This window comes from Viridibacillus arenosi (assembly GCF_001955655.1).
Classification (GTDB): domain Bacteria; phylum Bacillota; class Bacilli; order Bacillales_A; family Planococcaceae; genus Viridibacillus; species Viridibacillus arenosi.
Genome location: NZ_MSPW01000011.1, coordinates 57,672 through 155,856, shown reverse-complemented (window position 1 = coordinate 155,856; position 98,185 = coordinate 57,672). Strand labels below are relative to the sequence as shown.

101 protein-coding genes, 3 pseudogenes and 3 riboswitches (1 of these 107 running past the window's edge) are annotated in these 98,185 nt (G+C 33.8%); of the genes and pseudogenes, 30 read left to right on the top strand and 74 right to left on the bottom strand.

The window, feature by feature from the left end:
• Nucleotides 1–254: 254 nt before the first annotated feature.
• Nucleotides 255–1,442: an MFS transporter gene (locus BK137_RS17750; protein WP_038182377.1), complete on the bottom strand. Its 1,188-nt coding sequence runs from the start codon at nucleotides 1,440–1,442 to the stop codon at nucleotides 255–257.
• 148 nt (nucleotides 1,443–1,590) lie between these two features.
• Between BK137_RS17750 and BK137_RS17745 the strand changes: the two genes are divergently transcribed.
• Nucleotides 1,591–2,454, top strand: coding sequence for a LysR family transcriptional regulator (locus BK137_RS17745; RefSeq protein ID WP_038182380.1), 864 nt, complete (start codon nucleotides 1,591–1,593; stop codon nucleotides 2,452–2,454).
• 74 nt (nucleotides 2,455–2,528) lie between these two features.
• Nucleotides 2,529–2,912: a hypothetical protein gene (locus BK137_RS17740; RefSeq protein WP_038182383.1), complete on the top strand. Its 384-nt coding sequence runs from the start codon at nucleotides 2,529–2,531 to the stop codon at nucleotides 2,910–2,912.
• 75 nt (nucleotides 2,913–2,987) lie between these two features.
• Here the strand turns inward: BK137_RS17740 and BK137_RS17735 are convergent.
• Nucleotides 2,988–3,804, bottom strand: a pseudogene (locus tag BK137_RS17735) (ABC transporter permease).
• A complete protein-coding gene (locus tag BK137_RS17730) occupies nucleotides 3,770–4,798 on the bottom strand; it encodes a daunorubicin resistance protein DrrA family ABC transporter ATP-binding protein (RefSeq protein ID WP_038182386.1) in 1,029 nt (342 codons plus the stop codon). Before BK137_RS17730 ends, BK137_RS17735 begins: the two are co-directional and overlap by 35 nt.
• A gap of 529 nt (nucleotides 4,799–5,327) precedes the next feature.
• Between BK137_RS17730 and BK137_RS17725 the strand changes: the two genes are divergently transcribed.
• The gene (locus tag BK137_RS17725; protein ID WP_038182389.1) at nucleotides 5,328–5,858 is read left to right on the top strand and encodes a GNAT family N-acetyltransferase; all 531 of its coding nucleotides are present in this window, start codon (nucleotides 5,328–5,330) and stop codon (nucleotides 5,856–5,858) included.
• Between the two features lie 272 nt (nucleotides 5,859–6,130).
• Here BK137_RS17725 and BK137_RS17720 read toward each other — a convergent pair whose 3' ends face one another.
• Nucleotides 6,131–6,760, bottom strand: coding sequence for a hypothetical protein (locus BK137_RS17720; RefSeq protein WP_038182392.1), 630 nt, complete (start codon nucleotides 6,758–6,760; stop codon nucleotides 6,131–6,133).
• 391 nt (nucleotides 6,761–7,151) lie between these two features.
• On the opposite strand from BK137_RS17720, the gene BK137_RS17715 reads away from it, so the two are divergent.
• Nucleotides 7,152–7,814 carry a hypothetical protein gene (locus tag BK137_RS17715; protein ID WP_038182395.1) on the top strand — a complete coding sequence of 221 codons (663 nt, stop codon included), beginning with the start codon at nucleotides 7,152–7,154 and terminating at the stop codon, nucleotides 7,812–7,814.
• A 272-nt stretch (nucleotides 7,815–8,086) separates the two neighbouring features.
• On the top strand, nucleotides 8,087–8,968 hold the full coding sequence (locus tag BK137_RS17710; protein ID WP_038182398.1) for a DMT family transporter: 882 nt from the start codon (nucleotides 8,087–8,089) through the stop codon (nucleotides 8,966–8,968).
• 67 nt (nucleotides 8,969–9,035) lie between these two features.
• Here BK137_RS17710 and BK137_RS17705 read toward each other — a convergent pair whose 3' ends face one another.
• Nucleotides 9,036–9,596 (bottom strand): GNAT family N-acetyltransferase, encoded by a 561-nt coding sequence (locus BK137_RS17705; protein ID WP_038182400.1) that lies wholly within the window; start codon nucleotides 9,594–9,596, stop codon nucleotides 9,036–9,038.
• Nucleotides 9,597–9,861: 265 nt separating this feature from the next.
• Here BK137_RS17705 and BK137_RS17700 point away from each other — a divergent pair, with 265 nt between their 5' ends.
• Complete coding sequence (locus tag BK137_RS17700) at nucleotides 9,862–10,251, top strand: hypothetical protein (protein WP_038182403.1); 390 nt, start codon at nucleotides 9,862–9,864, stop codon at nucleotides 10,249–10,251.
• Nucleotides 10,235–10,873, top strand: a complete 639-nt coding sequence (locus tag BK137_RS17695) for an O-methyltransferase (protein ID WP_038182406.1) — start codon at nucleotides 10,235–10,237, stop codon at nucleotides 10,871–10,873. The genes BK137_RS17700 and BK137_RS17695 overlap by 17 nt, the downstream gene beginning before the upstream one ends.
• Before the next feature lie 875 nt (nucleotides 10,874–11,748).
• Here BK137_RS17695 and BK137_RS17690 read toward each other — a convergent pair.
• Together BK137_RS17690 and BK137_RS17685 are read right to left on the bottom strand one after the other, a co-directional pair.
• A complete protein-coding gene (locus BK137_RS17690; RefSeq protein ID WP_038182409.1) occupies nucleotides 11,749–12,162 on the bottom strand; it encodes a hypothetical protein in 414 nt (137 codons plus the stop codon).
• A gap of 199 nt (nucleotides 12,163–12,361) precedes the next feature.
• Entirely contained in the window at nucleotides 12,362–12,862 is a 501-nt protein-coding gene (locus BK137_RS17685; RefSeq protein WP_038182411.1) for a hypothetical protein, read from the bottom strand.
• Nucleotides 12,863–13,154: 292 nt separating this feature from the next.
• On the opposite strand from BK137_RS17685, the gene BK137_RS17680 reads away from it, so the two are divergent.
• The 3 genes from BK137_RS17680 to BK137_RS17670 all read left to right on the top strand — a co-directional run bounded on the left by BK137_RS17680 (nucleotide 13,155) and on the right by BK137_RS17670 (nucleotide 14,497).
• Entirely contained in the window at nucleotides 13,155–13,730 is a 576-nt protein-coding gene (locus BK137_RS17680) for a TetR/AcrR family transcriptional regulator (RefSeq protein ID WP_038182414.1), read from the top strand.
• Nucleotides 13,731–13,829: 99 nt separating this feature from the next.
• Nucleotides 13,830–14,180: a DMT family transporter gene (locus BK137_RS17675; RefSeq protein ID WP_038182417.1), complete on the top strand. Its 351-nt coding sequence runs from the start codon at nucleotides 13,830–13,832 to the stop codon at nucleotides 14,178–14,180.
• 2 nt (nucleotides 14,181–14,182) lie between these two features.
• Nucleotides 14,183–14,497, top strand: coding sequence for a DMT family transporter (locus tag BK137_RS17670; RefSeq protein WP_038182420.1), 315 nt, complete (start codon nucleotides 14,183–14,185; stop codon nucleotides 14,495–14,497).
• Nucleotides 14,498–14,629: 132 nt separating this feature from the next.
• On the opposite strand, the gene BK137_RS17665 is transcribed toward BK137_RS17670, so the two are convergent.
• A complete protein-coding gene (locus BK137_RS17665; RefSeq protein ID WP_051448646.1) occupies nucleotides 14,630–15,100 on the bottom strand; it encodes an SRPBCC family protein in 471 nt (156 codons plus the stop codon).
• Nucleotides 15,101–15,272: 172 nt separating this feature from the next.
• Between BK137_RS17665 and BK137_RS17660 the strand changes: the two genes are divergently transcribed.
• Complete coding sequence (locus BK137_RS17660; protein WP_038182423.1) at nucleotides 15,273–15,845, top strand: tubby C-terminal domain-like protein; 573 nt, start codon at nucleotides 15,273–15,275, stop codon at nucleotides 15,843–15,845.
• 275 nt (nucleotides 15,846–16,120) lie between these two features.
• On the opposite strand, the pseudogene BK137_RS17655 reads toward BK137_RS17660, so the two are convergent.
• The 4 genes and pseudogenes from BK137_RS17655 to BK137_RS17635 all read right to left on the bottom strand — a co-directional run.
• Nucleotides 16,121–16,447, bottom strand: a pseudogene (locus tag BK137_RS17655) (DUF3885 domain-containing protein); the annotation flags it as partial.
• Nucleotides 16,448–16,613: 166 nt separating this feature from the next.
• Nucleotides 16,614–17,291, bottom strand: coding sequence for a response regulator transcription factor (locus tag BK137_RS17645; RefSeq protein ID WP_038182429.1), 678 nt, complete (start codon nucleotides 17,289–17,291; stop codon nucleotides 16,614–16,616).
• Nucleotides 17,292–17,301: 10 nt separating this feature from the next.
• Complete coding sequence (locus tag BK137_RS17640; protein WP_038182432.1) at nucleotides 17,302–19,356, bottom strand: ABC transporter permease; 2,055 nt, start codon at nucleotides 19,354–19,356, stop codon at nucleotides 17,302–17,304.
• On the bottom strand, nucleotides 19,346–20,128 hold the full coding sequence (locus BK137_RS17635; protein ID WP_038182436.1) for an ABC transporter ATP-binding protein: 783 nt from the start codon (nucleotides 20,126–20,128) through the stop codon (nucleotides 19,346–19,348). The genes BK137_RS17640 and BK137_RS17635 overlap by 11 nt, the downstream gene beginning before the upstream one ends.
• A 487-nt stretch (nucleotides 20,129–20,615) precedes the next feature.
• Here BK137_RS17635 and BK137_RS17630 point away from each other — a divergent pair, with 487 nt between their 5' ends.
• Complete coding sequence (locus tag BK137_RS17630; protein ID WP_038182439.1) at nucleotides 20,616–21,560, top strand: DNA/RNA non-specific endonuclease; 945 nt, start codon at nucleotides 20,616–20,618, stop codon at nucleotides 21,558–21,560.
• Between the two features lie 247 nt (nucleotides 21,561–21,807).
• Here the strand turns inward: BK137_RS17630 and BK137_RS17625 are convergent.
• The 6 genes and pseudogenes from BK137_RS17625 to BK137_RS17600 form a co-directional block, all read right to left on the bottom strand.
• Nucleotides 21,808–22,131 (bottom strand): annotated as a pseudogene (locus tag BK137_RS17625) (DUF6262 family protein); the annotation flags it as partial.
• A gap of 225 nt (nucleotides 22,132–22,356) precedes the next feature.
• Nucleotides 22,357–22,773, bottom strand: coding sequence for a VOC family protein (locus tag BK137_RS17620; RefSeq protein WP_038182440.1), 417 nt, complete (start codon nucleotides 22,771–22,773; stop codon nucleotides 22,357–22,359).
• 137 nt (nucleotides 22,774–22,910) lie between these two features.
• Entirely contained in the window at nucleotides 22,911–23,519 is a 609-nt protein-coding gene (locus BK137_RS17615; protein WP_038182443.1) for a zinc dependent phospholipase C family protein, read from the bottom strand.
• A gap of 110 nt (nucleotides 23,520–23,629) precedes the next feature.
• Nucleotides 23,630–24,100, bottom strand: a complete 471-nt coding sequence (locus tag BK137_RS17610; RefSeq protein WP_038182446.1) for a DUF4188 domain-containing protein — start codon at nucleotides 24,098–24,100, stop codon at nucleotides 23,630–23,632.
• Nucleotides 24,101–24,239: 139 nt separating this feature from the next.
• On the bottom strand, nucleotides 24,240–24,701 hold the full coding sequence (locus BK137_RS17605) for a GNAT family N-acetyltransferase (RefSeq protein WP_038182449.1): 462 nt from the start codon (nucleotides 24,699–24,701) through the stop codon (nucleotides 24,240–24,242).
• Nucleotides 24,702–24,883: 182 nt separating this feature from the next.
• Nucleotides 24,884–25,090, bottom strand: coding sequence for a hypothetical protein (locus BK137_RS17600; RefSeq protein WP_038182451.1), 207 nt, complete (start codon nucleotides 25,088–25,090; stop codon nucleotides 24,884–24,886).
• A 992-nt stretch (nucleotides 25,091–26,082) separates the two neighbouring features.
• Here BK137_RS17600 and BK137_RS17595 point away from each other — a divergent pair.
• On the top strand, nucleotides 26,083–26,901 hold the full coding sequence (locus BK137_RS17595) for a purine-nucleoside phosphorylase (RefSeq protein WP_038182453.1): 819 nt from the start codon (nucleotides 26,083–26,085) through the stop codon (nucleotides 26,899–26,901).
• Between the two features lie 186 nt (nucleotides 26,902–27,087).
• Complete coding sequence (locus BK137_RS22840; protein ID WP_268746461.1) at nucleotides 27,088–27,213, top strand: hypothetical protein; 126 nt, start codon at nucleotides 27,088–27,090, stop codon at nucleotides 27,211–27,213.
• 257 nt (nucleotides 27,214–27,470) lie between these two features.
• On the opposite strand, the gene BK137_RS17590 is transcribed toward BK137_RS22840, so the two are convergent.
• The 3 genes from BK137_RS17590 to BK137_RS17580 all read right to left on the bottom strand — a co-directional run bounded on the left by BK137_RS17590 (nucleotide 27,471) and on the right by BK137_RS17580 (nucleotide 28,783).
• Complete coding sequence (locus tag BK137_RS17590) at nucleotides 27,471–27,680, bottom strand: hypothetical protein (RefSeq protein ID WP_038182455.1); 210 nt, start codon at nucleotides 27,678–27,680, stop codon at nucleotides 27,471–27,473.
• Nucleotides 27,681–27,915: 235 nt separating this feature from the next.
• Nucleotides 27,916–28,119, bottom strand: a complete 204-nt coding sequence (locus BK137_RS17585; protein ID WP_038182458.1) for a hypothetical protein — start codon at nucleotides 28,117–28,119, stop codon at nucleotides 27,916–27,918.
• Between the two features lie 247 nt (nucleotides 28,120–28,366).
• A complete protein-coding gene (locus BK137_RS17580) occupies nucleotides 28,367–28,783 on the bottom strand; it encodes a hypothetical protein (protein WP_051448647.1) in 417 nt (138 codons plus the stop codon).
• A 351-nt stretch (nucleotides 28,784–29,134) separates the two neighbouring features.
• Between BK137_RS17580 and BK137_RS17575 the strand changes: the two genes are divergently transcribed.
• Together BK137_RS17575 and BK137_RS17570 are read left to right on the top strand one after the other, a co-directional pair.
• Complete coding sequence (locus tag BK137_RS17575; RefSeq protein WP_038182461.1) at nucleotides 29,135–29,356, top strand: hypothetical protein; 222 nt, start codon at nucleotides 29,135–29,137, stop codon at nucleotides 29,354–29,356.
• 576 nt (nucleotides 29,357–29,932) lie between these two features.
• The gene (locus BK137_RS17570) at nucleotides 29,933–32,959 is read left to right on the top strand and encodes an efflux RND transporter permease subunit (protein ID WP_038183184.1); all 3,027 of its coding nucleotides are present in this window, start codon (nucleotides 29,933–29,935) and stop codon (nucleotides 32,957–32,959) included.
• A 101-nt stretch (nucleotides 32,960–33,060) separates the two neighbouring features.
• Here the strand turns inward: BK137_RS17570 and BK137_RS17565 are convergent, their stop codons facing one another.
• From BK137_RS17565 to BK137_RS17520, 10 genes are all read right to left on the bottom strand, one after another.
• Nucleotides 33,061–33,927 carry a GNAT family N-acetyltransferase gene (locus tag BK137_RS17565; protein WP_051448648.1) on the bottom strand — a complete coding sequence of 289 codons (867 nt, stop codon included), beginning with the start codon at nucleotides 33,925–33,927 and terminating at the stop codon, nucleotides 33,061–33,063.
• A gap of 173 nt (nucleotides 33,928–34,100) precedes the next feature.
• Entirely contained in the window at nucleotides 34,101–35,960 is a 1,860-nt protein-coding gene (locus tag BK137_RS17560) for an ABC transporter ATP-binding protein (RefSeq protein WP_038182463.1), read from the bottom strand.
• Nucleotides 35,957–37,681 (bottom strand): ABC transporter ATP-binding protein, encoded by a 1,725-nt coding sequence (locus BK137_RS17555; RefSeq protein ID WP_038182467.1) that lies wholly within the window; start codon nucleotides 37,679–37,681, stop codon nucleotides 35,957–35,959. The genes BK137_RS17560 and BK137_RS17555 overlap by 4 nt, the downstream gene beginning before the upstream one ends.
• Before the next feature lie 5 nt (nucleotides 37,682–37,686).
• On the bottom strand, nucleotides 37,687–38,157 hold the full coding sequence (locus BK137_RS17550; RefSeq protein WP_038182470.1) for a MarR family winged helix-turn-helix transcriptional regulator: 471 nt from the start codon (nucleotides 38,155–38,157) through the stop codon (nucleotides 37,687–37,689).
• Between the two features lie 209 nt (nucleotides 38,158–38,366).
• Entirely contained in the window at nucleotides 38,367–39,539 is a 1,173-nt protein-coding gene (locus tag BK137_RS17545; RefSeq protein WP_038182473.1) for an MDR family MFS transporter, read from the bottom strand.
• A gap of 216 nt (nucleotides 39,540–39,755) precedes the next feature.
• Nucleotides 39,756–40,634, bottom strand: a complete 879-nt coding sequence (locus tag BK137_RS17540; protein ID WP_081730066.1) for a TRM11 family SAM-dependent methyltransferase — start codon at nucleotides 40,632–40,634, stop codon at nucleotides 39,756–39,758.
• A gap of 77 nt (nucleotides 40,635–40,711) precedes the next feature.
• Entirely contained in the window at nucleotides 40,712–41,293 is a 582-nt protein-coding gene (locus tag BK137_RS17535; RefSeq protein WP_038182478.1) for a hypothetical protein, read from the bottom strand.
• Between the two features lie 490 nt (nucleotides 41,294–41,783).
• The gene (locus BK137_RS17530; RefSeq protein ID WP_038182481.1) at nucleotides 41,784–42,782 is read right to left on the bottom strand and encodes a 2-keto-3-deoxygluconate permease; all 999 of its coding nucleotides are present in this window, start codon (nucleotides 42,780–42,782) and stop codon (nucleotides 41,784–41,786) included.
• A gap of 11 nt (nucleotides 42,783–42,793) precedes the next feature.
• The gene (locus BK137_RS17525; protein WP_038182484.1) at nucleotides 42,794–43,684 is read right to left on the bottom strand and encodes a fumarylacetoacetate hydrolase family protein; all 891 of its coding nucleotides are present in this window, start codon (nucleotides 43,682–43,684) and stop codon (nucleotides 42,794–42,796) included.
• Between the two features lie 18 nt (nucleotides 43,685–43,702).
• Nucleotides 43,703–44,476, bottom strand: coding sequence for an SDR family NAD(P)-dependent oxidoreductase (locus BK137_RS17520; RefSeq protein WP_038182486.1), 774 nt, complete (start codon nucleotides 44,474–44,476; stop codon nucleotides 43,703–43,705).
• Nucleotides 44,477–44,690: 214 nt separating this feature from the next.
• Here BK137_RS17520 and BK137_RS17515 point away from each other — a divergent pair, with 214 nt between their 5' ends.
• On the top strand, nucleotides 44,691–45,452 hold the full coding sequence (locus BK137_RS17515) for an IclR family transcriptional regulator (RefSeq protein WP_038182489.1): 762 nt from the start codon (nucleotides 44,691–44,693) through the stop codon (nucleotides 45,450–45,452).
• Nucleotides 45,453–45,709: 257 nt separating this feature from the next.
• Here the strand turns inward: BK137_RS17515 and BK137_RS17510 are convergent, their stop codons facing one another.
• Nucleotides 45,710–46,042: a DUF3139 domain-containing protein gene (locus BK137_RS17510; RefSeq protein ID WP_038182491.1), complete on the bottom strand. Its 333-nt coding sequence runs from the start codon at nucleotides 46,040–46,042 to the stop codon at nucleotides 45,710–45,712.
• A gap of 441 nt (nucleotides 46,043–46,483) precedes the next feature.
• On the opposite strand from BK137_RS17510, the gene BK137_RS17505 reads away from it, so the two are divergent.
• The gene (locus BK137_RS17505) at nucleotides 46,484–46,840 is read left to right on the top strand and encodes a hypothetical protein (protein WP_038182494.1); all 357 of its coding nucleotides are present in this window, start codon (nucleotides 46,484–46,486) and stop codon (nucleotides 46,838–46,840) included.
• A 384-nt stretch (nucleotides 46,841–47,224) separates the two neighbouring features.
• Here BK137_RS17505 and ribH read toward each other — a convergent pair whose 3' ends face one another.
• The 6 genes from ribH to BK137_RS17475 all read right to left on the bottom strand — a co-directional run bounded on the left by ribH (nucleotide 47,225) and on the right by BK137_RS17475 (nucleotide 52,429).
• Nucleotides 47,225–47,689, bottom strand: coding sequence for a 6,7-dimethyl-8-ribityllumazine synthase (gene ribH / locus BK137_RS17500; protein WP_038182497.1), 465 nt, complete (start codon nucleotides 47,687–47,689; stop codon nucleotides 47,225–47,227).
• A 13-nt stretch (nucleotides 47,690–47,702) separates the two neighbouring features.
• Nucleotides 47,703–48,893, bottom strand: a complete 1,191-nt coding sequence (locus tag BK137_RS17495) for a bifunctional 3,4-dihydroxy-2-butanone-4-phosphate synthase/GTP cyclohydrolase II (RefSeq protein ID WP_038182498.1) — start codon at nucleotides 48,891–48,893, stop codon at nucleotides 47,703–47,705.
• 18 nt (nucleotides 48,894–48,911) lie between these two features.
• The gene (ribE, locus tag BK137_RS17490) at nucleotides 48,912–49,550 is read right to left on the bottom strand and encodes a riboflavin synthase (RefSeq protein ID WP_038182501.1); all 639 of its coding nucleotides are present in this window, start codon (nucleotides 49,548–49,550) and stop codon (nucleotides 48,912–48,914) included.
• 3 nt (nucleotides 49,551–49,553) lie between these two features.
• On the bottom strand, nucleotides 49,554–50,639 hold the full coding sequence (gene ribD, locus BK137_RS17485; RefSeq protein WP_038182504.1) for a bifunctional diaminohydroxyphosphoribosylaminopyrimidine deaminase/5-amino-6-(5-phosphoribosylamino)uracil reductase RibD: 1,086 nt from the start codon (nucleotides 50,637–50,639) through the stop codon (nucleotides 49,554–49,556).
• 134 nt (nucleotides 50,640–50,773) lie between these two features.
• A riboswitch (FMN riboswitch) is annotated at nucleotides 50,774–50,907 on the bottom strand.
• Between the two features lie 126 nt (nucleotides 50,908–51,033).
• Nucleotides 51,034–51,167: riboswitch (FMN riboswitch) on the bottom strand.
• A gap of 147 nt (nucleotides 51,168–51,314) precedes the next feature.
• A riboswitch (FMN riboswitch) is annotated at nucleotides 51,315–51,448 on the bottom strand.
• Between the two features lie 181 nt (nucleotides 51,449–51,629).
• Complete coding sequence (locus tag BK137_RS22410) at nucleotides 51,630–51,953, bottom strand: hypothetical protein (RefSeq protein WP_038182506.1); 324 nt, start codon at nucleotides 51,951–51,953, stop codon at nucleotides 51,630–51,632.
• Between the two features lie 278 nt (nucleotides 51,954–52,231).
• Nucleotides 52,232–52,429 carry a hypothetical protein gene (locus BK137_RS17475; RefSeq protein ID WP_038182509.1) on the bottom strand — a complete coding sequence of 66 codons (198 nt, stop codon included), beginning with the start codon at nucleotides 52,427–52,429 and terminating at the stop codon, nucleotides 52,232–52,234.
• Nucleotides 52,430–52,662: 233 nt separating this feature from the next.
• Between BK137_RS17475 and BK137_RS17470 the strand changes: the two genes are divergently transcribed.
• Nucleotides 52,663–53,418 carry a class I SAM-dependent methyltransferase gene (locus tag BK137_RS17470; protein ID WP_038182511.1) on the top strand — a complete coding sequence of 252 codons (756 nt, stop codon included), beginning with the start codon at nucleotides 52,663–52,665 and terminating at the stop codon, nucleotides 53,416–53,418.
• Nucleotides 53,419–53,583: 165 nt separating this feature from the next.
• Here BK137_RS17470 and BK137_RS17465 read toward each other — a convergent pair whose 3' ends face one another.
• From BK137_RS17465 to BK137_RS17440, 6 genes are all read right to left on the bottom strand, one after another.
• Nucleotides 53,584–54,447 carry a LysR family transcriptional regulator gene (locus tag BK137_RS17465; protein ID WP_038182514.1) on the bottom strand — a complete coding sequence of 288 codons (864 nt, stop codon included), beginning with the start codon at nucleotides 54,445–54,447 and terminating at the stop codon, nucleotides 53,584–53,586.
• A 218-nt stretch (nucleotides 54,448–54,665) separates the two neighbouring features.
• The gene (locus BK137_RS17460) at nucleotides 54,666–55,772 is read right to left on the bottom strand and encodes an ABC transporter permease (protein ID WP_038182516.1); all 1,107 of its coding nucleotides are present in this window, start codon (nucleotides 55,770–55,772) and stop codon (nucleotides 54,666–54,668) included.
• Nucleotides 55,769–57,025: an ABC transporter permease gene (locus BK137_RS17455; protein ID WP_038182519.1), complete on the bottom strand. Its 1,257-nt coding sequence runs from the start codon at nucleotides 57,023–57,025 to the stop codon at nucleotides 55,769–55,771. The genes BK137_RS17460 and BK137_RS17455 overlap by 4 nt, the downstream gene beginning before the upstream one ends.
• Before the next feature lie 11 nt (nucleotides 57,026–57,036).
• Nucleotides 57,037–57,969, bottom strand: a complete 933-nt coding sequence (locus BK137_RS17450) for an ABC transporter ATP-binding protein (RefSeq protein ID WP_038182522.1) — start codon at nucleotides 57,967–57,969, stop codon at nucleotides 57,037–57,039.
• Between the two features lie 132 nt (nucleotides 57,970–58,101).
• On the bottom strand, nucleotides 58,102–58,734 hold the full coding sequence (locus tag BK137_RS17445) for a response regulator transcription factor (RefSeq protein ID WP_038182524.1): 633 nt from the start codon (nucleotides 58,732–58,734) through the stop codon (nucleotides 58,102–58,104).
• Between the two features lie 3 nt (nucleotides 58,735–58,737).
• Nucleotides 58,738–59,829 (bottom strand): sensor histidine kinase, encoded by a 1,092-nt coding sequence (locus tag BK137_RS17440; protein ID WP_038182527.1) that lies wholly within the window; start codon nucleotides 59,827–59,829, stop codon nucleotides 58,738–58,740.
• Between the two features lie 202 nt (nucleotides 59,830–60,031).
• On the opposite strand from BK137_RS17440, the gene BK137_RS17435 reads away from it, so the two are divergent.
• Nucleotides 60,032–60,883: a lipid II flippase Amj family protein gene (locus BK137_RS17435; RefSeq protein WP_081730067.1), complete on the top strand. Its 852-nt coding sequence runs from the start codon at nucleotides 60,032–60,034 to the stop codon at nucleotides 60,881–60,883.
• Between the two features lie 223 nt (nucleotides 60,884–61,106).
• Here BK137_RS17435 and BK137_RS17430 read toward each other — a convergent pair whose 3' ends face one another.
• The 4 genes from BK137_RS17430 to BK137_RS17415 form a co-directional block, all read right to left on the bottom strand.
• Nucleotides 61,107–61,550 (bottom strand): AraC family transcriptional regulator, encoded by a 444-nt coding sequence (locus BK137_RS17430; RefSeq protein ID WP_038182529.1) that lies wholly within the window; start codon nucleotides 61,548–61,550, stop codon nucleotides 61,107–61,109.
• Between the two features lie 347 nt (nucleotides 61,551–61,897).
• Nucleotides 61,898–62,722: an alpha/beta fold hydrolase gene (locus BK137_RS17425; RefSeq protein WP_038182533.1), complete on the bottom strand. Its 825-nt coding sequence runs from the start codon at nucleotides 62,720–62,722 to the stop codon at nucleotides 61,898–61,900.
• A 64-nt stretch (nucleotides 62,723–62,786) separates the two neighbouring features.
• Complete coding sequence (locus BK137_RS17420; RefSeq protein ID WP_038182536.1) at nucleotides 62,787–63,209, bottom strand: VOC family protein; 423 nt, start codon at nucleotides 63,207–63,209, stop codon at nucleotides 62,787–62,789.
• 143 nt (nucleotides 63,210–63,352) lie between these two features.
• Nucleotides 63,353–63,982: a nitroreductase family protein gene (locus BK137_RS17415; protein WP_038182539.1), complete on the bottom strand. Its 630-nt coding sequence runs from the start codon at nucleotides 63,980–63,982 to the stop codon at nucleotides 63,353–63,355.
• A gap of 131 nt (nucleotides 63,983–64,113) precedes the next feature.
• Here BK137_RS17415 and BK137_RS17410 point away from each other — a divergent pair, with 131 nt between their 5' ends.
• The gene (locus tag BK137_RS17410; RefSeq protein WP_038182542.1) at nucleotides 64,114–64,458 is read left to right on the top strand and encodes a winged helix-turn-helix transcriptional regulator; all 345 of its coding nucleotides are present in this window, start codon (nucleotides 64,114–64,116) and stop codon (nucleotides 64,456–64,458) included.
• 162 nt (nucleotides 64,459–64,620) lie between these two features.
• Here the strand turns inward: BK137_RS17410 and BK137_RS17405 are convergent, their stop codons facing one another.
• The 7 genes from BK137_RS17405 to BK137_RS17380 form a co-directional block, all read right to left on the bottom strand.
• Entirely contained in the window at nucleotides 64,621–65,787 is a 1,167-nt protein-coding gene (locus BK137_RS17405; RefSeq protein ID WP_038182545.1) for an MFS transporter, read from the bottom strand.
• Between the two features lie 357 nt (nucleotides 65,788–66,144).
• Entirely contained in the window at nucleotides 66,145–66,498 is a 354-nt protein-coding gene (locus BK137_RS17400) for a hypothetical protein (RefSeq protein WP_051448650.1), read from the bottom strand.
• A gap of 271 nt (nucleotides 66,499–66,769) precedes the next feature.
• Nucleotides 66,770–66,928, bottom strand: coding sequence for a hypothetical protein (locus tag BK137_RS22405; RefSeq protein ID WP_155981173.1), 159 nt, complete (start codon nucleotides 66,926–66,928; stop codon nucleotides 66,770–66,772).
• A gap of 211 nt (nucleotides 66,929–67,139) precedes the next feature.
• Complete coding sequence (locus BK137_RS17395; RefSeq protein ID WP_038182547.1) at nucleotides 67,140–67,925, bottom strand: ABC transporter ATP-binding protein; 786 nt, start codon at nucleotides 67,923–67,925, stop codon at nucleotides 67,140–67,142.
• 18 nt (nucleotides 67,926–67,943) lie between these two features.
• The gene (locus BK137_RS17390) at nucleotides 67,944–68,927 is read right to left on the bottom strand and encodes a FecCD family ABC transporter permease (RefSeq protein WP_038182550.1); all 984 of its coding nucleotides are present in this window, start codon (nucleotides 68,925–68,927) and stop codon (nucleotides 67,944–67,946) included.
• On the bottom strand, nucleotides 68,924–69,931 hold the full coding sequence (locus BK137_RS17385) for a FecCD family ABC transporter permease (protein ID WP_038182552.1): 1,008 nt from the start codon (nucleotides 69,929–69,931) through the stop codon (nucleotides 68,924–68,926). Before BK137_RS17385 ends, BK137_RS17390 begins: the two co-directional genes overlap by 4 nt.
• Before the next feature lie 97 nt (nucleotides 69,932–70,028).
• Nucleotides 70,029–70,973 (bottom strand): ABC transporter substrate-binding protein, encoded by a 945-nt coding sequence (locus tag BK137_RS17380; RefSeq protein ID WP_038182555.1) that lies wholly within the window; start codon nucleotides 70,971–70,973, stop codon nucleotides 70,029–70,031.
• 394 nt (nucleotides 70,974–71,367) lie between these two features.
• Here BK137_RS17380 and BK137_RS17375 point away from each other — a divergent pair, with 394 nt between their 5' ends.
• The gene (locus BK137_RS17375) at nucleotides 71,368–72,339 is read left to right on the top strand and encodes a tRNA dihydrouridine synthase (RefSeq protein ID WP_038182557.1); all 972 of its coding nucleotides are present in this window, start codon (nucleotides 71,368–71,370) and stop codon (nucleotides 72,337–72,339) included.
• Nucleotides 72,340–72,830: 491 nt separating this feature from the next.
• Here the strand turns inward: BK137_RS17375 and BK137_RS17370 are convergent, their stop codons facing one another.
• The 6 genes from BK137_RS17370 to BK137_RS17345 form a co-directional block, all read right to left on the bottom strand.
• Complete coding sequence (locus BK137_RS17370) at nucleotides 72,831–73,709, bottom strand: hypothetical protein (RefSeq protein WP_038182560.1); 879 nt, start codon at nucleotides 73,707–73,709, stop codon at nucleotides 72,831–72,833.
• A 310-nt stretch (nucleotides 73,710–74,019) separates the two neighbouring features.
• Nucleotides 74,020–74,454, bottom strand: coding sequence for a hypothetical protein (locus BK137_RS17365; protein WP_038182564.1), 435 nt, complete (start codon nucleotides 74,452–74,454; stop codon nucleotides 74,020–74,022).
• A gap of 699 nt (nucleotides 74,455–75,153) precedes the next feature.
• Nucleotides 75,154–76,248: a GerAB/ArcD/ProY family transporter gene (locus BK137_RS17360; RefSeq protein ID WP_038182567.1), complete on the bottom strand. Its 1,095-nt coding sequence runs from the start codon at nucleotides 76,246–76,248 to the stop codon at nucleotides 75,154–75,156.
• A 38-nt stretch (nucleotides 76,249–76,286) separates the two neighbouring features.
• The gene (locus BK137_RS17355) at nucleotides 76,287–76,523 is read right to left on the bottom strand and encodes a hypothetical protein (RefSeq protein WP_038182570.1); all 237 of its coding nucleotides are present in this window, start codon (nucleotides 76,521–76,523) and stop codon (nucleotides 76,287–76,289) included.
• 2 nt (nucleotides 76,524–76,525) lie between these two features.
• Nucleotides 76,526–77,713 (bottom strand): Ger(x)C family spore germination protein, encoded by a 1,188-nt coding sequence (locus tag BK137_RS17350; protein ID WP_038182571.1) that lies wholly within the window; start codon nucleotides 77,711–77,713, stop codon nucleotides 76,526–76,528.
• 3 nt (nucleotides 77,714–77,716) lie between these two features.
• Entirely contained in the window at nucleotides 77,717–79,336 is a 1,620-nt protein-coding gene (locus BK137_RS17345; RefSeq protein WP_038182574.1) for a spore germination protein, read from the bottom strand.
• A 566-nt stretch (nucleotides 79,337–79,902) separates the two neighbouring features.
• On the opposite strand from BK137_RS17345, the gene BK137_RS17340 reads away from it, so the two are divergent.
• From BK137_RS17340 to BK137_RS17330, 3 genes are read left to right on the top strand one after another with little or no spacing between them, the layout of a single operon-like run.
• Nucleotides 79,903–80,268, top strand: a complete 366-nt coding sequence (locus tag BK137_RS17340; RefSeq protein ID WP_038182577.1) for a DUF2089 domain-containing protein — start codon at nucleotides 79,903–79,905, stop codon at nucleotides 80,266–80,268.
• 13 nt (nucleotides 80,269–80,281) lie between these two features.
• Complete coding sequence (locus BK137_RS17335; protein ID WP_038182580.1) at nucleotides 80,282–80,671, top strand: SHOCT-like domain-containing protein; 390 nt, start codon at nucleotides 80,282–80,284, stop codon at nucleotides 80,669–80,671.
• Between the two features lie 10 nt (nucleotides 80,672–80,681).
• A complete protein-coding gene (locus tag BK137_RS17330; protein WP_038183195.1) occupies nucleotides 80,682–80,963 on the top strand; it encodes a hypothetical protein in 282 nt (93 codons plus the stop codon).
• A gap of 516 nt (nucleotides 80,964–81,479) precedes the next feature.
• Here BK137_RS17330 and BK137_RS17325 read toward each other — a convergent pair.
• The 5 genes from BK137_RS17325 to BK137_RS17305 form a co-directional block, all read right to left on the bottom strand.
• Complete coding sequence (locus BK137_RS17325; protein ID WP_235175699.1) at nucleotides 81,480–81,893, bottom strand: YrvL family regulatory protein; 414 nt, start codon at nucleotides 81,891–81,893, stop codon at nucleotides 81,480–81,482.
• A 368-nt stretch (nucleotides 81,894–82,261) separates the two neighbouring features.
• Nucleotides 82,262–82,954: an LrgB family protein gene (locus BK137_RS17320; RefSeq protein WP_038182586.1), complete on the bottom strand. Its 693-nt coding sequence runs from the start codon at nucleotides 82,952–82,954 to the stop codon at nucleotides 82,262–82,264.
• Nucleotides 82,930–83,334, bottom strand: a complete 405-nt coding sequence (locus BK137_RS17315) for a CidA/LrgA family protein (protein ID WP_425318991.1) — start codon at nucleotides 83,332–83,334, stop codon at nucleotides 82,930–82,932. The genes BK137_RS17320 and BK137_RS17315 overlap by 25 nt, the downstream gene beginning before the upstream one ends.
• Before the next feature lie 99 nt (nucleotides 83,335–83,433).
• On the bottom strand, nucleotides 83,434–84,312 hold the full coding sequence (locus BK137_RS17310) for a LysR family transcriptional regulator (RefSeq protein ID WP_038182596.1): 879 nt from the start codon (nucleotides 84,310–84,312) through the stop codon (nucleotides 83,434–83,436).
• Between the two features lie 817 nt (nucleotides 84,313–85,129).
• Nucleotides 85,130–85,798 (bottom strand): DUF4097 family beta strand repeat-containing protein, encoded by a 669-nt coding sequence (locus tag BK137_RS17305; protein WP_038182600.1) that lies wholly within the window; start codon nucleotides 85,796–85,798, stop codon nucleotides 85,130–85,132.
• Between the two features lie 183 nt (nucleotides 85,799–85,981).
• Between BK137_RS17305 and BK137_RS22400 the strand changes: the two genes are divergently transcribed.
• The 3 genes from BK137_RS22400 (at nucleotide 85,982) to BK137_RS17295 (ending at nucleotide 87,619) form a co-directional block, all read left to right on the top strand.
• Complete coding sequence (locus tag BK137_RS22400; protein WP_038182603.1) at nucleotides 85,982–86,125, top strand: hypothetical protein; 144 nt, start codon at nucleotides 85,982–85,984, stop codon at nucleotides 86,123–86,125.
• A gap of 65 nt (nucleotides 86,126–86,190) precedes the next feature.
• Nucleotides 86,191–86,949 carry a MerR family transcriptional regulator gene (locus BK137_RS17300; RefSeq protein ID WP_038182607.1) on the top strand — a complete coding sequence of 253 codons (759 nt, stop codon included), beginning with the start codon at nucleotides 86,191–86,193 and terminating at the stop codon, nucleotides 86,947–86,949.
• 10 nt (nucleotides 86,950–86,959) lie between these two features.
• Nucleotides 86,960–87,619, top strand: coding sequence for a GAP family protein (locus tag BK137_RS17295; RefSeq protein WP_038182611.1), 660 nt, complete (start codon nucleotides 86,960–86,962; stop codon nucleotides 87,617–87,619).
• 624 nt (nucleotides 87,620–88,243) lie between these two features.
• Here BK137_RS17295 and BK137_RS17290 read toward each other — a convergent pair.
• The 6 genes from BK137_RS17290 to BK137_RS17265 all read right to left on the bottom strand — a co-directional run bounded on the left by BK137_RS17290 (nucleotide 88,244) and on the right by BK137_RS17265 (nucleotide 92,974).
• Nucleotides 88,244–88,867, bottom strand: a complete 624-nt coding sequence (locus tag BK137_RS17290) for a DUF3267 domain-containing protein (RefSeq protein ID WP_038182616.1) — start codon at nucleotides 88,865–88,867, stop codon at nucleotides 88,244–88,246.
• 166 nt (nucleotides 88,868–89,033) lie between these two features.
• Nucleotides 89,034–90,254, bottom strand: coding sequence for a hypothetical protein (locus BK137_RS17285; RefSeq protein ID WP_038182620.1), 1,221 nt, complete (start codon nucleotides 90,252–90,254; stop codon nucleotides 89,034–89,036).
• Between the two features lie 165 nt (nucleotides 90,255–90,419).
• Nucleotides 90,420–90,641: a hypothetical protein gene (locus BK137_RS17280; RefSeq protein ID WP_038182623.1), complete on the bottom strand. Its 222-nt coding sequence runs from the start codon at nucleotides 90,639–90,641 to the stop codon at nucleotides 90,420–90,422.
• 165 nt (nucleotides 90,642–90,806) lie between these two features.
• Nucleotides 90,807–91,433: a GyrI-like domain-containing protein gene (locus tag BK137_RS17275; protein WP_038182625.1), complete on the bottom strand. Its 627-nt coding sequence runs from the start codon at nucleotides 91,431–91,433 to the stop codon at nucleotides 90,807–90,809.
• Between the two features lie 50 nt (nucleotides 91,434–91,483).
• A complete protein-coding gene (locus BK137_RS17270) occupies nucleotides 91,484–91,906 on the bottom strand; it encodes a GNAT family N-acetyltransferase (protein ID WP_038182627.1) in 423 nt (140 codons plus the stop codon).
• Nucleotides 91,907–91,933: 27 nt separating this feature from the next.
• The gene (locus tag BK137_RS17265; protein WP_038182630.1) at nucleotides 91,934–92,974 is read right to left on the bottom strand and encodes a serine hydrolase domain-containing protein; all 1,041 of its coding nucleotides are present in this window, start codon (nucleotides 92,972–92,974) and stop codon (nucleotides 91,934–91,936) included.
• A 464-nt stretch (nucleotides 92,975–93,438) separates the two neighbouring features.
• Here BK137_RS17265 and BK137_RS17260 point away from each other — a divergent pair, with 464 nt between their 5' ends.
• Entirely contained in the window at nucleotides 93,439–94,629 is a 1,191-nt protein-coding gene (locus BK137_RS17260; RefSeq protein ID WP_038182631.1) for an MFS transporter, read from the top strand.
• A gap of 493 nt (nucleotides 94,630–95,122) precedes the next feature.
• On the opposite strand, the gene BK137_RS17255 is transcribed toward BK137_RS17260, so the two are convergent.
• Together BK137_RS17255 and BK137_RS17250 are read right to left on the bottom strand one after the other, a co-directional pair.
• The gene (locus BK137_RS17255; protein ID WP_038182633.1) at nucleotides 95,123–95,752 is read right to left on the bottom strand and encodes a class I SAM-dependent methyltransferase; all 630 of its coding nucleotides are present in this window, start codon (nucleotides 95,750–95,752) and stop codon (nucleotides 95,123–95,125) included.
• Nucleotides 95,753–96,308: 556 nt separating this feature from the next.
• Nucleotides 96,309–96,977 carry a hypothetical protein gene (locus tag BK137_RS17250; RefSeq protein WP_038182636.1) on the bottom strand — a complete coding sequence of 223 codons (669 nt, stop codon included), beginning with the start codon at nucleotides 96,975–96,977 and terminating at the stop codon, nucleotides 96,309–96,311.
• A gap of 434 nt (nucleotides 96,978–97,411) precedes the next feature.
• Between BK137_RS17250 and BK137_RS17245 the strand changes: the two genes are divergently transcribed.
• Nucleotides 97,412–98,185 carry the 5' portion of an EamA family transporter gene (locus BK137_RS17245; protein WP_038182639.1) on the top strand. It continues 141 nt past the right edge of the window, so the window shows 774 of its 915 coding nt (coding positions 1–774); it begins with the start codon at nucleotides 97,412–97,414; its stop codon lies beyond the right edge, outside the window.

Below are 98,185 nucleotides of genomic sequence, written 5' to 3'. Positions count from 1 at the left end.
TAGATAAAATCGAAACCAACTTATTATTATATATAGAAAAAAATTCGTCTAAAAACACATGCTAAACCGTTCCTTGGTCAATAATGCTGTATTGCTTATATAGAACCTATTGGTACTTAATATTTTTTTAGTTCTACTTAAACAACACTAAAAAAGCATTCTCAAAAAGATTTCTTTTCGTGAATGCTCTACATTATTGTAATTCAAATCAGTTTGTATTAATAAACTTATATTGGACATGTCTCACTCTCAATTTACGCTACTCTCACCTTTGTTATATATAAATTAATCGCTCCTAGTGCCACAATAATTCCTGCTATATAAAGCGCTATTTGATAGCTGTTTAATATATTTACAATTAAACCGAATAAAGAAGGTGCAATGACGATAAATACTTGATTTAATGTTAAAGCTGAACTAACTGTTAAGCCAATATAACGGGGGTCTGATTGCTCTGTTATACAAGCAATGAATAACGAATACCAACCGATTGCTACAAAGCCTAAAAGAAAGCAAAATAGTAACATCACTAACTTTGCATTTATAACTAGTGGCAATATTACCGTAAGAACTACTGTAACAACCATTACAATGAACAATAGTTTTTCTCTATTTTGCTCAAAGAATTGATCACTCACCCATGCAATGGCTACTCGACCAACCATCCCCCCTATTAAAATTAGACTCAAATATTCACCTGCTTGAGTTAAAGAATAATTACCTTCTATATGTAAATAACTCATGAAGTGTGCAATGATAATCATCTGCAATGACATCATTACAATACCCACAATATATATTGGATACAGCGCCTTGTTGTTTTTGATTGTATTCATTTTTTCTTTAAACGACACTGATTTAGATGCTGTAGCTATATTTTCTTTTGGCTCATGATACGCTACTAAGAAAAGTAATCCTCCAGCAATTGCGAAGATCCCCTGTACAATATGTACTGCAGACAATTCATAATGATAATAAGTATACGTTAGTAAAACTGAGGCTAAAGCTCCGCCAATTGGTATACCAGTTTGTCTAATGCCTAGAGCTAATCCTCTATGTTTGTCTGGAAACCATTTTACTATAGCCGTGCTTCCACCAGTTTGAGCACTTCCGTACCAGATTCCAACTAATAATAATAACAGCAACAAAATAATATAATTATTAACGAAAATTAGTGTTAATGCTGATAGCCCTAATAAAATAGACCCCCATCCTATGATTTGTTTTTCTCCTTTCTTATCCATCAAATAACCAAAAATAATCATCGAAAAAATAGGTCCTATATTAACAGCTGAAACGATAAACCCTGTTTGTAGCGCTGATAAATTCCATTCAATCTGATAAAATGTTGCGATTGGTCCCATACCATATGTCACAAAAGTTGCTGCCGTTTGGGATAGTGTTGCAACTAGTACGATTAACCATTTAGTATAACTATTCATCAAGGTACCTCCAAAATCTTTTTATTACACCTATGTATTTGTTCGGTATAATGAGTTAACTAGAGTTTACGCTGTATACTACTACGCGTAAAATGGAGGAAAATGATAGGCGCTATCAAAATTTTTAATAGGGTGTGTGAAAAGTAATATGAACATCGAAGAAATTGCATTGAAAATTGAAATGTTAGAACGTCAAAATTTAAGTAAATCCGCCGAAATCACCAACTATACACAATCTGCACTTACTTCTAAAGTAAAAAAAATGGAGTCAGAAATCGGACAGCCTGTTTTTAAACGTACACCCCAAGGACTAAAAATCACCAACGTAGGTATTCAGTATAAAAACTACCTGCAACTAATTACACAAGAATACCAAGGGTTTTTAAACTCCGTTGGTGCTGATCAAGTGAAAACTAAAGTGAACTTTGGCGCATCACATACAACGATTAAGATTTATGGAGCTTCTATCGTTAATTCTTTAAATACAAATAACATTCCACTGGATGTAGATTTCACAGTAGAATCTAGTAATTCTATAAATGAAAAAATACACAACTCCGAAATGGACTGTGCACTTACAAGTAATCCAATTAAACATTACCCTGATTTAGCCTATGACATCATTACTACTGAAACATTCGAGGTCATTTCAAACGATTCTCATGTTGTTAATTTTAACGAGCGTACACCTGTTACACTGCTTGTATTAAGTAAAGGTTGTATGTATACGCGAGCTATGGTGGAATTTCTATCGAAAAATCAAATTCCATATACTATAAAAGAAATTAAATCAGTCAGCAGTATTCAAGATTTCCTACATATAGATCAAACAATCGCTGTGTTAAATACGAAGCTAATTGACTTATATAACTATACAAACATTCACCGCTACAATTTACAGTTGAACAATGAGATTAACACTGTTTATATCTATAAAAAGAATGAAAGTACGCAGAAGAATATTTTACATTTAAAAAATGTCATTAAATCGATTCTTGAAGAATCCTTATAATCGTCTATTTCGTCTAATTATTTGCAACCTATTCATTAACTTTTCGCGAAAAATTTTACAAAGGAGCAAATGCTATGAAATTAAATCGAGTATTACTTTTAATTGCTTTATCCCTTTTATGGTTAGTTGGTTGTTCGGATCAAGATATTGAAGAACATACTAGCGAAAAACCTGATGCAGCTGAAATACTAGAGTTAGATTCAAATGCTGATATTTTTCAACGGGGAGATTCTATTTATCAAACAGGAATTGATTGGGTAGACGAATTGAAATTAGTAGAGAAAGAGCATGTTGGGGAGATTGAGTTTAAAGCATCTAAACCGGAAGAATTCAAGAATGGTGCAGCAAATAAATTACCAATTGGTGCCGAAATTTATTCTGTAAAAGATCACGATAACATATTAATTGTAAAGTTTGAGAACGAAGTAAAGCGTTATTTAGCGTCTTCAGAAGGCTGATAAAACAACAAAATAAAAGTGTGTTTTGAAAAAATTACTCAAAACACACTTTTTTTATATTCTATATGAAACTTTTTACCGTAGATAATGAGTACGAGTTTTATCAGTTGTTCCTATTAGGGAAGCAATTAGGTCCCAACCTACTGTGCCAGCGTTTGTAAGGTCTCGAACAGCGGTAACGAGATGCGAGATCGGGTTAATTTTCACAAACCATTGTAGCCAGTTTGGTAAAGTATCAGCGGGCACAAAAGCATTTGAAAGAAACGTTAGAGGAAACAGCACGATCATAGAGATACCCTGTACACTTGAAGCAGTACGTGCAATAACACCAAAGAAGGCAAAGATCCAGCTAATTGCCCAGGCACATACAATGACTAAAAGCGCAGCTAAAACAACGTGACTTAGCCCTCCTTCTGGTCGATACCCCATTATATAACCCATAGTAAAAGTGAGTACCGTTCAATTGTATAGCGGATAGTGTCAGCCAACAATGCTCCCGCCAATGGTGCAATCCGCGCGATAGGCAGTGACTTGAATCTATCAAAAACGCCCTTATCCATATCTTCACGTAGTTGCACACCTGTGACGATTGAAGTCGTAATTACGGTCTGTACTAAAATACCGGGAATGATGACAGGCAAGTAGTTTACACGTTCCCCGAGATAGCTCCACCGAAAATGTAAGTGAACATCAGGGTGAAAATGATCGGTTGGAGCGTGACGTCAAACAACTGCTCTGGCGTCCGTCGAATCTTCAATACACCACGATAAGCCATTGTTAACGAATTACTTACCGATTGTTTAAAGCTAGTTTTTTTTCGTAGTTGCCGTCCAGCAACCTGCTTTAAGAAGAACCTCTCATACTCTACCCTCCTCCACTTTATCAGATTCATTGGATGACTTAGAAGCAGCCTCCTCAGCACCATGACCCGTAATGGTCAAAAAGACCTCGTCTAGTGTTGGTTTCTGTACACTCATCTCATCTATTCTGATTCCTTCTTGACGAAGAGCAATCAGTAGATCTGTGACTTTGTCAGCATCGGCCATTGGGGCCGTTATCTTCCCGACTTCCGAAGAAATTGATGTCTGAACTTTAAGCACTTGTTCAATGGTTTGACGAGCGTCCATTATATCCCGCGGATTTTGAATGCTTAAATGTAATGATGAGGTTCCAACTGAAGCTTTTAGTTCATTAACTGTTCCCTCTGCTACAACTCGGCCATGATCAATAACAGCAATACGATCTGCTAATTCATCTGCTTCTTGCAAATACTGCGTTGTTAACAGTACGGTTGAACCTGTTTTTACTAATCGACGAATAGTATCCCACATTTGATTTCGTGTTCGGGGATCTAACCCTGTAGTCGGTTCATCCAAGAAAATCAGTGGTGGTTGAGCAATTAGACTTGCCGCTAAATCCAGTCTACGACGCATACCGCCAGAGAAGTTTTTCAACGGACGCTTCGCAGCTTCAGTTAAACCAAATTCCTCTAACAATTCCGCCGCCTTATTACGAGACTCTGCACGACTCAGCCCTAGTAATCTTGAGAATATAATTAGATTCTCCGTAGCGCTGAGTGATTCATCTACTGAAGCATACTGACCAGTTACCCCTATCAATTGACGTACGATATGTGGATCTTTCGCTACATCGTACCCGAAAATGCGTGTCGAACCTTCGTCAGCTTTCAAAAGAGTCGCCAACACTCTGATAGTGGTAGTCTTCCCTGCCCCATTTGGTCCAAGTACACCGTAGATAGTACCGGCACGGACGTTCAGATTTACACCATCAACTGCACGATTGTCACCAAAATTTTTGACTAGTCCTCGTGCTTCAATAGCCCATTCACTATTGGCCGTTGCTTCCTTTCTATTTTGAATACTCATTGTAATTCCTCCTTCTTCGAATTACCATAATTTTCATTTTTCATTTTTCTGAAGAACTTAAGTAGTAGAATACCTTCCTAATTAGGGATGATTTTGCATGTTACTCCATCCCACAATAAGAAGTTCTCCTGCAGATTTCTTTCTCTAAATGTTCATAAACGGATAATACATTATGTTCATGAACTGAATATGAACTGAAGAAGAACCAATATTTTTATGTTTTAAGGGTTCGATCATTTGAATTATAGGAATATATACGGAGAAAGTATAAGTGAGGATAATTATTTTAATCTCTCATATCCATCGTCAAACTAGTATAAATTAATGAAAAGACACTCCTACGGTTCAACTTAATATTTCTAAATGATGAAACAAAAACCTAAAGTTGAACGATTTTAAAAGATTTGATAATCTGTTATTGACTAAGAAGAAAATTATCGGAATTTCCAATAAGTAGTCTTATTGAATTTAAATAATACAGAACCAATCTTTTGATTTCACTCTAAATAGAAAGAAGTTGATAGTTATCATGAAAGTTCGTTTAAAAAATGGCAATGAAGTAACGATAAAAGAAGCTACTAGAAATGATGCTCAGCAAATGATTAATTTCTACAATGTCGTAGGTGGAGAAACAGATTTTCTTTCATTCGGAAAAAATGAATTTAATAGGGATGTGGAGGAGTATAAAAAGTTTATAGATTCTACATCACTGGAACAAAACTCTATAATTTTAATAGCAACTTTAGAGGATGTAATTATAGGCATAGCATCTATTAATTCTAGCCAAAAAGATAGAACGAAACATGTTGGAACATTAGGCATTGTTGTGAGCGAACAGTTGGTTGGACAAGGATTAGGTAGAATATTGATGGAAGAACTGATTAATTGGGCAACTTCAAATGGGGTAACTAAAAAAATTAGTCTTGTTACGAGAGAAGATAATACTTTCGCCATTGAATTATACGAAAAGCTCGGTTTTGAAAAAGAAGGACTCCTAAAAAAAGACAATTTCATTAATGGCGTTTACTATAATACATTGGTAATGGGATTATTTATTTAGATTTTGCGCATTTATCTTCAAGGACGTCCACGTGTTCCATAAACTATAAAAGCAGAACTAAAGATTATCTTTTAGTTCTGCTTTTATTTTGCATATAGCGGGTTTTAATTCATTTATAAGTTTATTGGTTTAGAACATCGATATGAATAGCGCTAGAAAAAAGGCAATTCATTATGAATGCTTTTATTAATACACTTTTTCAAATACAACTATGCACATCCAGGCTCCCCACACTTTAATAGATTACCGTCTTAGATTATTCCAGTGTCTTATTAAAGATAATAAAGATATTCCAACACATATTTACCATTTTTCAGTTGAGTAAAACTAAATTTTATAGCGATAGTTCCAAAAGCATCAAATTCTTTTGGTCGATATTCATAAGTAAATGTAGCAAATCCCTTTCCTTTATATGTATCATAAACTTTTACCTTGGAAGTTGAGACTTTGTTTAGAGCCTTAGAATAAGTAGATAATATTTTCTTGGAATTGACTTTTCGCATGCCTTTTATTTTTCTACTATAATTGTCCTTAGTATATTTGTGACCAAGTAAATAGTCGTTTTTTCCGTGCTCAGCTACATGTTTGTTTACATAAGAATTGAAAGAGGTAGTTTTTCCTGTATTAAGGGAGTTACCATAGATTTTTATAAGTTTAGCCGCTTCTGGTTTTAATTCACTTGTTACCTTTTTCATACTGAATTTCTTAGGGTAAGTTAATACTCCTTTTTTCGAGACCGTCGCAGACACTTGTGTAACGGCTGCAGATTTAGTTATTTGCTGTGTTTTATTTGTTGCAGCTTGAGCTTCTACTCCTCCCAATGTACTTAATAATAGTGTACTTGCTACGACCATTGACATGACCATACCTTTTTTAAGTTTCTTTCCGCTTTTTTTCATCAAAGCCTACACTTCCTTCCTTTTTTTAAACAGATATTTCTTTTCAATAAATATCCACATTCACAAATTCTATCATAATATAACCATTTTTTAGTACTTTTTATAATAAAACAGGTTAAAATCCCCATTAATTTGATTATAATAGTTAAATTGATCCAACTAAATTTTATGTAAAATTAGCCATATTAAGTCCTATCACCTAAAGTTGTATTTTGATAACCGATAAAAAGACATATCCTGTAACTATGAATTTCTTTTCTTAACACTGTGAAATTTTGTTTTTATTTTGTTTTTATTATTTTTTCTGAATAGAACATACTATATTGGATTTTAAAATTTTTGGCACTGTCAGCGAATTATAGACATTTAAAATTTGTGGAGGGAGATATTCAATTTGAAAAAAAATATAGCCTCAGTTGGTTTTATCTTTTGTTTACTCTTTAGTGGGATTTGGTTACACGATGCATATCGAAATACTAAAATCGCATTTGCAATGGAACCTGGAACACATTCGGAAAAAGTATTAAATGATAATTTTCAAGTTTTAATGAAAAAAATACACCCCAAACTAATGGAACAAAATTTTAAAATAGTTACACTCGGTTTTGATTCTCAAGTAAAAGAAATTAATATACAAGTAAATAGTAACCAACAATATATTAACAAAATTGAAAATAGTATTAAAAAGATCATTCATGAATCATCACAACAAACACTTTTTAAAAATTATTCAATCGATGTTTATAAGCAAGTCATAGATTACCCAGATGCAGAGGAATTAGCATTAGAAAGAAATGATGAACTAACTACGAAATTTCAAGAAGACCTTAAAGCTAAAAAATTTACAGAAATTGAAAGTATACGTATAAGAGATAAAGATAAGAAGCTACTTGTAGAAATAAATACATCTATACAAAAAACCACTTTATTCAATATCAATCGAGGAAAAGAAATCCAATTAGAAATCAAGAAGTCATTAACAAATTCATTTTATAAGGATGAACTCAAAAGAATAGAGGTTTTTGTTTATAATAATAAACATGTAAAGATCAACTAAAATAAGGTGTCCCAGTGTATGAATATCATGGGTCACCTTTTTTTGCTTAATTATTCTTTAATTCAAAACTATCCTGAAGTTGTTTTATGTATAGTATTTGTGAGTAATTCTAGAATGCTCAACCATGGAATCACTGTGCTTTCCCTTCTTTTGAACTTATATTATAAAATACCAAAAAAAGTTGCTTTATAAGTATAATATTCTCTCTAATATGATGTACAATATACTAGGCTTTGTTCAAGATTTTAAACAACTAGACAGGAGTACACATCATGCGATCCTCACTTTTTTCATACCTAGCGCTCTTCTTTGCTGTATTTGCGTTATCAACTTCTGCTATTTTTGTAAAAATTGCAGATGCCCCACCAGCCATTACTGCATTTTATCGCTTATTTTTTGCGATGCTCATATTGTTACCTTTTTTAATCGGGAAAAAGAGATATCGACAAGAACTTGTTGGATTAACTATAAAACAATGGGGCTTAGGGATACTTTCCGGATTATTTTTAGCCTTTCATTATGTATTGTGGTTTGAATCTTTAGAATACACATCTGTTGCTAGTTCGACAGTAATCGTAACGTTACAACCTCTATTTTCTATGGTTGGGGGTTATTTTCTATTTAAAGAACGCTTTTCTAAAGGGGCAATTATTGGCTGCTTTGTGGCGATTTTAGGTAGCCTTATTATTGGTTGGCAGGACTTACAAATAAGCGGCGACGCACTATACGGAGATATTTTAGCCTTTATCGCAGCAGGTATTATTACTGGCTATTTCTTTATTGGACAATCTGTTCGGAAGGAGTTATCTCTTATTCCATATTCAGTTATAGGTTATGGGAGTAGCGCAATCTTTTTAGCCATCTATGCACTTTGCCTGAATGAATCATTTACTAACTACTCTTCAACTACATGGTGGGCTTTATTAGGTCTAGCATTTGTGGCAACTATTTTAGGGCAGACAATTTTCAATTGGCTAATTAAATGGATCAGCACTTCAGTTATCTCAATGAGTATTTTAGGAGAAACGATTGGCACTTGTATTCTTGCTTACTTCATTTTGGGAGAAGTCATTTCCCTAGAGCAAGCTGTAGGTATTGTCGTTATTTTAATTGGTTTAGCTATATTTCTAGTCCAGCAAAGAAAGACAAATTAAACGAAAAAACAACGGCTAATATATCTGCCGTTGTTTTTTTGTTCACTTTGTTAAGTGCATTGATTTTTCAATAACTACGATTTTTATAATAGATTAAAAAGTCCGTCCATTTGTCATCCTCATAAGAAAACTCTTTTCTCTCACATTCAAAGAGATACCCTGCTCTTTCAGCCAGTGTTTTTGAAGGATTGTTATCTATATTAATATGTAATTCAATTCTATGGAAATCTAAAGTAGAGAAAAACAATTCAGTTGCAGCCTTGACACTCTCTATTCCATACCCCTTGTTCCAAAACTGATTATGAATAGAATAACCCATCATCGCCCATTGATAATCCATCCTCAGTATCGTTATTAGCTCCACTTTCCCAACATTCACACCATCTTCTTTGCGGAAAATCCCGAGGATATACATTTCATCCTTCTTTGCTGATTGATCAAATCCATTTATCCAGTCGATAAACCATTCCTCAGTAGATGTAGACATATTTAAAGGTTTACCATCATCATATTTGTATTGCGAAGGCAATCGATTATCAAACTGTGTATACCAATTGAGATAATCCTCTTTTTTATAAGGACGTAAAATCAATCTTTGCGTCTCAAATTGTAAATTTGAAATATCCATATTCCTACCCCCTACTTTACTTCATCATTCGAATTTTATGTTAAAATCCTCAAGTATAACTTTAACATATTTTTCCTTATAAATAGATGGAATTGTATTTTTTGGAGCGATTCCCCTATAGCTTTTTAATTAAAACAAATAAAAAAACAGTATACCGATTGAAGTCTATTCATTTGAATCAAAAATTGACAATATGTATACAAATGTATACAATCATTAATATAACAATTTGTATACAATGGTATACAAATAAGGAGGAATTTTAATGAGAGATGGAAAATTTAAGGATTTTAAGAAAGAAGGACATCATCGAAGTGAGCGTCATAAAGGAAGAGGTGGTTCTGGAGAACGTGGACCAAAAACTTTTCGTAGAGGTAGAGCCATTGCTTTTTTAGAAAGAATGAATCTAAAGCGTTCCACTATTAAGCAGCAGTTAGATAAACCCGAGTTTCAATCTATTCATCCAATTTTAGTCGGTGAATTAAAAGCAATTGATATGGTAATCAATGAATTTATTCAATTATTTGAAATACAAGAGAATGAAGCCATGGATATTCCCAATGATACTGAAGAAATAGAAATTTCGGAATTGGATAGTAAAGATTCATCAGCTATTGATGAGGGAGGAATTGAAACTAATGAAACAAATAAATAATTATATCGATTCAGTGTTTCAAAATCATTATACTCATTTGGAGGAAGTCATTTCATCCATCAAAGAAAATGGAATGCCCTCCATATCGGTATCTCCTTCTTCAGGTAAACTTTTAACTATGCTTATATCCATTTCAGGTGCTAAAAATGTTCTTGAGATAGGTGCATTAGGAGGTTATAGTGGAATTTGCCTTGCAAGTGGATTCGGAAAAGAAGGAAAATTAACTTCTCTTGAATTAGAAGAGAAATACGCAGAGTTAGCAAACAACAATCTATCAAAAGCAGGCTTCGGAGATCAAGTGTCTTATCTAACTGGTCCAGCATTGCAGAGTCTTGAAAAACTAGTTGAGGATAATAAACGATTTGACTTTTTCTTTATCGATGCTGACAAAGAAAATTATGAAAATTACTTAGAATATTGTATTAAACTTGCTGATTCAGAAGCTATAATAGTAGCTGATAATGTACTTGCTCAAGGTAGTGTAGTAGACCAGGAAGTGAAGCCTAAACGCTATACTGAATTAATGAAGAAATTTAATGAAATTGTGGCTAATCATCCTCAATTAGAATCTATTCTTATTCCAATTGGTGACGGGATGACTATTTCAAAAGTGAAGAAATAATTGAATTTTTTATCAAACAGCATACTTAGTTAGAACAGTTTAACTCCCTTTTGATTATTTTTTCAAAATGGAGTTTTTAATTGGCTTTTACACTTTATGCTTATGCTACTTATAAAGGGATTTTTAAAAATCTATTAGAAATATTCCTATATCTTATATAAAATATGAGTACTCTTAAATTATTGGTATTGCATTGTTTTTGTTGGAGGATGGACGGTTTGATAACGAAAGCTGAAATTTAGAACAACCATATTCAGGACAATTCAAAGAGAGAATTTATGATATTTCAAATCAGTGGAATTCTCAAGATTGGACTTGGATCAAATTTGAAGATGAGAATTATTATGAATGGTGCGGTCAATTTAGAGGAGCGCAACGAGCTGTTGCATTATCTAGTAAACATAATCAGACTCTAGTTGCTACTTCTGATTATCTATTTCAAATTGATTGTGTAAGTGGCGAATTAACTGAATTTAAATCAATAGATGAAACTCAAACAATATATCAAGATTTAACAGTAACACCTTTTGGAGATTTCAATATTGCTGATTATTACAATATTGAATTAATAGGAGAAACAATTAAGGATAGACAACACTCTTAGACATTCCAATAGCAATGGATCTGATTAAATTTAATGGTTGGTCAGAAAATAAATTATCTATAAGTTGTGAGGAACTCGGAATCGAAGACAGTAAAATAGAATTAGAACTTGATGCAACGACATTTGAAATAAATATTCTCTCTAGGATTTACAATTAATAAAAGCCAGAGTTAATTCTACAAGTAATTATTTTGTAGATTATCTCTGGGTTTCCGTCGCTTTTAACCCTATTCTTCCGAGAAGAAACAATCTTTGAGAAAACAGCATTAATTTATTTATAAATACGTAAGTAAGTTTTTTCTGGAATTTCGAGATTATCAATATTTAATTCACCTAGTTTTAATGTGATTTCTCCTTCTCGTTCATCTCTCTCTTCGCCTACCCAACAGCTAAACAACTCGAAATAATCACCTTTTTTAAGGTAATGATTCATCATTTCACATAAAGCAATAAGTTTCTTTTTCGATTCTTCACAAGTTTCTTGATTCATATGTTTTGTAATCTCAATTCCCCAATGGCTTGATACTTCGTAAACATAAGGTGTCGTAAACTGATGCTTTTTCACATTTTCTTTTTCTTTTTCCCCTGAAAAACAATCATCTACAAAAAATAAAGCCTCAAGCTGCTCTTTCTCAGGTGTAATAGGTATTTCAACAAAACAACCGATATAACTAGCTAAACTCATCAATAACAACTTCCTTTGCTTTTATCTTCAATAAGAAAACCATATTTTCTTTTGATTATAACGCAACAATCAAAAGTTTAACTACTCTACTACTTCGGTTTAATAGCATTCATTATACTTTTCTCAACATATCAATTGTTGCTTAATAGGATTTCTGACACGTTGTAATAAGATATCGTACTTTTGAGAAGAAGTTCTATTAAAAAACTGACATGCTACTTTTCTGTTTATCTTTATATGCCATTATTCCACTAATAAACAAACAAAGAAGTATTAATAATGTAAAGGTGAAAAAATTAAAAAAGACTGCGTTGGAATAGATACTTAGTAAAGGAATTTTTGTTTCTTCATGGTATATCGGATTTACTTCGGCAAGAAGTGATTTTAATTGAATTGCCCTTATAAGAGTAATGCTTACAATCAAGATCATCCCCAATAAACTTCCAGCGACAATCATTCGAATAGTTCCCTTCTGCAACTTGCGATACATAAATTCATGCATATAACTGATAGTCATTGAGATGAGAACAATAATAAATGGAAATAAAAAAAAGAATGGAAATAAACCGAAATTACCATTTCCCCCTCCATAATTAGTAGGAGAAATTGTTGTTAAATTAGCAAAAATAAAAGCGCCAATTGTTAAGACTGTACTCAAAATATATATAAAACAAAAAAGGTGACTTTTTATTTTTTCCATCAATCCCAACTCCTTTATAATCTACATTATACATTATTTGGAAATCTAAAAAATAGTTTGTGTAAACATGTACAACTATAGATAGCTTTATATTTTATCCTCATGAATACACTCTTTCGATTTAATTTCAAAGCAGACATTTATAAGAATCACGTATCAACAATGTAATTAAACGGATTCAAACGATAAAAATACTTTTTCATTTCTTTTATCTTCTAAATCAATATTTTTGACAAATTAACACGTATTCTGTAAAATGAATGACAGTCAGTCATGGAATGAGGGTTATAAAATGTCAAAAGAAGAAAAGATTATTCTTGCTGCTATCGATGTTTTCCGTGAAAAAGGTGTTGAAAAAACAAAAGTATCTGATATTGTAAAATCTGCTGGAATAGCTCAAGGTACTTTTTATTTATATTTCCCATCTAAACTTTCCGTAATGCCAGCAATTGCGGCTGTTATGGTAGAGAAAATCATGTCAGAAGTGAACCATCGCTTCCAAAAAAATGAGTCGATTGAAGGACAACTAGAGCAAATTGTAGATGCTGTTTTCTATTTAACAAAAGAGTATCGTGACGTCTTTGCACTTGTTTATGCTGGAATCACTCAAACTGAGCATTTGAAAGAATGGGAGACCATTTATGCACCTTTTTATGAATGGATGAACAACTTCTTAAAACAAGCTCAAAATGCCGGAGATATACGCGACTCACTTAATACTGAACGATCCTCTAAGTTGATTATTGGTCTAATTGAATCTGCAGCTGAACAAATTTATTTATATGATGATTTAGATGAAGAAAATGCAACACTTCAAAAACAAGAATTACTCGATTTTTTACATCATGCATTAGGGCTTCGTATTTAAATTATGAAGCTTTTGCATCATAAAAATGACTGATAGTCAGTCATTATGTACTGACAAAGAAAAAGTTAGCTGATATTTATTACGAAAGGAATGTTAAATATGACTAAAGATTGGATGTATGTTGCTTTAACTTGTTTGTTTGAATTAATTTGGGTCTTCGGTTTTAATACCGCAAGTACTTGGTGGCATTGGGCTATTATATTGGTGATTATTGCGATAGATTTCCACTTCTTATCTAAAGCTTGTGAGAACTTACCTACCGGAACTGTTTATGCTATTTTCGCAGGGATCGGTACAGTTGGAACGACATTAATGGATGTATTTATCTTTGGTGGAGAATTTAGTTTAGCAAAAGGAATCTTCATGGTTATTCTTGTTGCGGGTGTTATTGGATTAAAATTAGCTGATAATCATACGAATGATGAAAATGATTTGAAAGGAGTGCACTAACGATGGGGTGGATATTTGTATTCTTAGCTGCAATGTCGGAAATTGTAGGAGTTATCGGTTTAAAGTTATACAGTCAGAATAAAACAATTCGAAATTTGATTCTTTACGTTGGAGGTTTCGGCTTATCATTTGCCCTCCTCTACACTTCGTTTAACTATTTACAATTAAGTATTGCATACGCTGTATGGATCGGTATCGGTACTGTCGGTGCTGTATTGATCAATATGATTCTGTTTGGAGAATCCAAAAGCGTAGCACGTATTATTAGTATTATTGCGATAGTTATCGGAGTAGCTGGTTTGAAGGCTGTTTCTTAATTTAGTAATAGAATATTTCATTTATATCGAAGACCCCGTCATTAATTCGGAAACGAGCAAATGGCTGGGGTCTTTTATAATGGCTACTAGTTCTTTTTTTTATTTATTTCTCATTCAAAGTTATCTTTTTCGTTAAGATAATACTTTATCCATAGCTTCTAGCATATTTCGCCATGCTTGCTCCGTTTGTGGTGCAAAGTCTGACCAATCAGGAAGTAATTCATGAGTTAAAGTCAGCTCACATCCTGCCTTAATTGAAACTATGTCAATGTTAACTCGCGCCGCATCCGGTGTTTCTTTTGGAATACCCCAAGTAAATACTAGTCGTTTCGGTCGTTCAATTTCTAAATACTCTCCACGATGGTCAATCTCCTTGCCTTCTCTCAAATCAACAAATGAGAAAGAGCCCCCCACGCTTCTGTCAATTTCTACACGTTGAATATCCCCTTTTGGAAACATCCATTTCATTACCTTATCGGGGTCAATCCAAGCTTCAAAAACCTTATCTGATGAAATATTAAAGTTATAAACTACAACTGCATTCTTATTTGATTGAGTATTCAGTGAAATCATCTCCTTTTTATAAAATAAAAAGCTAGTCATTTACATTATCTTACTGTAGTTATGTCTATAGCTCAATATTTTTGAGTTTAATAACTATGACTGACATTAAGGCTCATGAGTTAGTTCACCGTTACAAAAAATGAATAAAAACACTTCTAAGAATTTATTGTACAATAACAATTATAGTTAAACCTATTCAGGAGGAATAATATTGTACACATATTCATATAAAATCCCTAAACACATGTCGATGCAAGATAGATTACCACTTACAGATGAAAATGGTAACGTTCATTGTTACATAAAAAAGCGAAAACCAAGAATATTGACTCGTATTGTAAATAATTTATTTAGTTTTACTCTTAATTATTGCTTTGTAGCAGTGGATCTAAATGAAAAAAACATCTATAGTATAAACGCTTTAAAATACCGATTTAAATTAGACTACATGTTAACAACACCACTTCAGAAAATAGTTCTGAAAAGAGAGCGTGAGCAACTAATCGAAAGTAAATATACGTGGCAAGATAATTCAGATACATACGTATTTCTTCAACACTATTCTGCAGAAGTACGTTTATTTAAAAATGATGAAGAAATTGCTACAGTTAAGCTTGTAGACACTAGGAATTCGGATGAGTTAGATAATGTAATCATTACTCTTTTTAAAGAAGATGATACCAATTTAGCAGCATTAATGGCGGTCCTCTATCACAGTTTGTATTACTATAACCGATATGATAGTACAATTTTAGTTAAATCTTTTTCCCTTTTTGATTTTTAATGCAACTACCCTCTACATAAGTAGGGAAAACTGCTAGGTCGACCTAAGAAGTTTTATCGGATTTCAGTTACCATTGAAAATGAACGTAAAGTCGCCATGTAATCTTTTCTCTAACATAGGCATGAAAATTTAATAAGAATCTAGCTGATTTCTCTACTTGAATCAAAAAAAGCTTGCATTAAGTTGACTTAACTGCAGCTTTTTTGTAATTTGGCTTTAAATAATATCAAAGAACTAATGCACCCGCTTGTACTTGTTGAATAAGAAGATATTCCTTATTTAAATACCTCGTCTATTTCATTTCTGTCGTAATCTAATATCCAATCGTTGTATTTATCATAAACATCTCTTATTGTTTCGGGAGATGTCGCTAATAGATCACATCCCCTATCATCATAAATGTGAAAAATAGTTTTCCTGTTGATGTTAATAAAATGGACTCTATGAAAAATGCTTGGTCTAACTCCTATATCATGATTGCAGATTGCTTTTAACATAGGGATGTATTTGAAATCAGAGGTTTTACATTTTAAAGAAAATCTGTGTGTTTTATATGTTCGTTCTTCATCATCGTCAGAAAAAATATAAGGAATTGTTTTTTCCCAATCAAAATGGTTACAAAAGTAAAAATGAGCATCGTCAAAACTAATAGTTTAAATGTCTCTGGATACGCAACCCACGCTAAAAAAATAAAAAAACCGCTACTTACGCATAGGAGTAAAATCCACTGACGCGATTGCTGTAAAATATGGAGCCAATCTAATCGCCTCATGGGGATTCACTCACTATTAATTGATAGCCAACGCCTCTGACCGTTTTAATATGATGTGACATACCTACTTTATCCAATGTTTTACGAAGTCTAGTCATGTTTACTTGTAGTATATTTTCGTCCACAAATTCACTACTTCCCCACAATTCATGGAAAAGCTGCTCCTTTTCCACAACTGCCGGTGCATGTTGTATTAAAAGCTTCATAATGGCGCCTTCATTTTCAGATAATGAAAGTGAATTGTGACCAATATATAATTCATTCGTCTTCAAATCTAATTGGAAATTTCCCCAATTTAAAAACATCGGCATTTTGGCATATAGCTGTTGTAGCTTTTGTACTCTTGCAATGAGTCGTTTCGAATGACAGGGCTTTGTTAAAAAGTCATCGGCTCCTAACTCTAATGCATGCAACTCATCTCGTATCTGATTACGAGCAGTTAAAATTAGAATCGGACCAATTCCTTTCATTTTTAAAGTACGACAAATTTGAAAACCCGATAAGTTAGGTAAATTTAAATCTAACAAGACTAATCCGGGCTTGGCAGCGATGATTTCTTCAACAGGTGTATCAAAAGAAGAGATACTCACTACAGAGTACCCCTCCTTTTGTAAAATATTTTGTAATTCTTCGCGTAGGAAAATGTCATCCTCTACAATGACAATATTCGCCATGCCATCACCTCTACTCAATTTCTTTTAACTTTCGAATTTCTACATCACTTTTTCGTTGAATCATTCGAATATAGCCAACTTCAATTACAATAAATAATAGCACCACTAAACCAATGACGATACCATTTTGAAGACTGAAAACAGTTGCAGGCATGGCCGTTAATAAAGACCAAATGCCAAAAATTCCACTAACAAATGCAACCGAAATAGCTAAGATGAAGTATAGCCAAATTTGCTTGCGTACTGATGTACAAATTGATTCCACATCTGCACCGAGCATCGCTAACGTTTGATAGCGACTACGCGTGCTTCTTTGCTGCATTAAAAAGTTTAAGCCTAGCACCGTATTGGCGATAATTAAAAACATCACACCTAAATAAAACGTTGTATAACTGCCTGCTACCGTGTAAAATAGCTGTCTGCCCATGCTCGCAAGATAGCTCTCATACTGCAAGCCTGTCGAATTAAGCACTTGATCGACTTCAAGCATCGCCTGCATAAGCCCTTTTTCTTCAATGAACTCGTCTTTTAACGTCATATTCCAAAGCCAAGTTTCATCAGCGTCAAAATATTGCTCGAATAATGCATCCGGCACAATTAATGAATACATTAAAGTAATGGCTCTATCCGCCACAATCTGATCCGAATATAACGTCGGCAATAATGTGTATTCATTTTCAGCTATTTCTACAGTCTGACTCTTTTTCAATATATCTTTTAATATATCATAACTAGCGCCTGTATCGTCACTTGTATACATGGCCACCTCATTATCAGCTAACTGAATCGGCTTCTTTCCAGCTGCCTCAAGCATCGCATTATAGCTCGATAATGAAATAAAATACGGCGTATACTGCATCGATAAGTTGTTTAATAAAATCTCTTTTGGCTCTGAATCGTCTTGACTCGATACTGTTTCTATTAAGCCCGTCCATGCAAAATGATAATTTAATACTGGCTCATCTTCAGGTGGGTAGAAATTATGTAACGCCATCCTATAATAACTATCAACGTAAGGTGCTAGCTCATCGGATTTAACCAAAGGCTTAATTTCATCTTCATTACCATTAAACGTATAATCAACCGTTCGATTAGCTACAGCGCTATTCGTTAACGCTGTCGACGTACCAAACGCGAAGCAAACCATCGCCATTAAAATTAGTAATGATGATATTGCTAGTGAACTCCATTGATGCAATACATTTTCCTGTAGCTGTCTCGCCGTAAACATCGACAAACCTGTTGAAGAGCTGCCTTTTCGCTTCACATAAACACCAATCACACTTCCTAAGCCACGGAATAAAATAAATGTCCCACACACACCAACAAGCAAAATCAGCGCAAATACGCGATAATCAAAATTTCGTAAATATAAAATCGACATGCCGTAAGCGATGCATAAAAAAATCGTCCCGAATAATAAAGCCACTCCAGACAGTAAGCTCACGGCGCCCCATTTAGGCGTCATTGTACTTTGCGATTTTTCCTTTTCCTCATGAAGTAATTCAATCGGCTCTTTGCGGCTCATCGTAAAGCTTAAAATAAGCATGGCTAGCAGTTGCACAAGGAAGAAGCCACAAATCGTCAAGCTAATGCCTGTCCATGAAATACGGAATGCATGGCCTATAATCCCCATGCCAACTAAACGTGATGTCGTTAAATTAATAAGCTCTGTTAAAAACAATGAAATCGGCAGACCAATACACAGGGCCACAATGCCATTCCAAATCGTTTCGCCCATAATCATAAGAAACAGCTTACTTTGCTTCATCCCCATCATTAAATACAAGCCAAACTCATGACTGCGTTGCTGCAGCTGATAGCGATTCGCAAAATACACGAGGAAGAACACGAACACTAATGAAACTGCATAAAGCACTGGAATTAATAAAAACAATCGCTCTACCGCATCACTTTCAATCGTCTTCAAATACAGCATCACATCTTGCTCACCTAACGACAAGATCACATAAAACGCCACAATTGATACGATGAGCGATGCGAAATACACACCGTTTTCCTTCCGCATTTTGCGACTATTGCGTTTCACAAAGTCAAAGAACATTACTACTACCTCCAGCAAGCTGCGCCATCACCATAACGATTCGCTCATAAAATGCCTCCTGCGATTCGCCCGGTACATTTCTACGCAGTTCATGGAAAATGACACCGTCCTGGATAAACAAAATTCTTGAGCAATAGCTAGCCGCATTCGCATCATGGGTCACCACTAAAATAGTAGACTCCTGTTGTTGATTATGTTCAGACAGCTTCTCCATTAAAATCTTGGCGTTTTTCGTATCTAACGCACCAGTCGGCTCATCCGCTAACACAATGCTAGGATTTGAAATAAGCGCTCTCGCTGCTGCAACCCGTTGCTTTTGACCGCCAGACAATTGTGACGGAAATTTATTTAACAGTTCTTCTATATCAAATAGTTTCGCTAATTGCAGCAACGCTTGTTCCTGCTCCTTTAAATTAATCCCATGAATCGCTAACGGCAGCATGATATTTTCCTTCGCCGTTAAATTATCAATCAGTTCAAATTGCTGAAATAAATACCCGATTTGATCGCCTCTATATGCAGCGAGTTGTGATCCTTTGAACGACGAAATATTTTGCCCGTCTAGCAATATTTGTCCTGATGTTGGCTTCAGCATTGTGGCGATTACATTTAGTAGCGTCGTCTTGCCTGAACCACTAGCACCCATAATGCCAAGAAACTCGCCTGGTAAAACATCAAAAGTTACGCCTTTTAATGCCATTGTTTCATTTTGTCCCTCACCAAAAACTTTACGTACTTCCTTCACTTCAAGTAATTTATTCGAAGCATTCATCTGTCTAGCCTCCCATTTTTATTCCTAGCAATACCTTACTACAAAAAATCGGGAAATTACTCTTACAGTTGTTGTAAGATTCGAAAGAACTTTATATCTACTTATATACAACTTTAGGCGACTTAAAGGAGACAATGCTTTATAGACTGGGCTAGAAAAGGAGAATCATGTACTTACCGATTACATCTACAATTTAAAATCATAGATGTAATCAGTCAGTTTTATTTGAAACTGTTAATAGTAGGGGCTTTAGTTGAAAAATGATCTTCAACAATCGGGCGCAATTCTTGAATTGGAATTGTGCCTTTTTCAGTGCAATGGACTCTACTAATCTTTATTGGTATTTAACATACTTCGAACTAATTATCTACTGAAATAAAATTAATATTGGTAATATGCTATTATAAATAGATGAACCATGTTAATTTATGTTTTATTCTAAGATTTCTAGAATGTTCAGTAAAAAAATACTATAAGGAGTCCTAAAATGAAAAAAAAAATAAACTATTTAATCTTACTTTTAACTGCCATCTTTATCGTTGGTTGTACTAACGTAGAAGATGCATCCAATACAGAAAATGAATCTGATTCACAAGTAATAACTACAGTTGATACAAATACCGAAAAAGAAGAACCTATTACTACCGGTGATGAAGAACAAATAGAAGAGGAAACACCACCCAAAACAGATGATGAACTGTTCGCAGGGTACAAACTTATTGAAGTTGATGGTGGTGATTTATCTGGAAATCGTGAAGCTAACGTCGTTGTTGACATTGGTTTTGGGGACCGTAAATATTGGGCATTTACGAATGAATACGGACAACTAGTACGAGTTATTGCTGACGAAATTATTCTACAAGATGACGATAACGAACCTGTAACATCATCTGGCAGATACTACGCTGATGAAGCAAAAGTTCCTGGTGTCGAGAGAGCAGATTTAGATGAAGGACATATTATTGCAGATTCTATTGGTGGGGTATCAAATGCTTATAATATCACACCACAAAATAGTACGCTCAATCGACATGGGGATCAAGCTTATATGGAAGAAACGATACGTAAAGCAGGTGGGGCTACTAATTTTGAAGCAATTATCACCTATCCAAATACGAAAACCCAAATTCCTTCAAGTTATCAATATATTTATATGATTAATGGTAATAAAATCGTTGAAAAGTTTGACAATGTGGATCCTGATAAAGTAAACGAATCACTAGGTTTAACAGGCAAGAAGTCTTCTGATTCTAAATCGAATTCAAATACTTCAAACACAAAAGGTAATCTTTCTAGTGTTGATACAGGTGGTAATGGACAAGTAACAATTAAAGAAGCAAAAGCAGCAGGTTACAAGATGCCAATTACAAAAGACCACTGGTTATATCCATATATGGATGATCGAGATAATGATGGTATGGTTGGAGAATAAGAACATAGATTTCAAGGAAAATTAAATAATGAAATAAACGAATGACTTTACAGAAACAATCGTGCTTGTTTGTTAAATAATTCTAAATGACTTTATTGTTATTTTTTAGTATAGTAAGGTTTCCTAAATTAATAATTAAACAAACATAACCCCGTCCTAACTTGAAAGAAGTTATGTTTGTTTGAAGTTTTAATATTAAAAAACTTTATTTTAATTTCATAGCAACATCTTTTATCTTAATTTCAAATTAAATATCCTTAAAGTAATCAGTAAGCTTCTCATTTTCTTTTTCCCGCAATAGCTTATTTTCCTTTTCAAGTTCTTTATTTCTAGTTTCTAACTTTTCAATCCTTCTTTTAAGAGAATCGATTATAGCATTTTGATTGTTTTCATCTCGTTTTATCCTTGAATCTATAAACTTTTCTTCTTGCTGATTTCGTAAGAAATTGATACGCTCTTTAAGGTCTGGATGATTATATAGCGTAGCTTTGCTCACTCCAGCTTCTTCTGCTACACTATTAAAGTTTATTGCCTTAGAATTCTTTGTAAGTCGTTTAATAGCCTCGTCAACTGAGTTAAACCAGTTTGATTAAGATACTTTACCCTTCTTGGATTAACTCCTTTGTGAATGTCATTATGGTGAAGAACACTTTTGTCTTATTCGTAATTACCCTCTTTTTAAAATAATCTGATGCCCTATTATTCCCGTACTAAGGTAAATAAAAAAGATGATACCTGATAAGGCATCATCACTACAAAAGTTAAACTTTTATTAGATAACATTAAACCGAAAAGTTTATCCCTGATTTATTGCACTTTCATCCATATAAGCAATTTCCCAGATATGACCGTCTAAATCCTGAAAACCCCATATATACATAAATCCGTGATCTTGCGGCTCACTATAAGGCTTAGCACCAGATGCCAGTGCTTTATTTACCAACTCATCCACTTGAACCCGATTTTCAGCAGATAAGCAGAAAATCGCTTCTGCAGAAGTTGTAGTATCCGAAATTTCCTTCTTCGTAAACTCTTTGAAACGGTCTTCAACCATTAACATTGCGAAGATATTGTCGCTAATGATCATAGAGGCTGTGCTTTCATCACTGAATTGTGGGTTGAAATCAAAACCTAACTCTTGAAAAAACTTGAAGGATTTGTTCAGATCTTTCACTGGAATATTGATGAAAATATTTTTAGATTGAAAAGCCATTTAATATCACCTCCAAGTTGAAATTAGCACATTAAAGTCGTGTCCATTTTACGACTAACTTAAACATTTAGTAAAAAAACGTTTCCACATATTGTAGAAACGCCCATTTGAGTAGAATATTCAAATTTAACAATAGATTAAGTAAGTAAAGGTTTTATATTCAATAACCCCTTATTAACTGATGTCTCTATATAACCAACTATTTGATCAAACGTAAATACATTAAGTTTTTCATTTATCACTTCCGTATCGTACTGCATATCTCCTAATACATAAGGAATGAATTCTTCAACATCTTTGGACTTAACCTCCTGCAAATCAAATATTGAAGGAATACCACTGAGCATTTTTCTCAATTCATCTGTAAAACCATAGTACTCTAATAATTTTCCATTCAGTAATCGGAAATCATTATGGTATAAATGAAGTATTTCTTTATTAGCTTCCATTCTGTTTTTCAACCAAGGAAGATAAAAACCTTTCAGCCATATATCATCAGCGATTAAATGTGTATAATATCCCAAAATATAATGACTTTCTACTTGCGCATGATATTTATGTAAAAATTCTTTATAATCAATGCTTCGTGTATAATCTTGTACTTCACCTTTAAAGAAATGTGATAATTCTTTAGGCGAAACAGCATCTGGCGCAATGCCTCCAAGTAAAAATGAAGTTCTATCTTCTATCGACAAACATTCTGCAATTCTATTAGCGATAACCAAGTGCATTATTCTTGAACCCATAATTCCCCTCACCCTTCAATAATTTCTTTAATTATTCTGCTAAGATAGTTGCAGTAGAGCCTTTTATAACGATTCCAATCTTTTTTGGCAGAAGAATTGGCTCAAATAAATTATTTACTAATTCTACTTCTTGCTGACTCTGTCTTTGCAGCTACTCGCATATGAGAGAATGCCTTGGAAAGACCGAACTTTGGCATATTATTATATATAGCTTCTGACCCACCCTTTTCAATTATGTATGTTTCGTGGTATATCCCAACACTTCCATCATCTTTAATCTTTTGGTTAAAGCTTTTCCAAGCAGCAGAGTGAGTTTTCCCATGAGCATATGCCTCCAAATCATCAAAGCTTCTCCAGTACTGGATAAGTGTGACTCCCCTCCAACTAAAAAGAAATTCAGTGTGACGGAAACCCCATTCAGGATTCTGATATAATTCTTTTATCATTGGACCCATTGCCTTAAAAACTGGTACCCACTTTGTGAAAGAAAAAAGCTTGTTAATACGCATTCCAATAATAAATAAAACTAAACTCTCTTCTGTGCTTGCAACAAACCTACCATTATAAATTTTCTTTCCCAAAAAACCCCTCCTCATTTGTGATTAAAGTTTTATATTCTCTATTTCTTTATTAATATCCTTCTTGTACTAACCTGCTCCTTTACTTAAAATAGAAAAAACTTTACTCCTTATTGAAGTAAAGTCCTCCTTTAGATGAATATTAAAGTTTCATTTTTAATCCTTCGTGAGATGCTTTAAAACCTAGACGTTCATAAAAACGTAAAGAATCTTCTCGTTGTTTATCTGTTGTGAGTTGAACCAAATGACAACCACGTTCTCTAGCACGCTCAATTGCCCATCGTATAAGTTCAGTTCCTATCCCCTTACCACGTTCAGAAGATGATGTTCTTACCCCTTCAATAGTAGCTCTCCATCCACCTTGATGTGTAATATATGGTGTAAATGTTATTTGTAGAACCCCGATAACTTCATTTCCATTACAAGCCACTATTAATTCATTATTAGGGTCAGTCGAAATAGCCTGAAACGCTTTTTTGTAACTAACTGGGAGTGGTTGTTCGTAACGCTCTCTTTTACTTCCTAAAGCATCATCAGCAAGCATTTCCACTATTCTATCCAAATCTTGTTCTGTTGCTATTCTAAACTTAATTTCTGTCTCCATTATTAATCCCTCCTCATTTATGTCCTAAAACACTATGTACATTTATTTTATTTAACATGACCCCATAAGTTAATTGTTAAAAACCTATGATACAGTATAAGTATTTCTTATGAATTCTTCATGATATAAATGTATTCTTATGCAACTATAAAAAAAGAACTTGAATACAAGGTCTATATAAGTTAACTTCCCTTACATGTAGCTGTTGAAAGAGACCAGAAACGCTTCTTTTCTATTATCACAGTGCCATAATTACTTATGCATTCCTCTAATATAGGCTTATGTGCTTGGTAATTCCTCTCAATTTGAAGAATTCTCGCACCTCCTATTGTTAATATAGCCACGCTTACAAAGATTGCGATAAGCATATTTCGTTTGGTTTTTTTCAACTCTGACCTCTCCCTTAAATGATAGCAATTGTTTGTTACCCTTAATCAACTAACCTGCCACTTTAGTTGATTAAGAAAATAATCATTTACCAAGAATTCTTCATAAATTGCTTACAATCCATCGCTAAAATGATATACACCATCCATTAATAATACAGCACCTTCTTCAAATAACTTGCATCTTTAGTTAAATAAAAATTGCGTTAGAATAAATTAAGTTATCTTTTTCTTCGAAGCATCTTTATTAATAGTGCGAAGAGAACTATTCCAGTTAAAGAACCCAATGCGAATGACCAAGTGAAGTCATCAAAGATAAAAAATATTATTAACATACAAGCAAAATATCCTGCAGAGAAACCTAATATATATTTTATCAATTACACATCCTAATTTATCAAAATATTACATTTATTCTAACATAATACTATAAAAAATGTTTATCTCATTCTTCTATCCTTCCCTAGAGCACAACAAGAAAGAAGGATAACTGTAGTATTGCCATTCTTGAACTCTAGTTCTTCCTAGTTTGGTTAATAGGAGATTACACAAACATTTTTTGAAGTCACTGTCTACAACTTTGAATATATCTCCTGCATGGTTCAATGACCCCACTGTTTAATGTACAACTCTAACACTAGACTTCCAATGTTTTTCCGTTTGATAAATTTATGTTCCTTATTATCATCCCCCTAACTATTAGATCCCCAAAACAGCTCCATTAGTGAATAAGAAATAAGCATGTGGCTACACTAACAGCAAACACTTGGATATCATACGGCTACTGAATTTAAGCAACAGTCTTTTTCCAGTTCAGTGTTGTCACTCTAAATTTCACTCTATTTACAATAGCTATAAAATCAATTAAACTTCTATTGATGCAGTGTTAAAAAAAATTATTATTTTTACATAAAGCATACATACTTAAACATTTTGTCTTAAAGCAAATTTATTTTAAGTAACGTTTATGTTTTTCATTTAAGGAGGAATTATTGATGCACAAATTACAAGATATTTTAGAAGCTAGCGATTTCATTATGAATAAGACAGATTATCGTCCTACAATTGGACTGATTTTAGGTTCTGGTTTAGGAACTCTTGCCGATGAAATTGAGAACCCTTTCAAAATTCCTTATAGTGAAATTCCTCACTTTGCAAAGTCTGGAGCAATTGGTCATGCAAACGAATTAGTAATCGGAGAATTAAAGGGAAAAACAGTAGTTGCTATGAAAGGGCGTTTCCATTATTATGAGGGCTTTACTTTAGATGAAGTAACTTTTCCCGTACGTGTAATGAAAGCGTTAGGTGTCGAGGAACTAATCATTACTAATGCTTGTGGTGCAGTTAATACAAGCTTTAACCCAGGAGATTTAATGTTAATTACTGATCATATTAATTTGGTTAGCACAAATCCATTAATTGGGCCAAATAATGATGAATTGGGAACTCGTTTCCCTGATGTTTCTGAAGTTTATAATCGTAATTTACGTAATATTGCTTCTACCGTGGCTAAAGAACAAAACATTTCCTTACAAGAAGGTGTTTATGCTTGGTGGAGTGGACCAGCATACGAAACACCAGCTGAAATTCGCATGATTCGTACATTAGGAGCAGATGCTGTAGGTATGTCAACCGTTCCAGAAGCTATTGTAGCCATTCATGGAAATATGAAAGTACTTGGCATTTCTTGCTTAACAAATATGGCATGTGGAATTTTAGATCAACCATTAAATCATGATGAAGTAATTGAAGTGGCAAGTAAAGTTAGAACACAATTCGTTGACTTAATTAAGGGTATTTTAGAAGATATGTAATAGTGAGTAAAGAATTAAAGTGAATTACACCCCTATTGTTAGACAAAAACTAATGATCGGGGTGTTTTTTATAGGGAAATTAATGAAAAAAGAACAATTACTATGTTAATATTGGAAAATTAATGCCAAATTTTTTTGTATATTATTAATGTTGAAAAAAATAAATAGATTAAGTGAGGTAATGTTATGACTAAAGAACAATATGGATGGGGCATTAATTACGCTAATCTATCACTTTTAGTAGGTGTAGTCGTTATTATTGCCGTAATATTAATTAGTTATTTTTTAATTAGAAGAAAAAGAAAGCAGTGATAAATAGTTCAATAGTGTTCTTGATTTTCACAAGAATTCATGCAAAAAAGACTTCTGTTAAAAGTTGTTGAAAAACGTCTGAAACCATTCGGGGAGTAAGGATGTCGAACGATTGTATAATCGACCATAAAGGTCGTTTGTTGAAGAAGGAATATTCATCTACCTTCCTAGTGAAACCCACTTTTATTCTCACTATAAAATAAAAATAGTGCCAACTTCTCTTTAATAGAAATCGGCACTTTATTTATGGGTATACTTTATCTTGATTCTTTTGGTGGTTGACACACGTCACATTTACGTTGGTTTTTATTTTTAAATTTCGTAAATGTCTTTTCAAAATTGCTATCACATGCACATTTAAATAGTAACTTTTGAGAAAAACCGTGATATTCCTTCGTTAGCAACTTACTTTCTGAATTCTTCTCAACAAATTCTTTAATTTTACCAATCGTCCATTGTTTATTCATTCTCTTACACCTCCATATTTTTACGCTATGCGGAGGCTTTTCTTGGCATCCGTTCAATTATAAGTAAAAGTAGTAATTATCCTAAGTTACTCATTATAACATGAGTTGGTACTCAATTAAACAGCAATAAGGTATCTTATTAAGCTAAACTGCCTCTTTTAGTGAATAATAAAAAAAGTCTACTGATTGAACACAACGTAATCTTCAACTCTAGCCCTCGTTACTTGAATAACATCTAAAGTGTCCCCTTAAATTTCTCTGGCTTTTTTACATAGCTTTCGATTATAAATCCACATTCAGTACAAATAATGTATTCAACATCTGACCCAAAGCTCATCTTATTACCCGGGAACATAGCTCCATATCCATTTTGCTTACCTTTCCCTAATTCTTTTCCACCACATTTTGGGCATTCTGTTACTTTCGTAGAATGTTTCATTTGAAAACCTCTCCTTTAGATATATGTAAACTAATTCAAAAAAACTTCTTATGTTATTAACTTTCAATTGTTTTCATCTTCTACAACTAACCTGCCCCTTAAGTTGAAGAAGAAAATAGAGCCGTCTGACCAGCCCTGTAATCTTCAACTCAAGCCCCCTTTTGTTCAACTAGAACATTTAGTATTTATCTTTTAAGTAGCTGGATAAACTCTTTATTTTTACTATAGATATAATTTCAATTGAATTTTATTTTTCTGGATATTTGTTTGTAAAATATTCCGCACCTACTTCATCAACTATAATCCTTTCTCCAATTTTTTGAAACTCAAGTGATAAACCATCGTCAGCAGTAATATAATACTTATCTTTTTTTGTTTTAATTTTTACATTCTTATATCTCTTTTCATTAAACTCTCCCTGAACGGCATTAGCTGATTTAGATAATTTATCTATAATTGTTTTCCTTTCAGGATCATACTTAGAAACAAAACCAAAAATCACTAATTCTTCACCAATTACTACAATAGTTAAGTCATTATTATATACAAAGCCCACATCTTCAAAATCACTAGCCTTTGCTTCATATTGAGTAACATCTTCTGAACACGCTGCTAATAAAAGGATTAAACTAAAACTTAAAAATAATCGAATCATCTTTTTCAATTCTATTCCTCCTTTTTTCACACATTTACAATCCGTGATATATGAATGTTTCAACATCATTTCTAATATATACGTAAGGAAGGAATGAACGTTTCAAATATTACCATATATTCAAAATTTTTTTCACTCTTTTCCTCCTTCTCTTGTTCAAATGACCTGACCCTTTAGTAAAATAAGTAGCTTTAATTTCATTTTTGTTTTACTCATACTTCAATATAAAAAGATACTCCTATTCAACAAGGATATTTACTTATAATTAACGCTTTCAAGCAATATAATTATGTGTGTAGTTGAATAAATTGGTAATAATTCGAGTCATTTTTATTACAACCTTTAAAAGGAGGTAATGTTATGGAAGAAAAAAATCAAATTATTCAAGATGAATCAAATACATTAAATGATGAAGATACAATATTCGATCCGATGGAATCTGATAATCAAATAATGGGCGCTCCATCTCATAAGAAACCCCATATACAACAACAACCAAAAGGAATTCGTGTAATCGGCTATACGCTCATAGGTTTTTGTGTTCTTATGGTTGCTATCGCGATTGTTGCCCTCATTGTGTAGACCTCATATGTTCCAATATGTAAAAAGACTTGACCCCTCTGTGGGATCAAGTCTTTTTAATGGTATTAGAATTAAATGAATTACGATTATACTATTTCTCTAATTCTGTAATTATAGTTCTCTATATTAGACATTTGATATTTACTTTCTACTATTTCAAAGGAAAGTCAACAGCAACATGATTTTAATGCTCTCTTAATACAGGTTAACTTTTTAAGTTGGTTAGTTTTTAAATAATTTGTTTCCAAGTACTAAAATAGTCTACCTTCCAAATTTCGTTCTGATCACTATGATTCAATTGGGTGAGTACCAGACTTTTATAAAAAATAACTATTTTTCTTATTATTTAAATATGTACGTTCAAATTTAGAATCATTTAATCTGTAATCAATCCCTCTGTTGATTCAAAATCAGTCTTAAGACGTAGAAAAACCACCAACTCTGGTCTATTATCCTTAAAATTCCAATGACTTACAATTACTTACAGGAGGAACGACGCAAATAAAGCGAGAAATATTAATGTTGAAAATGAGCTATAAAAAAATGGATGAGCATGTGAAAGGAGATTTTTTTAATATGTCTATCTTTACTAAATGGTCCTTCAAGAATAAAGCGGCCATAACATTAGTTACAATCCTTGTCTTACTACTAGGTACTGTTAGTTATTTCAAATTACCAATGGAGTTTTTGCCACCCGCCGATCAACCGCAAATAACAATAATTGCACTGGGGCAAGGAGTCGATTCTAATTCGATGGAGCAACAGGTCACAACCCCAATTGAAACCGCAGTGAGTTCTGTCAAAGGTAAAAAAGATTATTTCTCTACAACAGGTGATGGATTTTCACAAATCGATATATTATTTGAATCAAAAACCAATATGAAAGATGCCAAGCAGGAAGTGCAAGAAGCTCTTTCTACCGTCACATTACCAAAGAATGTACAGAAACCTTCAATCATTCAGCTTAATACATCCATGATTCCGATTGCAGATGTTTCTATTACTTTTAAGGATGGATTAACAAAAAGAAACAGCGAATTTGCTAAGAAAAAAATCATTCCAATGTATAAAGATATTAAAGGTGTCGCAGATGTGCAAGCGTTTGGTACAGAAAGTTCATATGTTTCTATAAAAATAAATAATACGCTATTAGCAGAAAAACAATTATCACTTGAGAATATTATGACAATACTCCAAGATCAAAACCTTTCTGCTTCAGTCGGGGAAAAAACGATTGACGACAAGGCCAGTAACATCAAAATCATTGGAAAATTGAATTCTTTGAAAGACATCCAACAACTTTCCATTGCTCCAGATGTCAAACTGGCGGATGTCGCAAAAGTAAGCATTAAAAAGCCAACTACTACTCTTACTCGCGTAAACGGTAAAGATGCGTTGATTCTTATTATGACGAAACAAAGTAATGCAAACGCAGTAAGTACAGGGAAAGAAATTGCCGAAGTAACAAAGAAAATGAATAAACAATATCATAACGTCCAAAGTGATGTTATTATGTCGACAGCCGATATGATAGAAGGTTCCGTAAATACAATGATGAAAGAAGTATTATTAGGCGCACTATTCGCGACCATAGTAATTGTACTATTTCTAAGAAACCTACGTTCAACATTTATTACGATTGTCTCCATACCGCTTTCTCTAGCTTTTACACTGTTTCTGCTATGGATGTCAGGAGTCTCGTTAAACATTTTGACATTAGGTGGAGTAGCTGTGGCTGTTGGAAGGCTTGTTGACGATAGTATCGTCGTAATAGAAAACATTTTCCGGAAAATGCAAAACGAAAAATTCTCAGTAAGTCTTATTGTAGAAGCGACAAAAGAAGTAGGAACAGCTATATTAGCTTCTACACTAACAACTGTTGCCGTCTTCTTACCAATAGGATTAGTTAGTGGCAGTTTACAAGACTTTTTAATGCCATTTGCCTTGACGATCACATATTCTTTACTCGCTTCATTAATTGTTGCAGTCACAGTTGTACCGTTGATGAGTTCATCCTTATTGAAAAATAGTAAACTTGCTTCGCATAAGCCAGCAGTACGTTTTTCTCGCTTATTAACATGGACACTAAACCATAAATGGGTTGTATATCTACTTTCTTTATTATTATTTGCAGGTTCAATTGGGACTTATTTTGCAATGCCTAAGGGAGAGATTGATAAATCGACAGCTGATTTCATACAGGCAACTTTAGAATATCCAAATGATACACCACTTGAAAAAGTAAAAGAAAATACACTTCGCCTTGAAGATTACATTCACTCTCAGGATGAAGTGGAATATGAATATACACAGCTTGGTAATACAGAAGATGCCGCGAGATTTGGCGGGGTTAATTCTCCAACGCTTGCAACAATCATGATCATGTTAAAGGATAGTAAAGATACAGAAAAAATGCTTGAAAGACTAGAAAAACAAAAGAATGAGTATGTGGGTGCAGAACTAACAGTAGAAACAGCTTCCTTTATGTCAGGTTCATCTTCACCAATTACGATTGATGTTATGGGTGATGATTTAAATCAAATTGAAAAAACTGCAACTAATGTAAAAGAAAAAATCGAAGGAATAAAAGGTATTGATAAGGTAACAACCAATCAGGATGACAAAAAAATGGTCTATTCTTTTAAAGTGAATGCTGCTGAAGGAAGCGCAACGCAAATTTCTCAGCAATTAGGTGTTTTTCTAAATCGAACGCCTATAGGAATGGCAACGATTGGTTCACAACCAACTACAATTATGTTAGAGCCTCTCCTGAACCCAAAAACGAAAGATGAATTAAACAAGATGTTAGTTGCTACTCCTACAGGAATGGCGCCTTTATCTAAAGTAGCAAAGTTAAAACAAGAAGAGAAGCCAACAAACATAATCCATAAAGATGGAAATTCATATGTACGTATTACCGCTAGTGTTGATCCTGAGCATCTATCAAAGGTCAATGAAGAGATTACTAAAACTATCTTTGGTAAGAAAGATGTAAAGGGAATGAAGATTCCAGCTGGAGTAAACGTATATATTGGCGGTGCAAGTGCTCAACAAGCAGACGATTTCTCTGATTTATTTATCACTATGCTTGTATCAATAGGAATCGTGTTCTTAATTATGGTTGTAACCTTTAAGACATTCCGTGCACCAATTGCAATATTATGTTCACTTCCATTAGCAGCAATCGGTGCGATTCTCGGCCTATTGATTAGTGGAATTACGGTAGATGTTACGGCATTACTTGGTGCCTTAATGTTAATTGGAATTGTAGTTACGAACGCGATTGTTTTGCTAGATCGTGTCAAACAAAATGAAAAAACAATGATTATTCGCGATGCACTAGTAGAAGCAGCAGCTACAAGAATGCGTCCAATTTTAATGACCGCTATGGCGACAGTATGTGCTATGATTCCATTATTATTTAAAAAAGCAGAGTCAACTAGCTTAGTTTCCAGTAGTCTTGCAATCGTCGTAATTGGCGGTTTAACAATGGCCACATTGCTGACACTTGTGGTGATTCCCGTTATTTACGAGACTCTTCACTTCCGAAAAGCAAAAAGGCAGCAAAGAGAACAAGCAAGCGAAATGAATGAATCTGTTTAACATAACAAACAAGCCCTTCAATCTGTTGATTGAAGGGCTTGTTTCATAAAAGCGATTAAAAAACCTTGTTCAATCAATTTATTAAAAGTTGAACAGGTAAGTTAGTAAGTTTTTGTCATAAATACTTGTGAAACAGGCGTCTCCTCAAATCCCTTTTTCGTTAATAAGGAAATCACTCGTCCGTTTCCTTTTAAGAAGTTATAAGTAGTACGATTTATTGGCTTATCGTATTCCAAAGCATACGCAAGTAATGCATTTAGTACATCTTCATCACCATTTTCAGATACTTGAAACAATGTAATACCTTCCGTTTCATTTCCGAACACATATTTTTTCCGAATAAGACATGCAGACTGTACATCTTCATCCTTTGTAATCATCACAACTTCTCCACCTATTTTAGGTGTGTTACTAGGATCTGTTTGCCAAGGTACAATAGCCGGAAATAATCCTGAACCTATTGCATGCACAGCAGGAATTCTTTGAATTTCATAGCCATCTAAATTTGGTAATTGATGATCTAATGCCCCATTTGCTGATAAAAAGAGCAAATCGTCAACTACTTTGTAACCACACTTCTCATATAATGATATGGCTGGTCTATTTTCAGAAAGTGCTTCCAATGTAGCTATAGAAACTTCGTTGTCCATTAAGACTTTCTCCGCCTCTTGCATCAAAGAAAAGCCCAACTTCTTCCCGCGATATTCGGGAACAATACCGGTTCCACCATTCCATGAAACCTTTTGACCATCCACTTCTCTAATTCCCTGCAGTACAAATCCGACAGGCTCAATACCATCATACGCAACGACTGAGAGCGATGGAGATAAACCTTCATTTCCAAACTTACTAATGAATGTTTCAAAAGATAAATTCATCGGTAATAAATAACCTTCAAACCCTCTATTAAATAATTCATGTGCTTCTTGAAAGCTTACTGACGACAATAATTTATAAGTAATGTTCATTGTTTACCTCCGCTTTTCATTCATGTTATTCGGACTGTAATTTCTGCAAATATATTAAGCTATTCTTTTATTATATTGTTATTTATTATTTTATACAATTCTAATATTACTGACTATTCTGTTCTCAAAATTTTAAAAGCCTTGATTCCAAATTAGAATCAAGGCTACATTTATTACATTGCTTTTTTATTTGAAAATTGACTGTTATAAAGGTCAGCATAAAAACCGTCTTCTTCTAACAAATCTTGATGTGTTCCTTGTTCAATCACTTTACCTTGATTCATCACTAGGATCAAGTCAGCGTCTCTGATAGTGGAAAGACGATGTGCAATAACAAAGCTAGTTCGCCCTTCCATTAAACGATTCATCGCCTGTTGGATCAGTAATTCTGTACGTGTATCAACACTTGAAGTTGCTTCGTCTAAAATCATGATCGGAGGATCCGCAAGTACAGCTCGAGCAATAGTTAAGAGCTGCTTTTGTCCTTGCGAAATGTTTGATGCTTCTTCATTTAAAACGGTATTATAACCGTCTGGAAGTGTACGAATGAAGTGATCTGCTCGAGCTGTTTGGGCAGCCAAGAATATTTCTTCATCTGTCGCATTTTCTTTTCCAAAAGCTAAGTTTTCTTTAATTGTTCCATTAAAAAGCCAAGTATCCTGAAGCACCATGCCAAATGTTTTGCGGAGGTTTTCGCGAGATATGTTACGTGTATCAATACCATCTATTTTGATTTTCCCGTCATTTAACTCATAAAATCTCATTAACAAATTGATCAGGGTCGTCTTACCAGCTCCTGTTGGACCTACAATGGCAACTGTTTGACCTGGAAGTACTTCAATATTCATGTCTTCTATTAATAGTTCCTTGCCATATCCGAAACTAACATTCTCGAAAGTAACGGCACCTTTTGCTTTTGTTAAACTAGAAGATGTCACTTCTTTTACTTCCTCTTCTTCATCTAGTAGTTCAAAAACACGTTCCGCTGCTGCAATTGTTGATTGGATAATGTTTGCAATGTTCGCTGTTTGTGCAATAGGCTGGGTAAACTGTCGAGTATACGTAATAAATGCTTGTATATCCCCGATTGAAATCGCACGCTGCGTTACTAAAATACCACCAACAACACTAATGATGACATAACTTAAATTCCCGATGAAAGACATTAATGGCATGATCATTCCCGAGATAAATTGTGCTTTACGACCTGCTTGATATAATTTTTCATTTACTTCATCGAATTCTGCGACTGCTTTTTTCTCATGTCCAAATACTTTAACGACTTGGTGGCCTGTATACATTTCTTCAATATGACCATTTAACTGGCCAAGTGTTTTTTGTTGATCTGCAAAATGTTTTTGGGACCTTTTCAAAATTGGTTTAATAACGAAAATTGAAAGAGGTAGGCTTACAATTGATATTAACGTCAACAACGGGCTGATTGTTAACATCATGATAATAATCCCTATTATGGTTACGATCGAAGTGATGAATTGTGTCACACTTTGCTGTAGCGTACTGCCAATTGTATCAATGTCATTTGTTACTCTACTTAAAGTCTCTCCATTTGCACGTCCGTCATAATATTTCAATGGAAGCTTCTCTAGCTTTTCATTGATTTCTGTTCTTAAATCATAAACTGTCTTTTGAGCGACACTAGACATAATATACTGTTGAATATACGAAAACAAACTACTAATTACATAAAGTCCCGCAAGTAACAGTAACAACTGTCCAATAGCATGGAAGTCGATTTCTGCTCCTGGTACTCCTTTGAATTTGCTATATGCCCCTTCAAATAATTCAGTGATTGCATTCCCCATTATCTTCGGCCCCACAACCATGAAAACAGTACTCATAATTGCTGCTAAAAATACGACGATTAGTCGATTACGATGTGGTTTTAAAAAGCTAAGTAAACGTCTAAACGTACCTTTAAAATTCTTAGCTTTTTGCCCTGCCATCATCATATGACCACCGCCATGCCCCATTGGACCGCCGCCTTGAGGTTGCGTTTTTTTATGCTTACTCATGCGATTTCCTCCTCTGAGAGCTGTGATTTAACAATTTCACGATAAACTTCATTTTCTTCAAGTAATTCTTTATGTGTACCTATCCCAGCTATTTCGCCTTTATCTAAAACGATGATTCGATCAGCATTAACTACGGTACTAACGCGCTGAGCAACGAGTAGCATTGTTGCATTCTTAGTTTCTTCTTTTAATGCAGCTCGTAGACTTGCATCTGTTTTGTAATCAAGTGCTGAAAAGCTATCATCGAATATATAAATATCCGGTTTTCTGACTAATGCTCTTGCTATTGAAAGTCGTTGTTTTTGACCACCCGATACATTAGAACCGCCTTGAGAAATTTCAGATTCATAACCATTTTCCATTTTACTTATAAAGTCTTCTGCTTGGGCTATGCGCGCCGCATGTTCAATCTCTTCTTGCGTGGCATCTTCTTTACCAAAGCGAATATTTTCAGCAATCGTACCTGTAAAGAGAAGTGCTTTTTGCGGTACATAACCAATCTTAGAACGTACCTCATCGGTTGATGTCTCTTTTAGATCTACACCATTTACTCGAATCGTTCCACTAGTAACATCATAAAAACGTGGAATTAGATTCACGAGTGTTGATTTCCCAGCACCGGTTCCCCCAATGATTGCAGTAATTTCACCTGACTTAGCACGGAAACTAATATTAGATAACACAGGTTCTTCTGCTCCTGGGTAAGTAAAAGAGACGTTATTAAATTCAAGTGTTCCTCGCTCTTGGTCTACTGCTTTGGCTCCTTCATTAAGTATAGTTGGTTTCTTATCTAATACTTCATTAATACGTTTAGCGGACACTGCAGCTCTCGGAATCATAACAAACATCATTGATGCCATAACAAGGGCGAACATGATTTGCATGACGTATTGAATAAATGCCATCAAGTCCCCGATCTGCATACCACCATTATCGATACGAATTCCACCAAACCAAATGATAGCAACAACTGTTAAATTCATTACTAGCATCATAACAGGCATTAAAAATGCCATTACTTTATTGACTTTGATAGAAACATCCATTAAATCTATATTTGCCTTTTGCAAACGAACCTTTTCTTGCTTTTCACGATTAAAAGCACGGATAACGCGTATACCTGTTAAATTTTCTCGTAAAACTAAATTCAAACGATCTAAACGTGTTTGCACTAATTTAAATAGCGGTATTCCTTTTGTCATAATGAGAATAACTGCTCCCATTAGTACAGGGATTGTTGCTACGATAATAAGCGATAATTTTGCATCCTTTGATAAAGCCATTATTAATCCACCAACAAACATAATCGGTGCACTTACAACCATTCTTAGTAACATGATCACTACTTGCTGTACTTGAGTTATATCATTTGTTGTTCGTGTAATCAGTGATGCTGTTCCAACTTCATCAAAATCTTGCAGTGAAAATTCTTCAACATGATTAAACACTTTTCGTCGGACATCACGACCAAAACCCATTGCAGCTTTTGATGAGTAATAACTTGCAACAATCGATGCACCCACTCCAAGTGCAGCCACTAAAAGCATTAATCCACCGATTTTCAAAATATAATTCTTATCACCTACTACTACTCCCTTATCAATAATATCTGACATTAGAGTAGGTAAATACAAATCAGCCATGGATTGAACGAATACAAGTCCAACCACCGCTAGAACAATCCACTTATAAACTGTTAGGTTTTTGAGTAGTTTAAGCACTTAAATCATTCTCCTCTTTCTATAGCCTCTTCTAATAACGTGATTATTTGGCGCTGTGATGTTAGAAGATCATCGTATTGTTTTTCACTAAGTGAATTAGTCGCTGACTCAAAAGCTTGGAGTATACTACTCTCTTGGCTTTGTATCTTGTTATAAAGCAATTGACCTTTATCACTAAGGGTCAACAGCATTTCACGTCTATTATCTTCTACAGGATTTCTCTGAATCAATTCAGCCTGCACAAGTCCCTCAACAGCTTGACTTAATGTACTTTTCGGAAAAAAAGTTGCTTTCCCTAACTGTTTTTGAGTCATCTCTTCAAATGGTGCGAGCGTTATTAATAGAGCATATTGAGGAATCGTAAGATCATTTTCTAATGCGGTTCTTTGCACTATTCTCCTAATACAATGGTTCACATGCCAAAACGAATGTAATAACTTTTCAGACCTTATACCACCGTCTTTTTCAAGACTCAAAATCCCCCACTCCTTTCATTTCAAACAGTTCCATTACGAACAGTTCTATAATAGCACAATTAAATTTACCTTTTTATTGAAGAACAATCAAGAGAAAAGCGTTGTCTTTGGCAAACTAATTTCATTATTGAACCGGCAAAAGAAAACCCAGTTAGAGGACCTTATTATACTGTCCTTTAACCGGGGTATTTTACATATTCAAGTTAACTTTATTGTTTCAAATTCATCGCCGTCTTATAAAATGCTGCACTAGATAGTACAATCAAAGCTACCAAAAAAAAGAGTTGATCTTGAAAATGCACTAGCAGCCATCCACCTATAACTGGTCCAATGAAACTTCCTAAGTTCTTGAATTGGGCTGCCCCTAAAAAGCTTGCTTTTTGTGTTTCGGGGGCAATTTCATCAATTAGGACATTCATTGTTGGGAAAACAAAGATCTCACCAATAGTAAACAGTACCATCCCAATAACAAATATGAGACTACTATTTGCCACGCCAAATAAAGCTAATCCCGCTACAAAGAATCCAATACCCAATAAAAGTGTGAATTTCGTTGAATAACGTTCAGAATAGATACTAATCGGTAACTGCAATATTAAAACAACTGCAGCATTAAGTGCTATTAATAATGAGTAAAGTTTTACTCCCTCTTCAACAGTCAATTCGACCAATTGAGGTAATGTGGAATCGAACTGAGAATACCCAAAGTTAATCAATATCGCACCTGCAACAAACAGCTGCATTTTTCGATTCGATAAGATAATGCGAAACATATGATGTATTTGAATTTGTGTTGCTAGTTTTTGCTGTTTCATTTCATATCGATTCAATACAAGCATCAAAAAGATTCCATATACGCAGTACATAGCGCCTGTAAACAAAAAAGGTACACTTGGACTTGACAGGCTGGCAATATAGACTCCAACAACAGGACCTATAACAGCAGCTATATTAATTGCTGTATAGCGTAATGAAAAGAGACGTTTTCTTTTTTCTTGTGGTGTAAAATCAATCATTAATGCTTGTGTAGCCGGCTCAAAAAATGAACGACATAAACCATTAATAGCATTTAAGACTATGAACATAGCAACTATATTTGTCGTAGCGAATCCTATAAACACCGTACTCCATACAAAAACAGTGATTAACAGAATTCGTTTTCTACCAAATCGGTCAGTCAGATAACCACCGATAAAGCCCCCTATAGTAGATAGTAATGGGGCAATTCCTATCGTTATACCGATAAGTAAAGGCCCTACCCCTAAATCTTTATGTAGATAAAGCGCCAAAAAGGGCATTGCCATAAAACTTGCGATACGTGTAAATACTGTACCGCCTAAAATGATCCATACTAATGGATGAAAATGTTGGAAGAATCTCAATTATAAGCACTTCACTTTCAAATAATTAAATTTACAATTTTAACAAATATAACACCGCCCATATATATATGAACAGATTTATATTTTCACTACTTTAATTATTTTGATAAATTGATGTACATGAGGCAAAGAAGTTGTAGTTTTTATCATTAAATAGAAAGCCCCTTATGCTAGAAGAACAAAATGTTCCTTATAGCATAAGGGGCCTATATTATATTATTTACAAACCAATACTTGTCTAGAAAAAGTTCCTTTTCTTGCTTCACAGCGATCGATAATTTCAAAACCAGCTTCTTCAACCATATGGTCCATTGTATCAATCGTTACTATTACAACTTTTTTGGTGAATCGGCGAGCCTGCTTCACGATATCAAGCTGTTCTTCAACAGTAATATGTGTGAATAAATTGTATGGCATATCAATGATTGCAACATCATAATTGTCTTCAATCTCTGAAATTGGTCCAGTAGTTACATTGCCTTCTAGACCGAAATGGGCAATATTCTTTCTTGAGCCTAGCACTACACGTCGATTAATATCTCGTCCTACGATATCAATTCCCATCGATAATGCTTCAACTAAAACTGTCCCAATACCGCAACAAGGATCGATTGCACGAACCCCGTTAGGATGCGGAACTGCGATATTTGCAACGGCTCTTGCAACACGTGTATTTAGGGCTGTTGAGTACATATGCGGTTTTTGCTGGTGGTGAAGCCAAATAGGTTCACTGACTTCTAATTTACCAAAATACCATTTGTTATCTATCATAACGACACCAAATACAGTTTCAGGTTGCTCTAGATCAGGTTCACCTTTAATACGTAAACCTATATTACGTTCGATTTCTCGTCGTTTTGAGTGGCCTACCTTTTTCATAGAACCAAGCTCAGAGTCATTCAAACAAACAACTTTAAATGTTGCATGATCTAAATCAAGTTGTTCAACTAAGTCGGCTATTTGTTCGAAGCTTTCACCTTCATATATTACTTCAAGGCGCTCTTTCATAAATGGACTTCTACTCGGATCTATTTCTATCGTACTTTTCAACACATTTGAAAGGACGTCGAATCCAAAAAATGATCGCATCTCCATACGACACAAATCATACTCATCTCGATGTCCTGAATATGTGTAAATAAATTCTCTGTTACTCAATCATTCCCCATCCTTCACTGTGCTTCCTCAATCTCTTCAACTAATTTGAAGAAGAAGCGATAAATCATATTATAGATTTCTTCAAATGATTTTGCTTCACTAAAACCCTCTAGATAGTCTAATGGCACATTTACATCCCACAAACCATCTTCAGCAGAAAACATGACACTGTATTTCGCATTATCTCCTTGCAAATGTGTATTCAAATAAGTTTTTATAGCTTCGCCGAATTTCTTTTGTAATTTTAAACCAAATAAGGCTGTGTATGTTTCGAAAACATCATCGAATTCTAGCGCTACAGCGTCCATACGGATTAACTCAAAATTACTAGATTCTACATAAACAAATTCATTTGCTTGTTCTTTCAAATACGAAATTGGTTTCTGCAAGAAAGTAGGAGTTTCAGCAGAAATCAATTCTTCCGTCTCTTTATTACAGCGTTCAAGAGCATCTATGTGAAATGCTTTTTCAGCAACAGCTACACCATTAGGAAGTAATTGATGTTTTTCTGCGAATTCCTTTTCAATATCAAACAATTCAATTTTGTTTTCACTTATATGATTTTCAATATAATTTTCAATTTGTTGTTTTAACAATTTAAGTCAGCTCCTTTACTTGAAAGGAATTGAGTTGGATTCCTCTCATACCCTATTATAGCCTAAATTGTACTGTTAAGCCTTTAATCTATATGTATTCAGTTTAATTATGACATAAATTTTTGCAATGAGAATCTTGATGCTATCAACTTCCCCCCTTATCCCTAATACACAATTGCTTTTCGTAAAGTACTTCTAATAGCAAGATATTGTTATATATTTAGCACCAAATATAACTCCGGGAAGTATAAAATAATTTTCATGCTGGTTCTATTCGTTCACTTTAAAAGCATGTTGATTAATTTTTTCAAATTTTAATCTAAAGAACAATAAGTTGATTTTTATTAAAATCCGAATTCAAACTAAAAGGCCAGTTATTGGTATAATACCGATAACTGACTTTTATATTGTTGTTATTGTTCCCATTTTTTAAGTGATGGTAGTTCTAAGCCCTATACTCTTTTACTTCTATTCATTCATTATTTCTATCTCATTTTATAGTTAACTCTGAAACTGCAAGTTGTGGATTTTCGGCTAGCTTTTTCTTTTCTAATCGTTTATGATACCAAGCTACAATTATTGGAGTTAAAATAGCTGTAATGATTACTGAAGCAGCACACAAAGCTGTAGCATCTGCTGCCATTATCTCGTATTTACTATTTGCAGCAGCTACTGCTACAGGTACTGTCACAACTGCACCAGCCGAGGAGGCCGCCGCTAACCCAGCAATACCTGAACCTTTTAAAATATACTTATCAGCAAGGAATAATGTGAAGCCTGTAATTATTATTACCATCAAACCTAAAAGAATGCCTAATAAACCTGCTCTAACTGCATTTACGATATTCATCCCTGCACCTAAAGCAAACGCAAAAAATGGAATTAAAATTGGCACTGCTGGTTTGAAAAACGCTTTCATTTCCTTATCTAAACTACCAATCGTTACACCAATAACTAGTGGTAATATCGTCCCTACTAAGAATTCCCATGGGAAGCTTGCAATCCCCGCTACTCCAAATGTAACCATTGTTAAAAACGGACCAGATTCAAGCATCATGATAGAACCTGCACCAACTTCTTCCTCTGTTCCATATTGAGACATTAGCGCCATATATAGTCCAACATTTGTTTCATTCATCGAAGCTACAATTGCTAATACAGATAATCCTGCAAAAAATCCACCTGTTATATACTCAGAAGGCATTATGTTCACTGCAATAAGCCCTACTAAAGCAGCAGTCCCTATCTTTACTACTAAAAATGTGACTCCTTTCTTTACAACAACTGGTGAACCCACAAAACTAATTTGAGTACCGACACAAAAATAAAACACAGCTAAGATTGGTAAAGCCCCAGTTAATAAAGCTCCTGTAAACGACCCTAAAGTAGTTGCTGTAGCAGGAAAAAGTGTGTTAATAATTGCACCTAAAAACAACGGAATAATCATCATACCACCAGGTACTTTCTCAATCGTCTTTTTAATTTGCATCTGGATTCCCCCTAATTTGTTTGGAAAATATTTCTCAGTTTACCAAGCCCCTCTATTTCCACTTCTACCACGTCATTTTCTTGAATCCACACACGTTCATTTTCTGGCAATCCTAATACAACTCCCTCAGGGGTACCAGTCAGTATAATATCTCCAGGTTTTAGTGTGAAATGCTTTGAAATGTAACTAATGATTTCCTTGCAGTTGAATATCATATCAGACGTATGTGAATTTTGTTTCAATTCTCCATTAACATAAGTTTTAATAGCTAAATTATTAGGATCTTCAATCTCATCTGATGTTACTAAATATGGTCCTAACGGGCTAAAGTCATCACACGTTTTCCCTAAAAGCCACTGTGCTGTTCTCATTTGTAAATCTCGGGCTGATAAATCATTTACGTTACAATAACCAAACACATAATCAAGTGCATTATCTATCTCTACATCCTTTGCCTTTTTACCCATAACAATGACTAACTCCGCCTCGTAGTCGACTTCATTAGATACTTTTGGAAGTATAATTTCTTGATTATGCGCCGCTATTGTATTACCAAATTTATTAAATAAGATCGGATACTCTGGAATTGGTGCATTCGTTTCTTCCGCATGCTTACGGTAGTTCAATCCCACGCAAATAATCTTTTCGATATTATGAGGCACACATGGACCATAATGCATATCTGTTTCATCCACATAAAATGTATTATCTGCCTGATGAATAGCTTCACTCACAACCTTTTTTAACTCCTCATAACTTTGCTCATCTGAAATAACCGTAAACAAATCGAATTGAGTACCATGCCCTAACTTTTGGGATGCCTCATTAACATCAATAATCCCTTTTTCGTGAGAAACGCCTAGCTTAGTATCATTATTTTTTTTGAAAGTTAATAGTTTCAATTAGTTTCCCTCCACACTTTAAGCATTTTTTCCAAATACAACACCACCGTCTACATAAAGTGGTGAACCCATTACAAACTTAGAATCATCTGACGCCAAAAACAAAGCAGCACTTGCAACATCCAACGGTAAGCCTATTTCAGCTGTTAGTTGACGCTGACGAATGGTATTAAATGCCTCTTCTGGATCATCATAAGATTTTCTTAAATAATCCTCTACAAATGGTGTCATAATAGTGCCTGGTAATAACGCATTAACACGAATATTGTATTTTGCATAATCGACTTGCATTGACTTTGTAAATGCTAAAACAGCACCTTTCGAAGCAGAATAAACTGTTCTTCGCATTAAACCCATTTCTGCAACACAAGAGGACATATTAATAATGGAACCCGATTGTTGCTTCTTCATATGAGGAACTACGCATTTACTCGGAATAAACACGCCTTTCACATTAATACTCATAACTCGGTCCCATGTCTCTACATCTAATTCTTCAACATTTCCAACACCGGAAACACCAGCGTTATTAAATAAAATATCAATTTTAGAATGTTCACTAACTACTTGATCCACCAGTAATTTGAAATCGCTTTCATTAGTAACATCAGCAAATATAAACTGGGACGAACCACCATAAGATCTAATAATCTCAACTGTAGCTTTTCCTGCTTCACGATTAACATCATTAATCACGACATGTGCGCCTTCTTGTGCAAATCTTTCTGCTGTAGCTCGCCCTATTCCTGATCCAGCACCTGTAATAATAGCTACTTTACCTTGTAATCTCATTTCCCCACTCCTTTAGTTTTTTATAGAGAACTAAATTCTTTATGCAGAACTTGTTTGTTGCTCTTATTCTATAATCGGGATTTATAATTGTCAATATATTCAGACAAAAAAGATTTTAACAAATTTATAGAAAAGTGAATTATCATCCAATAAGGAATTGTAGTATGCTAGTACTAGAAAATTAAACCAATCTAAAAATGCAAGGAGACTTTATATGAGCTACTCTGTTCCAGCCCTTGAAAAAGCGCACTTGATTTTTAATATTCTCTTAAATTCAGAAGTAGAATTAACGATGACGGATATAATTAATAAAACCGAGATTAATAAGAGTACTGTTTATTCCATACTTCATGTATTAACTGAATTAAGTTATCTTGAAAAAACCAACAAGCAAACATATGTATTAGGTCCACAGTTAGGTATTTTGGGATCAAAATACTTGAGACAGTTTAACATCACCAGTACATTTAATGATTTAGCGCTGCAATCGGTCAATAAAATTGGGGCAACTTGCCAACTTGCCATTTTAAATGGGTTAAATATTATTTATTTATCCAAAGTAGATGCTTCATCACAAATTCACTTAGTCACATCTCCTGGGATGACATTGCCTGCACATGCCACAGCAATGGGGAAAGTGTTACTAAGTCAATATTCAGATACCGAAATAGAGCAATTATATACTGGATATTCTTTTACAAAACTTACAGATAAAACGATCGATTCAATTCCAAAATTATTAAAACAATTACATATCATTCAACAACAAGGTTGGATTCAAGAAATAGGAGAGGCTGTTGAAATATTCACATGTATTTCCGCTCCTATTTTTAATAACCAAAATAAAATTATTGCTGCCACTAGCTTCACCCATCCAATCAATGGCTTCGACCCCAAAAAAAGTTTAATCATCAATGAAACGATCAATTTAGCCAAACAAATTTCTAGCAAGGCCGGATATAGTGAAAACCTATAAGAGCCCATACAAAAACCCCCTTCTCCTTAGAAATTTTCAAAGTAGAAGAGGGGTTATAATATTTACTTTCTTGCTCTTTTTGATTGTTCTGCCTATTCCATACTGTATATTATTCGAATTAAATTTTTCGTTACTAAATAAGGTACTTTTCTATTAGTTTTCAGCATTCCTTATACTTCTCTACATCCATTTATTATAATGAACAGTACTTTTTAAAATTTTGGCTATGTTTAACTTTATTGTTGTTTTCCTTGAAATTAATAGGGTTCATAATGTTTGAGGTCAGATGATTTTAAATTAACTTCATTATTTAAAGAACGATACTCAAATTGCTTAATGTCATTATGTGCAAAATACGAGTATATAATAGATGGTTCATCTTTAAAAATAACAGTAGTGTAAAAAGGAGGTAGTTTCTTCCCCCACACACCTTTAATTTCTTTAATCTCTTCTTTGTTATAGCCTTTCTCCGCTACAAGATATTCCATTACTCGATTTTTATAAATCATTTTATTCACTTCGACATAAATTGTTGTAATAGAAATCAATAGTAACAAAAGAAATATTAATATTTTGATTGATTTTCTCATAATATCTAGCTACCTCCATCCTAATATGTATATTTAATATAATGTCGAGATGATTTAAACGGAGTTTCTATTTTTTTCCATCGCAACATTAAAATAAGGTTTAATTAATAACAAAATTCGAGATAAAAGCTCGTTGATGATTTACAAAACTAGCAAACAGTTTTTTTGGCTATTTCAAGTTACAATAATGATAAGTATTTCCATAATATGAAGGAGGTCTTTGTTCTTGGATGATTCAAAAAATAAATGGGTATTTCAAAAGCAAAAACAATCTTTTATTTACTTTTCGGAGCTTCAATTGGTGCTATTATTGGAATAATTGCTTATAATAACAATTGGTTAGGATAATAGTATTAACTAGTTAGGTTATTTGGGATAGTAAACAACAAAAATCATACCAATTTCGTGTGATTTAAAATTTTTAAGGTGGGCTATATTAAATTGAAAAATAAAAAAAACGATAAAAAGCATCATTATTTTAAATTAAATGCAGATGATATTTTAGAAATAGTTTGTCACCACTTAGCAGATCAAGAAGAGTTAGGTACTTATAATTCTAAATTAACGTTTATTGATGAAGGAAATGATGAATTACGAATTGTTGCTGCATTTGGTGAGTTAGAAGATGAAAGCATTACTGAATTAGACTTATTTAAATTAGATAAAGAAATCGATTATAATGGAGATCATGCGAATATTCCAGAAGGATGTAATTTAGATCCAACTAATCCAGAAACAAGAGAGAAAGTAAAAAGGTTACTAGATAAAATTAAAAATGGAGAAAAAATAATTCATTGAATTAAATCTGCACCTCAATTGTTAGACTTAAGTCTACAATTGGAGGTGCTTTTCTATTGTAGCTGTAAACGAAGGCTTTCAATACATTTATATTTTGATATAATTATATTTATGATAAATTTGGAAATCGAGGTGATTTTTTGAGTACAATAATTATGTATAGTCCTATTCTATTATTAATATTGAGCTATTATTTTAAAATTTCATTTATAGAACACCTTCATGAAGGAAATATACGAGAAGCTAGACAAGCAAAAATATTAACGATTACCTGCTTCACACTAGGTATCATACCCTTGATTCTCATGTTAATGGATGCAAGCGGCATGTATAATGACTGATATGTAAATGGCACTTCTACAATATCGTAGAAGTGCCTTATTTTTAAAATAGACGCTTTAAATTAGCCATCTCAATTGCAGCAACTGCAGAATCATAGCCTTTATTGCCTGATTTCGTACCTGAGCGTTCGATTGCTTGTTCAATATTTTCTGTTGTGACTATACCGAAAATAACGGGTACATTTGTATTTAACGAAACATTGGCAATTCCTTTTGCTGCTTCATTGCACACATAATCATAATGGGATGTGGAACCACGTATAACCGTCCCCAAACCTATTACGGCATCGTAGTCACCTTTCTCTACCATTTGCTTTGCTATAAAGGGCACTTCAAATGCACCAGGTACCCACGCAACATCAATATTGTCTTCTGAAACGCCATGTCGTACTAAGCCGTCCATTGCGCCACCTAGTAATTTACTTGTGATAAACTCATTAAACCTACCTACTACAATACCAATTTTTAAATCTGTTCCAATTAATTGTGCTTCAAATACTTTTCCCATTTTAAGCTCCCCTTTACGAAATAAGATGATTCATCTTTTCTTTTTTAGTTTCTAAATAAAATAAATTGCTTGCTACAGCTTCAATTTCAATTGGCAATCTTTCGACAACTTCAATGCCATATGCTTTTAGGCTTTGTACTTTATCTGGGTTGTTCGTTAATAAGCGAACTTTTGAAATACCTAAATTTCTTAGCATTTGAGCTGCTAATGCATAGTCACGTGCATCTGCAGGAAAACCCAACTTTACATTGGCTTCAACTGTATCAAAGCCCTGCTCTTGTAACTCATAAGTACGTAGCTTATTGATCAAACCGATACCTCTACCCTCTTGCTGCATATACAACACAACACCCGCCCCTTCAGTCTCGATGACTTTTAAGGCCTGTTCCAATTGAGGACCACAATCACATCTTTCAGAATGAAAAATATCACCAGTTAGACAAGATGAGTGAACGCGCACAATCGGAGCTTCTACAATACTTACATCCCCTTTTACAAGGGCTACATGTTCGAACTTGTCGATGTCGTTTTCATAGCCAATCAAATTGAAATGGCCATAGCTTGTAGGAAGTTGTACATTAGCTGCTCTAGTGACTAGATCTTCTTGGATGTAACGATATTGAATTAAACTTTCAATCGTAATTATTTTTAACTGATGTTTTTGAGCGAAGTCTATTAGCTCTTGTCCAGTAGACATCTCTCCGCTATCCCCCATTATTTCACAGATAATACCAGCTGGAATTGCGCCGCATGCTTTCGCCAAATCAACTGCAGCTTCTGTATGACCAGGTCTTTCTAATACGCCATTTCTTTTAGCAACTAACGGAAAAACGTGACCCGGTCTTTTAAAATCATCGGCTAATGCATTGGTATTCAATAAATGTTGAATCGTTTGTGAACGCTCAAATGCACTAATACCCGTCTTTGCATTACAATGATCAATACTTACTGTAAATGCCGTTTGATGGTGATCCGTATTATTGGACACCATTGGATGTAAATTGAGCTCTGTTGCGATTTTTTCTGTTATTGGTGTACAAATTAGACCTCTTGCATGTGTTGCCATAAAGTTAATATTTTCTGGCGTTGCATATTCTGCAAGTGCTACTAAATCCCCTTCATTTTCACGATTTTCATCATCAACGACTATGATCATTTTGCCTTCTTTTAAATCCTTTAATGCTTCTTCAATTGAGTGAAACATTGCTATACACCGCCCGTTTTAAAATCCGTTTTGTTGTAAAAAATCCATTGTAATTGCTGAAGTACTATCGTTATTCTGTAATTGATGAATAATGTATTTACCTAGCATATCTGTTTCGATATTCACTTGTTGTCCCGTTTCTTTAAGTGCAAAAATAGTTTCTTGATACGTATGTGGAATAAGAGATACAGTCAATTTTTCAGGATGTTTTTCAAAAATCGTCAAGCTTGTTCCATCAATGGCTACGGAACCCCTTGGTATACACAAATCACTCAGTTCTCTAGAGATAGCGATGTCAATGTAGACTGCATTTGCTTGCTTTGTTTTTCTGATAATAGTCCCTGTCCCATCAACATGACCTGAAACGAAGTGACCGCCAAATCGCCCATTTGCAGCCATTGCTCTTTCTAAATTCACCAACTGCCCTACTTTTAAGGAGTGAATTGTTGTCGCTTTGACCGTTTCTGGCATGACATCTAACGTGAATTCGTGAAGTGTGAAATGCGAAACGGTTAGGCATACGCCGTTTACTGCTACACTATCGCCAAGTTGCATATCCAACATGATGTCTTGAGCTTCAATAGTAAATTTCATACTCTCTGCATCTTTTTTCAGCTCTGTAATTTTTCCTTTTGCCTCAATAATTCCTGTGAACATACGCTATACCCCCACTCCCGAAATCACTTTAATTACATCACCAATTCGATCCACTTGCTGCAGTTTTAGTGGGACAGCATCAGCCATGCTTTTTACTTCTAAATCTTCCAACATCCCCATTCCATCATGGTCACCTACTAGTTTTGGTGCTATGTAAGTAATCATTTCATTAACTAGACCTGAAATGATAAAACTCGTATTTATACGCTGCCCCCCTTCTACATAAAGGGTGACGATATTTCGCCTTGCCAGCTCTTGAAGGACGTCCTGGATTGCGATTGTTTTTGTTTTAAGTTGGATTACTTGTACATTGTCTTGTGCAAAGCTGGTGATATGATCAGGGGTAACTTCAAGCCCAACAACAATCCATGTCTGCGTTGTTTGATCAGTGATAACCTTAGCATTTATAGGTGTTCTTAAATGCGTGTCCAAAATGATTCGAATCGGTTGTTTTTTACTTTCTGTAAATCGATTTGTTAGTAATGGGTCATCTGTTAACACCGTCCCAACACCAACTAAGATCGCATCCGTTTGCCCTCTTTTTCGATGAACATCCTCCTGCACTTCTTTACCTGTGATATTTTCATTTTTTCCATGAACGGTAGCAATCTTGCCATCCAATGTAATAGCTTGCTTTAACGTAACAAAAGGCAACTTCTGCTTCATAAAATGAAAATAAGCTTTATTTAATTTCACAGCTTCGACTTCACAAAGCCCCACTTCCACTTCAATGCCAGCATCCTTTAGCTTTGTTACACCAGTGCCAGCTACTTTGGGATTTGGATCGAGTGTTGCTACCACTACTTTTTTTATACCTGCATTCAAAATGGCCATCGTACATGGTGGTGTTTTACCATAATGATTACAAGGCTCTAATGTGACATACATTGTACTGCCAACAGCATTTTCCCCGGCCATATTGAGTGCATGTACTTCCGCATGATGAGAACCGGCACTAAGATGCGCTCCAAAACCAACTACAGCACCTTCTTTTACAATGATCGCTCCTACTACCGGATTGGGCGAAGTTTGATCCTCACCTACTGTTGCAAATTTCAACGCTAAATCCATAAAATACTCGTCATGCATTGTGATAAACCTCCCTTTTTGAAAAATAAAAAACTCTCTAATTAAATTAGGGAGTTTAGGAGAGTATTAGATAAACGCATCGCTAAATAAACCTAATGAAATACTATTTTTCAAAAGGAATTGCGTGTAATCTAGCTGTCCTTCTCCCATCCAGACTATACTGTCGGCTTTGGATTCGCACCAAATCCTGCTCTTATCAAGCTCACGGGCTTAGAAGATTCACTTCATCACCGTCGATTGGGAATTTCACCCGACCCCGAAGGACTTACTTATTTAGTTTTTCCATCAAAAAAACTCCATAGATTTCTACGGAGTTTGATAGGAGTTATGTAAAATATCATAAGCAAATAAACCTATTAAAATACTTTATTTTTAATAAGACTTCGATATTCTCTACATCCTTCTCCCATCCAGACTATACTGTCGGCTTTGGACTCACACCAAATCCTGCTCTTATCAAGCTCACGGGCTTAGAAGTTTTACTTCATCACCGTCGATTGGGAATTTCACCCGACCCCGAAGGATATTACATATGAAATTAACAACAATACAAATAAGTTTTAGGGCATCAAAAAAACCCCATAGAACACTACGGAGTTTGATAGGAGACATAAATTATCAATGCTAAATAAACCTATTAAATCTACATAAATTTAATAAGACCTTGATATTCTTTACATCCTTCTCCCATCCAGACTATACTGTCGGCTTTGGATTCTCACCATATCCTGCCTAAAAAAGGCTCACGGGCTTAAAAGTTTTACTTTATCACCGTCGATTGGGAATTTCACCCGACCCCGAAGGATTATTATATTGTATGTAAATACCATAGCACTTTACTTATTTAAAAACTAGAGGTTTTTTAATTTATATTGGATTGATCGAGAACATACTAAAAAGAGATTAGTCTTAAAAGCTTGATATGTTGGGCTATATTGACCTGTTACATGTCATGAGAAAATGTAATTTTTTTTATTTACCAACACCAATTCACTGTATAGTTAAGGTAATAATACAAAAACCAAGGATAAAAACTATGGATATAAAAGCAATAAAACTCCATTTTCTCATTTCCAATTTCGGCCTTATTATACTATTTAAATTAATGCAGGCAGGAATATAAATAGCTGTTGCAATGATAGATATTATTAAAAAGACACCTAGTAAACCATCATCGAAAGTAGAGTCTACTCTCAATCCAAAAGAATGCGATGCATACATTATTGTCATGAACCATAATAAACCTATAAAAAAAGATAAATAGCCTAGAAATAAGTTAACTATTATGGAAATAGAACGGTATCCTATTCTCATTATATCCTCCTTTTCATTATTAAAATTATGCTTTAAAAACCTCATCACATTGATTTCTGTCGTAGTGTACATACTATTGAAAATAACCTTAAACTATTATATAAATCGTTTTAATATTTTATGTATATGACACAATGATATCGAATATTTACTAACATTTTCCCACCAGTTAAATTATCTGCTCTCATACAAAAATTTAAACATGCCTAATAAAAAAGCACTACATAATAAAACAATTTAATATCGTTTTATATGTAGCACTCCTCTATTCACCTTACTTATTCATTTATTCTTCTAGCATTATTTTTATTATTCGGTTTTTGTTTTTCTTCATGATTATGTTGTTTATGTGCTTCATCATTTTGTCCAACTACATCAAAGTCATCTGGACTCAAATCAAACCCATACCCAAATTCTTCACGACCTAAGTCATTTTTCTTTTTCGCTTTATTCTTTTCTTGGTTGTTATTCGCCATTTATATTCACCTCCATCCACTATAATTTGTTCATTTTCTTTTGATTTATTCTTAGTATTTATTTTGTAAACATGACTTGAACAAAACTATCTAAATATATTAATTTTCAATGTAAAAGAAATAAGCTCTTCTTAATAACCTAATTCCAAATCGTTATCAAAAATCAACTTTTTAATTATTTCTATATCATTCCAATTAACAGTATAGTTTTCTTAAGAAAAGGAGTGAGTGAAATGAATAGTACTTGGAATGCAACTTTATATGATACAAAACATCAATTTGTTTCAAAATATGGGGAAGGATTAATTTCGTTTCTTCATCCAAAAGTAGGAGAGCAGATTTTAGATGTCGGTTGTGGTACCGGTGATTTAGCTGCACAAATCGCTGAATTAGGTGCAAAAGTCATTGGGATTGATCAGTCAGAATCAATGATTGAACAAGCAAACCAAAAATTTGGTCATATTCCCTTCTACGTCAAAGATGCGCAACACCTTGGTTATTCAAAACAGTTTGATGCAGTTTTTTCTAACGCTGCTTTACATTGGGTGAAATCTCAAGATAAGGCCGTTGCAAGTATTTATGAAGCTTTAATAGATGGTGGTCGCTTTGTCGCTGAATTGGGTGGGCAAGGTAATATTCAATCTATTGTGGAAGCAATTCAACAATCATTTAGTGAACTAGATTATGAATACAAAGCAGAAGAGTTCCCGTGGTATTTTCCAAGCGTGGCCGAGTATGTTGCTTTACTTGATGAACATGGCTTTAATGTGCACTATGTAGAATTATATAATCGTCCTACTGAATTATCTGGAGAAGATGGTATTTTAAACTGGTTGAATATGTTTAGTGACAGTCTACTCGAGCATTTGACCAAAATTGAAAAAGAAAAAGTTATTAAACGAACAGAAGCACATTTAAAAACCACTTTGTATCAAGATGGAAAGTGGATTGCGGATTATTACCGTCTTCGTGTATTAGCTACAAAATAAAAAGAGTCGCCCATTTGAAAATTGGGCGACTTTTTTGTATTCATCTTCTACTATTTGTAAAAAGAAGTTAAACTACAAATGAATATGGATGTAAGAGCCTATTTTCGCCATACAAAACAGGGATAGATAAAGCCAGATATACTCGCTTTATCTATCCCTCAATTTTTAAGTCCCATAAATAGATTTGCAGATTTCAAAAAGATGTTCCGTCTCGGCTGAACTATGCTTTGATATAAAATACGTTTTAGATGTACAGGTATTAAGTATATTTGTCGCTAATAATGCTAGTCTGTCATCTTCTAACTCCTTACGCACTACACTTTTCGGTAAAAATGCTACACCTATTCCTTCTAGTATCATTTGTTTTATAGCCTCAGTTTGATTCACCTTCATATTGGTAGTATGAGTAAATTGTTGTTGCAACTGATGATTAACTTCATCCCAATAAGGAGCATATTCATGAGTCAATACCTTTTCCTGTCGTATTATTTCTACCATATCCATACTTTCCAAATGTTTTGGACCTACACAAACAATAGGCTCATCAATTAAACATTTAACGCTTAAAACCGGATTTACAGGTTTGATTTTTGACAAACCGACATGTGATTGTCCTGATTGAATACTGTTTGCAATCTCATTGGATTTAATGATTTCTACACGCACACTTACATGTGATTTTTGTTTCGAAAATTGTTTTAAAATAGATGGCAGCATAGAATTGGCAATTTGAGGTGCAACTGCTATCGTCAGCTCTCTTTCAAAACCTTCTACATATTGCTGAAACTGATGAATCCCCGCCTCATAAGTGTCAATAATTTCCTGGGCAATAGGTAAAAACATTTCACCATTTTGATTTAATCGAATGGATTTATTTTGCCTAATAAACAACTGTGTATTTAAGTTTTTCTCTAAGCTTTGAATATGCTTAGTTACAGCTGGTTGTGAAATAAATAGCTCTTCAGAAGCAAGACGTAAATTTTCATATTTTGCAGCTTTTATAAATGATTTTAACCAATGAGTCTCCACGTTTTCCTCCTCTAAGTTTATTTTATAATTCGAATAGAATCTAAATGTTCTCTCATAATATTTAATCACCCACTAAGACGGTCGCAGTTTAGAAAAAATTATTCTTTAAATAAAATACCAATTATTTCATTATAACTCATAAAGTACTTCCCTAGATTGTGATTATTGAAATATAAAAGGGTACTCACATACAAAATGTAAGTACCCTTTCCAAAAGATTAAATTTGTTCCTTTTTCTCTAACACATTTATCCCTATACCCATGAAAATGATCGTCATGAACATTAATATACTAAAAGGTAATAGTAAATCTGTTGTGGAACTACTATTAATTGTGACGCCATTTAATAAATCTAATCCGTATTTTATTGGTGAAATTTTTGATAAAGCTAACATTATTTTCGATGTTACGATTTCAAGTGGCCAGTATGCTCCACCAAGCATTGCTAACGGAACTGCCAGCACCGTCATAAAGGCATTAAATTTACCAGGTGTATTTGCAATTGCTGCTATGAATATGGAAAGTGACACAATACAAAGTACATATGGAATGACAACAATTAAGCTCTTCCAATAGCCACCATAGAAATCGATCCCTACACCAAAGTAGAATATGGTAAGCACGAGAGTAATTTGCACGTAGCCAAGCATGAAACTATAGGTTAAATTCGCTAGATAGGCTTTCCATTTTGGAATAGCTGACACAGTTATCCTTTCCCAAATCCTATCCCTACGTTCCATAACGATATGATTAACGCCACTTGCAATCGTATAAATTACCATGAATAGTGTAAAACCAAATAAGCTACGCAACTTCTGATCAAACTTTATCCCATTTTCATTTCCCAAGTTTTTATAGCCAATATTAAAACTTGGTTCATCTTGAATTTTCTCTATTTTACTTGTTATTTGCTCTTTTTGTTCATCAGGAGATGATTGAATTATCGCATGCTTTAATAATACCTGACTGTAAATCGCATTCAACTCATTCCCCAACATCGGAGCATTCATAAAATCTGGTGCTACGATTAATTTATACCCATCATCTTTTAAAGATATAGCAACATCAACTTTGCCATCTTTTACTTGTTTAATCGCCTCATCCTCTTCATACAATGTGAAATCATATTGCGATAGTTTTTTTAACTCTTTCATAATTACCGACTGCTGTTCGTTATTTAGTGTAGAAAATAAGGCAATAGGTTCCTTTGTTACTTGGCCTTGACCCATTAAATAAGTAAATATACAAATGATAATAGTTGTTACAATATAAGCTGCAGGCTTTCTTCTAAATAATAAAAATTTCGTCTTTAAAATATTCATCATAATATGCCACCTCTTCTAGGAAAGAGTACAAACGCTATAACTAGGAGACCTATGCCTAACATACTTAAGTTGAAGACTAGATCTTGAATATCAAGAAACGTCGCATTTTGCTGCAGTTTCAAATAAGCTTCAAGTGCTGCTCCATTCGGTGTCCATTTTCCAAGTGATGATAAAAATGAAGATAGCTGACTTATTGGAATGAAACTCCCTCCTACTAAGGCAAGAATAGATATTATTGCAGCTGAAAATATATTTGAAGCTCCTGATGAATTATTTCTATAATTAATCGCTGACAATAATGCTGCTAAAGCTCCTACAATAACGGCCAGAAGAAATGTAATTAGTACATATAATCCGAACTGTTCAAATTGAATATCAAACATAAAATGTGAAACAGTAAACAAAATAGTCATCTGAATCATTGCTAAGAGAATAGTTGATACAATGATGCTACCTAAATACGTTATTGGATGAATTCGTGCTAATACAATCCGGTCGAAAATATTCATATCTTTTTCTAAAAAAGCCAAACTTGCTATAGTACTAGCCATATATAAGATGAACATGACACTCATACTAAACGTATAATAAATTTTTGATGAGATACTCTTTTGGTTGGCTATTGTCTCAATATCCGAAGCGACTACAATTTTAGGACTAGTTACTTTAGCATCTAACTGATCAGCATTGTTCAATTGTGTTAGTAAAGAATATTGTTGTTGGAAATAATCGAGCATGCTTTTAGTAATTGATGAAGTAACAGGTTGATCCTCATCTAAATAGACATTTAAAGAAGGTTTGCTTCCTGATAAAAAAACGGACGATAAATACGCATCAGTGAAATTCTTTGGAACGTCGATAATTACGTCATAGTCTCCACTTTTTCTTGCCTTATTAAGTTCATTCTCATTTAGTTTTTTTACTGTTACAAATTTCTTCATTTCTTCATTTCCCGTTAATTGATCGAGCAACAAAGTTACTGGAAGCATTTGTTTTATGCTTTCCTTCAACTTTTCATCAATTGGCATACTTTCATTTGACTTTTTTAGAAAGGATTCGAGCTGCGCTTCTTCGTCATCATGTTGAATAACAGCTATATCCAAATCAAACATTTCACTATTCCCATCCATTATAGGTCCAAGAGCTACACTTAAAATTGTAATTAATACAACAGGCATTAACAGAAGAACTAGCAACTCTAAAGGGTTTCTACTCAATATTTTTAATTGTTTTACGATAAGCGCTAAGAACATTAGCTCTCCTCCTAATTTCGTAATGCTCTACCTGTTAAGTGTAAAAATACATCTTCAAGACTTGGCTCTTCTATTTGAAAACTATTTAATGCCACATGATGTTGGTCACACAATGTTAAGATCATAGGTAGAAAATTTGTATCTTTCGCTACTGTAAAAGTAATCTCCGCATCCTTAGCTAATGTATTTGATAACATAGGATTCAAAGTTAAATCCTCAACAAGTTGTTTAGAAGGTTTCTCAAGTTTAAGACGCACGGTTTTCTCAGAAGACAGAATAGCTTTTATCTCATCCTTTGTACCAGATGCAATAACCCTTCCCTTATCAATAATGTAAATACGATCACATAAAAATTCGACTTCTTCCATGTAATGACTTGTGTAAATAATTGCTGTATTGGATCGTTCATTTAGTTTTTTCACGGTCTCTAAAATGTGATTTCGTGATTGAGGATCTATCCCTACAGTTGGTTCATCCATGATTAAATATTCAGGCTCATGTAATAGCGCCACGCCAATATTTAACCGACGTTTCATACCACCTGAGTAATGTTTGACCAGTTTTTTGTTTTCATCTTGTAGGCCAATTTCTTCTAATACAATTTCAATTCGCTCTTTCAATTTATCTTTTGGCATTTTATGAATACTGCCAAAGAAATGCAGATTTTCTCTAGCCGTTAAATCACTATATAAAGCTATTTCTTGTGGTACGACCCCCAACACCTCTCGCAAAGAACCTTGATCATTTATAACGCTTTTTTGGTGTAGCAATACATCACCCTTTGATGGTTTGATAAGCGTTGATATCATGGCAATCGCTGTCGATTTTCCCGCACCATTTGGACCAAGTAACCCCACAATCTCACCTGGCTCAATATATAAATTCACGTGATCTACCACATTTACTTTTTTATATGTTTTTGTTAAATCCACTACTTCTATCATAAATTACATCCCCTCTCTCCTTAATTACACTATAAATAAAATCACATTGCTTGCCGACTAGCTAACGTCATAAATCGATATGACCTCAGTCACATAAAAAAGCGACGAGTTAATCGCCGCTTCTTTCATTACTCATACGAGATCATTTTTCACAGCATAAATGGCTAACTGTGTACGATCCCTTAAATCAAGTTCCTGTAGAATATGTGTCATATAATTCTTCACTGTACCAATTGATAAAAACAATTCTTCTGATATTTCCTTATTTGTCTTGCCCTCACCTACGAGCCTCACTACATCAAGCTCTCGTTCAGTTAAAGTATGAACTGGTTGTGATGGAGGCGATTTTTTCAATAATTTAGGCATTAACTTTGCTGCAACATCCTCATGTAATACGAGCCCTCCTTCAAGGACACTATGGATAGCACTAATTAATTTATGAGGTTCTGCTGATTTTAACAAAAATCCATTAGCCCCGTCTTTTAATATTTCGAACGCATATTCTTCATCGTCAAACGTCGTCAACACTAAAACTTTAATTTGTGGGAATCGATTGCGGATTCTTTTAGTTGCTTCTATCCCATTCATTTCTGGCATTCTGACATCCATTAGTACGAGATCAATATGATGATTTTCAAGTGCAGCCAGTGCTTCAACTCCATTACTTGCTTCCGCAACAATTTCAAAATCCGGCTCTTGCTCTACAATCATCTTCAGCCCATTGCGCACAATAGCCTGATCTTCAACAATCAAAATATGTACCATTCTCTATTCCCTCTCTTTTATTGGAAATGTACCTTCAACTATAAAATGATCTTCGGTCCGATTGACACGAAGTTCTCCACCGATTTCTTCTACTCTACCCATCATATTCGTGAGTCCGAATCCTAATTCAAAAGCCTTTAGTTTCAACACTTTATTTTTCACTATAAAATGAACCTGTTGTAATGAATTTTGTCTTAAGATTACTTCTACTTCTTTTGAATCACTATATTTCATCGCATTCGTCAAACTTTCCTGGAGTACGCGATAGAGAACAATACTTTGTTTATTGGAAATCGGTAAAGTTAACACACCTTTTTCAAAAGTAAAACGAATTTGTAAATGGCTCTCCATTTCAAGCTTTCGTATTAATTGAATAACAGATTGAATACCGCTTACTTCAGCCGTTTTCAGCTGTCGCACTGCATTTCTCGTTTCATCCAAACTATCTCTAGCTAATTCTTTTATGTCTTTTATACCTTTCAAATTATTCTCGATGGATAGAACCTCTAATTGCATTAACAAAGCTGTTAACTTATGTCCCACTGAATCATGGATATCTCTCGCCATTTTCGTGCGTTCTTCTGCTCGAGCTAATTGTTCTTGCTCTACAAAAGAGCGCTTTAACGTTCGATATTCCCCAAGCAATCCTGTATAAAGATCACCTTTTTCTTTAACGTTCCAAAAAAGTTGACTTACAAAGAATGAACTTATACAAATCGAAATAAATAACACAAAATTTAAAAAAGGAAGATATTTCAATAAAGTTATTGCTGTACAAACGAAGACAAGCGAACTTATGTAAATTGTATGTTCCCGATGTTTTAGTTGAAAAGCTCCCTCCATTATAAAAAAAGCATGCATGGGCAATAAATAAACAACATCTATTGAAAGTACCAATCCTATTGGGATTAATAACACCATAATGAGATAATTAATGATAGGTATTTTACTAAGTGGGATTGTAAAATATAAGCACAAAGTAGCTGTGGCTATAATGATTGTGTTTGTTACCGGCCCACTATTCAGCAAGATATGAATTATTAATACGCCTATAGTAAAAAGCAACGCAATATAACGAATAATCAATGCTTGCACTGTTACACCTCACTTTGAATTGTAGTATTTCACTCTGTAATTTCTCCTATTATTAACACTTGAATGTACCAAGAAAAACGAAATAATTAAATCTTCTCTGCACAAAATTGTTAGTGTGTTACATGTAATAATAACAAAATATGGTATCAATAAAAATATCTTTTCTTTGCTTATGTCTAAAATCAGTTTTTATCGTTTGATTATGCTAATATATCATCTAAGAGAAGGTGATTTTATTTCAGAACTATTTACTGAGAAACTAATATTCATTGCACTGTTTATACTGATTATCCATTGTATCGAAACACTTGCATACGCTGTCCGATTATCCGGTGCAAGAGTTAAACTGCTTGCTTCTGCTTTATCCTTATTTAACTTGATGGTCATGGTATCAAGGCTTGCTAATATGATGCAGCAACCTTTTACTGGAAGCCTAATTGATAAAGCACCAAAAGAAAATACTCTAGAATTTGTCGAAAGTCAATTTAGGATCATCATTGCATCTTCCACAATAGGTACTATCATCGGGATTCTACTACTCCCAACTTTTATCGCCATTTTTTCTAGAGCAATTATCCATTTAGCTGAAGAAAGAGGCTCCATTCCGTCGTTGATTAAAAAGGGCTTCACATTTGCATACATAAAACGCGGACTAAAGCATATTCACTTGCCAAAAATTTCTTATGTAAAGGATATACGATTAAAAGATATCCCAGTAAAATTATTTTTCATCAATATGGTGATCACAGCTATCTACACAATTGGAGTATTATCTGCTTTGTACGCTGGGTTGATCGCTCCAGAAAGAAAAGCAACAGCCATTATGGCCTCAGGTCTTATTAACGGGGTAGCTACTATCTTGCTTATCATCTTTATTGACCCAAGAATATCAATTCTTGCCGATGACGTCATTAACCAAAGAGGCAGTTATTCGAATCTAAAAGGTATGTCAATTATGATGATGACTTCCCGATTGTTTGGGACATTACTAGCACAAGTCTTTTTCATTCCAGGAGCTCATTATGTAGCTTGGTTTACGAAATTTATTGTTTAATTTGTAATGACTTGTTTTTAACTACGAAGTTCTATCCGACTTGGAAATTATCCTTAGTTGGTGTTTATTAATCATTCGCCACTCGAAACAATTTGCGTATTCGATTTATAACTCGAATACGCTTATTGTTTTAGAGAATTTCAATAATATCATTAAACATAGCCAATAAATTTTTAGTGCCTTACTGGAGTAAAAATCAAGTAAAGTAAGCTAATCAAACTTATTAAGCTTTTATCGGTACACATATTTCGCAATAATGGTTGTTTACCATCTCCTCAGTGTATCTTTCCAAAATAGGTTTGTTATCAATTTGATATCCATTCATTTGTAAATCAATAAAAATATTGGCATATGCTTCTTGAATGTCTTCGGCTGTATGTTTGACTTCGTAAGCAAGGTACTTTCCACCAGCAAGTTCACCTTCACAAATTGAATTATCGATTTGATAATCCTCTGAAATCACAATACAAGCATCAAATCTACAGTCTTCAGGAAGTGTTGTCTCAGGGTTATCTTGTTGAATTGCAAGTATAATTGACGAAAGATTTTTCTCTCTTGCCCATTTTTTCAACTTCTCCATAACTTCAATATTTGCAGAACCATACGGACCAACACGTCGCACATAAGCTAAGCGATAGTTAGGTAGTGTTTCAACTTTAAATTTCATATATTCTTTCTTCCTTTCTTCTTTTGGATTTATTTGGTGCATTTCGAATGTAACATGCTTAAAAAATATATACACTTCATTTTTTTAAAAGTAACAATCTTTCTATTTACGAATTTTTAAAACAAAAAAACAGAGCTATTTCTACACATTTTGTAGATTTACTCTGTCTTTATGTTTTAACAGCAACATGCTTTTAAAAAACAGCCATTACCGTATGTGCTTGTCCAATACCAACTCAAAAAATTAGAACATCCATCCTCTTATTTGAAGAAAAAAAGTCTACATTTTTTTCTAATTCTATTTATTTTACCACTAAGTTTTTTGACTTTTAACGATTCCCTTACATGTTAAGCCAAAAAAGTACTGATATACTCTATCGCTCTTTTATCCTGTACATGGGCATAATGATCACCCTTTAACATCTGAACTTTTACTTGATTTGATTTTATTCCTTCCACTTCTTTCTTTACTTTTCGTTGCGCAGCAGCTGGACTATTTTCCCGATTTCCATAAAGAAGCAAACAAGGCATTTGAATTGTTTTTAAGATTTTAGGTGGATTGCTCCTATAAGCAGCTAACAACAAACTAATCCCCGATAAATTACTTGATCGTTGGTTTTCAATGGCTTCTCTAATAAAAGGACTATCTTCAAATTTAAACTTTTCAATAACTTTCTTAATTTCTTCCTCTGTTTTAGGCTTTGATACTTGCTCATCGTATGATTCCTTCCCTAGTAAACGTTGTCCAAATAATTTATGACAAATACTTATGATAGGTAAGAAGTATCCCGTTTTACCGAACATTTTAACAGGGAAACGATTAACCCTATCATATCCGATATCTAAAAGAATCAGTCGATCTACTTTCTTAGGATAATAGAATGCATATGCTAAACCAATAATTCCCCCTAATGAGTGCCCGATGATAGCAACTTTATCTAAATGATTCTTTTCGATATAGCCATGAAGCCAATCAGCCATATCTCTTTCTGTCACTACACCTTCAATTCCAGTACTCTTCCCGATACCAGGTAGATCAATCATATGTGTAGTAAACTCCTTATGTAATGCATCCGCTATAGGCATCCCCATACTTCCTGACCATCCAGTACCAGGAAGAAAAATAGCAACCTTATTACCTTTTCCACTTACAATGGAATAATATTGTAGCATTGTGTCCCCTACCCCTATATATGTCAGATTTTCATTATCTACTCTTGATGAATAAGCTCTTTACCTATTCACTAATCAATTTTTTGATTTCTTGAAAATTTGGACTCAATTCACTCCACACATCAAATTTATTCCCATCTAAATCAGCAAATACAAAGTTTCTTCCAGCATGACCTCTATTTTCAATATTCCCAACTTGCATTTCACTTTCCATAAAGAAGCTATGTAATTCTTCTAAAGCATCGAGCCCATTTACCTCAAAAGTCATGGAAAAACGTTCATTGCCGTTACTATCGATGAAATTCGAACTTTGAGTCTCTTCTGCCTTCACTAAGAAAAAGCTTTGATCTGCTAGATTAAGAATCACCTTCTCTTCGTCTTGATAGCTCAGTACAGCACCTAAGTTCTTTACATACCACTTTGCAGAAATGTCTACATTAGTTACTGGAATATAAGTAGTTCCAACCCGCACTAACTTATTACTCATTATCTAAGCTCCCTTCAATTTGTTCTTTATATAATTCTATAAATTTATATTTTTACCTCTTTACCCCTAATTTTATTGTAAAAACCACAAAAAAAAAGCAGAAACAAATTCGTTTCTGCTGAATCTTTAACTTGCTATGTTATTTAGATAAAACGAGCAATATCCTCTAATGGTAAACGTGATGAGCCGAATGCTGGTGCTGCTGCTTTACCGATAGCAATTAATACGATTGGGAATTCATTCTCAGGTAATTCAAATCGCTCTGCAAATTTCACTTTATCAAATCCGCCCATTGTTACTGTATCGAAACCTTTTTCTTTTGCGATCAGCATCAATTGCATAGAAATTAGACCTGCATCAAAAGTTGCGATACTTTGTCTTACTTCTAATGGTGCTGCTGGGTACATACGCATTGTATTGTTGATTGTGATGTTCTTCTGTTCTTCACCCATATGGCCTTCTTCTACATTTTGTGTGTAGATTTTTTCTACGTTTTTGTACATTTCAGCATCACCTAAAACGGCAATAACTGCTGAAGATGTTTCAATTTGTTCTTGATTGTTACCAATTGCGCGAAGTTCTTTTTTCGTTTCTTCATCTTGAATAACAAGGAATCTCCATGCTTGTAGGTTACTTGAAGAAGGTGCACTTGTAGCTTCTTTTATGATCTCTTCAAGTTGTGCTTGAGTCATTTTAAAAGTCGGATCGTATTTACGAACTGATTTTCTGTCTTCCATAATTGTATATAAACTTTTTTCTGTTGTAGTTGTCATTATATTTCCTCCTAAAACTTACTTAAGGTAAGTTGATAAATAAATCTTACCATTAGTAAGTTTATACGTCAATAAAAAAGTTTTATATGTTACAATAGAGGAAAATGCATTCACATGCGGGAGGTTGTTTTATGACTCAACCGAATTGTACACATAAATGTAGTAGCTACCATCAAGCAATTGAATTTATCGGAAAACGCTGGATGGGGATGATTATTTATTCTCTGTTATCAGGCCCTAAACGTTATCACGAAATTCACACTTTAATTCCTGGAATTTCTGACCGCTTACTAACAGAACGCTTAAATGAATTAGTAGATGCTGGCTTAATCAATAAAAAGCTAATTGACTCTTCCATTAAAAAAGTAGAATATGAGTTAACACCAAACGGTTTGGCATTTAATGACGTCATTGTATCTATTCAGAAATGGATTGATCTATGTGATTTTGAAAAGCAAACGAATGAATCAAAATAGTTATAGCGTATTTTACTATCTAATAGTATGCAAAAAGCCATTCATCTAGGTTAAGACTAGATGGATGGCTTTTGTTTATTTCATACTAAAAATTTCTATATTGTTGATTACAAATGTGTTTGTTTACCAAACCATTTTATAGTAGATTTGTTTGAGATGGATTTATATATTTTTAAGCTTTTTCTCATTTAAATAATCTTTGTAGACTAAAACCGCAACAACAATAAAGCTTAAACTTACAATCCGGAAGATCATTTCTAAACTAATCCATTCAGCTAAAATACCTAATACAAATGCGCTAACTCCAACGCCAACGTCAAAACTAGAAAAGAAAGTTGCATTTGCCGTGCCACTTTTTTCTTCACTTACCTTTTGAACCGTCCATGTTTGTAAACATGGCATAACTGTTCCATAACCTGCTCCAAATAAAATCGCTGCTATTATTAGACCAATATCATTTGATGCATAAGACAGCATAACAAGTGATAAAAACCCTAACATAGCTGACACAATGATAATAGACCACGGTCCTTTTTTGTCATACCATTTCCCAGTAAATGGACGTATCAAAGTTGCTACAGTTGCATTGATAAGGAAGAATAGAAAAATATGATCTATCCCCTTTTGCTTTCCAAAAAGAACCAAGAATGTAATAACCGCTCCAAAACCAAGTGTTGTAATAACAGTCAGTAACGCTGGGAACCACACTTCTTTTTCAAAAATCATATCCAAAAATCGAAATGGTTGCTTCTCACGCATTACAGTTGTAGGAGATGCTTTTACAAATTGAAGCGCAATTACAGCCAATAAACTAAGTACTACGGAGGACCAAATTAAAACATCGAAGGAAAACGACTCATATATAAGGATACCGATACTCGGTGAAATAATAGCCCCTACCGTTGTAGAGATAGAAAAATACCCCATTCCTTCTCCTAACCGTGACTTAGGAATTAAATCGACTACCATTGTACTATTTGCTGTGGTTGATACCCCCCACGCTGCACCATGGAAAATGCGTAACAATAGAAAAAGCCATACAAAATTAAGAAATGGATACAGCATTGTAATAATCATTAAAGCTGCACTTGCACCAATGGCTAGACTTTTTCGTTGGTTATCGATTAAATAGTACCCTACAAAAGGTCTGATTAAAACAGCACCTATCGTAAATAATGTTGTCACTAGACCTACTTGAATGGAAGTTGCATTTATACTTAACAAATAGGCTGGCAAAATAGGGAGCAACATATCAAACCCTATAAAAACTAAAAAGTTGCTAATAAATAAGAATATAAATGGTTTACTAAAGATTCTTTGATTTTTCATATAACTATTCCTCGCTTCTAAATTATTCTCTAAGTTAGAAGCGTTAGGATCACTGAAACGTTTTTCAATTGTCTAAGGTTTTTAGTCAATTTATTCACCCTCTTTATTTAATAATAGTTGGACTAATATAATTTTTAGATTATACCAGACTTCAACATTATTAACAAATTACTTTTTTTAACAACTATTTTATACTTTATTATTCATGTAACAACTCTATCGTCACTTTATATATATGTAGTTTAATTTTGTTTATAGAAAAACAGTTACCATCTATCAGTCACTAATAGCTGGTTGCTAAAGATAGTTGAAAATATCATTTTCTAATTTTGGAACGCAAATCGTTAAAAATAGCTACTAATCAAAATTAGCTATTCGGAAATGGAACCAATGAATACCTACTACACTAGAAGATGAACAAACTCCTTCAAACTGTACACGATTGTTTTCATATAGAATTGGTCCAGTGACATATAAATCGTTACTTATTTGATTGGACAAACGAAGAACCTCAAACACCGATTTTTCTGGTTCTTCAATCATGAGAGTGGTCTCGCAATCTAACTCAAACAATGTTTCATCTTTCCAATATGGTTGTAAAGATACCACTTCAATATCCCCTATTTCTTGCTTTAATCGCTTGATTACCTTTTGAGCTTTTTCTTTCGACTTTACTTTAATATACATACGCCATCTAATAGTCTTAAACATTTTATCTCCTTAAAATAAAAAACTTTCATTTTCTACACTTAACGAATATTGAAATATTCATACATATATTATACAAGGTAAAAAATAAATATAGTAAAAGAATTCAATTTCACTCCATATGTTTAAACAACTATGTTTTTTATTGGACTTTAATATTTTTCAGAAAAATTTATTCTTCGCGAATAATTTGCATTAAGAGCGATGAAGTAAAAGAGATTATATATAAATCACCATCCTAAAAGTACTTAAGTGAGTATTTACAATCTTTAAATTAAATAGCCATTTCGCCAAATTCATAAACTGAACATTCTTCCAACTCTTCTATAAAAGTTAAGTCTGCGTAGCTATGCACAAAAGCAATTTTACGAACCATTGCTTTTACTACTTCTAATTCTGTGACAATACCCCATTCAATACTTTTCTCTCCCAATACACTCTCTCGATCCCAAATTTTTCAAGTAGTCTTTCATACTTTAAATGGTCCTTATAATTAATTTCGATTGACATACCCTTTTTTTGAATAACTTTCTCACTCTACATTCCATATTAATTAAGAAATAAAAACAGCTTGCTGATGAGAATACATCACAAGCTGTTTTTATTAGAAACATTAAAATGCTCTCCTTCTAATGAAAGAGAATTTATTTTTTGACTCCTATTGGGATACAAAGAGGTGATTGATCCACAGGGTTTTGAATAATAATTGAAGATAGTCCAAACACATCTTCAATCATTTTCTCAGTGAATACTTCATCAGGTGGGCCTTCTCTGTATATCTGCCCGTTTGAGATACTGATTAAGTAATCTGCATAACGCGCAGCTTGGTTTAAGTCATGCAAAACCATGACAATCGTTCGATTGTGCTTACTATTTAGTGAACACAACAACTCAAGTACTTCTATTTGATGAGCTAAATCTAAATAAGTAGTCGGTTCATCGAGAAGCAACAGCTCTGTGCCTTGCGCTAAAGCCATTGCAATCCATGCTCGCTGACGCTGACCGCCTGATAGAGCATCTAACGTACGATCACCTAAGTAATCCATTTTAGTTGCTCTTAAAGCTTCATCTACAATTTCATGATCTTCCGCAGAATAACGAGAAAGTAAACCTTTGTGAGGATGGCGTCCATAATAACAAAGTTCTTTAACCGTCAAATCTTCAGGTGCTTCAGGAGACTGTGGCAAAATGGCCAGCTGTTTCGCCACTTCTTTTGATGAATGTCGATGAATATCTTTACCATTTATATAAATACTTCCTGCTGTAGGCTTTAACAACCTGGCTAAAGACCGAAGAATAGTTGATTTTCCACAGCCATTTGAGCCAATAATAATGCTAATTTTCCCTTCTGGAATGTGAAGATCAATATTATTAATAACAGAAATTGAATTGTACGACAATGAAAGTTTTTCTGCTGTTAGTTTTGTCATTACTATTCATCCTTTCATTTACTTTTTCTGTTCACGGCGCAGTAGATATAAGAAATATGGGGCACCAATGACAGCTGTTACAATACCTGCTGGAATTTCAACTGGAGGGACGATACCTCTTCCTAAAGTATCCGCGATCAATAAAAACAGCGCTCCTACTGTTCCTGAGACTGGTAGTAAAAATTTCGAACGGCTTCCTACTAACCTTCTTCCGACATGCGGGGCAATTAAACCGATAAAGCCAATTGCTCCGACAACAGCCACAGATAAGCCTGTCAATATAACAGCAATGCTTAATAAAACATAACGAACAAATTTTGTTCGTTCTCCTAAACCAACGGCAATTTCATCTCCAAGATTTAAGATGTCCAACTTCGATGCAAAAATGACTATGAATGGAATAAGGATGATAGAGGGAACCAAAATCCATATTTCACTCCATCCTCTTCCCCATAAACTTCCTGTTAACCAAAGAAGTGTAGTATTTACATTATCAGGAAATTTAATCATGAAATATTGAATTCCTGCTTGGCAAATGGCCCCTAAAGCTACTCCGACAAGTGCTAATGTATGCGGCTTTGCCCCTTGAGCATACGAAAATATCATGAGAATAATTGCAATAACCGCTGCTCCTATAAATGCTGCAATAGGTAATACCAGTATAGAAGCTGTAGGAAATACAATTAATACAAAAACAGCAAACAAACCCGCTCCTTTTGTAACCCCTATAACATCAGGTGAAGCTAGAGGATTTTTTAAAATCCCTTGTAGGATTGCTCCTGCTACGGCTAAAGATGCCCCAATTACAATGGCAATAATCATACGTGGAATACGGTAATTATATAAAATAAACGTATTATTTTGTGAAGTCCCACTTATATTGCTTAATATATCAAGAGGGGAAATATAGATAGCACCTACACCTAAGCTAATAATTGCGACGATTAGCAGAAGTACAAGAAAGGCACTTAGTATCCCATATGGATGTTTTCTTTTGGTCATTGTTTGATATTCCTCCCTTTTTTAGCCAGATATAAAAAGAAAGGAGCTCCGATAAGTGCTGTAACAATTCCAACTGGAGACTCAAAAGGATATGCAATAAAACGTGATAACACGTCAGCATAGACAAGTAAAATGGCTCCTAAAAGGGCTGAGAACGGTAAAATCCTCTGGTAGTCTCCTCCGACTAACTTTCTTGCAATATGAGGAACGATAAGACCAACAAAACCGATTGGACCTGCTACAGCAACTGATGCACCTGCAAGCATAACAACAATCACTCCCGCAAAAAAACGAATCCATTTTACTTTTTCACCTAAACCCGTAGCCATATTTTCACCTAGAACTAATATAGAGATTGAACGTGACATGCTAAATGCAAAAAACAGTCCAAGAACAAACCATGGAAAGAGAATTTTGACATGGGTCCAGTCTTTACCATTGATAGAACCTACAAGCCAGTACAGCACATCGGTTGCTTGTTCATTCAACACAATAACTCCTTGTGTAAGTGATGATAAAAACAAATGGACTGCCATACCTGCAAGTGCTAGTTTCACATGTGTGGTTTTACCGCCTGATGCAAATAAATAGACGGTTATTCCTCCTAACGCTGCTCCTAAAAAGGCAATATATACAGTCGTTTGTGAATTCAATTCCGGAAATAGAATCAGTGCCATCACAATCGCTAAAGACGCACCCGCATTTACGCCAAAGACTTGCGGAGATGCTAAAGAGTTCCTTGTAATTGCTTGCATTAGTGCTCCTGCTACAGCAAGACTGGCACCAATAAGTGCTGCAAGAACAGCCCGAGGAAGTCTAAGCGTCTGAATAATCGTTGTTTGTTTAGAATCGTCTGATGCAAATAATGCCTTTAACACATCTATAAAACTTATGGATGAAGAGCCGAAAGCAATATGTATAACCATTCCGACTATTAATAAACAAACACTGACAAATGCGACTATATATTTATTCGCTTTTGGCTTTAGAACGATGTTAGTCATTTTACAACACACTTTCTCAAGTTTTCTTTTTAAACAAATAGAAGCAAGAATAGTAAATCTATTCTCACCCCTATTTTTAACCATAATTATTTTACTTTTATTCTTCGTTTAGTAACTTAACCGTATCTTTTCCAATAGCCTCAGCTGATACTACACCTCGGTATCTTGTCCATAAATCACGATCAACTACAAAAACTTTGTCATTTTTAACAGCTTTCAAATTCTTCCAAAGAGAATTTCCTTTCCATTCATCTGTTAAAAGTTTACCTTCATTATTTGCTAAAATTAAGATATCTGGGTTAATATCAGACAACTGCTCTAAGTTCATTTCAGCATATGCTTCTTTGTTTTGTACTGCGTTTTTAAGACCTAACTTTTCAAGAAACTCTCCGTCAAATGAAGAAGACGTGTGCGCTTGAAATGAAGTATCTCTTACAACGGCTGGTAACACTGTCTGATCTTTTTCTTCTTTTAATTCATTTTTTAATTCTGCAATGGTTTTTTCATGTTCATCTAAACGTTGATTTGCTTCCTTTTCTTTTCCAACTGCTTTAGCAATCGTTTTAAATGAATCTACATTTTCTTCATATGTTGACTCACGACTCTTCAACTCAATTGTTGGAGCAATTTGTTCAAGATCTTTATAAATTTCCTTATGACGCTGATAGTCTGCGATAATCAAGTCTGGTTGCAATGAACTAATCACTTCTAAATTAGGCTGTTGACGTGTTCCAACAGAGGTATAATCTATTTTGTCTCCAACAAGCTTTTCAATCATATCTGTTTTATTATCATCAGCAATTCCGATTGGCTTCATGCCTAAACCTTGAAGTGCATCAACAAATGATAATTCAAGAACGACTATTTTTTTAGGATTTTTAGGAATGCTTGTTTTTCCTAGTTCATGCTGAACAGTCACCTTTTGCTTGTTATCTAAATTTTCTTTTGATGAATCTTGATTCGATCCGCATCCTGCTAACACTAATAATATGGATATAATAGCGTAAATAATTGCTAATTTGCCTTTTTTTATTTTCTTCATATAAGATGTATTCTCCTTTGTTGTAAGGTCATGACAACGATAATGATAATCATTTTCATTATTGAATATTATATTCTTATAGCTAATAAGTCAATATATTTATTATTTTTTTATTTAAAATGCGTGATTTTTAATAATTTTTTAACAAACAAAAAAGCTCCCCTATTTTAAGGAGCTCCAATTTTCCACTTAATTCCAATTACTAAAAAAGGTTGCTTTCTCTATAAGATAAATAAATTTTTTGCGATTTAAAGTTTTAGTTAGTCATTTTTGAAAATTCAGTATTAGTTATAGGACAGTGCAACCAACTACAAGAAATGATAATATGTATGATGAGTAAAGGATTTTGCAATAGATAAATATTGTTTTTATATGTTGCAATAGGAGGATATAAATGAATAACGAACATAATTTTTGGCTTGATTTACCGAAGCCATTTTTTATATTAGCACCAATGGAAGATGTCACAGACGTTGTGTTTCGCCACGTCATTAGTGAAGCAGCAAAACCCGACGTATTTTTTACGGAGTTTACAAATACAGAAAGTTATTGCCAATCTGACGGAAAAGATAGTATGCGTGGGCGTTTAACGTTTACGGAAGATGAACAACCTATTGTCGCTCATATTTGGGGCGATAAACCTGAGTTTTTTAAACAGATGAGTATCGATATGAAAAAACTTGGTTTTCGTGGGATTGATTTAAATATGGGCTGCCCCGCACCAAACGTTTCATCAAAAGGAAGAGGTGCTGGATTAATCCAACGTCCTGAAGTGGCAGCAGAAATTATTCAAGCAGCAAAAGCCGGTGAATTGCCAGTTAGCGTTAAAACAAGATTAGGTTATCACGACATTGACGAATGGCGCGATTGGTTAGGACATGTATTGAAACAAGATATTGCGAACCTTTCTATTCACCTTCGTTCGAAAAAAGAAATGAGTAAGGTAGATGCTCACTGGGAACTAATCCCCGAAATAAAAAAACTTCGAGATGAAATTGCTCCAAATACGTTATTAACAATTAACGGAGATATCCCTGACCGAGCAACAGGTTTAAAATTAGTAGAACAATACGGCATTGATGGCGTAATGATTGGCCGCGGCGTTTTCACGAATCCATTTGCTTTTGAAAAAGAACCTAAAGAACATAGTATGATAGAGTTTCTCAATTTATTACTTTTACAATTAGATCTTCATGATAAATATTCAAAAGAAATCGAACCTCGTCCATTTAAGCCACTTCTTCGCTTTTTCAAAATCTATACTCAGGGATTTAGAGGCTCGAGTGAACTAAGAAACCAATTGATGGATACAAAATCAACGGATGAGGTCCGTCGTTTAATACAACTATTTTTAGAATTAGACTAAGTCAAGCATGGGACACGGAGAAGGGTTCCGCTTCCTACAAAAAAATTAATAATGACTAATAATCTAGTAGATGAGGCATCATTTTGACTGGTGGAATAAGCGCCCCCTGAAAGAAGGTGGGCGCTATTTGACGCTTACTTATAGCCTCATTCCCTTAACGTTGGGATAACGTGCTGTTTCAAATATTTAATCATTGCGGTTCGTTCTGCTGACAAAATAAACCCTTCGAACGGCATCCTACTTTTTTAATATATCTTTCTATATTCTTATTAAACTAATCTGCCCCTTTAGTTTAATAAGAAAAAAGAGCTGTCTGAACAGCTCAAAGATCTTCTACTAAAGCACTCCTTTTGTTGAAGAAGAACAGTAATCATTACTAAAAAATCGTTCCTACTCATGATACGTTCAACGAGATGTATCTTATTGAAGTTTTAACACTCATTATATAAAAAAATGACCTGCCTATAAGACTAGTCATTTCATGATAAAAGTTACTTACTAACTTTGATTCGCTTATTTGCACTCACATGTTTTTTAGGTATATGCAAGGTGCTTACTAAAAGTTTGGTTCCTGTTTTCTGTTTACCGATATATGCGCTAAATTTACCTTTGCTATCCGTTTTTACTTTTGCAATACGTGCACCAGCAGGATAATCATAATAAATAGAGATCCATGTATTCTTCTCTGAGTAACCTTTTATATAACTACTTCTTGAAGTTACTTTGTTTATTTTTAATTTCGCCTTTTTATAATCTTTTACTTTAATATACTTTTCTGTTCTATTTCCTGCAAAGTCTATTGCTGTAAATTTGTAGCTTCCATTTTTATAAACAACAAATGGCAGACTATGCCCTGATAATGCTTCTTCTAATGGTATAATTTTTTTATAATTATTTGGATAAATAACTGTCTTAATGCCAGATTCCGCATCTGCAACTTCTATGTTTAGCTGATAGTTACCTGTACCATACTCTAAAGAGGGTTTATTTATCGTTATTTTAGGTTTTTTCATATCTATATTTTTAATATCGATAGTTATTTTTTTGGCTTTTCCCCAGATCAATTCTTTATCTTTATCAAATATATACCAATTATACACTCCGTTTTCGGTTATTTGAATTACTGCTTTATTAGATTGTTCATTATGTAAATCATAAATATAGTTATTTCCTCCATTAGAGTTTGAGGTGTCGATAGTAACTGTAATAGGTTTATTCGTTAATTTCCTATTGCTAAAGGTAATTTTAGCATTTACTTCATTTTCTATGATTGTAGGTGAAAAACTTTCAGCAAATCCTTCGCGTGGATTGCAAAATATAACCAAAGATAACATAGCTATTAGTAATAATACCTTGTACAACTTTTTCACTCTTAATCTACCCCTTTTAATTTCTTATGACATTTTCAAAAAGTCAAAGAATAAACTGAAATACAATTTAAAGACATCATATAACTATTAAATTTTACCATACTACCCATTATTAATGGTAAATCACTTCTTTTTTCTTTAACCATTAATCTTTATCGTTAAATGATAATGATCATATTAAACTAACCTGTCCCTTCAGTTGAATAAAAAAAGAGCTGTTTGAACAGCTCAAAGATCTTTTACTAAGCCCCCAGAAGGATTAAAGTTCAAAATTACCTTCAAACTCTTTTTAAATATCCATATTATCCAATCAAAAATCAGAAAGCTTTTCTCCTGTTAATATTTCAAATAAATCAGTAGAATTTTCCACGTTAAGTCGAACATACTGATCAACACCTCTAACAACCTCTAATTTATCTTTATTTGGACTTATCCAAATTTCATATAACACTGCTTTTTCAGACGATTTAGGATTTTTAGATTGAAATGCAAACTTATAATCAGCAGGACGTACCATATCTACTTTGGCGTTTTTCCAATCATCCCTATTCAATATAATATCTTTCACCTTTTGAACTTGTTTATTATCAGTAATTTCTTTGAAGTCTTCATATTTATTTTCATCACCAATACGCTTTTGAACTTCTATATATTCTCCTTCGTCTTCTTTTCCATTAGAACACCCTGTAATAACAAATAAAATCATTGCCAATGAAACAAATAAGGTCTTTATAAATAATTTCATATGAACTCCCCATTTATTTAATAAGTCGACCTTCGTTATAAAAATTCCATTTCATGCGTCAACAGTATATGTCTTACTAAAGAGTTAGCGAATTTAAGGCGTTGATACGTGAGGTAACAAATTCCTTGTTCAACTAATCTACCTTTTTAGTTGAATAAAAAAGGTACTGCTCAAAAATCCCCTACTAAAGAACCCGTTTATTTAAGTGCATTTTTTCACAAAAATGAACTACATCCTTCTAAACCCATTGCCAAAAACTCACTAAATTTCACTAAACCACCACCCAATAAGAATTCCAACGTAATAAATACACATCCCCTTTTTTTGTGAATTACTTTCCTAACCTGCTACATAATTAATGTACAACTCTTCGCAATTTCTATTATATTTTAACATAAATATCCAATTATCTTCAGAGAAAGTCTACTACAAAATGGTCCTTTTGTTTAACAATGATACATACCACTCTTCGAACCTACCCCTTTAGTTGAATAAAAAAAAGAGCTGTCTTAACAGCTCTACGCTCTTCTACTTAAGCACCCGTTAGTACAATAAGTTCAATAAAATATAACGTTAACCTTCTTAGTTCAAGAATCATCGTTTTTGTACAGCAAATAAGAAATCCCACTCCTACATGTACAAAAAATATCGGATTCTTTAAGGAATCCGTTAGTTCAAGAATCATCTATTTGCTTATTTCTATCCCGTTCTTTTTCTTATTGCATATACGACTACCAACAAAAGAGGTAAAAAAAGTCCGATTGATAATGTTAAGGAATTACCCGTTGTACTGTCCCAATGTTGTTGGTACATGACATTTGGATAAATCACGAGAGAAAGGACAACTGCAATCATGCCTAACGGTAATGTTAAAGGGCGGTAATCTTTCAAATTCAGAATTTGTGCCATCCCTAAAACGGAAGCGTAAAAATAAAGGGTCGTCTTAAAATAGAGGGTGATAACCCAAAGTGAAGCCATTAATCCCTCAATACGCTGTACAAAATTCCCGATATTTATCTTTTTGGTCAGTTCATAGCTTGGATAAATCTCACTTGCAGTTTTGTCAACACCTAATACCGTAACGCACAAAATTGTAATAACTATGATGACAATGCCGCCAATTAAGTTTCCAATTAAAAAAGATTTTTTAGCTTGTTTCATTTTGTTAATAACGGAAGGAAAAATCATTAAGAGAACAATGGCATCAACTGAAGATACTATGACATAAAAAATAGATGATTGAACAATCTTTTTTGTCCCCATCTCATATACAGGCTGTATGTTTTCAAACTTTATTTCAGGTGAAATAAACACCACTAAAATAAATAAAATGACGAAGAACACGACAATTAAGATTTCTGCAGTACGAGCGAAGGTTTCCAATCCAAGACGGACTCCCATCACCACAATCCCCGCCATAAGAATATTAAGGACTACCATTGGAGTATTTGGCATCATATGGATATTTAAGAATAGCCCAAAATAATACAAAAGTTCTGAAGCAAAAAAAAGGGACGTGAGTACAAACAAAGCTGAAAAGACTTTACCTATCCATCTTCCAAATAGTTTTTCAATGATTTGGACATAGGTTAGGTGAGGGAACCAATGTGCTATAGTGATGAATAGCCATATGATTAATAAACCGATTCCCGTACCAATTATAGCGGCAATCCAAGCGTCTTGCTTCGCGTCGGTTGCTAATGCTGATGGTACAGTTAAGATGCTCGTACCAATCGTAAATAAAATAACTAAAACTAGAAATTGGTACGGATTTATTTTAACGTCTTGCATCATTTCATATCATACCTTCCCCTCTACACTGTTCTGTTCTTTTATTTCAACAAAAGAGAAATAACATCATCCAGCGGTTTAAAAATAAAAGTGAGTAAATCAAATGGATTTGGAATAGGTTTTTTAAATCCAAAAAGTGTAATACTTAGACCTACCCCAATTGCAAGAAGAATTGAAAATACAAATAACTCTTTTTTATATTTTTTTTCTAAGAGAGGTGGAACTTCAATCCATAGAATGACTGCAGCAATTACGAGTATTCCAATACTTTTTATCATAATTATTTTACCTCTATCTCATCTAAAAATGAATTACCTTCTGTACCAGTATGCACAATTTTTACGTCAACTTTAACATTCGCCGTCATCTCAGGAAATTCCTCATCCCACTGCTTTTTAATCTTTTTCCATTCTTTCGGATTAGATCGATGAATGGCTTCACCAAATCCAAATATGTCTGACTTAAATTGTTTTTGTACCGTTTCAATGGTCATATTATAAATCTCTTCCAGCTTATTTTCAGTATTCTTCTCTAGCCTAACAATTGTTTCTTGATCATTAAGATTAATTTGACACTCTACTTCCCCAACATTTCCTTTTACTTTAATATTGACATCCACTTCAGGCTTACCTTTGTTTATTTTGCCTTTTATTTTAGAATCGAATTGAATAATCTCTAAAGTGGCTTTCCCCTTTTCAGGACAAGATATAGCAGTTACAGTTTTTTGCACTTCGTTGACGATGCCATTATACCCTCTGCTTTGCCGTTCAGTTAACCAGCCTACCAGTTTATCTTTTTTAAACACCGCTAATTCATCATATTTAATTTGCGCAGAAGGAGTAATCGATTCCACATTCTGTTTGCTTGATCCCATTTTTTCCCCGGTTACTAGAATCCCTGTTAATACGGCTTCCTTTCCATCAATTGTAAGATTGGCTATCAACTCATCTAATAAAAAGCCGTTCGTTGCAGCCCAGAAAGCTTCTGACGTTTTAAGCGTGTTAAACATATGATTGGCGGGTATATTTTCAATCGTTGTTGTGACATTCAGTACTTCCCCTGCGGTCATATCCTTAGCAATAACAACAAAGAAATCAGATCGAAGTTCCCAATCTCTTGACAGAAAATCTAAGGATTCGGCTATACCTTCTTCAGCTAAATCCTCACCAAGCACAAGCGTTCGAAGATGTCCAGGATATATTTTCCGAGGCGAGTTCTTTGTGATTTTTCGAAGGGCTTCATATACCGTTTCTCCGTTTGCCTGAAACAGGGTGACTGGTGAACGCCCAGTACTTGTTTTCGCCGATATTTCCGAAGGAACAACCACTTGAGCAGTTACTTGGTATTCATCTTCTACTTTATCGATTCCTATTGCCAACGTAATGCCAAGCTCATTTAATTCCCTCCGGTCCCAACACCCCGTAAGAAAGAGACTGAGAATCAGAAGAACAAACATGCACTTTTTCATCGTTTAAACCCCTTCATGCTCCTTGTTTTTTGATGTTTCTGGTTTTGCAGCGGCTGAATCTTGTTGCCTAACGATATTTTGTTGATTGATTAGACGGGGTCGAGTAAACATTTTCCATATAGGAAAGCGAATAAACGTATCCTTTTGATCAGAAAGATTAAATGGAGCAAGTGGAGACATATATGGCACTCCAAAAGAACGCAAACTGCATAAATGCAGAAGTAGAGCAATTAAACCAATCGTTATTCCTAATAAACCAAAAGAAGCAGCTATTGCCATAAACCCAAAGCGTAGTATCCTGGCAGAGATAGCTAAGTCGTAAGTTGGAGAAACGAAACTAGCAATGGCTGTTATTGAAACCACGATTACCATCGCTGCAGAGATCATGCCTGCTTCAACCGCTGCTGTTCCAATTACAAATGCCCCTACAATAGACATGGCTGAACCGATGCTTCGTGGCATTCTTAATCCTGCTTCACGCAAGATTTCAAAGGTGATTTCCATTATAATTGCTTCAACAAATGCCGGAAATGGGACACCTTCTCGTTGGGCTGCCAGACTAATAAGGAGTGCCGGCGGTAGCATTACATGATTAAAAGTTGTGACCGCAATAAATAATGCAGGTGCAAGCAATGCAATCGTGAATGCAAAAAAGCGAAGGAGACGAATAAGACTCGCAATATCCGCACGCTGATAGTAGTCTTCCGAAGATTGAAAAAATTGAACGAATAATGCTGGAACAATTAGGACAAATGGTGTTCCATCTACAAAAATGGCTATGCGTCCTTCTAATAATGCTGCAGCTACTACATCCGAACGTTCCGTATTAAATATAGTTGGAAAAGGTGAGTATGGTGTATCCTGAATCAATTCCTCAATATTTCCACTTTCAAGAATTCCATCAATATCTATTTTATCTAAACGCAAACGGACTTCTTTCACTATTTTGTCGTTTGCAATTCCGTTAATATACATCATGGCAACATTCGTTTTCGTCCGTTTTCCAATAACTTTTGATTCCATCCAAAGATTTGGGTCTTTAAGTCTTCTACGAACTAAAGCTGTATTTACACGCAAATTTTCGGAGAATCCCTCTCGTGGTCCTCTTACTACCACCTGGGCTGTTGCTTCCGTTACTCCACGCTCAACCCAATACCTATTGGAAATGATTAAACCTTGGGCATATCCATCGATTAAAATAATCGTATCCCCCGATAAAAGTCCAGTAAAAAGCACTTCAAAATTAGTTAGTTCTTTAATTTCTCCTACTGTCATGGCAAAATCTTTTAATACGGTAATAAGATTTTGTTCAGGAGATAGCTTTTCCTGTAATTCGGTCTCTTTAAAATCGAGCATGAGCGTTTCCAAAATGAAATTTTGTAATGCGGTTGTATCAGTTAATCCATCTGTATAGATAATACCGGCTTTAATAGTTCCTTCTTCTCCAATTCGAATTTCTCGAATGATAATATCCGAGCTTTTTCCTATGGAATCTTTTATTATTTGTATATTTTCTTGAAGATTTGCTTTTAATTCGTTTGTTGAACTTGTCGTCATCATTTGGCTAGCTGAAATAGAATTGGAATGTATTTTAGAATTACTTTTCTTTTTGAAAAAGCCCATACACTACCTCATTTACTGTTTGTTTTTTTGCGTATTTATATTTAATTTTGTTTATTACTTTGCCAATTAGGAAAATATTGTTGATCCGTTAACTTTTCTATTAAACCTGTTGATGAGATATAGATTCTCATTTTCTTTAGCATAAGGAAACTCCTTTTAGCGAAAAAGTCTGAAAACACATATAATCAGTTCAGATTTTTTAAATCATACTACATTTAATAAATAGCAGGATTTTTTCGGCATATCTTCTAATTTATGGACAAAAATGAACGAAAAAATACACTTCCAAAATATACCTATTAAAAAGTTACTGCAATGATTAATAAAATTTACCTCTAAGTCTAAGTAATCGTGCTCATTATGTAACTGGGTATTTTCATCAAGAGAAATGTCTACAATCCATCATGGTAAATACTGAAATGAACAACGAAAACGAATAATTAATAATATTAAACATAAAATTAACATCATTATCTTTTTTCAACAAAAAAATTAATTTTATTATTTATATTTTTGATTTCTCGTTATATAATATAATCGAATCAACTAAAAGGAAGGGTTTCATTATGGCTTATAAAGTAATCACAAATTGTCCTGTCTGCAGTAAAACATTGAAAATTACAAAGTTGCAGTGCACTCATTGTCACACTACGATTGAAAATGAGTTTGAATTATCTAAGCTGGCATCCTTATCAAAGGATCAGCTTCATTTTGTGGAAGTATTTTTAACATGCAGAGGAAATATCAAAGAAGTTGAAAAGGATCTGGGGATTTCATATCCAACAGTTCGAGGTAAGCTAACGGACATCATTTCATCCCTTGGATATGTGCAGAAGAAGAAAAATGAAGTAGACGAGAAAAAGGTTGTCACCATGTTGGAAAATGGCGAAATCACACCAGAAGAAGCCATTAAGCTCTTAAAAGAGGAATAGGGAGGAATTTATCATGAAAGAGGAAATTACAAGAGTGTTAACAATGGTTCAAGAAGGGAAGATTGATGCAGATAAGGGATCAGAACTGATTCAAGTATTAAAAGAGAAAGAAGAAACAGGTAATAAGCTTCTTGAAAAACCGACTAAGTATTTAGATAAAACATTAAAAATTCGTGTTGTATCAGCCGAAAATGATAACGTCACTGTCAATTTGCCTATAAAACTTGTCAAGGTAGTATTAATGGCTGGACACAGCATCGCAGCGAGTATTCCTCAATCGGAAAAATACGTTAAAGATATTGACATAAGCCTAATTATTGAAGCAATCGAAAACGAATTAGATGGCCAAATTGTTGATATTAAATCGGCAAACGGGGATACCGTTTCTGTCATCATTGATTAGTGATTTGCTTATGATGTATGTAAAAGTGAAAGCAAAAGACGTTCGGTTTACCATCCCAATTCCATATGCTATTTTAAACATTGTTATTTCAATTTTGTCTTCAAAATTTTTTCAGCAAAATGCAAACAAATGGACAAAAGAACACTTCGAAAGAAAAAAACTGGAATTTACCTTTCCACTAATAGACAAAAAAACGCTAAAGCCTATCGTCAAGGAACTGAAAAATTATAAAGGGATCGTGCTAGTAGATGTCAAAGCTAAGGACGGTACTGAGGTTAAGGTTAGACTATAATTTATTATTGAATACACTGACCACTGACTGGTATTTTGAAAAAAAGCCTAGTTTCTTGCTTACAATACCGAGAAAATTAGGCTTTGACTACTTTATTATAGCCACTATTGCAGAAAAAAGAGAGTTCATCTTCAATAAAGGCGTCCCCTACAGTTTGATAAAAGAGTAGCTGAGAAGTTTGTCTTTGTCCTAACATCAATCTACCCCGCTGACTTTATGTACCACATCCCATCTACGTACTCTCTCTTGCTTGATAGTAAAGTAACTTCCCATACTTCTACATCTTTATTGACTTGCTCTGAATATTGATAGCATATTGTAGGCAACTCAATGTTCTTCAAGTAAAGCACAGGTTAGTTCAAGAACAATTACTCATCTCTTTCGTAAATGTGATAAAAATAAGGCCCTACCCCGTTAGTTGAATAAAAAAAAGAGCTGTTAAGACAGCTCAAAAATCTTCTACTAAAGCACCCGTTACTTTAAGTGTAATTTTTCACAAGCCTTGCGTTAGATAGCTTATTTCTTAGAATTATATCTATTTCCTATTCCCTTAAATTCTTCACTGTCAATCATCGGAGGTTCATCATCTTTCTCTTTTAATATCAAACCGAAAAGTCCAGAAATCAATGCAAATATGAGTGAACCCTGCCAAGTAATCGCAATATTCGCCATGAAGGTATCGAGTAATTGAATTAACTCAAAAGTAAGACCCGTATTCAAAATAAATGACAACCATCCCTTACTTGATTGAATTATACCGACAGATTTCAAAGCTTTTGGTATCGCATTTGTAATGAGTGAGAGAGGTATTTCAAGGAATACATACATAATAAAGAAAAATATTAAAGCACCAATTGAATCATAATGAAATCCAAGTAATCTTAAAAATATGTATTCAAAAAAAGTAATACCAAGCAGAATTATTAGCACAATAGACGTACAAATTACTATTGTTTTAATTTTATTTATTATAAACGTACCTCCTTACTATTCTGTCCGTTAGCTTAAGTCCATTCTTTCACGATTTTCATTTATCTTACTAAACATTATTAAATAATCTGACCCGATTATGGAATAATCTTATATCTTTTTACCATAAGAAACCCCTTTAGACAATTTACATCTAAAGGGGTAAAGCTTCGCAACTTTTTTATAAACCTCGCGACTTTATTTTCAATCCACAATTACTGTTGGTTTAGAATTAAGTTTGATTATAAATCACTCTAAATCCTTGATTTCAATGCATATAATATCAATTGTTTTGAATTATATTCATGTTAGAGGTTGAACCAATATTCCTACACGTTCAAAGTATGGATAAAAGGTGTTAGGATTAGTGCCCAGATGACTGTAAAGATGGCAGTCAGAATGTAGGATACACTGGAGGTTGTTCCCTCTTTTTCCCCGATTTTAAACGCTTTTGCAGTCCCAAGTGCCTGTGCACCCAAACCATACATCATGCCGATAGACAATGGATGCTTAATGGAAAAGTGCTTCATTATAGTTGGTCCTATGAAGACACCAACAAAGCATGTCAACATACTAAAAAGAACAGTTATGGCAGGAGTCCCTCCAATGGATTCAGACAAACTGACAGCAATTGGAATGGTGACAATGCGAGGAATAATACTAAGCATATAATCCTTTCCCATTGCAAGCAGGTAAGTAAATAAAATTCCAGAAACAACAGCAATCAAGGAACCGGCTGCAAGACTACATACAATCACGCGCCAATTTTTCACCAGAAACGACCAGTTTCGATACAATGGAATGGCTAATGCAACGGTTACAACGTCTAACAATTTATTTATTGGAAAAGTGCCATTTGCATATTCTTTGTATGGTATATCCATTATCAAAAGGAGAACAATGAGCATAACAGGTGTTAGAATGATTGGTGAAAATAACAATCCTGGTTTTTTCCGATTAATCTTTTTCGCCAAAAAATAAAATAGGACAGTGATAATTATATAGAAGATTTTGGTAACCATTTCCTTGCTTCACCGTCTTTTCTTTCTAAAATCCTATCGGAGATGACTCCTGTTGCTATCATCATAAGTGCTGTACCACTAACAACAATGAATAAAATAATTAGTCCTTTGATGCCAAATATCCATGAATATTCCATAAATCCAACGACTGCCGGTATGAAAAATAACATCATCTCGGAAATAATAAGCGTAGCCCCAGCTTGCACCCAATTTAATTTAATCAAGCCTAAATGAAGACCGAAGAATAATAAAATCATCCCGATAATACTTCCTGGAATAGGTACATGAAGAAGAGAGACAATATAGTCACCGATCCAGGTAAATGCAATAATAACCCCAATTTGCAATAAAATTGTTAAGCCCTTTTTCAAGAGCAACACCTCCGAAATAGAACAATATGTAATATAGATCATTCTACTTTGAGATTCCCGATTCGTAAAATATATAAAAGACATCAAAACTATTCCATGAAGTTATAGTTAGGTTTTTCCTTCTTGAAGATAAGTAATGAACTCCCGAACTGCATAGGAAAGATACTTATTCTTTTTATAAATCATTGCCAATTCCCAATCAATCTGAGGTGAAGTAATAGAAACAATAGAAACCTGATCCTTAAATCGGTTTGCTACCGACTTAGGAACAACAGATATCCCAAATTGTGCCGCTACCATCTCTCCAACGATATCCCATAAGGAACTTTTGTAGACTAAATTAGGTTCAAATCCCGATCGCAAACAGGCCTTCATTACCACATCATGCAGAACATATTCTTCGGTAAAGAGAATAAAGGCTTCTTCCTTTAATTCGGATAAAAGTACTGATTTTCTTTCCGACAGCCAATGATCCCTGTCAACAATGACAACTAGTACTTCTTTGAATAAGGGGATGGATTCAAACACTTCAGAGTCAACTGGTGATACGGTAATACCAACATCCACTTCCCCTTGTACTACTTTTCGTTCTAATTGTTTCCCGCTAAATTCGACCATTTGCATTTCAATTTGTGGATAACCCTTTTTAAAATCAGCCAGCACGTTCGGAAATAACATTACACCCAAAGTCGGCATTAATCCCATTTTAATGGTTCCCTTTTTTACATGAACGACTTCGTTTACAGAAGAATGGATATCTTCCATCATCTGCAAAATTTTCAATGCTTGATCATAAACAACCTTGCCCGCATCTGTCAGCTCCACTTTTCTCTCCGAACGATCTAGCAACGTCACTTGAAGCTCCACTTCCAGGCTTTTTATCATCTTACTAATGGAAGGCTGAGATACATGTAGGCTCTCAGATGCCTTCGTAAAATTCTTTTGTTTGGCTACTTCTACAAAATATTTAAGATGTTGAATATCCATTTTAAAACTCCCCCGGTACTATAATTATAATTCCTTCCCGTCATACTAAATGGTTCCATATTTTCATTTTGAACAACCTTCTAATTCATTATATTTTATTGTGTTCGATTCTACATAATTGAGAAGATGATTTTTGGACATCCTTTAACATATTCATGCATTCTTAAAAGTGGTAAATCTCGATATTCAATGAAAATTGTATATATCATTGTTTTTAAAGACCTTCATATTTTTATTGGTGGTCTTTTTATTCTTATTACATAAATGTTCAATTTACTTATAAAGGGTTATTCCACAAAATTACCCATTAACGGAACAACAAAAGGTTGTTCATAAAGGCCACTTTTATTTGTTCATCAAAAGTTAGAGGCTCAATAGTTGGAGGAAGTTCTTTAGATTTGATATCCAAAATCGGTATATGGTTATTACTCGTTTTCTTTTGGCTAACTTGAATAGAACTAACATATTTCCCCTCACAATCTCACAATGCTTAGTTGTTAAAGTTAAAAGAAATTCATGAACATCTTCTTGTTGAACAGTATCCAAAGATTCTATATGATTACAGTTATTTTGAAATCATCGGACTAACCTTATTAATACTTCCATGTCCGTCTTTCTTGCAAAATACCCCTCCTAAACCCTTTATTGAATACGAAATTATGAAGTTCATTATCTTCTTCCACTAAACTCCCCCGTTAGTTGAATAAAAAAAAGCTGTCTAAACAGCTCAAAGATCTTCTAAAGCATTACAAGTCAGTCCAAGTAGAGTTTACGCTTTCTTCTTGGAGTGGTATTAGCTTTGAAGTAGTACCTGTATTTATTTCAATGATATATTTCCTGAAGAGGTTTCCAGCTGCACTTCATAATCTCCGGTCCCAGATGTTCCTTTTGTTTCTTTTTTGCTTTGTTGATTATCATTTAATACAATACCGACTGAACGTCTTCCGCTGTTAGATTTGAGAAGTAGCGTTGCATCAGGTTCATCCTCATTCAATGAAATGTCCACATTCCCACTTGTCGTAGTAACGTGAACCTCACTATGAAAGTGAAGGAAGTCAAGTTTTACACTTCCGCTTTTTCCATTAACTTGTAAATTATGAGTTTGAAGATCCTTACCAACGATGCTACCGGAGGAGCCATTAACAATGATTTCACCTTTGAATTCAGTAGGAATCCGAACTTCCAAATGGGGCATCCGATTGATTTTAAACAGACGGGTTATATCATTTTTTAATCGAATCGTTATTTTTTGCTCCCCCTCTTCCATTTCAATCCCTGGACCATTGTCGTACAAATGTAAGTACGATTCCAATTCATCAATATCCGCTGATACTACATCTATATCGATGCTTCCATTCTCTATATAAATGCTATCTATATCTTTAAGTGAGGCCATTTGAATGTCTTCACTTTCCCCACCCCCTGCACAGGAACTTAAAAATATTATAGTAAGAATAAGCAACATAACCTTACAGTATTTCTTCATTTTTACCATTCCTCTCTTTGGATACCATTATAGAAGGTGACCCCTCGTCAGTTTCAAGGTTTATATAAATTAATTAATAAAGTTCTAATAAATACTTGAAGCTTACCTTGCGTCATTTTGTATACTGTTTAGTAACTACTTTTTTTGCAATATCTAGTTAGATTAGAAAAATAGGGGGATTAGATGAAACAAGACGATATTATTATTTATGGTTGTGTCATTATAGGCGCTGGTGTTGGACTGACTCTGGATAATGCATTTCCTGGTGTGCTGATTGGCTTGGGAACAGGGTACTTACTTAAAACTCTTTTTCGTAAAGAAGAATAAAAGTTGAATGAATAAAACAGTTGTTAACGATTAGGTCTTAACGTACAGGAAGGTAGGTTTATCAGTTGATACACATTAACAAAGTGGGAGAGCTGACAGGTGTTACAGTAAGAACACTGCGTCACTACGATAAAATCGGATTATTAAAACCAACGTCCAAAACAGAAGGTGGTCATCGTTTATATACGAATAAAGAAATACAAAAACTACAGCAGATTCAATTTTTAAAAAAAATTGGATTTCGCTTGAATGAGATTAAGAATATGCTCGCTTCCAGTGAGTGGGATTGGTCGGATAGTCTAAAGAGTCAATTATCATTTGTATTAAAAGAACAGGAAAACTTAAAGAAAATAGAACAGTCCTTACGGGAGTTGATACATGGAATTGCTATTGAAGGTGAAGAAAACTGGATTGCAATTCAGAAGATCATGCAATTATCCAGTAAAGATAAAGAAATACAGCAGGATTATAGAGAATCTGTATTTAAAGAAAGAGAAATAAAGCTATGGAAAAAGGTTCCCAATATGACAAGTGACAGTTCTGATTCACTAGAATGGATCGCTCTGATAGGTCAGTTAAAGCGTTATATCAAGGACGGTCCAAAAGCAACCAAAGTTCAAAATATCATTAGAAGAATGGATGAAAAGCGTTTAGAGGAATTTGATGGTGAGAATGAATTTTTAGATAAGCTGTGGGAAATAAGGATGTCGCAAGAGCAGTCAGAGAAACTGGGATTATATCCGATTGATCAGGATGTGCTTGAGTTGATGAACCAGGCATATGTATTTTTTATGGCTGAAAAGAATAATCCTCAACCGGAATAAGGGGGAAAGAATGGTGAGTACAGAAATACTTCTCCTGATAGGAGGTTTGGCGTTACTGGATACGTTAAGCCCTGCTACATTAGGGGTAACGGTGTATATACTTTTAACAGATAAAGAGAAACTTACCAAACGTTTATTGGTTTATTTATTGACGGTTGCCGGATTTTATTTTGCTGTTGGAGTTTCACTTATGTTAGGATTAGTTTTTTTGTTTGAGATTATTTCTGGCGTATTTCAAAATCGAATCGTAAGCTGGATAGTCTTTATTATTGGCACAATTTTGCTCATCGCAAGTTTTTATGTTCCAACAAAGAAAAATTCAGACCTGCCTTCTCCAAAATCAAAAAGCATTCTCTCAATTGTGGCTCTGGGATTCACTACTTCATTAATTGAAGTAGGTACTGCATTTCCTTATTTTGCAGCAATCGGAATAATGACTACTTCTAATCTATCATGGATGGAATGGTCTTCTATTTTAGCTGGATACAATGTTATCATGGTGATGCCTTCCCTCTTGCTGTTTCTCTTTTATCTCCTGTTTGGTCGGAGGATGCAAAAACCTCTTAAGAAACTTCGGGTGAAAATAGCTAATAATACAGGATCAGCTCTTTCTTGGATAATGTGTATTGTTGGAATTATCCTAATTTTTAATAGTCTGGATTACTTGTAGGGTGTTTGACCAAAGTATTAAATAAGGCAGAAAATGATTATCATATACATCTTTCTCTTTTAATATCAAACCGAAAAGTCCAGAAATCAATGCAATATGAGTGAACTCTGCCAAGTAATCATAATATTCTCCATGAAGGTATCGAATAATTGAATTAACGCAAAAGTAAGGCCCCTATTCAAAATAAATGATAACCATCCCTTACTTGATGGTTATGGAATAATCTTTTCTCATTTTTACCATTAGAAACCCCTTTAGACAATTTACATCCAAAGGGGTAAAGCTCTACTTTATTTTCAATCCACAATTACTATTGGTTTAGAATAAAGTTTGATTATAAATCACTCTAAATCCTTGATTTTACTGCATATAAAAAGCAATCATTTTGAATAATGATTGCTCAAAACGATTGCTTTCTTTATTTTTAAGAACTGTTTTTATAAAAAAGATTGATTATTTTAAATATGCTTAGTCCACTAAAGCACCCATTAGTTTAAGTACATCTATTCACAAACTTAAATGGTTTACTAAGAAAATTCAGTTCATTTATTACAAGAGTGCTGCCCCATTTATATATATTAAATTAAAGCATCGTGCTTAAATAATATGATTTTCGTTCTCTATTTACTTTTCGTTCATATATACACTTTTCCAATAAGTGTTTGGTCCATTACTTTTTAAAGTTGCGTTTTTCGGTACCTGTTTAATTATAAGAAATAGATTAAGTAAATCAACTGATGATGCCAATGAGTTTAGTATTATCAAGAATTTTAATGTCGTTGTTAATAGTCCAAATCCATTTAATATTAGTGGCATAATTATTGAAATAATCAAGAAAGGAGCAATTGTAATGAAGATATATCTTGATTTTGAAATTTCTTCTTCCGTTATCACAAAACCCCCTAACAGAGTAAATCCGACATATGTTTTTTCTGATTTAATAAATTTTGGAATGAAAATTAAATGAAATAATTCGTGAAGTATTAAAAGTAAAAATAGCCAAAATATAATACTTAAATTAATCGTTATTGATATTGCATCAGGTGTTAGTCCAAAATCTTTCAAAGAAATACTGGAAAGTATATTTATTATCCCTATAGAGATGATTGCAGCGACAATCATTAAAGGGACAGATAGCAAAATAGCACTTGTTAAATTCTTAGGTTCTTTCATTGGAATCCATCTATCTTTAATTAATTCTAAATGTAAATTTGGGTTACTTTTTGGCAATTTATTTAGTATTTTCATTTACCCACTCCATTTATTTTTTATTTAGAAGTTCAGAAAGAAAATGACGATTACCTCTATTTATGCAATCACCCCGTTTGATTATTCAACGAACCTACTGCGTTAGTTCAATAAAGAAAAAAAGAGCTGCCTATACGTCCTTGTTACTTAAAGAAGTAAATTAAGATTAATATTTATTAACAAATAAGTGGTAATTATTTTCCCTTTTTAAATATCTCCCTTTTATTTCCCCGACACCTTCTACTACAAGCGAATCAATATTTTCGATGGGTTTATCCTTTAAAATTAAATGTAATTTTTTTATGTCTTGAAGCCTACCTTTAAAATCAGTAATAACATGTTGTTGTATCAGATAGTCTTCATTGTTAATTCTTACCTTAATAAAGTTTTTATGTAAAAGCTTTTCTTCTAGGAAAATAATATTCATTGGGTCAAAAGATTTTGCAGTTATTTCTCCCTCTATACTTAGAAGGATTCCTTTTTGTTCATTAAACTTTTTAAATTCTTTCTTCCTATTTTCTAATGCAAAAATTATTACTTCCTCAGTTTCTGAGCTTATTTCGATTTCTCTGTAATCAATTAGATTACTTTTTATAAAGTTAGCTGAGAGTCGTTTGAAAAAATCATATAATGTTTCCTCTGTTCCAAAAAAATCTTCTTTCCAACCTGGCGATAACTCATCTAGTAATAAACACATAAACAAACCTGAACTATAACAGCTTCTTCTTATATTAGAAGTAGACTCATATTTGTTTATTAAGGATTGTCCGTAGTTTTGTAAAACTGAACCATATTCTAGTGAGCTTTTCTCTTCGTAAGCTTTTAATTCCACATACCACGCAGGTCCCTCAACGGATTCAATTAAGTTTTCATATATTAGATAGTCATTAATTATTGCTGCTCTTTTTTCTTTTAGCTCAATGAAAGTATTAAGATATTCTTTCTTCTTAAGCGTATTTTTTTCTAACAACGCATTATATAGATTCATTCTTTCTAGATTTCTTAATTGCACATTTTCATTTGATAAAGGATATGTGACTCCTAGTAATTCATCAGGAAATCTATTTTCCCCCTTAATATATTGATAACCGTGAAATAATTCGTGTACGAGAATAGAAAACAAACTTTCATAGTCCCCATACAATTGAAGATCTACAATTGCTGTTGGATATTCTTCATAGAGGATTAGTGTACAACCATTAAACTGTTCATCTCGTTTTAAAATTTGATATGTATTTTGTTTATTTCCTTTAAATTTAGGATGATTGTATAAATAAACATTACAATTATCATATAAGGCATAAGCAACCATTTCAAAACCTGGCCAATAATTTTCCAAATTTTCTTCTACTAATTCTTGTATTATTCGATTTAAATAGTTCGTCATAGGTATTATTTCCCTCCCTTTAATGCAGTTACCATGATATAAATTCTATAAGAGAAGTTATTTATCCTTCTTTGAAAGGTGCCTTATTGAACTAACTTGTTGCTATAATAAAAAAGCGACTGTTCACGTTGAAACAAACGCTTTAGATTTCCCTTTTAATTGTCTTCATTTTTTCTTACTTATGAACCAAATTAATATCGTTAGAACAAATAGTATGACTGGAGTCAAACCAACATATTTCCAAGCATTATTTGCCCCTAAAAAATAATATGCTATCGGTATGAATGTAATCGTACTAATTAGTAAGAATACCCAGTATTTTTTAATAATACCTACCAATAAAGCTACAATTGAGATAGATAACGAAAGTTGCCATAATAACAACATTTCCCTACCTCCATTTAACTTATTCGTTCTTCTTATCCCGCCTCTTTAGTTGAATTTTCAACAAAGAAGAACGTTAATCCGTCTTGGATCATCGCTCCCGTTTGTTTAATTACAATCCTTCATATATTTCAATAATAAATGTTCATTATGAGTTAAGAGATTATGCTATTCTATTGACTTAACCTTGTATCTCAAAACTGTTTTTAACTTTGCAGGTTCAACTTTTCTAAAATCTGAAAGATATATTTCCCTATGTTGTAATGAAGTTCTTTCAAGATTATTATTTTTTATAAATTCATTCATTAATTCAAAACTTTTAGGCTCGTCATCATATGGACCAATATGAAGCATCTGAACAGATAAACCATCTTGAAATATATCGAACGTTACATCATTTAGGAATGGATGTGGTTTCTTTTTTTCTACGTTTTCAAATGCTCTCTCTACTATTTCAGTTGTTACAAAATCTGGTTGTCTTATCATAATAGTATATAATAATTCATCTTTATTTAATGTATCCAATTCCCTTCCCTTTTCTGTTAAATCCCAAATGCCTTCTAATGGATATACAGTATATTCATAATAACCATCTGGAGTGTATCCTTGCTTCGGCATCATTCTGACCGCATAAGCCAAAGAATAAAGTACACCTATCTTTTCAGCGAATTCGTGCTCATTTGGATTTCCTTTTCCCTTTATCAAAAAAAATTTCTGTTCTGGAATTGTTACAAGTTCAGGTTTTTGTTTTGGGATATATAAATTCTTCTCTTGTTTTCTCCATTCGTATTTCAATAGTTTTTGTTCCCCTCTATATATTATTTTCATTATGTTTGAGTACTACTTCAACGTCCTTCGTTACTAAAAACCCAGATTTTGAACACATCACTTTGTTCTTGTAATTTCCAACCTGATTTATAATAATACTCATTAAAATTGGAATCAGTCGGACATAGTGCAACAATTGGTAAATCATTAATCGTATTTAACATCTTTTTTAACAACCCTTGACCACGATAAACCTCGCTTATCGCAAATTGATACAAAGAAATTTTATTTTGTGTTTTTTTACGGTAAAACCGAAATGCTCCTACTACTTGACCTTCTACTGTTGCCACTATCATTTGCTTTCTTCTTATAGCTGCTTTAATTCCAAGAGGACAAAAAAACTCATCAGAAAAAACTGCACTGTTTTTACGATCTAAATTTACGTTAAAGAAATGCACAACTTCAAAGATATGAGTTGGATTCGCTAAAGCTATTTGCATCTTTCTCCCCCTGTAAATACCGTTTTTTTATAGCATAAGTGATTTATATATATTTCCTATAATTCCTTCCATTTGATGAACACCTAATTCTGCATTCGTCATGATAACCGCACCTTTTTCTAGGTTTGAAAATGCTACCATCATACATTGAAAGCCTACGCCCCAACCGAGTGATGTAATTTTTATTTCTCTTTCAGAGTCTTCAAGAAATACACCTAATCCAGTCCAACTCTTACCTTTTTGAGGTGATATCATTTCTTTTGCTAATCTTTCTGAAATGCTAATTTTACTTTCTCCTTTTAGCGCATTCAGTAGCTCAAGAACTAATCGAGCTAAATCTAAAGAAGTTGTCCATAATCCAGAAGCTGCTGGATAAGGATATATAGGATACTTACCATCTACCAATTCACCGTTTTTATTATGACCGCAAGAAAATTCTTTTTTATCCATCTCTAACATTGTTGTTGTATCTAGATGGCTATTTTTCATTCTTATTGGCTTAAATATTAACTCATTCACTACTTGATAAAATGGCTTCTCAGTAACATCTTCAATTAGTTGCTGAACAATACAAAAACCTGCATCTGAATAGTGAAATTCACTCTCTGGTTCACAATGTACTATAATAGGAGCTTTACAATAAGGCGTTTTCCCCTCTAATAATTCAACCATCGAAGGAATACCTATTTTTGAATTTAGTTCAGAAAAACTACCTTCTGGGTCCTTTATCCCGGATTGATGACTAAGTAAATTTCTCAATGTAACGCTTTTATTTTTAGTGAATTCATTTTCTGGTAATTTCCACGATACAAGTCTAGTATTTATGTCCTCATCTAAGTCAAGAAGTCCTTCCTCTATTAGCTTTATTGCAATCATTCCTGTTAAGAACTTGCTAATGGAACACGAACTAAAAATAGAATTTTCATTTACTTTTCTATCGCTTTCTACCTCTAGTAAACCGTAATTTTCGGTTCCGCTAATTTGACCGTTCTCAAGCAATGCAATACTAATACCTGGGACATTATAATATTTCATTTGTTCTTCGATGTTGTAATTTTTTAATTTCATATTGATCCCCCTACAATAGTGTTATCAATAAAATTGTAACACGAATGTACGTTCTGTTGTATGTATTTGGAAAAAATAAATATTTAATTAACATACTGCTTAAGTGCAATAATAAAAATGTGCTTCCTAAGTAACTCAATGATTTTCCACAATAGCCCCCGTTAAGTTGATTCCTTCATAATCTCTCCTACGCAACAAGTAGACGCGTTCAAGTATATTCTTTATCTTTTTTTATAATGTATGAAATCTTTACCTAATACATAATGCTATCAATAGATTATCAAGAGAAATGTGCTTTCTTAAATAGTTTTCTGCTAACTCTCGTTGCGTTGTTGATTCCGGTAATTCATTAACCTCTATTTAATAAGAAAGTGTTTTTCTCGCAAAAATATTTTATGGTATGATGTTTAGGTCATTTATCTACAATGTGACAAATTTACATTCATCTAAGAGAAGAGGTACTTATGCACTCTACAAAATTATCCAAGCGACATTGGTTGCTCATCTTAACACTTTCTTTATTAACATTTGTTCTAGGGACAAGCGAATTTGTAATTGTCGGAATCTTAACCGATATTTCCTCGAGCCTTCTTATAACAAATGCAAAAGCAGGCACACTCGTATCTGCGTTTGCAATTACGTTTGCCATCGCCACACCACTAGTGATGTCAGCAACAAGTCATTTTCCAAAGCGTAAATGGATGTTGTTTTTGATAGGATCTTTCATCGTCCTGAATGCTTTGTGTGTATTCTCGACGAGCTACTTCACTCTCCTTGTACTTCGAATTATGACAGCGATTGTAACAGGAGTATTAATCTCTCTAGCCATGATTGTTGCAAGTGAAACCATGCCGGTTAAAAAACGAGGACTTGCTATATCATTCGTTTTCGGCGGTTTCACACTTGCAAATGTCGTTGGAGTGCCAATTGGTATTGTCATCGCCGAATCGTACGGTTGGAATGCCACTTTCATGTTAACTACTTTCCTAGGAGGATTGGCTTTTCTAGCATCCTTTTTTGTCCTGCCTAATAGACTCAGCCAAATACGCAGTTCTATACGGGATCAGTTTTCTTTAATGACAAATCCAAGAATTTTGATGGCTTTCTTCATTCCTGCTCTCGGATTTGGCGCAACTTATGCCGTCTTTACGTACCTTGTTCCTATCCTGAAGGGAATGGAAGTACCAAATCATTCAATTAGTTTAGTCTTATTTGGGTACGGATTTATCTCGATTTTCAGCAACATCCTTGCCGGTAAAATTGCTAGCCACAATGCCATTGGTCGCCTTCGGTTTGTTTTTCTTGTGCAGGCAGTTGTTCTGACAAGTTTATTTTGGACTACAAATCATTTTATTTTAGGACTGGTAAACATTGGATTGATGTCGTTAATGGCCATCCTCTTAACAACATCTACTCAGCTTTATTTAATAGACCTCGCAGGAATTTATCAGCCAAAAGCAACAGGACTCGCTGCTTCACTTATGCCAGTGGCAAGCAACGTAGGAATTGCCTTTGGTTCCGCATTAGGCGGAATTGTATACCATCAAGGGAATTTAATGAATGTTACTTGGGTCGGTGGGATAGTTGCAGTCTGTGCAAGTCTCTTAACTTTCTTTAGTCACCTTTTAGATCAAAAACAAAAGAAATCAGCATAAAATGAAAGCAACAAACGCTTGACATGCTTCCTATGGTATCTCCAAAAGAACCAAAATCTTCCCATGCCATAATTAATGATTTTACAGTAATTCTTTTATATAAAACTGAAAAAAGAAGTATCAAAGACGTTTAGTTGTTCTTTGATACTTCTTTAACAAATACCCCTTACTATGATTCGATTTCGCTTTTATATTAACAGTAACTATTCTATATAATTTTAACTAATATTCTTTATTACTTTGCAAAATTAGATTAAAAAACACCTTATTTAACTAACCTGCCCCTTTTGTTAAATATAAAAAGAGCTGTATGAACAGCTCAATGATCTTCTACTAAACTAGTATATTTAGTTAAAATCCCCCTCTATTCCTTCAATATCATTTTGTATTTCATATAATCTCTCTACCAATTGCAAGTCTCGGCGAATAGATGAGTATACTGACATCCTATCCGCTAACAAATTACTACTTTTGTTTTTTTGTCTGAATATATTTATAGTTCTTTCTTACATTTTACAATTATAAATTTTACTGGAGGTTTGATTTTCATGTTTTTATTTGGTTCATCAATTTCTGAAAGCTCTACTAGTCCATATTTTTCAAATTCTTGTTTTATGGAATCAGAATCATAAAAAAACATTTTTACGCCTTCCATTATCTCGAAATAGTCTTTATCCAATTGCTTGCCCTTTCCAAACATTGGGGCTTTTTTTGAAACAGTTGTAAAAATCATATATCCATTTGGCTTTAACTGATTATAGCAATCTTTAATAAACTTATCTCTCTCACGATTATTCAATAAGTGAAGAAGTGCATGGCAAAATATACCGTCATAACGTTTTTTATCAAAAGGCATGTCAATTACTGAACCATGAAAAATACTAATATCAAGTCCGTTTTTCCTCGCCAAATCAATTGCAGTTTTTGAAATCTCAATACCTGTTACATTAATTCCATTGTCAATAAAAACCTTTGCATTTCTTCCATATCCAATACCTGGTACCAGTATGTCCTTAACATTCCTTTCAAGGAAAAAGTCCTTTGTCACGATTGCAGAGTCTGTAGGTTCAAATCCCCACATCGTTTGTTTTTCTATAAAACTTGATTCCCAAAATTCCGTCATATCTCTATCTCCTTTATGTTTTATTTTAATTGGGATGCAATTTTGCTTGACGCTCATGTTAATTTCAAGTAATGTCTATATGCCTAAACTCCAATAAATGAGGATTCCCCCAATCCAGTTCTTTTATATTAAAATAGGGCAACTAATACATAGTCTTTTTAATTCAAACAAGTATATTACAGATTCTTTATATCTGCAATTAATATAAATCGATCTCTTAAGTAAGAAAAATATAGCTAGCTATTTTGAAGCTCTTAAAAGCTGAATACTACGCTTAATCTGAGACTGTAAATTCTTCATCCTCAATGGGAATTATCAACTTTCAACTGTCCGAGGTCCTTTGTTATGGCTTGTCTATCTTGTAAGTAGCTGTAAATAAAAATTTGCAAATCGTTAGGTTTTTGATGTTTTATTGTTAACTATATAGTTCGGTTAAAATTGACAGAGTTAGATGTTGATTTTTAAGTGATAGACTGCCTCCCTTCTTGTTGTTTTGATGAAAATAAAAAATACCCTCCAAGAATATCTTTGGAGAGCATCCTAATCTGAGTAAACTCTAAAATCGATAAGGAAATTGCATGATAATAGCTTTTGAAATCATATCTGACATTTCCAATGCTTCTGCTACGATTTTATCAAAAACTTCAATATTAAATTTATAGTTTTTCTGAATCATAGTAACTGCTTCATTTTTAGTTAAGGCTAAATGTGAATAAAACATTTTTCGTAATTCTTCTTTATTTATATATGGATTTATACTACTTAAAAAAGATGTGATCTCATCTGCATTACGATACCATTCTTTCTCTTTAGCATCTACTGTTTTTGTATCACCTTTTACAGCTGCAGTAACTAATTGTGCGGCTATTACTAAATGTTCTTTCATTAGCTCAGTATAATGATCTGCGATTTTGTCACCATAATAAGGACGGAGGCAATTCCCTAAATCGGTAGCATTTTGTAAAAGTCGATCTTGTACAAATGGTAAATCTGGCAAACCAAAAACAATGCTTATAATAGTCATCCTGGTCCAGTTGACATGCTCCATCCAAAGTAACCGATTCATACTTATATAATCAGCTGCTGCTTTACTGATGCAACGAGAGGCATTATAGTTTGAATTTTGGTTCAAAAAATGTCTAAGGGATGCGGTATATTGTGAGTATGGAGGGTTATAATTCGCTATTCCAGGATACGAGTAGAACCCATTTGAATAAGGGTACACTGTACATTCACTCCTTTAATTTATGGAACCCTAAATTAGGTTCTTTCATTAGGATACTCAGAAACAACAAAAAATGTGAAATGACTGTACAACGTAACCATTCATCATTATCTAGTGATTCAAGACAGATGATATTAAATCAAACTTTTATTAACACTCTCCTAAAAGCCTATCAAATCGGATAAAATTAAAAAAATTCAACTCTTATTATCTAGGAAAATGTAACATAAACTAGTGCCAAATAACTTCACCCTATTTTATCATGCCAAAATAGTTGTTGACACCTAGCAAACTTTTATATACAATTTTCATAATTTGATACGCAAACTCACACGAATTCGTGAGTGGCGGAATTTTGTAGAGTTTTAACTCTGTTTCATTCGCCCGTCGTCTATAAATAGACGACGGGATTTTTTATTTTTTGGAGGGATTTTTTGAATAAATTGAAGTTTTCTTTAGTGGTTTTATTAGGTGCCTGTAGCTATGGAGTCCTATCTTCCATTCTTAAAATTGGATTTTTAAATGGATTTTCTTTTCCTGAACTTTTAGGTGGACAATATGTATTTGGCTGGTTTGGACTATTATTACTTGTTATTACCTTTTCTCGTTACAAAGTATCCTCAAAAAATATATTATCGTTGTTAGCAGTTGGGACAACAATGAGTTTAACAAGTATTTTTTACGGGCTTTCTGTAAAAGAACTACCTGCATCCATTGCTATTGTGTTGTTATTTCAATTCACATGGATGGGCGTTCTAATTGAAGCAATTGCTAATAAAACTTTTCCAAGTCGTGAAAAGGTATTGTCCATTCTCATCTTATTTGTAGGAACGGTGTTTGCTGGGGGGGTATTTGATGGTTTAGGACAACAATTATCTATAAAAGGAATCATCTTTGGTTTACTAGCAGCTATAACTTTTTCCTTATATATATTTGCAAGTGGACGTGTTTCTACAGAAGTTCCAATCTATTCAAAAAGCTTTCTTATGACAACGAGTGCAACACTCTTTGTGTGCTTAGTATTTCCTCCGACATACTTGATTGATGGTACACTGCAGGCTGGATTATGGAAATATGCATTAATCCTTGGTTTCTTTGGTGTTGTTATACCAGTCATTTGTTTTTCCATTGGTGTACCAAAAGTAGGGACAGGCCTTGGAACAATTTTAGGAGCTGTCGAACTACCAACAGCAGTTATTGCTTCTATT

Excerpts from the sequence above, each read along its gene's own strand:
- BK137_RS17310 (WP_038182596.1), bottom strand. The coding sequence starts at position 84,312 with ATGGATATTCAACATCTTAAATATTTTGTAGAAGTAGCCAAACAAAAG.
- BK137_RS17380 (WP_038182555.1), bottom strand. The coding sequence starts at position 70,973 with ATGAAGAAAATAAAAAAAGGCAAATTAGCAATTATTTACGCTATTATA.
- BK137_RS17620 (WP_038182440.1), bottom strand. The coding sequence starts at position 22,773 with ATGGCTTTTCAATCTAAAAATATTTTCATCAATATTCCAGTGAAAGAT.
- BK137_RS17445 (WP_038182524.1), bottom strand. The coding sequence starts at position 58,734 with ATGGTACATATTTTGATTGTTGAAGATCAGGCTATTGTGCGCAATGGG.
- BK137_RS17270 (WP_038182627.1), bottom strand. The coding sequence starts at position 91,906 with ATGCAAATAGCTTTAGCGAATCCAACTCATATCTTTGAAGTTGTGCAT.
- BK137_RS17675 (WP_038182417.1), top strand. The coding sequence starts at position 13,830 with ATGACTAAAGATTGGATGTATGTTGCTTTAACTTGTTTGTTTGAATTA.
- ribD (WP_038182504.1), bottom strand. The coding sequence starts at position 50,639 with ATGCATGACGAGTATTTTATGGATTTAGCGTTGAAATTTGCAACAGTA.
- ribH (WP_038182497.1), bottom strand. The coding sequence starts at position 47,689 with ATGGGAAAAGTATTTGAAGCACAATTAATTGGAACAGATTTAAAAATT.
- BK137_RS17590 (WP_038182455.1), bottom strand. The coding sequence starts at position 27,680 with ATGAATAAACAATGGACGATTGGTAAAATTAAAGAATTTGTTGAGAAG.
- BK137_RS17575 (WP_038182461.1), top strand. The coding sequence starts at position 29,135 with ATGGAAGAAAAAAATCAAATTATTCAAGATGAATCAAATACATTAAAT.
- BK137_RS17595 (WP_038182453.1), top strand. The coding sequence starts at position 26,083 with ATGCACAAATTACAAGATATTTTAGAAGCTAGCGATTTCATTATGAAT.
- BK137_RS17265 (WP_038182630.1), bottom strand. The coding sequence starts at position 92,974 with ATGAAATTAAAAAATTACAACATCGAAGAACAAATGAAATATTATAAT.
- BK137_RS17400 (WP_051448650.1), bottom strand. The coding sequence starts at position 66,498 with ATGTTTAAGACTATTAGATGGCGTATGTATATTAAAGTAAAGTCGAAA.
- BK137_RS17425 (WP_038182533.1), bottom strand. The coding sequence starts at position 62,722 with ATGCTACAATATTATTCCATTGTAAGTGGAAAAGGTAATAAGGTTGCT.
- BK137_RS22410 (WP_038182506.1), bottom strand. The coding sequence starts at position 51,953 with ATGAGAATAGGATACCGTTCTATTTCCATAATAGTTAACTTATTTCTA.
- BK137_RS17340 (WP_038182577.1), top strand. The coding sequence starts at position 79,903 with ATGGCTTATAAAGTAATCACAAATTGTCCTGTCTGCAGTAAAACATTG.
- BK137_RS17685 (WP_038182411.1), bottom strand. The coding sequence starts at position 12,862 with ATGGAAAAAATAAAAAGTCACCTTTTTTGTTTTATATATATTTTGAGT.
- BK137_RS17450 (WP_038182522.1), bottom strand. The coding sequence starts at position 57,969 with ATGATAGAAGTAGTGGATTTAACAAAAACATATAAAAAAGTAAATGTG.
- BK137_RS17415 (WP_038182539.1), bottom strand. The coding sequence starts at position 63,982 with ATGACAACTACAACAGAAAAAAGTTTATATACAATTATGGAAGACAGA.
- BK137_RS17280 (WP_038182623.1), bottom strand. The coding sequence starts at position 90,641 with ATGTTGTTATTATGGCAACTTTCGTTATCTATCTCAATTGTAGCTTTA.
- BK137_RS17585 (WP_038182458.1), bottom strand. The coding sequence starts at position 28,119 with ATGAAACATTCTACGAAAGTAACAGAATGCCCAAAATGTGGTGGAAAA.
- BK137_RS17260 (WP_038182631.1), top strand. The coding sequence starts at position 93,439 with ATGCACTCTACAAAATTATCCAAGCGACATTGGTTGCTCATCTTAACA.
- BK137_RS17430 (WP_038182529.1), bottom strand. The coding sequence starts at position 61,550 with ATGAAATTTAAAGTTGAAACACTACCTAACTATCGCTTAGCTTATGTG.
- BK137_RS17665 (WP_051448646.1), bottom strand. The coding sequence starts at position 15,100 with ATGACTAGCTTTTTATTTTATAAAAAGGAGATGATTTCACTGAATACT.
- BK137_RS17690 (WP_038182409.1), bottom strand. The coding sequence starts at position 12,162 with ATGAGTTTAGCTAGTTATATCGGTTGTTTTGTTGAAATACCTATTACA.
- BK137_RS17390 (WP_038182550.1), bottom strand. The coding sequence starts at position 68,927 with ATGACCAAAAGAAAACATCCATATGGGATACTAAGTGCCTTTCTTGTA.
- BK137_RS17285 (WP_038182620.1), bottom strand. The coding sequence starts at position 90,254 with ATGACGAACTATTTAAATCGAATAATACAAGAATTAGTAGAAGAAAAT.
- ribE (WP_038182501.1), bottom strand. The coding sequence starts at position 49,550 with ATGTTCACAGGAATTATTGAGGCAAAAGGAAAAATTACAGAGCTGAAA.
- BK137_RS17515 (WP_038182489.1), top strand. The coding sequence starts at position 44,691 with ATGAGCTACTCTGTTCCAGCCCTTGAAAAAGCGCACTTGATTTTTAAT.
- BK137_RS17540 (WP_081730066.1), bottom strand. The coding sequence starts at position 40,634 with ATGGAGATGCGATCATTTTTTGGATTCGACGTCCTTTCAAATGTGTTG.
- BK137_RS17255 (WP_038182633.1), bottom strand. The coding sequence starts at position 95,752 with ATGACGGAATTTTGGGAATCAAGTTTTATAGAAAAACAAACGATGTGG.
- BK137_RS17635 (WP_038182436.1), bottom strand. The coding sequence starts at position 20,128 with ATGAATGCTTCGAATAAATTACTTGAAGTGAAGGAAGTACGTAAAGTT.
- BK137_RS17520 (WP_038182486.1), bottom strand. The coding sequence starts at position 44,476 with ATGAGATTACAAGGTAAAGTAGCTATTATTACAGGTGCTGGATCAGGA.
- BK137_RS17345 (WP_038182574.1), bottom strand. The coding sequence starts at position 79,336 with ATGGGCTTTTTCAAAAAGAAAAGTAATTCTAAAATACATTCCAATTCT.
- BK137_RS17350 (WP_038182571.1), bottom strand. The coding sequence starts at position 77,713 with ATGAAAAAGTGCATGTTTGTTCTTCTGATTCTCAGTCTCTTTCTTACG.
- BK137_RS22840 (WP_268746461.1), top strand. The coding sequence starts at position 27,088 with ATGACTAAAGAACAATATGGATGGGGCATTAATTACGCTAATCTATCA.
- BK137_RS17640 (WP_038182432.1), bottom strand. The coding sequence starts at position 19,356 with ATGTTCTTTGACTTTGTGAAACGCAATAGTCGCAAAATGCGGAAGGAA.
- BK137_RS17355 (WP_038182570.1), bottom strand. The coding sequence starts at position 76,523 with ATGATAAAAAGTATTGGAATACTCGTAATTGCTGCAGTCATTCTATGG.
- BK137_RS17570 (WP_038183184.1), top strand. The coding sequence starts at position 29,933 with ATGTCTATCTTTACTAAATGGTCCTTCAAGAATAAAGCGGCCATAACA.
- BK137_RS17530 (WP_038182481.1), bottom strand. The coding sequence starts at position 42,782 with ATGCAAATTAAAAAGACGATTGAGAAAGTACCTGGTGGTATGATGATT.
- BK137_RS17725 (WP_038182389.1), top strand. The coding sequence starts at position 5,328 with ATGAAAGTTCGTTTAAAAAATGGCAATGAAGTAACGATAAAAGAAGCT.
- BK137_RS22400 (WP_038182603.1), top strand. The coding sequence starts at position 85,982 with ATGAAACAAGACGATATTATTATTTATGGTTGTGTCATTATAGGCGCT.
- BK137_RS17745 (WP_038182380.1), top strand. The coding sequence starts at position 1,591 with ATGAACATCGAAGAAATTGCATTGAAAATTGAAATGTTAGAACGTCAA.
- BK137_RS17410 (WP_038182542.1), top strand. The coding sequence starts at position 64,114 with ATGACTCAACCGAATTGTACACATAAATGTAGTAGCTACCATCAAGCA.
- BK137_RS17705 (WP_038182400.1), bottom strand. The coding sequence starts at position 9,596 with ATGGATATTTCAAATTTACAATTTGAGACGCAAAGATTGATTTTACGT.
- BK137_RS17615 (WP_038182443.1), bottom strand. The coding sequence starts at position 23,519 with ATGGGTTCAAGAATAATGCACTTGGTTATCGCTAATAGAATTGCAGAA.
- BK137_RS17395 (WP_038182547.1), bottom strand. The coding sequence starts at position 67,925 with ATGACAAAACTAACAGCAGAAAAACTTTCATTGTCGTACAATTCAATT.
- BK137_RS17700 (WP_038182403.1), top strand. The coding sequence starts at position 9,862 with ATGAGAGATGGAAAATTTAAGGATTTTAAGAAAGAAGGACATCATCGA.
- BK137_RS17730 (WP_038182386.1), bottom strand. The coding sequence starts at position 4,798 with ATGAGTATTCAAAATAGAAAGGAAGCAACGGCCAATAGTGAATGGGCT.
- BK137_RS17290 (WP_038182616.1), bottom strand. The coding sequence starts at position 88,867 with ATGAAAATACTAAATAAATTGCCAAAAAGTAACCCAAATTTACATTTA.
- BK137_RS17335 (WP_038182580.1), top strand. The coding sequence starts at position 80,282 with ATGAAAGAGGAAATTACAAGAGTGTTAACAATGGTTCAAGAAGGGAAG.
- BK137_RS17320 (WP_038182586.1), bottom strand. The coding sequence starts at position 82,954 with ATGGTTACCAAAATCTTCTATATAATTATCACTGTCCTATTTTATTTT.
- BK137_RS17495 (WP_038182498.1), bottom strand. The coding sequence starts at position 48,893 with ATGTTTCACTCAATTGAAGAAGCATTAAAGGATTTAAAAGAAGGCAAA.
- BK137_RS17435 (WP_081730067.1), top strand. The coding sequence starts at position 60,032 with ATGCTAATATATCATCTAAGAGAAGGTGATTTTATTTCAGAACTATTT.
- BK137_RS17565 (WP_051448648.1), bottom strand. The coding sequence starts at position 33,927 with ATGAACATTACTTATAAATTATTGTCGTCAGTAAGCTTTCAAGAAGCA.
- BK137_RS17295 (WP_038182611.1), top strand. The coding sequence starts at position 86,960 with ATGGTGAGTACAGAAATACTTCTCCTGATAGGAGGTTTGGCGTTACTG.
- BK137_RS17365 (WP_038182564.1), bottom strand. The coding sequence starts at position 74,454 with ATGAAATTATTTATAAAGACCTTATTTGTTTCATTGGCAATGATTTTA.
- BK137_RS17305 (WP_038182600.1), bottom strand. The coding sequence starts at position 85,798 with ATGAAGAAATACTGTAAGGTTATGTTGCTTATTCTTACTATAATATTT.
- BK137_RS17470 (WP_038182511.1), top strand. The coding sequence starts at position 52,663 with ATGAATAGTACTTGGAATGCAACTTTATATGATACAAAACATCAATTT.
- BK137_RS17510 (WP_038182491.1), bottom strand. The coding sequence starts at position 46,042 with ATGAGAAAATCAATCAAAATATTAATATTTCTTTTGTTACTATTGATT.
- BK137_RS17710 (WP_038182398.1), top strand. The coding sequence starts at position 8,087 with ATGCGATCCTCACTTTTTTCATACCTAGCGCTCTTCTTTGCTGTATTT.
- BK137_RS17405 (WP_038182545.1), bottom strand. The coding sequence starts at position 65,787 with ATGAAAAATCAAAGAATCTTTAGTAAACCATTTATATTCTTATTTATT.
- BK137_RS17630 (WP_038182439.1), top strand. The coding sequence starts at position 20,616 with ATGAAAAAAAAAATAAACTATTTAATCTTACTTTTAACTGCCATCTTT.
- BK137_RS17375 (WP_038182557.1), top strand. The coding sequence starts at position 71,368 with ATGAATAACGAACATAATTTTTGGCTTGATTTACCGAAGCCATTTTTT.
- BK137_RS17670 (WP_038182420.1), top strand. The coding sequence starts at position 14,183 with ATGGGGTGGATATTTGTATTCTTAGCTGCAATGTCGGAAATTGTAGGA.
- BK137_RS17740 (WP_038182383.1), top strand. The coding sequence starts at position 2,529 with ATGAAATTAAATCGAGTATTACTTTTAATTGCTTTATCCCTTTTATGG.
- BK137_RS17475 (WP_038182509.1), bottom strand. The coding sequence starts at position 52,429 with ATGGCGAATAACAACCAAGAAAAGAATAAAGCGAAAAAGAAAAATGAC.
- BK137_RS17460 (WP_038182516.1), bottom strand. The coding sequence starts at position 55,772 with ATGATGAATATTTTAAAGACGAAATTTTTATTATTTAGAAGAAAGCCT.
- BK137_RS17560 (WP_038182463.1), bottom strand. The coding sequence starts at position 35,960 with ATGAGTAAGCATAAAAAAACGCAACCTCAAGGCGGCGGTCCAATGGGG.
- BK137_RS17330 (WP_038183195.1), top strand. The coding sequence starts at position 80,682 with ATGATGTATGTAAAAGTGAAAGCAAAAGACGTTCGGTTTACCATCCCA.
- BK137_RS17605 (WP_038182449.1), bottom strand. The coding sequence starts at position 24,701 with ATGGAGACAGAAATTAAGTTTAGAATAGCAACAGAACAAGATTTGGAT.
- BK137_RS17680 (WP_038182414.1), top strand. The coding sequence starts at position 13,155 with ATGTCAAAAGAAGAAAAGATTATTCTTGCTGCTATCGATGTTTTCCGT.
- BK137_RS17385 (WP_038182552.1), bottom strand. The coding sequence starts at position 69,931 with ATGACTAACATCGTTCTAAAGCCAAAAGCGAATAAATATATAGTCGCA.
- BK137_RS17360 (WP_038182567.1), bottom strand. The coding sequence starts at position 76,248 with ATGATGCAAGACGTTAAAATAAATCCGTACCAATTTCTAGTTTTAGTT.
- BK137_RS17455 (WP_038182519.1), bottom strand. The coding sequence starts at position 57,025 with ATGTTCTTAGCGCTTATCGTAAAACAATTAAAAATATTGAGTAGAAAC.
- BK137_RS17645 (WP_038182429.1), bottom strand. The coding sequence starts at position 17,291 with ATGGCGAATATTGTCATTGTAGAGGATGACATTTTCCTACGCGAAGAA.
- BK137_RS17750 (WP_038182377.1), bottom strand. The coding sequence starts at position 1,442 with ATGAATAGTTATACTAAATGGTTAATCGTACTAGTTGCAACACTATCC.
- BK137_RS17695 (WP_038182406.1), top strand. The coding sequence starts at position 10,235 with ATGAAACAAATAAATAATTATATCGATTCAGTGTTTCAAAATCATTAT.
- BK137_RS17420 (WP_038182536.1), bottom strand. The coding sequence starts at position 63,209 with ATGAGTAATAAGTTAGTGCGGGTTGGAACTACTTATATTCCAGTAACT.